This window comes from Paenibacillus sp. NRS-1782, assembly GCF_050467685.1.
Lineage (GTDB): Bacteria > Bacillota > Bacilli > Paenibacillales > Paenibacillaceae > Paenibacillus > Paenibacillus terrae_A.
Map to the genome: position 1 here is coordinate 1 of NZ_JBITPH010000018.1, position 115,343 is coordinate 115,343.

Consider the following 115,343-nt stretch of genomic DNA (forward strand, 5'->3'; position numbering starts at 1 on the left):
TTTTCAAAGATCAAACATTTCATGTCTGCTTTAGGGTTTCTTCCATCCCCTCAGCAACTTTTATATTATATCATGTATCTCTCAGTTGTGTCAACACTTTTTTTCAAAAGTGTTTTTCGCTCTATTTGATAACACTTGAAGCGACAAGAAATAATATAACATACTTTTATTATATTGTGCAACTGTTTTTTCAAAAAAACTTACTTAAGTAACAATGCACTCAATATAAAGCTCTCTTTGAAGCATTAAGTTTATGATTTCCCCGTTTACCTGCACCAACGGACGAGTCGGATGGTCTCGATCGGCAAAAATGATTTCCCCTGTACGGCTATCATTGAGACGCACCTTGGTTCCGTTATTGAATTGAGTGAGCTTTTGGATGAAAACCTGTACAACACTTGGGTCCAGCTTACCAAATGATTCTGATTTGATTTGCTCCAGTACCAGATACGGGGATTGCGCTGGTCGGTAGGTCTTCTCCAGTGTCATGGCATGGAATACATCAGCCACTCCAACGATTTTAGCGTAAATATGAATTTGCTCCCTTTTGAGTCGCAATGGGTATCCGGTACCATCCACTTTCTCATGATGCTGAAGAGCTGCCAGACGTACTCCTTCATTAATGGCCTTCACGTTTTTGAGTAATTGGTAGCCTAATGAGGTGTGCTGTCGAATTTCTTCCTGCTCCTCCCACGTTAATTTAGAGGGCTTGTACAGAATAGCCGGGTCCATTTTAGCATTACCAATATCATGGAGTAATCCAGCAAAAGCAACCTGCATCCAGTCCTTTTGAGGCAGGCCAATCCATTGAGCAATAGAATACGAAGTCAGAGAGGTTAGGACCGCATTATGAAAAATATAATCAACTTCAATCATGGCACGCGGAGTAAACGTCATTACATTATAGCGCTGGATGTATAACAGTAAGGCTTCCAACTGCCCCCGCAACTCATATATAGATAGATTAGATACGAGTACTGATTGGAATGCATTTTTCACAAGCATCACCATTTTGTCGTACTCTTCCTGAAATAAAACGGACTCATCCCGCTCCTCTAACGAAGGGGATTGCGCTTCAGGAGCCCCCATTCGAGCAGTAGCATGATCTTCACCAGCTTTTGCCGAACCATCAGGCCCTACTTCTACTTGCTGGATCAGGAACGCTTGTAAAATTTCCAAATCACGTGGTAGCAGAATACGACCCTTTGGGAGCAGCAAGCTGCCCATTTCAGTAAATACGTCGCTTTGCAATCTAAGTCCTGCTTTTAATTCGGATACGGGTACTGTTGTCATGGTCAACCTCTCTGTTCTCATAACAGCAGCTCTAGCTGTCAGTTTTTATTATGTCATTATATTACTTGAACCTGCTCCTGTACATTCATTTTATATGATTTTTAGCATACTTGCTGTATTCATCTGTCGGCAATAGAAAAAGACTCCCTGACCAATGGCCAAGGAGTCTTCCCCGTCATTTAAAAACCAATACCACTGTTTATATCGGTGGATTGTTACTCGTCCTCAGAAGGCTCCGAATCGTTACCTTGTGTACCTTCTACATCCGTACTAAGGGCTGAATCATCTGGTGATGGAGATGCACCCTCACCAACTTCTAGGTTAGTATCCTGCTCCTCGAGCAGTTCATCGAGCAATTCATCCTGCTCCTCATTCTTGTTCGCACGACAAACGGTAGCAACCGAATCATCTTCGCGGATGTTGATCAGCCTTACCCCTTGTGTATTCCGACCCATCGTCGAAATTTCCTCCATGCTGGTCCGAATCAAGGTTCCACTGGCTGTAATGATCATCAGATCCTCTTCGGTTTTTACAACCTTGAGGCCAACAACTGGACCATTTTTATCCGTGACATTAATCGTCTTGATCCCCTTACCTCCACGGCCTTGAATACGGTAATCCACTACAGGAGTACGTTTGCCATATCCTTTGGCTGTTACGATCAGGATATCCAGGCTGGTATCAACAATATCCATGCCTATTACAGCGTCACTCTTATCGAGAGTAATACCTTTAACCCCAGTGGCACTACGACCCATGGAACGTACATCACTCTCAGGGAAGCGGATAGACATGCCCTGCGCCGTACCAATGATCATTTCCTGCTGTCCATCGGTCAGCTTCACTTCGATCAGGGCATCATCCTCACGCAGGTTGATGGCAATCAAGCCGCCCTTACGGATATTAGCGTAGTTATCGAGCGGTGTCTTCTTGATAATCCCTTGCTGAGTAGCAAAGAACAGATAGCTGTCCTCTACAAATTCCTCAATTGGAATAACCGCATTGATCGACTCGCCCTGCTCAATCTGAATCAGGTTAATGATCGGTGTCCCCCGGGCTGTCCGGCTCAGATCAGGAATCTCATAGGCCTTAATCCGATATACTTTACCCTTGTCGGTGAAGAATAACAAATGATGATGTGAATTCGTAATGAACAGATGCTCTACGAAATCCTCATCCTTGGTATCCATCCCCACTACACCACGACCGCCGCGTTTTTGACTACGATAAGTAGTCACGGGAAGACGCTTAATATATCCGGTATGGGTTACAGTAATGATAACATCCTCACGCGGAATAAGATCCTCGTCCAGAATACTCTCTTCACCCACTGTAATTTCAGTACGGCGTTCATCTGCGAAACGCCCTCTTAGCTCATTAAGCTCTTCGCTGATAATGTTAAGCACCAGATGCTCATTAGCCAGAATTTCGTGGTATTCTGTAATCTTTTGCAGCAACTCATTGTATTCGTTCTCGATCTTCTCACGTTCCAGGCCAGTCAGACGTTGCAGACGCATATCCAGAATGGCCTGGGACTGCTCGAGAGACAGCGAGAAGCGTTCAATTAATCCTTCACGCGCTGCTTCTGCGGTCTGTGAGGAGCGAATTAATGCAATGACCTCGTCCAGATGGTCAAGGGCAGTGCGCAAGCCTTCCAGAATGTGTGCTCTGGCCTCGGCTTTTTTCAGATCGAATTCTGTACGACGACGAATGACTTCAACCTGATGCTTGAGGTAATGATACAAGACATCTTTCAGGTTCAGAATCTTCGGCTCGTTATTTACAATTGCGAGCATATTGATACCGAAAGTGGACTGCATTGCCGTATGCTTGAACAAATTGTTCAGAACAACGTTCGGGTTCACATCCCTGCGCAACTCCATAACGACACGCATACCCGTACGATCCGATTCATCCCGCAGGTCAGTGATGCCCTCAATACGTTTGTCACGTACTAATTCAGCAATTTTTTCGACCAGACGAGCCTTATTGACTTGGTAAGGCAGCTCATGCACGATAATCCGTGCTTTATTGCCAATCTCTTCTATGGTGGTCTTCGCACGCATAGTTACAGATCCGCGGCCGGTCTGATATGCCTGACGAATGCCCGAGCGTCCCAAGATATAACCTGCTGTCGGGAAATCCGGCCCTTGAATATAATCCATCAGTTCCATCGGTGTAATGTCAGGGTTCTCAATCAGTGCTTGTACACCGTCAATAACCTCTCCCAAGTTATGCGGAGGAATATTAGTAGCCATTCCGACCGCAATCCCGCCGACACCGTTCACCAGCAAGTTAGGATAACGTGCAGGCAACACGACCGGCTCGTTCTCCTCACCATCGTAGTTCGGCATAAAATCAACGGTCTCTTTGTTCAGATCACGCAGCATTTCCATCGCGATCTTCGACAATCGTGCTTCCGTGTAACGCATCGCAGCCGCCATATCTCCATCAACGGAGCCAAAGTTACCGTGTCCGTCCACCAGCATATAACGCAAGGAAAAATCCTGCGCCATCCGAACCATCGTATCGTATACGGCCGTATCACCATGAGGGTGATATTTACCGATAACTTCACCGACGATTCTTGCCGATTTTTTGTATGGCTTGTCTGGCGTCATACCTAACTCGGACATCGCAAACAAAATACGGCGGTGTACCGGCTTCAATCCGTCCCGCACATCAGGCAAGGCACGGCTAACAATAATACTCATGGCATAATCCATAAAGGATTCGCGCATTTCCACTCCGATATCCCTATTGATGATTTGCGAGTTTTTTTGATCCGCCATGCTGGTCCTCCTTCTCGTCCTTCAATACATTGCTCTCTATGTGAAAAGCCTAACAAGACACTGCCTATATACTCCGCTCTGTGCGCAGGATTTTGGCTGAAATCCTCATTTGTATAATTATATTACTTTCACAAAAAGAGCACAATTAAACGCATCTGTCCGCTTTACAGCGTAAAACCCTCAGTGATTGCCCTGCTATGAGCAGCAGATGGGCTACCCATCGTACAACTCACAGGTCATGATTATGACAAATTCCCCCGAACTGGGGATTAGCCCCCACCCTGAAGGCCTTTTCCACATACAATACGTATACGGTCAGGGTTCACTGAGCACAATTCCGAAAAAACGCCGTATTTCTCTATTATACCATTGTTTTACGCACTTGTCCTTTAGTTTCCCTTGTTTTGTTCAAGCGTTGTAATTTCCATGAACATGGCTTACATTTTCAAAAGAAAGGGATGAGAATACTTGTCTATTCAACGAGTATCCAGTAAGTGGACCAAAACAAATATCATTCTCCCCAATCCAATGTTGTCCGCTTATGTACCGGAAACACGTTTGTATGCAATGGAGCACTTGAATGAAATGCTGGCATTGTACGGAACCGTCTATATTAAGCCGGATAACGGTACTTATGGGAAAGGGGTTATGCGGGCAGAGAGACTCACTGAACCACTTCCGCCGAATGAAGAGGGAATTATCGGAGAAAGAACGTGGTACATCCTCCGTTATGAGGTAGAGACCCATAACTTTGAAAATCTGGAAGAACTGCATAAAACAGTCTCTCATCGCATACGGAAGCGTCCTTATCTAATTCAACGAGGTATTCCTCTTCTTCATCATGACGCGCGTCCCTTTGATCTACGAGTATTAACGCAGATGAACTTAAGAAAGCAGTGGGAAACGACGCTCATCATAGGGCGTGTTGCTGCTCCCGACAAAGTCGTCACCAATCACCACAGTGGGGGCACAACACGCTTTTTCAATGAACTGGTAGCTCCATATCTGGATGTAAAGGGAGCGGTACAGCTGGAGCAAAAGCTATCGAAAATGGGCGAGCGGGTAGCTTGGCAGTTGCAAAAGAGGTATCCCCGCTTGAAGGAAATTGGTTTGGATATAGGACTCGATCAGCAAGCCTATCCGTGGATTTTGGAGGTGAATACGCGACCAGCCATTAAAGTGTTCTCTTCCCTGCCCAACAAAAGCCTATATCATAAAATATTTAGGTATGCTGTAGGCTACGGCCGTTATACTGCATCCACCGGTAAGCCTGCACGTACTAAGAAAAAGGCGTAAAGCTTTGAAATTAAATATTCAAATTCTCTCCGACGGGTTAATGACAAGAAAAGGGACGCTCCATCTGAGCGCCCCTTGGTAAATTCTATCTAAAATCCATCATGTATTAAACATCAAGATTTTTCACGTACTTGGCGTGCTCCTGAATAAAATCGCGACGCGGCTCAACATTATCGCCCATTAGGGTATCGAACATCGTATCAGCCACCATTGCATCACTGATGGTCACTTGAAGCATTGTACGGCTCTCTGGGTCCATTGTCGTTTCCCACAACTGGGTTGCGTTCATTTCGCCCAAACCTTTATAACGCTGTACGTTGTACTTCGCATTTTCTCCGAATTCACTGATGATAGCATCACGTTCGGCTTCAGAGTTCGCATAACGTACGACCTTATTGCGCTCTACCTTAAACAGCGGCGGCTGAGCAATATAGACATAGCCGGCGTCAATAATTTTACGCAAGTACCGATAGAAAAATGTCAGCAACAGCGTCCGAATATGGGCTCCGTCGACGTCCGCATCGGTCATGATAATGACCTTGTGATAACGAGCTTTAGCAATATCGAAATCGTCGCCAATCCCCGTTCCCATAGCCGTTACCATTGACCGAATTTCATCACTGGACAAAATACGATCCAAACGTGCCTTCTCGACGTTCAGGATTTTACCACGAATCGGCAAAATAGCCTGAAAGTGACGATCACGGCCTTGCTTGGCCGATCCGCCCGCTGAATCTCCTTCAACGATGTACAGTTCGCTGATCGACGCATCCTTGGAAGAACAGTCTGCCAGCTTACCTGGGAGAGAGCTGATTTCCAGCGCACTTTTACGACGAGTCAGCTCACGCGCTTTACGTGCAGCCTCACGAGCACGGGCTGCTTGTAATGATTTATCAACAACGCGACGGGAGACAGACGGATTTTCCTCCAGAAATTCCTGAAGTTTCTCTGCGAACAGGGATTCGACAATTCCACGTACCTCACTGTTACCCAGCTTCGTTTTGGTTTGACCTTCAAACTGTGGTTCCGGGATCTTGACGGAGATAATCGCTGTCAGTCCTTCACGCACATCGTCACCCGTCAAGTTGGCGGTGTTGTCCTTGATAAAGCCATTTTTGCGTGCATAATCGTTAATGATCCGGGTCAATGCGCTCTTGAAGCCAGATTCATGCGTGCCACCTTCATGGGTGTTGATGTTGTTGGCGAAAGAATAAATATTTTCGGTATAGCTGTCGTTATATTGCAGCGCAACTTCGACTTGAATCATATCGCGTGAGCCTTCTACATAGATCGGTTGCTCATGAAGCGCTTCTCTTTTCTGATTCAAAAATTGCACGTATTCACTGATTCCGCCCTCGTAGTGGAACGTATCACTGGCGCCAGTCCGTTCATCGGTCAGGCTGATCGCAATTCCTTTGTTCAGGAAAGCCAACTCACGAATCCGCGTTTGGAGCGTCTCATAGTCATATACGGTCGTTTCTGTGAAAATTTGATCGTCCGGGTAGAACGTCGTTTGGGTACCGGTTTCGTCGGTATCGCCAATGACTCTGACATCATACTGCGGAACACCGCGATGGTATTCCTGCTCGTACATATGCCCATCCCGTTTGACGTGAACGACCATTTTGCTGGAGAGGGCGTTCACTACGGATACACCAACACCGTGCAGACCGCCGGATACCTTGTACCCTCCGCCTCCGAATTTACCACCTGCGTGAAGCACCGTCATAACGACTTCCAGCGCAGATTTTTTCATTTTGGCGTGTTCGCTTACTGGAATACCGCGTCCGTTATCTGTAACGGTGACGCTGTTATCTTCGTGAACGACAACTTGAATGCTGTCACAATAGCCTGCCAGCGCTTCGTCAATGCTGTTGTCCACAACTTCCCAGACCAGATGATGGAGCCCTTTGGCACTGGTGGAACCGATATACATCCCGGGACGTTTCCGAACCGCCTCCAGGCCTTCCAGGACCTGAATCTCACCCGCATCATAAGACGGTTGATTCATAGACATGCCTTTCACCTACTTCTATAGATTCTATGGTTAAGCATTGGCAACAAACTGGTTTGCCCGCTTTTTGAGAGTTGTTGAGGAGATGGGGGAATAATACACCGTATTTTGAGTCACCACGATGGACTTGGCTTCCTCTTCACCAATCATCTCGATATGCTTTTGCTGTTGGGCGTGGTTCACGTACTGCTTGGAGATTTTAGAGGATTTTTCAATCGAGATATCGAAAATAGCCACAAGCTCTGACGAGCGGATGATTTTTTCTCCACCCAGATGAATATACATAGCCGTCACTCACTCCTTAGTGTTCCACATGCCCGTCGTGGACGTGATAAATACTGGCATCCTTAAGCCGTTCTGCATTCAAGGTCTCAATACCAGTTGCCGTAATAAAGGTCTGTACCTTGCTCTGAAAGGTCTCGATCAGTTGGGTCTGACGGTAGGGGTCCAGTTCGGATAGAACATCATCCAGCAGCAGGACAGGATATTCACCAATTTCCTCATGGATTAATTCGATTTCAGCCAGCTTCAAGGACAGGGCAGTCGTCCGCTGCTGCCCCTGAGAGCCATACGTATGCACTTCCCTGCCGTTAATGGCAAAGGCCAAATCATCACGATGGGGTCCTGCCAAAGTCATACCACGGCGGATTTCCTGTTCCCTCATTTGGGATAACTTTATCATAAATCGCTCCAATAAGACAGCTTCATCTTCTTCCTCCGGCTCGCTGAAGGAGGGAACATAGGTTAATTTTAACTCTTCATCTCCTCCAGCGATCCCTTCATGAATGGCCTGAGCCCACTTTTGCAGCTTTGTTATAAATTGTTTCCGCTTTTTAACAATTTTAACACCGTGCTCAGCAAGTTGCTCATTCCATACCTCCAGCATGAGCTGTACGGAAGCCATATCTTTGCCCCAAGCTTGTTTGAGCAGATTGTTACGCTGGACCAGCACTTTCTGGTATTGCTGCAAATGGTACAGATATCCTGGAGCAACCTGTCCAATTTCCATGTCAAGAAACCGGCGGCGTACCCCCGGTGTTCCCTTAACGATTTCCAAATCCTCAGGTGCAAACATAACGACATTCAGCGAACCGATAAAGTCACTTAGCTTTCGCTGCTCCAGTCCGTTGATCTTCGCTTTCTTACCTTGTGTGGATAACGACAGATCCAGCCTGATTTTTCCGTATTTCTTATCCACATCCGCAGCAAGATGAGTCGAGGTAGCCCCGAAAGAGATCAGCTCCTTGTCGCGCGACGTCCGGTGACTTTTGGTTAAAGCCAGGACAAAAATCGCCTCTACCAGGTTTGTTTTTCCCTGCGCATTTTGTCCGATCAGCAAATTAACGGGCCCAAATTCACTCAACTCCAGCTGTTCATAGTTCCGGTATTGCTGCAAAACAATATTGTTCACAAACACATAGGGTCCCCCTTGTTACTCCGCACCTAAAAGGAGTCCTTGCCGACCAGGCGATCATGCTCCTGCCGTGATCTCGAAACTTCCGTTGTCCTCTACTTCTACGGTATCGCCCGGGTACAGTTTTCTTCCGCGTCGTTCTTCCAGCTCACCATTGACACGAACTTGCCCCTCCTGCAACAGAGCTTTGGCCATTCCTCCTGTAGAAACACAATCGGCTAATTTTAAGAATTGATCGAGCTTGATGTATTCGGTCTGTATAGATATTTGTTTCAAGGCTTGTTCATCCTTTCGTTTGTTCTCGGGTGGGTGACGCTAGACATTAGTTGGTGGTTCGATATGGCAGGATGATGTACAGCGCATTGCTGGAGTCCGCCGGTTTTAAAATGATTGGGCTCATAATGCCGGTAAAAGCAATCGTCAGCTGCTCGCTGTCAATCACCTTCAGCACATCAAGCATATATTTTGAATTGAACGAGATTTTGAGCGGCTCTCCCTCAAATTTGGAGACTGTGACTTCCTCACGTACTTTACCCAGCTCAGAGGAGCTGGAGGAAATCTCCAAGCCGCCGTTTTCCAACGACTGCATTTTTACAATATTCGTTTTTTCCTCACGGGACAGCAAATAAGCACGGTCGATGGATTCGCTCAAGCTTTTTGTATCCACAATCAGTTCTGTTTTGTAGGAGGTTGGAATAATTCTAGAAGTATCCGGATACGTTCCGTCCAAAATACGGGAATAAAACAGAACCCGGTCAATTTTGAATAATACCTGGTTGTCTGCTACGACGATATCCACAAGCATATTTTGATCCGGAATAATTTTGCTCAACTCGTTCAACGTTTTACCTGCAATGACAACATTGCTGAAACGCAAGCCTTCGGACGTTTCCAAACGAGCGCTGCGGGTGGCGAGGCGGTGGCGATCCGTTGCTACAAATTTCAATTCGCCCTCAGCCAAATTCCATAATACCCCTGTCAAAATAGGTGTCGTTTCGTGGGTGGAAATGGAGAAAACGGTCTGTTTAATCATGTTTTTGAGTAAATCTCCTGGTACAGAGATAACCTGATTTTCTTCAATGCTTGGAAGCACCGGGAATTCCTCAGGGTCCAGACCCACCATCTGAATTTCGGTTGCACCGGATGAGATGAAGGTTTGGAAATGATCTTTTACCTCCATACGGATCTCCTGAGACGGCAGCTTCTTGATAATTTCGACAAAGAACTTGGCTGGCAGTACAACACTTCCCGGTTGTTCGACCTGAACGACAGTTTGGTCACCGTCCTCCATCGGAATAAAGGATTGAATGGAGATGTCGGTATCGCTGGCAGTTAGCGTCACTCCCTGATGGTTCACATCCAGCTTAATACCACTCAAAATCGGAATCGTGGTCCGACTGGATATGGCCTTGGATACATGTTGTATAGCCTCGTTCAATACGTTTTTCAAAATGCTGATCTTCATAAGTTCCTCCTACGGGTTTTAATCCTTCAAGCACGCGTTGACGCGGGCCTTATTTAGGTGATGTATATCTTTAAAATCTATTAGTAATAGTAATAGGCGCACTGAATATGTGGATAAGTCGGTGTAAGCCTAATAAAATCAAGCCTATCCACATGTGTATAAGTTGTGTATAGGCTCTGAACTTGTTCAGGTTGGATTTTTGATTTTTTCGATTAGGCTGTTGATAACTTTGAACAGCTCCTGATCCACTTGAATGGATTTGGAGATTTTTTCGTGCGCATGAATGACGGTTGTATGGTCGCGTCCACCGAAGGCTTCTCCGATTTTCGGTAACGAATAGTCGGTTAGCTCGCGCGACAGGTACATGGCGATCTGCCGTGGAAAAGCCACAGCCTTCGTCCGCTTGCGTGCTTTGAAATCCTCCAAGCGCAAATTGTAAAATTCCCCGACTTGATGCTGTATATCCTGAATGGTAATCATTTTGGGACGACTGGAAGGAATAATATCCTTTAACGCCTCGGCCGCGAGATGACTTGTCACATCCTGATTGGTCAGCGAGGAATAGGCAACAACGCGAATCAGTGCCCCTTCCAGCTCACGGATGTTCGTATCAATCTGGTTGGCGATATACATCATAGCTTCATTGGGAATATCCAGGTTTTCCGCTCTCGCCTTTTTCCGGAGAATTGCAATTCGCGTTTCCAGATCCGGTGGCTGAATATCCGTAATCAATCCCCACTCAAAGCGGGAACGCAGCCGTTCCTCCAGCGTTGGGATCTCCTTAGGCGGACGATCGCTTGAGATAATAATTTGTTTGCGTTCCTCATGAAGCGCATTGAACGTGTGAAAAAATTCCTCCTGCGTCGACTCCTTGCCTGCAATAAACTGAATATCATCAATGAGCAAAATATCAATATTACGATATTTGTTCCGGAAGCTTTCCCCTCGGTTGTCCCGGATGGCATTAATAAATTCGTTCGTAAACTTCTCAGATGACAAATACACAACTTTGCTGGCCGGGTTGTGTTCCAAAATATAATGCCCAATGGCGTGCATCAGATGCGTTTTTCCCAGACCTACGCCGCCGTACAGAAACAGCGGGTTATAAGCTTTGGCCGGCGCTTCGGCGACGGCCAGCGATGCTGCATGGGCAAAACGGTTCCCCGATCCGATGACAAACGTATCGAATGTATATTTGGGATTCAGCATATGCGACACGGCTTCTTCATGTACGACCGGCTGCTGCTGAGGTTGTTGCTGGAGATCGAACTCGGCGGGCTTGTTCTCCTCAATGACGAACTTGACCTCCAGCTGCTTGCCCAAAATCTCATAAACCGTTGCCCCGACTAGCTTGGTATAGCGGCTTTCAAGCCATTCCACGGCAAAAGTTGTTGGTGCGGAAATCACAATGGAGTGGTCATTCAGTTTCGCTGCCTTGGTAGCCTTAAACCAAGTGTCGTAACTCGGCTTACTCAGCTTGGTTTGTATGATGGATAGAATTTGCTGCCATAGTTCAGAGGTATGGCTGTCCACAGACGTCACTCCTTTTAAATCCTGACATTTTGCCGTTTAAGCTGCAAAGAGCTGCTCCCGGCGCTTCGGCAAAACGCCTAAAATCCCAAAAATGTTGTTGAAGGCCATAAAAAGACATACCGCCGCCTAAATCATGCGGCAGTGTGATGAGAGAACGCAGCACAAAGTGGTCCTGAAAAAAGCTAATGGAAAAATCCGCTGCTGATCGGCAGAAGAAAGGTGATATTTCTCAGGAGGGTATGTGCGGCACGATCCGTTCTCTTGATCCCGCAGGCCAAAACGGGACTGCAATATGTCGAAATCAAATGAAAAATGTAGAATATATCCCCAGAATCCCGAATCCGCACAAAAATAAAAAGATGGATAAATTGAACTTGTTCACAACTTTATCCACAGGGTGTTGATAATATGGAGGGTAAAACAACATATTCACATTCAAAAGTAATATCATCATAGCAAAAGAAGCCTTGTATTTCAATGACTCGTGGTTATTTATCCACAAATTCAATCTGTTGTGTACAATTTTTATTCACAACACAAGATATTGTTTATAATTTGTTCAGTTTTCGACAATAACTCTTTATCGTCTCAAAATGTTATGCACAGGTTATGACCATTTAAATCACAATTCAGCTTTTTTTGTGGATCTGTGCATAACCTCCGTTGCCTTTTGGTCACAGGAGGTGTTTTTACTGTTGAAAATTTCCGGTAACGTTTCCGACAATATTTTTAATGATATGGTTATTATGATGCTTAGAAATATGCCGATCTCAAAATAGAGACAGTGTGAAGGAAGTAGGAAGGTCAAAGAAAATCCACGATAAAAAAGGACAAAATAGAGTGGGATAAGTGGACTGGATGAAGGATCAAAATCTCTGGGCGTTGAAAAAGAGGGAGAGGATTATGTGATTTTTGGGGGAGGGGATTAAGCTGTACATTGACTTTGGCCGCTATTTGTGGTTAAATGTACAAAGGTGTTTTTTGTGGAGATTGCTACGCTAGGTATATTCCATATAAAACGTATTCCTTGTAAGGAGGTGCAGTACAATGAGACCGACTTTCAGACCGAATGTCAGCAAGCGTAAAAAAGTTCACGGCTTCCGTAAAAGAATGAGCACAAAGAATGGCCGTAAAATTTTGGCAACTCGTCGTCAAAAAGGCAGAAAAGTATTGAGTGCGTAATGCGTGCATAAAGACCACTACGGTGGTCTTTTTTTTCATGATGGAGGTATTTATGAGGCGGATCGCTTTCCCTGTGTCTGTAGAAATGCAGTAGAAAAAGAGGGAGGAACACCGCAACCCGCTCTATATTAGATGAAGCTTTTGAAAATGGATGTAAAATAAGCGAGATTACCATGGCGGAATGTTGTCCATACTTCTTACTATATAAGGGGTAAGGATTGGCTTGTCGGCATGTGTAAAAGAGATGAGCAAGGAGAAGCGCCGTGCAAAAAAAATTGCGTCTACGAAACCGGGCGGACTTTGGGCGCGTATACCGCCATGGCAAATCTTTTGCCAACCATCAGTTTGTGGTGTACTGGTTCCGCCGCAGAGAGGTAGAGCAGTTCCGCGTTGGAATTTCGGCCAGCAAGAAGATCGGCAACGCAGTTGTCCGTAACCGGATGCGCAGGATCGTTAAGGAAATTGTGCGTCATCATGAGCATGAATTGATGGAGCAAATGGACCTGATTTTTATCGTCCGCAAGGGAGCGGTTACAATGTCGTATCAGGAGCTGGAGAAAAGCGTGCTGCACGTTCTGCGCAAAGCCTCGCTGCTCAAGTCTTCACGCCGATAGTCAGTATCTTTGTCCTACAGGATATGGTATGATTTACGTTGGAATGGATTGGTTAAGAAAGGGGTTATGAAGTGTCGCGTTTGAAGACTCAACGAGGGAAATGGTTCCTCCTGATTGCCTTATTGGCACTTGTTGCTGTGCTGTCGGGATGTGCCCAGGCGGCTCACAATTCTTACACGACGGCAGACTTGGCCAATGGATCTTGGTGGCAAAGATATGTCGTTTACTGGTTTTCGTATGCGCTGGATACGTTTGCCCAATGGTTCTCTGGAGAGTATGGCCTGGCCGTACTGATACTGGTGATTATCGTGCGTACCATTATTTTGCCGCTTACACTCAAGCAAGTACGCAGTTCTAAAGCAATGCAGGCCATTCAGCCGCAATTAAAAGAAATTCAAGCGAAATACAAGGATACGCCTGAGAAAGTCCAGCAAGAGACGATGAGGCTGTTCCAGGAAAACAAGGTTAACCCGATGGCGGGCTGTCTTCCTTTGGTCGTTCAGATGCCGATTTTCATCGCGCTTTATAATGCCATTTACTATAATTCGGCATTGCGGGATCATGATTTCTTGTGGCTCCAGTTAGGTAAACCGGATCACTTATTTATCCTGCCAATTCTGGCGGCAATCACAACATTTGTCCAAACCTGGATGATGATGAAAATGAATCCGACTCCGCAGCAGGGACCGATGCAATTTTTGCTGTACGTCTATCCGGTTCTGATTCTGTTCATGTCGTATAACTTCCCATCTGCTTTGCCGCTATACTGGTTCTACAGTAATATTTACACGATTATTCAAAACTATTTCCTTTATCGGAATAAGGATAAAGAAGTTGCGCTGGCAAACGTGAAAACAGCCAGTCTTACGAAAACAGGTTCCTCCAATAGCAATAACAAGAAAAAAGGTGGCAGAAACTCGAAGGGGGCTAAAAAGTCGAGATGACCAAAGTCGTGACTTCAGGAAAAACCGTTGAAGATGCTGTAAAACAAGGACTCTCCCAGCTGGGAGTAAGCCGTGAACGGGTAACCGTAAACGTGTTGGAACAGCCGTCAAAAGGATTCCTGGGGTGGCTCGGGGTCAAGAAGGCGAAGGTAGAGCTTACGCTACTGTCTGATCCATCTCCCGAAACCACACACGCGGCTGAACATCATGTATCGGCTCAGGTGCCTATCGTGGGACAGGCTGTTGTTCCAGAAGCTGAATCTGTTACCCAGGAAGTATGCACGAGCAAGGAGGTCTCCACAGGCCATGCAGCCCCCTATGAAGAAGCTGTACGTTTTATTCATGAAACAGCAGCGGCAATGGGACTGGATGTGGAAGTGGATGTTCGTCACCGCAAGGATGAAAGCATACTGGATATATCCGGTCCGTCGCTCGGCATGTTGATCGGCCGCCGGGGACAGACGCTGGATGCATTGCAGTACCTGACGAATATCGTTGCCAACCGTCATTCTGACAAATTCATCCGGATTGTGCTGGATGCCGAGCAATTTCGCGCACGTCGGCAAAAAACGCTGGAGGATTTGGCCGATCGGCTGGCCAACCAAGCTATTCGTTACGGCAAGGAAGTAGTGCTGGAGCCAATGCCGTCACAGGAGCGGAAGCTGATTCATGCCAAGCTTCAACAGCATGCGCTGGTTAGAACATACAGCAAGGGGGACGAGCCGAATCGGCGCGTCGTTATTGCTAAAAAGTAATCCGACGCAATGGCTCTCTGCAAGGTGCAGAAGCCATTGCTTTTTTTAAACTTAAGACTTTATAAGTTTTACTCTATTTGTTCTTATATTTCTCGCTGAAACGGTTGCCGTCCTGGATCAAGGACGGCAATGCCGTTTTTACTTGACAGGAGGTAGAAACCATATGCTGAGCGATACCATAGCTGCCATTGCAACGGCTGTCGGCGAAGGCGGCATTGCGATTGTACGGGTCAGCGGCCCGGAAGCTGTTACAGAGGTGGAAGCTTTGTTCCGAAGCAAAACGCCTCTAAGCAAGGCTCCATCTCATACGGTACACTATGGACATATTATAGATCCTCAAAGCCAGGGAAAGGTGGAGGAGGTTCTAGTTACGGTCATGCGAGCGCCGCGCTCTTTTACAACAGAAGATGTCGTAGAAATCAGCACCCATGGCGGGGTTGTGGCTGTCAAACGGGTGATGGATTTACTATTGCTGCAAAATATACGTTTGGCCGAGCCGGGCGAATTTACGAAGCGTGCTTTTCTGAATGGTCGTATTGATCTGAGTCAGGCGGAGGGAGTCATTGACCTGATTCGCTCGAAGTCAGATAAAGCCTTTTCTGTAGCTTTGAAGCAGGTAGATGGACAACTGTCACAGAATATCCGCCGTTTGCGGCATGTTCTGGTAGAGACACTGGCTCATATTGAAGTGAACATTGATTATCCTGAGCATGATGTGGAATCTTTTACGTCTGAACTGATCAAGGATAAGAGTAGTCAGGTCATGGCGGAAATTGATCGGCTGCTGCATACAGCGGAGCAGGGGAAAATTTTACGTGAGGGCCTGACCACAGCGATTGTCGGAAGACCGAATGTGGGGAAATCCTCGCTGCTGAATACATTGGCACAGGGCGAACGGGCGATTGTGACCGATATTCCGGGCACGACCCGTGACGTTATTGAGGAATATGTGACGATTAACAGCATTCCTCTGAAGCTGCTGGATACGGCTGGCATTCGGGAAACGATGGATGTAGTGGAACGGATCGGGGTAGAGCGTTCGCGAACGGCGGTCAGTGAAGCGGATCTGCTGCTCATCGTGATTAACGCCAACGAACCGCTGCATGAGGATGAAATGGCATTAATGGAACAAATCCGCGGTAGACAGGCGATTGTCATTATGAATAAAATGGACTTACCGGCCCAAGTAGACCGGGACTTGCTGCTGCGTTATGTTCCTGAGGAGCTTATCGTACCGATGTCTGTAAAGGAAAATGAGGGAGCAGATCGGCTGGAGCAGGCCATATCGCAGTTGTTCTTTAGTGGTAAGCTGGAATCAGCAGACATGACATATGTCAGCAATGTACGGCATATTGCTTTGTTAAAGAAAGCTCGCCAATCGTTGGTAGATGCCTATGAGGCCGCTGATCAATTCGTTCCGATTGACATGATTCAGATTGATGTACGGCTGGCGTGGGAGCATTTGGGCGAGATTGTGGGCGATACGGCGCATGATGCGTTAATCGATCAAATATTTTCACAATTCTGTCTGGGCAAATAGGACATTCGAGTATGGCTGGGTTAAGCCCTACTATTGTTATAGATATACAAGAGCATATTTGGTACGCGAAGACCGAAGTGCATAAGGAGGTAAGAAAGGTATGGGATATCAAGGAGGCGACTATGACGTAATTGTCGTGGGCGCGGGCCATGCGGGTGTGGAATCCGCCTTGGCAGCAGCCCGGATGGGCTGTCGTACGTTGATGATTACGATTAACCTGGATATGGTTGCATTCATGCCCTGCAACCCGTCTATTGGCGGTCCTGCCAAGGGGCATGTGGTGCGTGAAATTGATGCTTTGGGCGGCGAAATGGGCCGGAACATCGACAAGACGTTTATCCAAATGCGGATGCTGAATACAGGTAAAGGGCCTGCTGTTCACGCATTGCGCGCACAGGCTGACAAGTTCTCTTATCAGCATGCGATGAAGGAAACGATGGAAAAGGAACCAAATCTGACCTTGCGCCAGGGAATGGTGGAAGAGTTGATTATTGAAGACGGTCATTGCGTGGGCGTCATCACGAAGACGGGGACAGAGTACCGAAGCAAAGCGGTTGTCCTGACAACAGGCACTTATTTACGTGGTAAAATCATTATGGGTGAGCTGATGTATGAAAGTGGCCCGAACAATCAACAGCCTTCGTTGAGACTGTCTGAGCATTTGCGTGAGCTGGGTTTTGATCTGGTCCGCTTCAAGACGGGTACGCCGCCGCGCGTGCATAAGGACACGATTGATTTTAGCAAAACGGAAATTCAGCCGGGGGACGATCAACCAAAGTTTTTCTCGTATGAAACGAAGTCTTCGGATAATGAGCAGCTTCCTTGCTGGCTGACCTATACTTCAGTGGAAACTCATCAGATTATTAATGATAATTTGCATCGTGCGCCGATGTTCTCCGGTCTGATTGAAGGAACAGGACCGCGTTATTGTCCATCTATTGAAGATAAAGTAGTGCGTTTCAGTGATAAGCCGAAGCACCAAATCTTTTTGGAGCCTGAGGGTAAAAACACATCTGAATACTATGTTCAGGGCTTGTCGACCAGCTTGCCTGAGGATGTGCAATTAGCTGTGCTACGCTCGATTCCAGGGATGGAAAAGGTAGAAATGATGCGTAACGGCTATGCGATTGAGTATGATGCCATGGTGCCTACGCAATTGTGGCCTACGTTGGAAACGAAAAGAGTGCCCGGACTGTTCACGGCGGGTCAAATTAATGGCACCTCCGGTTACGAGGAAGCTGCGGGCCAAGGGATTATGGCAGGCATTAACGCGGCTCGTAAGGTACAGGGCAAAGAGCCTGTCGTGCTGGACCGCTCCCAAGGCTATATCGGGGTTCTGATCGACGATCTGGTGACCAAGGGTACGAATGAGCCTTACCGCTTGCTGACGTCTCGTGCGGAATACCGCCTGTTGTTGCGTCATGATAATGCAGATTTACGTTTGACTCCAATCGGGCATGATATCGGCCTGATTACGAATGAACGGTACGAGCGCTTTTTGGATAAAAAGCAAAAGGTAGAGCAGGAGATTGAGCGTTTGCGTCTGGCGAAGGTTCGTCCGATTGATGTAAATGAGATGCTTGAGCAGGGTGGATCTGCACCGATACAGGACGGCAGTAATTTGTTAACCGTGCTGCGTCGACCAGAGATCAGCTATGCACAAGTGGCACAAATTTCGCCTTCACCTGTAGCTCTGACTGAGGAGGAACAGGAGCAGGTCGAAATTCAGATTAAGTATGCAGGCTATATCGAGAAACAATTGATGCATGTAGAACGTCTGCAAAAAATGGAGAAGAAAAAGCTTCCAGAGGATATCGTATACGATGAGGTTCAGGGTTTGGCGATTGAAGCCAAGCAGAAGCTTGCTAAAATTCGTCCGATGTCGATTGGTCAGGCATCCCGTATTTCGGGTGTGACTCCTGCGGATATTTCCATTTTGCTCGTTTATCTGGAGCATTATAACCGCGTAACGGCAGCAAGGGGATCATAATGGACGCGATACAACAGCAATTTAAGCAGCGACTGGCAGAGCATAGCATTGTGATTAATGACAGTCAGCTAGAGCAGTTCGAAACGTATTACCGTGTGCTGGTTGAGTGGAATGAAAGGATGAACCTGACAGGCATTACAGAGCGTGATGCGGTGTACACCAAGCATTTTTATGATTCTCTCTCGCTGGCTTTTTATGTTCCGTTCAATGATGTGGAAAGCTTGGCTGATATCGGATCGGGTGCAGGATTCCCCGGTATACCTTTGAAAATATGCTTTCCGCAGATTCAGTTGACCATTGTGGATTCGTTGAACAAACGCATACAATTTCTGGCGCATGTGGTAGAACAACTGGGATTGGAAGACGTGGAGCTGATTCATAGCAGAGCAGAAGAATTGGGTCGTAAAACGGGATACCGGGACAGCTATGATCTGGTCACAGCCAGAGCCGTTGCCCGTCTTGCAGTGCTGAATGAATTTTGTTTGCCTTTTGTCCGTGAAGGAGGTCACTTTGCTGCGATGAAGGGCAGTGACCCGACAGAGGAAATCAAGGAAGCTTCCTATAGCTTGAAAGAGCTTAAGGGAAAAATTAAGCATATTCAGGCTTTTCAGTTACCTGTAGAGGATGCAGCCAGACATATGATTATTATTGAAAAAAGAGCAGCTACACCACGAAAATATCCCCGTAAGCCGGGAACGCCTTTAAAAACACCGCTAGTGTAACCCATTGAAAAAAAGTGAATGTTTCACGTGAAACATTCACTTTTTTTATGGCTTGCGATGCTCTTTACATAAACAACGTAAAGATGCAGAAGGTCTATACTTACGACATAGTGGAACATGAATAAATAGGTGTCTGATCGGGTACACAATTTATTCTCTGATCCTTCCGAAAAGCTGGTAGAGACGATAGGATTATGGCTGGAAAAGTGATAGAATAGAGATAATCGTTTTTGATGTAAGTTGACTGCTTCCCGTACCGTTCGATTCCGATATACATAAGGGGGAAGCGGGACAACAATGCCAGGGAGAATACGTGGAGTGTACCCGATTACGGCGCTATCTCATATAAAAGGGTCTACGATCCGCGTAAGGAACTGTTTTTCACGAAGCGCTGCTAGTATGGTGCTATTATGAAATTAGGTGGTATTATACGGAATGAAAGAACAATTTTCCAAGCTATTTGGTTTGACGGAGCGATCCTCTGGGGACGAAATAAAACAAATTCCAGTTGGGAATATTGTCAGCAGTCCTTATCAGCCCCGCACCATTTTTGACGACGAGAAGATTGATGAGCTATGCCAGACCATTAAGACGCATGGTGTAATTCAGCCGATTGTCGTTCGTTTCCGTAATGGACATTACGAAATTATAGCAGGGGAACGTCGATGGAGAGCTGTTACCAAGCTGGGGATGGATACCATTCCAGCCATTGTTCGTGAGTTTAATGATTCACAAGCTGCATCCATCGCGTTGATTGAGAATCTCCAACGGGAAGGGCTCACAGCGATTGAAGAGGCTGTAGCTTACCAGAAGCTGATTGATCTGCATCAGCTCACCCAGGAAAGTCTCGCTCAGCGACTTGGTAAAAGCCAATCCACTATTGCTAATAAGATACGGCTGCTTCACCTGCCAGAGAGAGTGAAAGGCGCTTTAATGGAACGGAAAGTGTCCGAGCGTCATGCCCGTGCGTTATTGTCATTAGAGACTGAAGAGCTACAGTATAAGGTTTTGGATGAAGTCATCGCTAAGGAACTCAATGTGAAACAGACAGAGGCGAGAGTTGCCTTTTATAAACAAGTGTCCACGATGAAGAAATCCAAGCGGATTTCCTTTACTAAGGATGTCCGGCTTGCGCTGAATACGATTCGTCAATCCATTGATATGGTGTCTGGCTCAGGGTTGGATATCAAGACCAAGGAATCCGATCATGAGGATCACTATGAGATTGTCATTCAAATTCCCAAACGTAAGTAAGGGATGAAGCGTACAGGCGGCAGCAATTGCCGCTTTTTCTGTCTAACGCCGAATAAAACCGCAGCATACTCGTACTCTATTTTTAAAAATTGCCGTTATCCGTAAGCTAATGATGCAAAATGCTGTTCAAGAAATATAGCAGGATTCCGATTAAATTATGAGGTGAATGAAGTGTCGAAAATAATAGCCGTAGCCAATCAAAAGGGCGGAGTTGGCAAAACAACTACTTCCGTGAATTTGGGCGCCGGACTTGCTTCCCTCGGCAAAAGGGTATTGCTCGTGGATATCGACCCGCAAGGTAATACAACCAGCGGTGTGGGTATCAATAAGGCGGATGTGGCAAATTGCATTTATGATGTACTCATTAATGAGGTTGATCCTAGCGAAGCGATTGTCAGTACACAGATTGAGGGACTGGATATTATTCCTGCCACCATTCAGCTGGCAGGAGCGGAAATTGAGCTGGTACCGACCATTTCCCGTGAACTAAGATTAAAAAGATCGCTCCAGCTCGTCAAGCATAAGTACGATTATATATTGATTGATTGCCCTCCGTCGTTGGGGATTTTGACACTTAATTCTTTAACAGCCTCTGATTCGGTCATTATCCCTATTCAATGTGAATATTACGCATTAGAAGGATTAAGTCAGCTACTGAATACGGTACGATTGGTACAAAAGCACTTGAATACCTCGCTGCAAATTGAAGGCGTGCTGCTAACGATGTTTGACGCCCGCACCAATTTGGGTATTCAGGTGATTGAAGAAGTGAAAAAGTATTTTCAAAGCAAGGTTTATCAGACGATTATTCCACGCAATGTGAGACTCAGTGAAGCACCATCACATGGCCAGTCCATTATTACGTATGATCCCCGCTCCCGTGGGGCAGAGGTATATATTGAGTTGGCAAAGGAAGTGGCATCTTATGAGTAAACGGTTGGGAAAAGGGCTGGATGCACTCATTCCCTCCCTTACAGTCAATGATGAGGACAAGGTTGTTGACATTCCACTTAGCCAGTTGCGTGCAAATCCGTACCAGCCTCGAAAAATGTTTGATGAGGAATCGATTAAAGAACTGGCAGAATCCATTCGTCAGCACGGTGTGATCCAACCTATTATTGCGCGTAGTGTATTAAGAGGCTATGAAATTATTGCAGGTGAAAGAAGATTTCGGGCTTCTCAATATTGTGGGAATTCGACGATACCTGTGGTTGTTCGCAATTTTACCGATCAGCAGGTAATGGAGATTGCCCTGATTGAGAATTTGCAGCGTGAAAATCTGAACGCTATGGAAATAGCAGTAGCTTATCAGGGATTAATGGATCAGTTCTCGTTAACTCAAGAGGAATTGTCCTTGAAAGTGGGTAAGTCGCGCTCTCATATTGCGAATTTTCTTCGTTTGCTTGCATTGCCGGAGGAAGTTAAGGATCATGTTTCACGTGGAACATTATCTATGGGACATGCCAGAGCGATTGTTGGGCTTAAAAATCCCGATATGGTGAAGCAACTGGCGACACAGTGTATTGAGCAACAATGGAGTGTTCGGGAGCTGGAAGAAGCTGTACAACAGTTAGATCATAAGCCTGGTGAAGCGAAGGCCAAGTCCAAGGTGAGAAAAAAGGACCCTTTTATTGATCATATGGAAGAGTCCTTGCGTGAACGTTTTAAAACAACTGTGAAAATCAAGCATAACAAGGATAAAGGTAAAATCGAATTGAATTATTACAGCCAGCAGGATTTGGAAAGATTACTGGAATTATTGCAGTAGTCTGTACGAATAGGACATGTCTCCTTGATCAAAATGGGAAGTGAGATATGTCTTTGCTTTGTCTGGAAGTGAAGGAATCAGAATGGTCTGGATGGATAAACTAATAGCCTTCTGTGATTTGTTTCGCTGTTCTCAAACGTATAAAATAAGAGGTATGCAGTGACATGATTTTTGAGGTAGAGGAGTAGAAGCAAGCATATGGCTGAATTGAACGGACTAATCATGGAACAGCTTGCCGGAATCGTTGCAGGGATTGTGCTTATTTTGCTCATCCTGTTGATTGTTATCATTGTGCAGGGTGCAAAGTTGAAGAAGATGCGGCGAAAGTATGAAACCATGATGGCAGGCAGCGGTGTCGAGAATTTGGAAACGCTGCTGATTGATTTGAAGGTGCAAATGGATACGATTGAGGATGAGCAGGAAGCCCATCGTGCAAGTATGAAATCTCTACGCAGTAAACTGACTGGCCTGAAGGGGCATATAGGTATCAAACGCTATAATGCCTTTGGCGAGCGAGGGAGCGATCTAAGCTTCTCCATGGCCATTGTAGATGATAATCAGGATGGTATCGTATTAACCGGTATTTATAACCGGGATGGCTCTTATGTGTATGCCAAGCCCCTGGAGGAGGGGCAGTCATCCTATTCCTTATCTTCTGAAGAGAAAGAAGCTGTTACTCTTGCGCAGCAAGCAGGACGGAACGGTAATGCCACTCCTTAATCGCGGAGTATAAGCTGCCAGCAATGATATCTGATAATTTCATTACCAGATTTAGTCTTGTATTTTGCAGCACAAAGTATTCCATAAAGCCGCCGACGTTAACGATTCCTGTCAAATGGATATCGCCGACCGGCGGTAATTCTTTATTTACCCCCGCTCCAGGCTTCAAAGGCCCGTCCGCAACCTGAATGCATCCGACGCTGGAGGTTTGTCCAAGACATGCGTCTATGCCGATGATATAGGGCTGGTCGTACCGGGTGTGTATGCCGTCCAGTGTTGTTTGCAGATTCATAGCATGTACAGGCTCCTCCAATGTTCCGTAAAGATGAAAGAGCGGGCTTTTATAACGTGACAACTGGGTACCTACGAGCGGGCCGAGACAGTCTCCAGTAGAACGGTCGGTGCCGATGCAAATAATAACGATATTTTGCAGACTAGGCGCCTGGTGCAAATGGAACAGCAAACGATGGATGATAGCTGATTGGATTCCGGGGTCGGTGTGTGATATTTTTAAGCTAAGGGGTTCTTGCCCCGGAATGAAGTCAGATGGATGAGTCATGGAATCTTCCTTTCGCTCTGTAATGGAGTGTGCAGATTGCGCTCGCTTATAGACCGTTAGCGTTGGTATAGCAATTGATCAGAGATGAAACCAGCAGTAAACTGCCTTAGAGAATAACAATTAGCCTGCGGGTAACCATTATTCTCAAGATAGTAGCTAGTATATGGATAAGTTTGGCGTTTTATACTCGGCGAAGTAGATTATTCATAGCAAAATGAATGAAACCAGTAGATGGGCTTATGTAGTAGACAATAGAATGTGGGAAACCAGAAGAGTGTCTCTTGTGTAAGGAGGAGCAACTGAATGATCTTAATGCGTTGGTTGGAGAACAATACAGGGACGGCTGCTGTTGTGAAGGATGCGATGCACTGGAAGGATGTTGTATGGGAATGGCTTTCAGATAGTGCGATGTGGTCGACTATGTTGTTTGTGGTTTTGAAGATCGCTATTATTTTTATCATCACACGTATCTTTATTCGCGTTATTAATAAAATTATAGATAAGTCGATGCAGCAAAAGGGAGAGAACAGCAGGTTCCAATTGAATACCAGGCGTCTAACAACCGTACGAGAACTGCTGAAAAATGTAACCAATATCGTATTCAATTTCATTCTGATTATGCTGGTATTGTCTCAAATGGGCATTAATCTCGGGCCTCTGATTGCCGGAGCCGGGGTGCTTGGGTTGGCCGTTGGTTTTGGGGCACAGAGCCTGGTTAAGGATGTGATTACCGGGTTCTTTATCATTTTTGAGGATCAGTTTGCTGTAGGAGACGTTATTCAAACAGGAACCTACAAAGGTACAGTAGAAGTGATTGGGCTGCGTACAACCAGGCTGGTGAGCTGGAAAGGGGAGGTTTACATTTTACCTAACGGTTCCATTACAACGGTTACAAACTTTTCCATGTCCAATTCCTTGGCGGTGGTGGATGTACCGATGAAGGCGGAACGTACTCTGGAGGAAGCTGTTGGTTTGGTAAAGCAAGCGATCCATGGCATTGAAGAGTCCAATGTGCAGGTGCTGAATATACCGGATGTTCTGGGGGTTCAGTCGATGACGACATCAGAGTATATTGTGCGTGTTGTGGCGGAGTGTATGCCGAATACAGGGGCTGCGGTAGAACGTGATATTCAGAATAACATTAAGAAGGCCCTAGAGGATGAGGCACATCGTCAGACCGCGCTGGAGACGGCGGTAACTCTGGAGAAGGAAGACGAGCAAGAAAGAAAAGGGGGAGAGAAGGGTGGAGCGTAAGTTGTTTGAACTGGGGGACATTGTGCAGATGAAGAAGCCCCATCCCTGCGGAACGAATGAAATGGAAATTATCCGTATGGGGATGGATATTCGAATCAAATGTGTCGGCTGCCAGCACAGTGTGCTGATTCCGCGTGCCAAGTTCGAAAAGAATATGAAGAAGGTGCTGCGTTCAAAAGCTAACGCTGACGGGCAGCATTCGGAAACGAATTGAGCCGGGGCAGCTGAGTGATTTTGGGTAACAATGAACTTGCATCATGGGCACAATGATGATATAATAATCCTTGCTGCGGAAAGGTACCCAAGAGGTCTAAGGGGGCTGACTCGAAATCAGTTAGGCGTCGCAAGGCGTGCGTGGGTTCGACTCCCACTCTTTCCGCCACTAATTTAGATGAGATTTAATCCCTCTACTTGAATGTAGAGGGATTTTTGCTATAGAAAGTCAGGGATTTGAGACGTTGTCATCATATTTACTAAAGAAGTAATGGTATAAATACAGTACCTTGGTGTTTCATTATATATTTCTGTATAATTAGATTAATCTTTTGTTTTAATTTTGACTTGATTCAATCTTTATGGTGATACTGAGCAATAAACCTTGAGTTATGTTAAATCCTTACACTAAAAAATAAGGAGGTTGGATATGATAAATTCTTGGACATTAAAGGTGAAGGATTTTGGGAAAATCAGTAAAGCGGATATTAAAATAACTCCTTTTATGATGTTTGTAGGGGAGAATAATAGTGGGAAAAGTTATATTTTACAATTACTATGGGGGATTTTTATTCATGTAAAGCCAATGATACGGTTAGATATATTGAAAGATGACCAAAACTTTATTCAACTATTGAATGAACTGGAAAATAAGATAAAGGGTATTAATTTTGAAGAAGGCGATGAAATACACAGTATAGAAATCAACGAAGATATTCAAATTCGTTTAATGAATATCCTGAACAAGCTATTGTATGCTAAAAAAGAGTGGTTAGTTAATACTATTTTTAATTATCCGATACGTATCGGGCATTTAGAAGTTAGCAGAGACTTTTATCTTAAATTTAAGCTTGAAGCTGAAATTAAGAAAGTTATTACATTCCAACCAATTAAAGAATCTGACTCTGAAGAAGAAAACTTTGCTGAAGTACCGAGTGAAATGTATAGTTTCAAATTGATGCTCCAAAGCAATAATGAAACTGAGAATATAGCCACTTTTGCATTTCCTAAAGAAGATAACTGGGATTCATTGTCTAGATCTGTGCTGCTTAGGATTATTGAAACTTTAGTATGCCGAGACTACTCCATTCCCCCAAAAATCAGGCAACCATTTGTCGGAAAATTAACTGCGTTTAGAAGAAGAACTTTTTTTGATCCAATTTATTTTCCTGCTTCAAGAACAGGTTTTATGTATACTTATCAAACGATCCTTGGAAATGAAAGAAAGAACATGAGAGCTCAGTTAAAAGATAAATTTTTGAATGTATCAGAGAGAGAAGAATTTTATGGTGAAAGTCAGCGATCAAATCTTAGATTAACTCAACCTGTTCAGGACTTTTTAGAGAAATTATCAGAGATATATATAGATGATCAGCAAGAAGCATATTTAGATGAATTAGAATTTTTAAATAAAAATGTTTTTCAAGGTAGGGTCATTCTAGACCAAGCCAATAACTATCGTTTTACCCCTGCTGATTCAAAAGAAGGATTACCTTTACAAGTAACATCATCATTAGTAGCTGAACTTGCGCCAATATCAATTTTTCTAGCCTCGCAATATGATCCAGAGCTATTCATTATTGAAGAATCTGAGTCACATTTGCATGTGAAAAAGCAACTGGAATTAGTGCGATTGTTTTTTAGACTAATAAATAAAGGGAAATCTGTTTGGTTAACTACGCATAGTGATAGTTTTGCGCAGCAGGTTAACAATTTGCTTACTCTTTCGCAACATTCAAAAAAAGAGGAGCTATTTCGAGAGCTTGGTTATGAAGAAGTCGATACCTTAAAAGACGTATCCTACTCCTCATGTTATCAGTTTAAGTCAAAGGATGGGAAAACAATTGTGGAGGAAATTGAATTAGGACCATATGGTTATGTTATACCGACATTCAATAATGTCCTTGAAAGGCTACTAATTGAAACAAGCAAAATCCAAAACATAGGTGAAGTGGATGGTTAAAATTGATTACGATCTAGCAGAATAAAGAGTGAATTTTATGAAGTAATCAACGGAACAGAATTACAGGTTGATGAGACATCAGATAGTGGGAAAGCTAAGGTTACAGTGATATTCGATTCAGTTGAAGATAGAGAGTTTATAAGATTGCTTCAGGAAACTAATACTTCTTGGCTTGCTTACACAAAAAATAGCCGTTGTGCTGACGGAGTGATCATTGAGATTAGTACCTTAAATCAGTCTCAATGTAAAATTTACATTATGGAACTTAAACGCACAATTAACCCTGATAAATGGACAACAGATGTGAGGGCTCAATTTAGAGGTGCTACGCTGAGGGCGCTATCATTTCTATCTTCGTTAGGTATTAGGAATGTTACTGAAATAGAATATTTTACTGGTTTTGTACATTCTGATATGGAAGATCAAATCAGGGCAATCAAAGCAAAAAAAAGCATAAATCCAACCAGTCCAATAGCTAAGAAAAATTTCCTAGGAGTAAAAGAAACAGAAACATTAGAATGGGAAGCTGAGAATATAACTATTTTTGGAAATGATTTCACTCATCATAAAATTAATTTGATATTAGATGATAATGTAGGGGTTGGATCAGTTCATATTTAAATTGAGTACTCAAAGTTTAATTTTTATATCGACTAGAGGAAGAGATGTACTTTTAAATTGTTTATTGACTATTGTAGGAAGGAAACAGCCAGTTAACACGCCCAAGTGGTCTTAAAAGAGATGGTGAAAGCGACACTCTACCTTAGCTCATTTTCAATGGATAGGCCTCGTCAAATTTGACGAGGTTTTTGTATTACTCCTCGTCTACAAGTGTGATTATTTCACGGATGTCCGTAATGTCTAATGCATCTGCGATTTCTTCAATATGCTTGAAGTTTATGTTTTCTCTCTTCTCGTTCGCAAGTTCAGATAGTGCCGCTCTGCGGACACCAGTCTTGTGAGATAATTCGTTTAGAGAAATCCCCCTCACTTTGATCAACTCACCAAGCATTACTTTTACCTTCATTCCACACACTCCTATTTTTATTTCAAAAACCTGACTGTACTCATAAGCGTACAATATAATAAAGATAAATGTTGTACGTATAAGCGTACGAATTAAAAAATAGTCCCTATTATTTTAGGAGCTAAGGCGTTTAGAGGAAGAAAAGGAGGACGGATGTATGAGTAAATCGTTGGGATTGGAATGGGCTTCGATGGTATACGGGCCGTATGATTTGCCGCATATGTATGAGATATTCGAGGGAGTACTTTATAAAGGATGCTACTTCTTCTATCTGGACAATGGTGTGCTATGCCTGCGTCAGGTTCGCAAGTTAGGTCAGCCGGAGCATACACAATTGTTCATCGATGGAGATAGTGCAGGACTACAACTGGCAGTGGGGATTCGGCGTGATTTGATGGAGGTAGTAACTGACATCATCAGAAGCTGGAGGGACAAGTTCGGGCTTACTTTTCTGTTCGATGAATTACTGTGTCTACAAGGAAGGGGAGACATACAACTGAATCTTGTAAAAGACAAGGGTTAGGATGTTCTTATGAGGTGTCATTACAGCAAAAAAATACCCCTGACAGCAGGAAAATAAGTACCGTCAGGAGCATATTTTGTTGTTATAGCTGGTTCGGCGGGTAGTTATAGCGTTTTGTTTTTTTTGAGCCGGAGATCATCAGTAGGATGGCTGCGATCAAATGTAGAATCCAGCCCACTACGGGAATCCAAGCCAGCAAAGAAGTGAGTACTCCCCATACAGAGCCGTAGATCGCTTCCTGATTGCGCAACGACAGAATGAGTGTTACTGCATGCAGGATAAGCATGAATCCCAGAGCGGAGTAACCGGTCCCCACGACAATAGCTCCTCCTACAATCGGTACAGCAAGCACCAATTCGAATATACCTGATATCCACTTTAATATTCGAGAATAACTCATCTTAAAACCTCCATAATAGTAGGTCTTTGTACTTGGATATATTCTAGCAGAAGGAGCCAGATTAATCTGCATTTTACCAGTATATGCAAAAAGTCCGATCATACAACAAAGGAGGACCTCAAAGGTCCTCCATCGTAGGCGCTACATTTTTAACAGGATACGATCTGTCCAATCACATCACAAAACTCGGTGTACTGACAAGCAATACCAGTGTTGAAAAGACAGAGTCCTTTTACACAAACCTAACGCTTCTAATGCCCGGAATGGATCTCCTAACAGTTTGTCCGGCTACGTCATCCAACGGAACCACACCTCTCTGTTGTATCGCCTAATCATAATATGGCCCGGATTCCGAAGAAATATACACATTAATGAACGCGGGCTTTCGTTTTTTTCTTCCATTTGCGATTATGGTTGGTCGTCTCTGGAAATGATTCGCCTCTTTCCAGTGTCACTTGCTGCGGGTCTTGAATTTCGGTGTGAAAGCTTTTTTCTCCCACTTCCATATATACGCCGTCATTTGGCGCTTTGTCACCTGGCTCGAATTCGGTTTTTTCACCCATAAGGTTGTTCCTCCTTTACTACATGGATTTGAACTGCAACAGTTATTGTGCGCCGATATGAGCAGAAACATCCGGGAACAAGCACACTGAATGTCAGAAAATCGAATTCTTCCCTAATATATAGATAAATCCTACCGTACATTTAAAATCGCAAAGAATGGAATGCAGGGAGCTAATATTGCTGATTTACAGCACATGAACTCAATTGCTGGTTGCAATCAGTTGTTGGATTTGGTAAACTGTTTTAGTGCGAGTTTAGGCTCGTTCCTTGCTCTCAACTGAGATTGGGGGCCTTATGTCCATAAGGAGGTGTAAAGAATGCGCAAATATGAAGTGATGTACATTATTCGTCCTGACATTGAACAAGAAGCTGTTCAAGCGGCAGTCGATAAATTCCAAGGTATCATCTCCAACGGCGGTGGCGAAATTACGAGTCACGATGTAACTAAACGTCGTCTTGCGTATGAGATCAAGAAATTCCGTGATGGTTCTTTCGTTCTGGTAAACTTCACAGCAGAACCTGCTGTAGTTGCTGAGTTTGAGCGTCTCATGAAAATTTCTGACGAAGTAATTCGTTATCTCATTACGAACGACGTAGCTTAATTATTGTACGTGATTATGTAATGAACAACGCTCAAAGGAGGGGATTGGATTGTTGAACCGTGTCATTTTGATCGGTCGTTTGACCAAAGATCCGGAGCTGCGCTATACACCGTCTGGTGTAGCAGTAACCCAGTTCACCCTGGCTGTAGACCGTCCGTTTACGAGTCAAGGCGGCGAACGGGAAGCGGATTTCTTGCCGATCGTAACCTGGCGTCAGCTTGCTGAAACATGTGCTAACTATCTTCGCAAAGGTCGTTTAACGGCTGTTGAAGGCCGTGTTCAGGTACGTAATTATGAGAACAATGAAGGAAAACGTGTATACGTGACTGAAATTGTAGCTGATAATGTACGGTTCCTGGAATCTAACCGCGATGGCGGTAACGGTGGCGGCAATAGCGGTGGAGCTGCGCGTGAGGAGTCTCCTTTCGGAGGCGGTAACAGCAATAGTGGACGCGGGAATAATAACTCGCGAAACAATCAGGATCCTTTTTCCGATGACGGAAAACCGATCGATATTTCGGATGATGATCTACCATTTTAATTGGGAAAGGACTGACAAAGAATGGGCTTCAGACAAAGAGAAGGCGGAGACGATAACAAAAGACCAGCTCGTCGTGGTGGTCGCAACAAACGTCGTAAAGTATGTTTCTTCACTGTGAACAAAATTACTCACATTGACTATAAAGATACAGACCTGCTTAAAAAATTCATCAGCGAACGTGGAAAAATTCTTCCTCGTCGTGTGACTGGAACAAGCGCGAAATATCAACGTATGTTGACAATTGCGGTTAAACGTTCCCGTCAAATCGCATTGCTTCCTTACACTACTGAATAGTAGTTTCATGGAAGAGAAAAAGAGGCGCTCCCGAAATCGGGAGCGCCTCTTTTATGATTTTTCTTATTGACAACAAGTCCCATGTATTGTAACTTACTAATAATACAATCCATGTTTAACCATTATGCGTAGCTCGGCTTTTCTAGTCGTATTTGTGATCGCATGTTCCCCCAACTCGCCAGAGTATACATTTAGATTTCTGGAATGTTATTTTATGTTACATGAAAACTTATATCACCGGTAATTTTTCGAAATAAAATTCATAAACCTTACAAAATAGATAGTTTTCATTTTTTATAGCACACAAAAAAGATGTTGACGTGATATTATTTTACACTTAAGATAAGCCATAATAAAAATATAATGGTTGTCAGCACTCTAAATTGACCAAAGGTCTAAAACACGTGTTTACGCTATCATTGGTAACGGTAAGGAGGATGCATAGCTATCATTTTTAAACCTTAAGCTTTAACGAATCAACGCAGGAATGAGACAGGCTGTTAAATAAAAAAACCGACTAAGGGGGATGAACAGAATGGTGCAAACGAAGAAATGGGTTTCTTTGCTTATGGTACTTACGATCGTTGGTGTTCTGTTTGCAGGATGTAGCGGAGGTGCTAATGAAGCACAGCCGGGCGATAAGGGTAATAAAACAGAGGGAAAAGAAGGCAGTCCACAAGTCACAGAGGGTGTTATTAAAGCAAGTGATCTGACGCAAAATCCGCCTGGTGCTACGAACCGGAAGGATAACATTGTGGTAGGTATGGTATCACCTAAAGGGGTATTTAACCCGTTGTTCTGGCAAACAACTTACGATCTATATGTAGTCAGAACGGTATTTGATTCCTTTTTACAGGTGAAAGCGGATGGTACATACGAAAATAGCTTGGCTGACAAGATTGATGTATCTCAGGATGGCTTGAAATACACATTCCACCTGAAGCCAGGCTTGAAGTATAGTGACGGGACACCAGTAACGGTGAAGGATTATGCTTTTGTTCTCAAGGTACTGCATGATCCGAATTACGATGGAGAAACCGATGTTTTATCTTTTAAGATTAAAGGAGGTAAAGAATATCACGATGGCAAGGCGAATGATATTTCCGGTATCAAGGTCATTGATGATAATACGGTTGAGGTAACCGTTACAGAAGCAACAGCTTATACAAAGGATTTTCTGGGTGAGCAATACTTCATGCCAGAAGCTTATTACGGAAAAGGTTTCAAAAAGGGCAGCCTGGACAGCATCAAGGCGCTCAATAATAAGCCTGTCGGCTCTGGGCAGTATGTGCTGAAAAGCTTCTCCCCGGGTCAACAAGTCGTGCTTGAAGCCAATCCCAACTACTTCAAGGGCGCACCGAAGGTGAAAACGGTTATTTTCAAAACGACGACAGACGAAACCAACTTGTCTATGCTGCAAACGGGTGAAACGGATATAGACAATATTACGGTTACAGAAGATAACGTAGAAGAATTGAAGTCTCTAGGCTTCCTGGACGTGAATATTATGCCGACCAACGGCTACGGATATATTGCATTTAATCACAAAGAAAAGAAATTTCAGGACCCCAAGGTACGCCAAGCTTTGACCATCGGTTTGAATCGGAAGGAGATTGTGGAAGGGGTGTACGGTCCGTACGCGAACGTCATCAACATTCCACAGTCTACAGAAGCCTGGTCTTATACGGATGAGGGCATTAACAAATATGAGTTTGATACCGCTAAAGCAAAGGCTCTGCTGGATGAGGCTGGCTGGAAGGCTGGAGCGGATGGTATCCGTGAGAAGGATGGTGAAAAGTTTACCATTAACTTCTCAGCGACTGCGGATAATCCAGTAGTAGAGGCCTTGCTGCCGATTATGTCCAAAAACTACAAGGAACTGGGCATTAAGCTGAATTCTGAAACACTGGATTTTAACGCGATTATGGATAAAAAAGATACGGGCAAGTTCGATATGTTCTTTGCCGCTTGGGGATTGACACCTGATCCAGATACAACGGTCTACCTGACCAACGGCTCACAAAATGATGTTGGCTACTCCAATAAAAAGGTCGATGAACTGACGATTGCGGGTAAAAAGGAATTGGATCAGGAGAAACGAAAAGTGATTTACAAGGAGCTGTATCAAGAGCTGAACAAGGATTTGCCAGCCATCTTTATGTATCAGCGCAGAGATATGTGGCCAGTTAATGGACGTGTATCCGGCTTAGAAATTACACCATACAAGGATTTTGAATTCAGTCTGTATAACGCTCAGCTCGCTCAATAAGGATTGCCAATCGTATGCTCAGCTCTCACGGGCTGGGCATATCACTTCTTTATTTGTCTGGAGGAATGACTATGAAGCAGTATATTATTCGAAGACTGCTGCAACTCATCCCCACACTCATTGGCATATCCATTATCGTATTTGCGATTTCAGCCATGGTGCCGGGTGATTATATTACAGCCAAGCAGAACCCGAATATGACCGCCGAAAAGGCACAGCAGCTACGACATATCTACGGGTTGGATAAGCCGGAGTACCAACGCTATTTTATATGGGCGGGGAATATGCTGAAGGGGAATATGGGGGACTCATTACAGCATAAGCAGCCAGTAACGAAGGTCATTGGCAATTATGTATGGAACTCTTTTATTATCGCTTTTTTCAGTCTTATTTTTAGCTGGCTGATTGCGGTTGTTGCCGGGGTATTTTCAGCAAAGTTCCAATACTCGTTATTCGATAAGTTCGTCACGCTATTCATATTTTTGTGTATGTCGCTGCCGTCTTTCTTTATCGGTCTTTTGGTGATCAAAATATTTGCACTGGAATGGGGTATCCTTCCGGTTGGCGGCATGACAACTGCAGGGATGGAGTCAGGCTCATGGGCTTATATTGTGGATGTTCTCAAGCACATGTTCCTGCCAACGCTCGTGCTTACAATGCTGAGCACAGGCAGTCTGACGCGGTATTTCCGTACAGGTATGCTGGAGGTGATTCGTCAGGATTATATTCGCACCGCACGCGCTAAGGGCTTGAAGGAACGGACGGTTATTTTCAAGCATGCTCTGCGCAACGCACTGATTCCAGCGATCACGCTGCTCGGCTTTGAGCTTCCCGCCTTATTTGGTGGGGCGATGATTTTGGAGAAGGTGTTTGTGTGGCCGGGTGTGGGTCAGGTATATCTGGAGTCCATAAGTATGCGGGATTATCCATTCATGCTGGGCTTCACCATTTTCCTGGCGCTCCTTACGCTCATCGGTAATTTGCTCTCGGATGTATTGTACGGTATGGCAGATCCAAGAATTCGCTTGAAATAGGAGGGATACTATTGCCCGCAGAAACAGTCACGATTGTAACCAATCCAAAGGCGGCGATCCGTCCTGAAGCGTCTCCATGGAGAATCGCCGTTCGCCGTTTTAACCAGAACCATTTGGCTTTAGCTGGACTCATTATATTGATTCTTATGGTGATTATTTGCACATTTGGACCGATGATTTCACCTTATCATCTGGATGATTACAAGCTATCTGACAAAAATTTTGCCCCGAATGCCCAATACTGGCTCGGTACGGATAAGTTTGGCAGAGATATTTTGCTGCGTACGATGCTGGCTGGCCGTATTTCGTTGACGGTGGGGCTGGTGGCCACGTTTATTTCGGTCATGATCGGTGCGACGTTGGGTGCACTGGCAGGTTTCTATCGCAAGGGCGTGGATACGATCATTATGCGGATTGCCGATATTTTTATGGCATTGCCTACCTTGCCGCTGTTGATTATTTTAGGCGCCGTTCTGTCCGATTTGAAGGTCGATCCAGCGAACCGGATTTATTTTCTGATGCTCATTATCGGGGTCTTGAGCTGGACGAGCTTGTCCCGTCTGGTTAGGGGGCAAATTCTTACGCTGCGTGAGCAGGAGTTCATGCAAGCGACGGAAGCGCTCGGCTTGAGAGACAGCCGCAAAATATTCCGTCATCTGCTACCGAATACGATTCCTACGATTATTGTAACGGCTACGCTCGGGGTGGCCGGGGCGATTATCACGGAGTCAGCGCTCAGTTATCTGGGAATCGGTGTTGTGCCGCCCACACCTTCGTGGGGAAATATGATTTCGGCTGCGAACAATCTGATCGACTTCCGCAAACGGCCTTGGATATGGGTTCCACCAGGAATGTGTATTTTGATTACGGTTGTAGCGATTAACCTGATTGGCGACGGTTTGCGCGATGCACTGGACCCTAAAATGAAGAAGTAGGAGACGAACGTTTATGGAAAATGCTTTGATTGAATTTCGTAACCTGAAAACCCACTTTCATACCTCTAGCGGAACTGTCAAAGCGGTCAATGACGTCAGTTTTAAAATACGTGAGGGTGAAACGCTCTGTGTGGTAGGAGAATCGGGCTGTGGCAAAAGTGTAACGGCCATGACGATGATGCGGCTGATTGATTCCCCCCATACCTCGGACGGTGAAATCTGGTTTGAGGGCAAAAACCTGTTAACGCTGAATAAAGGTCAGATGCAGCAAATTCGCGGCAATGACATTTCAATTATTTTTCAGGAGCCGATGTCTTCGTTGAATCCCGTTCTCACCATTGGAGAACAGATTACGGAGCCGCTGCTGATGCATACCTTAATGAGTAAAAAGGAAGCACGTACCCGGGCGATTGAGCTGATCAATCTGGTGGGTATTTCGCGTCCGGAGGAAATATTTCATTCGTACCCGCATGAACTGAGCGGTGGTATGCGCCAGCGGATCATGATTGCTATCGCACTGAGCTGTAATCCGAAGCTGCTGATTGCGGATGAACCGACAACGGCACTGGACGTTACGATTCAGGCGCAAATCCTCGATCTGATGCGGGATTTGAAGGATAAGCTCAAAACGTCCATTATGCTGATTACGCATGATCTGGGCGTCGTGGCGGAAATGGCCGATTATGTGGTCGTTATGTATGCCGGAAACGTGATTGAAGAGGCCCCCGTCATTGAGCTGTTCAAGAATCCGCAGCATCCATATACGCAAGGGTTATTGAAGGCGAAGCCCGTCATTAATCAGAAGATTGATCGGCTGTATTCGATCCCTGGTCAGGTTCCTAACCCGATTGAGCTGGAGGAAAACTGTCATTTTCATGATCGGTGTACACATTGTATGCAAATCTGTAAGGATCAGGCCCCTCCCCTGCACGAAAAGAAGAACGGTCATAAGGTTGCCTGCTGGCTATATGAGGAAGAAGGAGGGCAACGGGTATGAGCGAGCCTTTAATTCAGGTGGAAGGTCTGAAAAAATATTTCCCGATCACAGGCGGGATTTTTCAGCGTACCGTGGGACATGTGAAAGCGGTCGATGATGTGTCTTTTACCATCCATAAGGGAGAGTCCTTCGGTCTGGTAGGAGAATCCGGTTGTGGCAAAAGCACGATTGGGCGTACGATTCTCAGACTGATGGATAAGACAGAGGGATCGGTGCGATACAAGGGAGAGGACTTGCATGCGTTAAGCAAGGAGCAGATTCGTGCGCTTCGTCCGAAGCTGCAAATTGTCTTTCAGGACCCCTTTAGCTCATTGAATCCGAGAATTAAGGTAGGTGAAGCCATCGGGGAAGCACTGCTGGATCACGGATTGATTGACCGTAGCAAGCTGCGGAAAAAGGTGAACGAGACGCTGGATATCTGCGGGCTATCCTCCTATCACTATGATCGGTATCCGCATGAGTTCTCTGGTGGTCAGCGTCAGCGGATCGGGATTGCGCGGGCTTTGATTTTGAATCCTGATTTTATCGTGGCTGATGAGCCAGTATCTGCACTTGATGTGTCTATTCAGGCTCAGATCATTAACTTGTTAAGTGATTTGCAGCAGGAACGGCAGTTGACGTATCTGTTCATCTCGCATGATCTAAGTGTGGTCGAGCACCTATGCAGCCGCATCGGTGTGATGTATCTAGGCTCGATGGTGGAGTTAACTTCCAAAGAGGAGCTCTTCCGCAATCCGCTTCATCCGTATACGAAGGCGCTGCTGTCGGCGGTTCCCATTCCCGATCCTACGATCAAGAGACAACGAATTGTGCTAAAAGGGGACATTCCTTCCCCGGCGAATCCGCCGTCAGGCTGCAAGTTCCATACACGTTGTCCTATGGCGGAGGCCCGTTGTAAAACGGAAATTCCGGCGTATCGGGATGCGGGCGATCAGCATTTTGTGGCCTGTCATTTTGCCTAGAACCATAGTAGAAAGCCTTTTTGAATCATTTGACTTCTAAAAATCTGTCAGCCTGCAAGCAGGAATTGGCGGGTTTTTTGCTGTGGAATGTAAAAAACAAAAAAATTGAATCTTTTTTTCGAAAAGTTGCAGACAAAATAGATTTTTCATCGTCTAATAAAGTATGGGGGTTATTACGATGATGAAAAAATACTGGTTACGTTGGGCTATTGTGGTCCCAGTACTTATTATATTGATTTTTATTACACTTGGACCAAGGCTGCTGGTCGGTAAGCCGGATGTGGATGCAGGAGCCGCGGTGCTGATGGACATGCAGACGGGAGAATTGTTGATGGATGTGAATGGCGATACGCCTATGCCTTCCGCAAATATGTCCAAGCTCATGACCGAGCTGCTGGTGCTGGAGGATATTCGTGCCGGGCGGTTGGGCTGGAATGATGAAGTGAAAATCAGCCGTTACGCAAGTACAGTAGGTGGTGTAAATCTGTCACTCCGATATGGTGAAAGGCTGACAGTGTCCGAACTGTTCCAGAGCATGGTTGTGTATTCGGCTAATGACGCGGCTGTGGCACTGGCGGAGCGCTCAGCAGGCAGTGAACCGGCTTTTGTGAAGCGTATGAACGATAAGGCGGCTAAGATTGGATTGACGTCCTACAGCCGATTCAGCAACGCGTCAGGAGCGGGGCAGAGTGAGCTGGGTCCTAACCATCCCGAGAATATTCGGGGAGAAACGCAAATGACGGCAAGCGATACGGCGAAGCTGGCCTCCTACCTTATTATGTCACATCCAGAAATTTTGAGAACGTCCAGCCGTACGCAGATGGAATTAAAGGATAAGGGCATCTATATTAGTAATACGAACTGGATGCTGCCTTCCTTGGCGGGACCCTACTCTTACGCAGGAACGGATGGACTGAAAGCGGGATACACCAGCGATGCGGGATATTGCTTCACGGGTACAGCCGAACAGCATGGCAGAAGGCTGGTTGCTGTAGTGCTGGGGGCACCGAGCAAGGAGGAACGCTTCAAGCAGACACGGAAGCTATTCGACTATGGTTTCGCTCTGTCTACCTCTTTCCCGGTACGGCTGCAAAATTGGGCTAAGCTGACTTTGCGCTAAGTGGAGGAATGACTGTAAAAGCTACATAGGGTACAGGCTATAAACATCAAGCAAGGCTTTGACCGTGAGGGCGAAGCCTTTTTTTGGCGTGGATGTGGTGACGAGGAGCTGACTACGACATGGCACTTTTGACAACAAGGTAGCAGACCTTTTATGCTGTGGGGGGGAAGTTTCCGCTTCATAAGAGCCAAATCCGGTTTAATGAAGAGATGGGATTTATCGAAGTAAAGAAGGAAGGAAACGGTTATGGAGAGAAGACATAGGAGAAGGACAGGCGGCAAGCCTAAGAATAAAAAAAGGTTTACCGCTCTATATATTTCATGTATTGTTTTGTTTCTGATTGCGGCGGGAGGATATCTGTTCCGTAAACAGCTAACGCTGGTGGCCTTTGACTGGTTCGTATCTCCGACGTTGGAGAGCAAGCTGGAGAAGTCCTTTCAGCCGCGCCAGTCGGAGGGAGATAAGCAGCTGGAGCCGGTTGCTTATCGGAAGGAGCCGTTTTCGGTGCTGCTGCTCGGTACGGACCAAAGGCCTAACGAGAAGGCGCGTGGCCGCTCGGATACGGTTATTTACGCGGCTGTACGGCCTGCGGAATCGCGTGTGCTTCTGGTTTCCCTTCCAAGGGATACGTATGTCCAGATTGTCGGACATGATCCAAATCATGACGGTGAGGATGATTTGGATAAGTTGGGGCATGCTTATGCGTTCGGAGGCGAGGATATGTCCATAGCTACGGTAGAGAAGCTGATGGAGCATAAGGCCGATTATTATGCTACGATTAATTTTCAAGGTATTCAGGATGCTGTAAATGCGGTGGGCGGGGTTGAACTTCCCATCGATAAGCCGATTGAGAATAAAAATCCGCTGCATATCAAGTTCCGCATCGAGGCGGGCAAGCCGCTTTATAATGGTGAAGAAGCGATGTATTATGTTAGATATAGGGAAGACAGCGACTTTAACCGTACCAAACGGCAGCAAATTTTTCTGAATGCAATGGCGGATAAGCTGCTGAATATCAACGGGATTTCCAAGATTCCAGAGCTGCTCGATATTATGGGAGCCAATTTAAAGACGGACATGGAGCCTGCTTTTATTACAGGACTTGGAAAGCAGGCCATTTCGCAGGGGCAACTACAAATTTCGAGCTTTACGATTACGGGGGAAGGTTTCAAGAAGAAGGGCCTGTATTATGACCGGGCCAATGAACAGGAACTCGAATACGCCAGACTTATGATCGCAAACTGGCTGGATTCCGGCACAACCCCGCAGACGCTGAAGCTTCCCGACAAGCAGGACATTCAGTGAGTAATCATTTGATTTTACAATTGATTTTGAGGGGGATTTTTTTCTCATGAATATCGCTTTTTTCTTGCTTCCCAAACAAGAGGTTGCTTTTGTCACCGCGGATGCAACTTTACGGCAAACGTTGGAGCGAATGGAGTATCACCGTTTCACGGCGGTTCCGATTTTGGATAAGGAAGGTAGATATACCGGCACGGTTACAGAGGGTGATCTGCTGTGGCATATGAAGGAATCTGAGGGGAAGATCACCTTTGAAAACGCTTCGAAGTTTATGCTCAAGGACGTGCCGCTTCGGGTTTCGATAAAGCCGGTGTCTATTGATGCCAATATGGAGGATTTAATTAATTTGGCTAAGGTGCAAAACTTTGTACCTGTGGTGGATGATATGGAACGGTTCATCGGCATTGTCCGCCGTAGCCAGATTATTGAATATTGTGAAAAATTTGTGTCGAAAGAATCGCTTAACTCGTCATCCTAAAGCAAGCAGCATAGCTGCTCTGAAAATAACGATTTACCCTATGGGGTAACAGTTATTTTCAAAATAGGATATGCTATAATGGAGAATAAAGCTTTTTCAGAGGGGTGTGACTCTTCATCATATGCCTAAAGAACTGGATGTAGTTAAACGGGCCAAGGTGATTGAATGGCTCAAAACAGAGGTGCTTGAACAGGTTTCCCGTCTGTTTAAAGCGATGTGGGAAGGCAGTACAGCCCGCATTGGCGATTGTCTGGCGAGTCTGATGATGAGCAGTTATATTTTGGGAAGACGTCTTGGAGTGTCTTACCGTGAATTGGATGATCTCCTCATCGACAAGCTAAGAAAGCACAGAAAAGAAGGACACCAGTTGGAGGATTGGTATCAGGACATATCCGCACTGGAAGAACATATGCGTAAGAGGTGAAAACTTTGAAATTCCGCTTGGCAACTGTAGCATGGAGCGTTATTTATTTGCTGCTGCTGCTGTCTCTATTGACACCCTTAAGAATCTTCACCGTATTTTTGCTGATTGTGCCTGGCGTTGTATTGTTTTCATCGCTGCCTTTCAAGGGATTTCTGATTCATGTCATACCGGTGCTGTTGATTATAGCGCTACAAGATGTATATTTGCTGCTTCCCGCGATTTATTTTCTGATCCCCGCCTTGTTAATGGGACGGGTATATAAAAAGGGAGCCCCTGCTTTTCAGGCGTTGATGACCGGAACGGGTGTGATTTTAGCCGAGTTGTTGGTTGTATTGCTCATCGCTACGTATACCTTCGGGTTTGATCTTTCGCAGTATCTTCGTGATCAGGCTGCTATATCGGCAAATCTGGTACAGCAAATCTTAAATGGCAATTCGATGCTTCCCGGCATGAATTGGACAGCAGAAGATACACAGAGACTCGGTACGATGATGATCGGCAAAGTTCCATATGTGCTGATCCTGACCTCGTTTTTACTGGCTGTGATCACGCACGCTCTGACGCGTCCAGCATTGAGTAGCCTTGATGTGCCTGTACGCAAAATGAAGCCTGCCCGAGAATGGAGACTGCCACGCGCGCTCATCTGGTATTACCTGCTGGCGATTGTGTTTGAGTGGGTGGCTATGTCCTCTGACAGCAGTTGGGTTCAGGCGGTTTCTGTTAGTATGTTGCCGCTGATTCATGCGTGCTTTATTATCCAGACGATCGGATTTATTTACTTCTGGACGCATAGCCGTAACATGCACCCTGTGATCGCGGTGCTGCTATCGCTCGTCGTTCTGGTGTTCCAGCCACTCCGCATTATCGGTATTATTGATTTGGCCTTTCCGCTGCGTGAAGCTATTACAAGATCAAAGAAATAGGGTGAACAGTCATGCCTAAATTTCTACAAAAACGCTGGCACGGCTATCAGACTGTCTGGGCGTTTTTACTGCTGCTGGTGCTTGTCATATGTATTTCCATGTATAACTGGGAACTGGGTGTGATGGGACTGGTGCTGTCATTCTTGCTCGGCGGGCTGATGCTGAAGACGGAATTGGATTTCCGTCGGGAACTAAATCAATATATCAGCGGCCTTTCCTTTCGCATCAAGCGGGTGGAAGGGGAAGCGGTCAGCTCACTGCCGTTCGGCATCATTTTATACAGCGAAAATCGAACGGTAGAATGGCACAATCGGTTCGCTGGGGAAATGTTCGAGGACCAGTCACTGATAGGCGAGCCGCTCCAGGACCTCTTTCCCCAGCTAGCAGGAGCTTTGGGTGCCAAAAAGGAAACGAAGGAGCCTGTGCGTGAGCTAAAGGTAGAGCTACAGCATGATGAGCGCTATTATCAGTTCCTCATCGTGCTGGATGAGCGTCTGATTTATTTGTATGAAGTAACGGAGCTGGCGGTGCTGCGCAAGCAGTATGAGAACGAGCGGCTGGCGCTCGGCATCGTTATGCTTGATAATATGGATGAAGCTGCTCAGGGAATGGACGATCAGCAGCGTACCGCGCTTATTGCGAAGGTGTCGAGCGAGATTACAGCATGGGCGAACCAGTACAATATTTATTTGCGCCGTTTGTCATCCGAGCGCTATCTCATCATGCTGAATCACAAGGCGCTTCAGGAGCTGGAGCAAAGTCGATTTGTCATTCTGGATACGGTGCGGGAAATGACGGCCGATTTGAAAGTGCCGATGACACTGAGCATCGGTTTGGCCTTCGGCGCGGAGAGCATCAAGGAGCTGGGTGAGCTGGCTCAGTCCAGTCTGGATATGGCGCTCGGACGGGGTGGCGACCAGGCGGCGGTGAAGGCCGGACAACGTCTATCTTTTTACGGCGGCAAGTCCAATGCTGTCGAAAAGCGTACACGGGTGCGCGCGCGGGTCATTGCGCATGCGCTGCGTGATCTGATGCAGGAGAGCGACCGCGTGCTGATCATGGGGCACAAAATACCGGACATGGATGCACTGGGAGCAGCTATCGGGGTGTGGAAGGCGGCAGCGCTCTACAACGTAGAGGCGCACATCGTGCTGGATAAATCCAATCCGTCCATCGACCGGATGATGGAGCAGGTGAACAAGGACGAGAATCTGTCGGCAGCGCTCATGACACCGGAGCAGTCGCTCCAGCTGATGACCGAGCACAGCCTGCTGGTCGTGGTGGATACGCACAAGGCTTCGATGACGATTGAGCCAAAATTGGTGCAGACGGCGAGCAGGGTGGTCGTTGTAGATCATCATCGTCGGGGCGAGGAGTTTATTAACGATTCTGTTTTGATTTATCTGGAGCCATATGCGTCGTCGGCTTGTGAGCTGGTGACAGAGCTGCTGCAATATATTCATGAGAAGGTTCAACTGACGCCGCTGGAGGCGACATCATTGCTTGCAGGGATTACGGTGGATACCAAGCATTTTTCCCTGCATACAGGCTCGCGTACGTTTGAAGCCGCCGGTTTTTTGCGGCGTAGCGGGGCAGATACAGTGATGATCCAGCGCTTGTTAAAAGAGGACCTGGATGAATATATTGCTAAGGCGGAAATTATTAAGCATGCTAAAATGATATATGGGCACATCGCGCTTGCGGTGACAGAGCCTGGACAGAAGATACCGCAGCTTCTGATTGCTCAGGTGGCGGATTCATTACTCAATATGACGGATGTACTGGCCTCCTTTGTGGTCAGTGAACGTCCTGACGGCCTGGTGGGGATCAGCGCCCGTTCACTCGGACGCATGAATGTACAGGTCGTCATGGAACGGCTAGGCGGCGGAGGACATCTGACGAATGCGGCGGTCCAGCTGGATTGTCCGCTGGAGGAAGCCAAACGCAGAGTGGTCGACGTGCTGGCCGAAATTGATGGGGAAGAGGGGTTATTTGAATGAGAGTGATTTTTATTAAAGATATGAAGGGCCAAGGCAAGAAGGGACAAATTAAGGAAGTATCGGATGGGTACGCAGCGAATTTCCTGCTGCCGCGTGGTATTGCCCGCCCGGCGACGGAAGGGAATATGAAGACGCTGGAGAACCAGAACGCTGCTGAGGAAAAGCGCAAGCAAGAGGAAAAAGAAGAGGCGCAGGCACTCGGCAAAAAGCTGGAATCCACAACCGTTCAGCTGAAAGCAAAAGCTGGTGAAGGCGGTCGACTGTTCGGCGCAATTACAAGCAAGCAAATCGCGGAAGCGGTCGCTGCAACGGGGATTAAGCTGGACAAACGCAAAATCGAGCTGGAAGAACCGATTCGTACGTTGGGCGTGACTCAAATGACCGTTAAGCTTCATCCTGAGGTCAAAGCTACGCTGAAGGTACAGGTGACCGAAGAATAATTATGGGCGGCGAATTTTTCGATCGGATTCCTCCGCAAAATCTGGAGGCAGAACAGGCGGTTATCGGGTCCATTTTGCTCCAGTCCGAAGCACTGATTACAGCGATGGAGCGGGTGCAGACCGAGGATTTTTACGATAAGGCTCACCAGATGATTTACGAAGCGATGATTGAGCTGGGTGAATCCGGACAGCCGATAGACTTGGTTACACTGACCTCGAAAATTCAGGACAAGGGTCAGCTGGAGGATATCGGGGGCGTCAGCTATCTGGCGAAGCTGGCTCACGGGGTGCCGACAGCGGCTAACGTGGATTACTACGCTCAGATTATTGAAGAAAAGGCGATGCTCCGCCGATTGATTCGTGCAGCCACGCAGATTGTGAGCGAAGGCTATAGCGGCGGCGAGGACGTCGCTGGTATGCTGAGCGATGCTGAGCGCAAGATTATGGAGATATCCAACGGGCGCTCGGGCAGCGGCTTTATTGCCATCCGCGATGTCGTGATGGAAGTGTTTGACCGGGTCGAATTGCTGCATCAGAACAAGGGCAATACGACCGGGATTCCATCCGGCTTTGTTGATTTGGACAAGATGACGGCGGGTTTCCAACGCAATGATCTAATCATCGTGGCTGCTCGTCCATCCGTAGGTAAAACGGCGTTCGCCCTGAATATTGCGCAGAATGTTGCGGTTCGGGCGAAGGAGACGGTAGCCATCTTCAGTCTGGAAATGTCGGCGGCCCAGCTCGTTCAGCGGATGATCTGCGCCGAGGCCAATCTAGACGCGAACGTTATGCGGACAGGTGATTTTAAGGGCGACGACGATTGGGCGAAGCTGACGATGGGCATTGCGGCCTTGTCAGAGGCCGAGATCTATATTGACGATACGCCGGGTATTACGGTTGCGGATATCCGTGCCAAGTGCCGCCGTCTGAAGACGGAAAAGGGACTCGGCATGATCGTGATCGACTACTTGCAGCTCATTCATGGGCGCGGGAAATCGGGCGAGAATCGGCAGCAGGAGGTATCCGAAATTTCACGGACCTTGAAGCAAATTGCCCGTGAGCTTGAAGTGCCTGTAATCGCCCTCTCCCAGTTGAGCCGGGGTGTAGAGCAGCGTCAGGACAAGCGTCCGATGATGAGTGACTTGCGGGAATCCGGTTCCATTGAGCAGGATGCTGATATCGTCGCGTTTCTGTACCGGGATGATTACTATAATCAGGAAACGGAAAAGAAAAATATTATTGAGATTATCATTGCCAAGCAGCGTAACGGCCCGGTCGGTACGGTAGAGCTGGTGTTTCTCAAAAATTATAATAAATTCGCTAATTATGAGCGTGCCCATTCGGATGCGTTCGCTGGATAACGGAATGATATATTTGAAAAAAGGCTCTTTCGACGCGGTTTTCGCGATGTCGGAGGGGCCTTTTACATATCATGCTCATATGTTTTCATATAAGGACCGAAACTCTCAATTACGAACAATACTATTTTCATGTGATATATTGTTCGCTTTTTATTTGACTTTAAAAAATGGTGCTGTTACACTTATAGTGCTGCTTCAACGCAGTAGGGAGATCATTACGCCCGGGGCTTTCCGAACCTACGGAATGTCTACGACGGACGTTTTTTCCTGCTGTCCGAGAACGCTCTATATCTGTCCGCTCAGGCGGTTGAAGTCAGATATACGCAGCGCGTCAGCCCAAAATCAGAGTGTCTGTGGGCACTCCACGGAGGAATGAAACATGTCAACTGTAGTCGTTGTGGGAACACAATGGGGAGACGAAGGCAAAGGTAAAATTACGGACTATTTGGCAGAAAGCGCTGAAGTGGTGGCCCGTTACCAAGGCGGAAACAATGCTGGTCATACGATTCTCATTGACGGTAAAAAGTACAAGCTGAGCCTGATTCCATCCGGCGTTTTTTATGAAGATAAAAAGTGTGTCATTGGCAACGGCATGGTAGTTAATCCGGCCGCTCTTATTGAAGAAATTACTTACATTCACGATAATGGCTTTTCTACGAAAAATCTGATCATTAGCGACCGTGCACATGTTATTATGCCATACCACATCACGTTGGATGTGCTGGAGGAAGACCGCAAAGGACCTAACCAAATCGGTACGACGCGTAAAGGGATCGGCCCTGCTTATATGGATAAAGCTGCACGTAATGGTATTCGTATTGCTGATTTGCTGGATGCAGAGGAATTCGAAAAGAAGCTGCGCCATCAAACAAAAGAGAAGAATCAAATGATTGAACAAGTATACGGTGGCAAGCCGCTGGATGTAGAAGAAATACTGAAACAATACCTGGAGTATGCAGAATTTGTTCGTCCTTATGTAGGGGATACGTCTGTTGTGTTGAATGATGCGATTGATGCGAATCAAAAGGTACTGTTCGAGGGCGCGCAAGGCGTTATGCTCGATATCGACCAAGGTACGTATCCGTACGTTACGTCCTCCAACCCGTCGGCTGGTGGCGTATGTATCGGTTCCGGTGTAGGCCCGTCCAAGATTCAACAAGTCATCGGTGTAGCTAAATCCTACACAACTCGTGTCGGTGACGGTCCGTTCCCAACGGAACTGAATGATGAAATCGGCGATTACATCCGTGAAACAGGTCATGAGTACGGTACCGTTACAGGTCGTGCTCGTCGTGTTGGCTGGTTTGACAGTGTGGTTGTACGTCATGCCCGTCGTGTCAGCGGACTTACAGGTTTGTCCTTGAACTCGCTGGACGTATTGACAGGTCTGAAAACGGTGAAAATTTGCACAGGCTACAAGTATCGCGGTGAGGTGATTACGCATTATCCGGCTAGTTTGAAAATGCTGGCGGAGTGCGAGGCCGTATACGAGGAACTGCCAGGCTGGAGCGAAGACATTACTGGCGTGAAAACGCTGGAGGAATTGCCTGAGACTACTCGTAATTACGTACAACGCGTATCCGAGCTGACAGGTATTCCAATTGCGATCTTCTCTGTTGGTCGTAACCGTGACCAAACGAACCAAGTGCTTCCGATTTACCTGTAAACCAGCGGAATCGTTTTATCTGTTAAGGCGTTATGCCTATTTAATTGTATAGCTATTCCTGCACGACCAAGGAGAGAGAGGCTGTTAAAAGCCCCCCTCTCCTTTTCTTATGTAAAAACCGTTCCTCTGATTTCCCTCCCCTTTACAAAATCTTATCGCCCATGTCGATTTGTGATAACAAACCCTCTCTATAATCCAGATAGAAAGAGATTCGGACGTCTAGACGTCTTGAGAGGGATGAATTATGAACTGGTATCTTCGCTCACTTGGCACACGCAAAATTATGGAGTTCATCGTGCTCGTGATTTTCGTCATTTTTTTCCTGGGGCCTCTGACCAACCTGTTGCTGCTGGCGGTTTCGGGAAAATGGCAGTATCCTGCACCGCTGCCACAGAGCTTGTCACTGGAATGGTGGAAATTTGTATTGACCCAGGATGATGTGCTCAGCTCCATATCTCTATCCTTCCTGATCGCCATTACGGTTACCGTGTGCTCGATTATCGTATGTGTTCCCGCTGCCTACGCCTTCGCGCGGATTTCGTTTCCGCTTAGCAAGTGGTTTTTGTTTTCATTTTTGCTCACGCATGCTTTTCCGAAAATGGGATTGTACGTGTCTATCGCAGTGTTGTTCTACAAGTTCGGGCTGATGAACACCTTTACGGGCATTGTATTGATCCACATGGTGAACACGCTGATGTACATGACCTGGATTCCTTCCTCTGCGTTCCGCAGCGTCCATCGTGCTCAAGAGGAATCTGCCCGGGATGCCGGGGCAGGACCGTTACGGGTTTTCTGGAAAATTACATTCCCCATGGCGCTGCCCGGTATTGTGGTCGCTTCCATCTTTACATTTCTCGCTTCATTAGATGAGGCGCAGGGAACGCTGCTCGTCGGGACACCGGACTATAAAACGATGCCTGTCATTATGTATTCCATTATTGCGGATTATCCGAGTACTACGGGTGCTGTATTCTCCGTCATTTTGACTCTGCCCACGGTGATCTTGCTGCTGGCCGCAAGGCGTTTCGTAAGCGCGGACGTGCTGGCTGGCGGATTCCAGGTGAAATAACGCAATTGGTAAAAGAGGAGTTTGCAAAATCCTGAAAAAGGAGCCAAAGCTAATGTCCATTCAATTATCCATTCGTGAGTTAACCAAACGCTTTAAGACGGGAGACGGGGTCAAGGGCATTTCACTTGACGTGATGAAAGGGGAACTTGTGACCCTGCTCGGTCCTTCCGGCTGTGGTAAAACAACCGTGCTTCGCTCCATTGGCGGCTTTCTGGACCCGGACAGTGGCGACATTCAGATTCAGGGTAAAAGTGTGCTCAAGCTGCCACCCGAAAAACGCCCAACCGCTATGGTGTTCCAAAGCTATAATTTGTGGCCGCATATGACGGTGTATGACAACCTTGCTTTCGGGTTGAAGATTCGTAAGGTGAAAAAGGCGGAAATCGACCGCCAGGTGAAGGAAGCGCTGGCGCTGGTTCGGCTGGAGACGGCAGAGCGTAAAACGCCGGGACAGCTCTCTGGCGGTCAGCAGCAGCGGGTAGCGCTCGCTCGGGCTCTGCTGCTAAAGCCGGATGTATTGCTGCTGGACGAGCCTTTTTCCGCGCTCGATGCCAAGCTGCGCATGGAGATGAGGGAAGAGCTGCGCGACATCCAGACCCAGACGGGAATGACGATGGTGTTCGTCACCCACGATCAGGAGGAGGCACTGTCCATTTCCGACCGGATTGTCGTTATGAATGCGGGACGGATTGAGCAGCTCTCTTCGCCGCAGGAGATTTATGACAAGCCACAGTCGCTTTTTGTAGCGGGCTTTATTGGTCGCATCAATTTATTAAAGGGGGTGAGTACAGGTCGCAGTGTGTCCGTGAGCGGAATTGCGTTCGCGCAGGAGCATGAATACAGCGGTGAATCCATGGTCGGTGTAAGGCCAGAGGATATTGTTCTGACGACGGAAGAAAACGGCTCTCTAGCCGGAACGATCAGGCAAGTGATGATTCTCGGGCATTATGCGGAGGTTTCGCTGGATAGCGGTACCGATCATCTGAAAATGTTTGTGCCGCGTGAACGGGCGGCCGATCTGCGCAGTGGAGAGCAAATCAGGTTCAGCTTCAGTAAAATGGTTACTTTTCCAGCAGCACAGTGAAGATTCACGATCAACCTCTACATCGCATCAATGTCCATCATGAACGCATCATCTGGTGATGCTGCGAACTTGTGCAACTATCTAAAGGAGGCAACAATGTGTTTGGGAAAAAGAAGATAGGTCTGATTTTGTCCGGGGTGCTTAGCTTATCGTTGTTGGCTGGATGTGGAACCGGCAGTAATGCCGCTACAGCTACAGGGGAAGCCAAGGATACGAAAGCAGGAGCAGCTACGGGAACGACAGAAATCTCCTTGTACACTGGCGGTTCTTTGAACGTCAAAGAGCTGTGGGAAACGTTAATCAAGGACTTTGAAGCTAAAAATGATCACGTTAAGGTCAAGCTGGTGTATTTGCCAGCGGGAACCGGGGGCGCATCTACGCTGGATCGTCTGATTGCAGCCAAGAAAAGCGGGCAAACCGATACAGATATCGACCTGTACGAAGGCAGCCTGGATGACATCACCAAAGGGGTAGGCGAAAAACTGTGGGAAACGGTAGACACCGCCAAAGTTTCGAACTTGGCGAATGTCGATGAAACGTATCTCAAGCAAGTCAACAATCAGGCCATTCCATATCGGGCATCTTCGGTTGTCCTTGCCTACAACAGTGCAAAAGTGGCGACACCTCCGAAAACAGCGGATGAGCTGTATACGTGGATTCGCCAGCATCCGGGCAAGTTTGCTTATAACGACCCGTCCACAGGTGGATCAGGCAGCTCGTTTGTGAACACGGTTATCTATAATTTCCTTCCTCCAGAAGCGATGAACAGTGATGATCCGGCAAATATGAAGAAATGGGATCAAGGCTTCTCGTTGCTCAAGGAACTGGGTCCTTCGATGTACCAAAAGGGAGTTTATCCGAAAAAGAACCAAGGCACGCTTGATATTTTGGCAAGTGGAGAGGTGGACATGGTTCCGGCCTGGTCCGATATGGCGCTTGAACAACTGGCTAAAGGTCTGCTTCCAGACACGGTGAAGCTGACACAGATCGACCCTGCTTTTACAGGCGGTCCGTCTTATCTGATGGTTCCTTCGCTTTCCTCCAAGAAAGAAGCAACACAGGAATTTCTGAACTACGTGCTGACGCCGGAAGCGCAAACGGTGGTCATCAACAAAATGTACGGCTATCCGGGGATTAAGTGGAATCTGATGCCAAGTGAACTGCAAGAGAAATTCAACAGTGTATCTTCTGGATACCGCAGCTTTAACAGCGGCGAGCTCCAGCAGGAAATCTACAAACGCTGGCAGAGTGAAGTAGCGGGCGGTTAATCATGAGTTCATCGTCCAAAAGGGGGATGCTGGGGCTTGCCCTGGTCATCCCGTCTTTTCTCATTTTGCTGGTTGTCGTCATTATTCCGATTCTCTATGCCGTAAAGGAAAGCCTGATAGATCAGCATGGAACAGGCTACGGGCTGGCGAACTATATCCGCCTCTTTACGGAGCCTGCGATGCGAAAAAACATGATATATACGATCAATGTCACACTGGTCTCGACAGCCCTCACATTGGTCATCAGCTACGCTTTGGCGATTTATCTGCGATTTGGAAAAGGTTTTGTTGTCAAATGGATCGGCCGATTGTATTTTGTCCCGATGTTCGTTCCTGGCGTAATTGCAACCTATGCGATCATTACGATGTACGGCAATCATGGCTGGGCTGCACGCCTTTTGTTGCCGCTGGGTATTGAAACCATTCCGAGGATTATTTACGACTACAAAGGTCTGGTGCTGGCTAATCTGTGGTTTAACATTCCATTCGCCACCATGCTGCTAAGCTCGGCCCTTGCCAGCATTCCAAACGCTGTTGTGGAGAGTGCCAGAGACGCGGGAGCCAGCACGCTGCAACTGTTTGGGCGCTTTATTTTACCCCTTTCCTACAAAACGATGTGGGTTGCGGTGACCTTCATCTTTATGGGGATTATGGGCAGCTTCACAGCTCCGTTCCTGATTGGCGCCAACTCGCCGCAGGTGCTGGGTGTCGCAATGCAGCAGGTATTTTCCAGCTATCAGGAGACGCATACAGCCAGCGCTATGGCAGTGTTTATGTTTTTGCTGTGTTCTTTTATGGGCTACTTTTATATTCGGACAATGGTGAAGGATGCGGATGCGAGCTAGACAGCCGCTATACACTAAGGAGGTTACAGGGATGAACAGCCAAGCAGAGGTGCAGATTACCGGGTTTAGTGGGCGAGTGTGGGAAAGGGACCTGCTGGATTGCGGGTATCGGATTGCCTTACACAAAGCGGAGGTTGAACTCAGTCCGGGGAACGGATTCCGGTTCACGTTTTCCATGCCGGAAGACGGGTTCGCGGAGCTTGATCTGCTCGCCAGATCGGACAGTGACTGGGCTGCGACAGATCGGGAATCCGCCTTCGTGCGCCTCTACCTGAACGAAGCCTATAATCAGGATGTTATTTTGTATTATGGCAGCAGTCAGGGTGTGTACACCCGTTTGTTGGGGTATCTAAAAGAAGGCGATTATGAGGTCTATGCCGAATTTCGAGAACTGGAGTCGGCCCCGCTTGTATCCAGAGCATGGATCGACGGGGTTGAAATGCGCTGCGTGGCCGATTCGTCTCCAAGATCGCTGATTTATCGCCACACCCCACTTTTATATGGTCGCAATCTGGCACATCCCTATGAGAACCGCTTTACGGATACACCGCTTGTTATGTTCTACTCCGTGGAAGAGAATGAGGGGAAAACGGTCATTGAATACCAGATGATGTACAGCCATGAGGATGAAGGAACGCCCGCACCGCTGCTCATGAGCAAATGGGGGAGAACCACCGATATCGAATGGATGTACCGCGTCGAGCTGGATGCCGGGGGCAATGTTCTGGGTGCTGTTTTCCAGGGGGCACATCATATTACGACTGCGTTTTCAGGCAATTATGATCTGGGCGGGCATCCTGTTCTCCAATCCGCAACGACGAATGGAAACTTTAAAGATACCATTTCATCGGACTATCGTTTTATGCTGCCGCCTGCTTTCCAATGGAAGCCAGAGGAAGAGCCGCGTGAGGCGGTCATGAGTCGTTTTCCTTTTGCTTATCAGGTCACTGGATGGGAGATGGAGCGTCAGCAGGAGCTGGAAATGCCGTCCAATGCGTCTTCCATTATGCTTGCCCACCAGCGCAGCTATGTATTTATCCAGACTTCAAAACGCCCCTTACGGGATTCCAGCAGTGAATCGTCTCCAACGTCCAAGCGGGGCTTTAACCGACGCGAGGAAGATGCCTGTGTGGATATCCAGCTTCGCCTTCACGGCTCGGAGGAGTGGCATTCATCGTGCTATCATGATCTGCGACTGGGTGATTTCAGGGCTGCTTATGAGGGTGCAGAGTCACATTTTTCTACCACGGTCAAGTTATCTGGAGAGGCTGTGCTGGAGGATATAGCTGAAATCAGAGCCGTATTGCTGGAGGGCGGTGCGGACAGCATGAAAGTGGCTGGACTGTATGCTTTTACGCTAAACGAGGAAAACCTGCCGCAGTTTCCTGGTATTCGTACGGATCGGGTGATTGAGCTAACGCGGCATCATCCAGCGGGTATTTTATGGGCAGCAGACAAAAACGGAGCGGGTGCTGGCGACCCTACTGTAAATCGTACTGTGAACGATGCTGTGGATGACCCGACAAGCCAGGATGGGGAGTCATGAGCAGGCTACTGTACGTGGAAGGAACGGTCGATAGAACCTGCACCCAGAGCCATATTACGTACTCTTTTCACATCCCACAGCCGACTGACACGATCCGCATTCACTTCTCTTACACCCCCAAGTTATTGGAGGATCAAGAGCAAGCGCGAGAAATTATTGAGGAAAGCATGAGCAAATACGGATACGACGAACCGGGACATTCATCAGATCTGTGGAAGAAGTATATGCCACTGCAAAATTTATTGACGCTGTCTGTCGATGACCCTCTCCGCCACCGGGGAAATGCACACCGTCCCGAGAGGCAGCAGGAGCATTGGCTCGGTTCGTCTGCGGCTTCGCCGGGATTTCTCGCAGGAAATAATCCGGCGGGAATGTGGCGGATTACCGTCAGTCTGCATGCCGTTGTGACCGAGACGCTTGTTTACCAAATTCACGTATTGGGGGAGGGAGCCATATATGCTTAAATGGATTCCGTCTGAGCTTCACACCCATACGCTTCACAGTGACGGAAAGCAAACGCTGGAGGAGCTTGCCCAAAGCGCAGCGGACCTTGGGCTTGAATGCATCGCTATGACGGATCACAATACCCAGTCGGCACTTGTGGATCAGGAACGGGTTCAGCAGCAGTTCGGTGTCCCGATCATTTCAGGGATGGAGTGGACGACCTTTTACGGGCATATGCTGACGCTGGGGGTAGACCGCTTTATTGACTGGCGTGTGTTGGGACCGGATGACATTCATGAGGGAATCCGGCAGGTGCATGAGCAGGGAGGCATTGCAGGGCTTGCCCATCCATTCAGGATCGGAAGTCCGATCTGTACGGGATGCTTTTGGGAATACACCATTCAGGACTGGCATGAGGTCGATTATATTGAGGTCTGGTCAACGCTTATGCCGTCTATTAAGCGGGATAGCCAGCGGGCGTTTGCCATGTGGACGGATTTATTGAATCAGGGGTATCACATCACGGCTGTAAGTGGTCGGGACTGGCATGTATCGAAACCGGATGATGCGCTTCCGGCTGTCACGTATCTGGGTGTTCGTGGTGAAGCAGAAGAGCAGGAGAGCTTAGTTAACCGGGCAGTTGAGGCGATCCGCCTCGGTTCGGTGTCGGTTACGATGGGACCGTTACTGACGATGTCGGCACAAGTTAAGGGCAGTGAAAAGCGATATCACATCGGCGAATGTGTAGAGCTGGCTGTGGAGGATTTACTGTCTGTGACGGTTCAATTGGATGTGGAAACGAGAGCAGCCCATTACACCCTTGAGCCACAGAACCTTCGCCTTCTGCTGACAAGTAGCCATGGAGTATGCTCCGAGACTCAGATCCCTGCTCAATCAGGAGAATATACGTTGTCATTACAAGATCCCGCAGGGAAAGGCTGGGTGCGAGCCGAATTATATGGATATATGGAAGATTGCGTCACGATGATTGCCTTTACAAATCCGATGTATATCACTTGAACTCAGGTCACTATAATAGAAAGGCTGGGCTTTGGACGGTGTCAACAAAACAAGAGAACATTAAGCAGCTTATAGAGGAATATATAGAGGTCAACCAAATTGAGCCGGGCGAGAGGCTGCCTTCGGAAGCTGAACTTTCCCGATTGTTCTGCGTCTCGCGTGCGACGCTACGGGGAGCCGTTCGCCAGTTGGAAACGGAAGGCAAGCTGTTGGTGAAGCACGGGAGTGGTACGTTCGCTACTTGCCCGCTGCCGAGCATTCCAAGCTCGCTGGACCGCCTGTACAGCATCGGGGACATGATCCGTTCGGCAGGGTTGCGGGAGGATGAGCAGTTGGAATCTATCAAGAGGATGACGGTATGTCCCCCTGATATTGCCGAACGAATGAGGTTTTCCGAGAATGAGCCCATGATCGTTCTGGAGCGGACTCGCACAGCCGATGGAGAAGCGGTAGCCCATTCTATCAATTGGATGCCGGAGACATTAGCAGGTTCGATTTTGGACGGCGGGTCTTTTTCGGGTTCGCTTTTTCAAAGTCTGGAACTTAAAGCCGGGGTACGAATTGTTGGTGCGTATTCGGAGCTTACCGTCCCGAATCATGACGATGCCCATATGACGCGTCTGTTGAAGCATCCGCAGGCTACCGTGTTACTGCTCAAGCAGCTTCATTATGATGAGCTGAACAGACAGGTGTTGTATTCACTGGATTATGTCCGCAGCGACATTTTCCATTTTTGGGTGCGCCGTACGCGCTGATTCATGTAAGAATTACATCTACTATCCAATCGTGCTAGTTTTACATATTCCAAGGGTTAAAAATCGTCATATCTCGTCAATACTGATCTATATGCACTTCATGATGATACACATGGCAAGATGCGTATAAGGAGGTAACGGGATATGAGGTGGCTTGGATGGCTGCTTAAAAAAGGAATGACAGTGGTGCTGGTCAGTGCTTTAACGCTGGCGGTAACAGGTGTGGTCGTGAATGCCTATGTTCAATCGCTGCTGCGGCAGTTTAACATTCAGCTGGATCATCAGCCGGTATGGGGATTGGGTTGGCTGAAGGGAAGCTCTGGAACCGATAAAAGTACAGATACGGGGAAAAACAAAGCTACGGGCGGTGGTTCGGAAAGTGTAACACCGCCTGATGATGCTTTATCCGTCATGGGACAGGGCTTAGCTGAGAGTGGGAGCGGCGCAAAAGGCACGGGTACCAGTGGGGCAACGAATGGAAAAACCCCGCAGAATGGCGGTTCTTCGTCGACTGGTGCGTCACGGAACGCTACACCTGAAACGAGTATTGAAGGTCATGGGCTGGTCATCACGCCCGATCATTTGACGGAAAAGAAGAACAGCTTACCCGCCGAGCAGAAGCAGGAAATTTTTGCGATTCTAATGAATAAATTGCCGCCTGAGGAAATGCAGAAAATATCTGCCGCGATGGAAGGTGGCCTGACCGAGCAGGAGCTGCAGGATATCCAGCAGGTGCTTGCGAAGTATCTAACGAAAGAAGAGTATAACAAGCTGATGGGTATGCTTAAATAGTAACGATTCGATTATGGGGAATGCTCATGCTCACAACAGAATATTGGAATCCGCGCCGGGCGCGGATTTTTTTGCGTGTCAGGAAGGAATTGGAGTGGAGTTGAATTCTTTGTAAAGGCTATGTTAAAGTAAGACAGTGTCGTGAAAAGGTTAAAATTTTGAAACCTTTTACGCAACTATGCAATGCTAGATAGCGACTAATATCATAGATACTTGTAAATACAGGCTGGAATCATAGCGAGAAAAACCAATAACGAACGCATTTATATAGAGATAAGATATGCTGAAAAGGAGAGAATCATGGAGGTTTTTAAGGGGAAGCATTCACCAGACAGCAGGAAAGAAGATTCGAGCGTTGAACACAAGCCTGCTGGAGCAGCAGGGAAAATAGCAATGTGGTGGAACGGACGGAGAAAATGGTTGAGCTGGACCGCAGGCGGTGTGGTGATTGCAGGCAGTCTTATTTTTGCTGGAAATCAATATGTCGGGGCGAATACGGTTCCTTATTATAAAGTGTATGTAAAGGGTGTTGAGGTTGGAAGTATTCTCAATGAGCAACAGCTAAAGCAACTGTATGCAACGAAGAACAAGCAATATAAGGACAAGTATCCCGGTGTGGACATGGTGCTCAATACAAGTGCGGTAACGACAGGCATTGAAAAGGCGTATAAAGTGGATATTGATAGCGGAGCAACACTGAAGAAGCTGGACGGGATGCTCACCGCGTATGCCAAAGGAGTAGAAGTGAAGGTCAACGACCAGACGGTCGGTATTGTAAAGGATAAAGCAACTGCACAGGCTGCTTTGAAGCAAGTGCAGAAGAAATACACACCTGCGGGTGAAGGCACGGCTACAGGCATCAAGGGACTGGTCCGCAAAACATCCGTGGGCAGCAGTCATGCAAATGCCAGTAGCAAAGCCCCTAAAGCATGGCTGGAGTCTGCTAGTATTCGTGAGAAAATTGCATATGAGCCTGTAAAAGCGGACCCGAATAAGGTGCTGACAGAGGCAGAAGCGGTTAAAGCACTGACTGAGGCGCGTGAGGCACCTGTAACGTATACGGTACAGGAAGGCGATTCCTTGTCGTCGATTGCGAATAAATTTAATATGACCGCTTGGGAGATTAAGCAGAACAACCCCGGCTCGCGTGAGCTGTATCTGCAAATCGGGGATGAATTGAAGCTTACCGCTCCAAAGGCTCCGGTTACGGTCCAGACGGTGGAAAAGGTCGTCGAGCAGATTGCCATTGAGCCTGAGATTGAGGTTCGCCAAAGTGACGAGCTGAAAGCAGGAGTTACCAAGGTTGTCAGACCTGGACAGGCAGGCTTGAAGGAAATGGATTACCGTCTGACCAAGGAGAACGGCGAGGTCGTGCAAGAGGAATGGCTCGGTCAAAAGGTGTTGCAGCCGTCTGTTTCCGAGGTGGTGTTGAAAGGAACAAAGGTCGTAGGCGAAGGATCGGGAGAGTTCGCTTGGCCGGTGTCTGGCGCAGCGATGTCGAGCAGCTTTGGCGCACGCTGGGGACGTATGCATGAGGGTGTCGATTTGGTTGGCAGTCCTGACATCCGCGCATCGGATGAAGGTGTAGTTACATTTGCAGGTCAGCAGAATGGCTACGGCAATGTCATTATGATTGACCATGGTAATGGCTACCAGACAGTATATGGGCATTTGAGCAGCATTGGCGTTCATGTGGGACAGGTGGTTCAGCAAGGCGAGTCGATCGGAGTTATGGGGAACACAGGACGCTCGACAGGAACACATCTACATTTTGAAATTCGTAAAGACAATACGCCACGCAATCCAATGACGTATTTAAGATAGAAGGATCGTTTATAACGCTGGATGATGATTGGTGAGGATACGGGGAAGGCCATGTTTTTCTGCATGCTTAACAGTGGGTGCAGACATGGCTTTTTTTGTGCAAGAAAAAGGGGCTGGACAAGTAATGGAATGGCGTGCGGGTATGGTAGAATAGAATAAGCAGCTTATGGACACTGACAAACGAAAGTTAATATATAACATGATCCGTAGGAAGAGGTGAGCGCTGTATGCAGGGAACGATTCTGGTGGTGGATGATGAACAGCCTATCGCTGATATTTTGAAATTTAATTTGGAAAAAGAGGGCTATCAGGTGATTTGCGCCTTCGATGGAATCAGCGCGGTGGATATCGCAGTCAAGCAGCAGCCTGACCTGATCTTGCTGGACCTGATGCTGCCGGGGATGGACGGCATGGACGTGTGCCGCGAGGTGCGCGGGCATCAGCTCCAGACGCCGATTATTATGCTGACTGCCAAGGACGGGGAAATTGACAAGGTGCTGGGGCTGGAGCTGGGCGCAGATGATTATGTGACGAAGCCGTTCAGCACACGGGAATTGCTGGCGCGGGTGAAGGCACAGATGCGCAGACAGCAGCGCGGCGGGGTAGGCACGTCGGAAAGCCGCTCGCAGGAAGAGAAGCAGGGGCTGCGCGTGGCTGACCTCTTTTTTGATACGGATATGTATACAGCTTACAAAAACGGTACACCGCTCGATTTGACGCACCGGGAGTATGAGCTTCTGTATTATATGGCGAAAAATGCCGGGAAGGTCATGACAAGGGAGCATTTGCTCCAGGCGGTGTGGGGCTTCGAATACTACGGGGATGTGCGGACGGTGGATGTGACGATCCGGCGGCTGCGCGAGAAGATTGAGGAAAACCCGAGCAAGCCGGAGACGATCCTGACGCGTCGTGGACTCGGATACATTATTAGCGGGGGCAAGGGTGGCCTGCGGGCATGAGATGGCTGTCTTTCTTTCGCACGATTCATGCGAAGCTGATCATTATTTATGTGCTGTTGATTTTAGTGTCGATGCAGCTGATCGGGGTCTATTTTGTCAGCTCCATGAAGAACTCTTTGACGAGCAACTTTACACAGGACTTGCAGGCGCGGGCGGAAATGCTGTCTGTGCTGGCAGAGCAGGATCTGAACGGCAGTGACGGTAAAATGGAGGAAGACAGCGTGGAAAGTCTGCGCGCACGTGTGAATAATCTGTTTGATTTTAGCGGCGCAGAAATTCAGGTATTGGATGCCAGCGGCAAGGTGCTGATTACTTCTCAAGGCTCACACGCCGATTATGTCGGACGCAAAAATACGCAGACGGTGGTCAGCCGTGCACTCCAGGGTATCCGTGACAATGAGGAGTACATGGTGGACGAGGATAATGTCCGCAAGAAGGTCGTCGCCAAGCCCGTCATCAGCCAAGGCAAGATTGTCGGTGCGGTGTATATCGCCGCCTCGATGACGGAGCTGTACGATACGATGAAGCGCATTAACAATGTGTTTCTCTCGGGTATGCTGATTGCGCTGGCGTTGACGGCTGTGTTGGGCGTGGTGCTGGCGCATACGATTACACACCCGATCAAGGTGATGACGCGTCATGCGACAGAGGTTGCCGAGGGCAAATTCGACCAGCAGATGCCTGTGTTTGGCGACGATGAGATCGGCAGGCTCAGTGTGGCCTTTAACTATATGACAGGCCGCTTGCGCGAGGCGTTGTCACAAAATGAAGAGGAGAAGGAAAAGCTCTCCTCCATCTTGACCAATATGAGCGACGGTGTGGTCGCTACAGATGACAATGGCCGGGTTATTCTGGTCAACCGCCGGGCCAGTGCGATGCTGGGCGTGAACGAGAACGAAATGGCCGGCAGACATATCGCGGTGCTGCTCGGGATCGACCCGGAGGAAACCGAGGCCCTCTACAGCGGATCTTCGGCTTCCACGCTGCTGCAACTGGAGCCAGCGGGTCAGGACGAGCCAATCGTCATCCGCGTGACGTTCACGCCGATTCATCGGCGGGAATTTGGCATTACGGGGACGATTGCCGTGCTCCAGGACGTGACGGAGCAGGAGGAAATGGAGACGACACGTCGGGAGTTCGTAGCGAATGTATCGCATGAGCTGCGTACTCCGTTGACGACGATCCGCAGCTATGCCGAAGCGCTGGATGATGGCGCAATGGGTGAACCGCAGCTCGCGGAGCGTTTCGTAGGTGTGATCCGCAACGAGACGGAGCGTATGATCCGGTTAGTCACGGATTTGCTGCATCTGTCGCGGCTGGATTCCAATGAAGCGCCCTTGCGGATGCAGCCTACTGATGTGATAGAAATGCTGGACGAAGTCGCGGATCGGTTTTCTTTTCAAATGAAGCAAAAGCATATCCGGTCTGGAATGTTCGTGGAGCAGGGGATCGGCAAGGTCGTGATTGACCGGGATCAAATTGAGCAGGTGTTGGACAATCTGATGTCCAATGCTTTGAAATATACACCGGAGGGCGGAAATATTCGGATTGAAGCCCGCCGCAATAGTGAGGGAATGCTGTCTATTTCGGTACAGGATACCGGAATAGGGATTCCCAAAAAGGATTTGGATCGGATATTTGAACGGTTTTACCGTGTGGATAAGGCCAGATCGCGCAATATGGGCGGTACGGGACTAGGGCTGTCGATTGCCCGGGAAATTGTAAAGGCGCATGGAGGCCAGATTTTTCTGGAGTCAGAATATGGTCAAGGGACCTGCACGACCTTTACGCTCCCCATGTTGGGTGAAGGGAGGGAAGCACAGTGAAGGAACGTTTGAAATCATGGGCGCTTATTTTCCTGGTTGCTTCCAGCCTCGTACAGAGTTATTTTCTGATTTACCGTCTTCCAGGCAGTGATTCTGTACTTACCTCGGAGACGAACTATGTCAAAACCGAGAGTATGGGACAGGAGAAAAAGATTGAAAAGCTCGTGTTTCCTGATAAAATGCTGATTCACCAAGGGCAAAACAAGCATACCGTTTTTTATCCGGGCGTTGCGTTCTATGATTTGATTTTTACACGGCTGGAAAGCCGGAGCTTTAACAGCTTTCAACGTCGGAGTATCCAGTCGGCAGATTGGGCGCGGATTCGCAGCGAGAATGAGGGCATGGAATTATCCTTTTCAGGCGGTGTCCCGGTCTCATTACTGGAGCGAGTTATGCGTCTGACGCCGGATTCCGTGTTTCAGGGAGAGACGATTAATCGTATCTGGATCTATATAGATGAGAAAAATGCCAAGCCGCACGCCCTCTTTTTCAGTGCCAGAGGTGATGTGGTGTATGAGGCAAATCAGTTTGATATGACGATGGAGGATATCCGGCAGCATGTGAATTTCGGTAAAAATGCCCCGTTGTACGAGCTGGTGGATAATCAGTATTATATTCCGGCAGATAATCTGGAGACGGTGCAGCCCGTGGTATATGCCGGGTTGTTCACGACAGAGCAGATGCAGCGGAATTTGTTTTTCGATCCGGGGATTACGCGAAATATTCAGGAGAAGGACGGTTCCCAAATTTATACGGACAGCAAGCGTAGTCTGCAAATTAAGCAGGAGCAGCGTTGGATGAGCTATACTGATCCGAGTGCGCCGGGGGCGGGCGGAAGCAGTTCGGTGAGGGATGTACTGGCGGCGGTTGATTTTGTGAATCAGCATGGCGGTTGGGATGCTTCGTATCAGTTGAAAATGAGAAGCAGCGACGAGAACCGTACCAATGTGCTGTTCCAGCAGTATTACGGATCTTATCCGGTGCTGGATACGCCATCCTTCCGGTTTGGCACGATTTTGTTGGAAATCCAGCAGGAAACGGCATCCGTTTATGATCGTTCGCTGTTGTACCTCAAGGGCGGCGAGCCATCCTCGAAGAAGGTTATGCTTCCGGGTGGCGAAACCTTGAAGAAGCAGCTCGAAGCTGTAGCTAAAGGGAAAACGATTAGAGATCTGACCCCTGTATATCAGCCGGAGCTGATCAATGATGGGTTAAAGCTCGTTCCCGAGTGGCGGGTTACGTTGGGCGACGGTTCTGTGGCAGAGATTCACGCTGTGGCAGTGACGGCGACAACGGCGAGTACACCGCAAGCGCAGCAGGCTCAGGTGGTAAAGAAGTGACCATATAGGCTTATGACAGAAGGGGGGAACGGGAATGGATTGGAGTCGCGCCAAAAACGTACTGATCTGCACGTTTTTGCTGCTCAATATAGTACTGGGGCGCCAGTTGTGGAGTGATGCGCAGGAAACGGCAGGGCCGAATCTGGATTTTACTTCGCTGGATGAAAATACGCAGCGTTCAATGGAAGAGAAGAGCATTCAGGTGCTGGCTCCGATTCCCGGGGATACTCCCCAGTTGCCGAAGCTGTCTTACACTTATGTTCATGGCGGGGAAAAGGATGTGCGTGTGAAGCTACCGGAGGCTGTAGACAGCAAGCTGGTATTCACCCACGATGCGCTGGTTGAGGCATTGCAGCCGCAAATCAGGGACATAGACAACTACCAGTATGATCCGCTGGATGTTCAGGAGGAGCTTGCATCCGGACAGGCAGATGCTTTTGTGCTACACCCGTTGGTACAGGGAAAGTGGCCTTTATTTAATGTGAAGCTGGCCCTGTTTTACAGTAACCAAAAAATTATCGGATATCGCAAAATCCAGGTCGATCTCCAGCCCTCGGATGAAGCGAAGAAAATGCTGCCCGCATCCAAGGCGCTGGCACGGTTGATTGACAGTTATTTGCCGCGTGATGCGATTGTGAAGGATATCCGGCTGGGCTATTATGGACAGACCTTTAACTCGGATAGCCAGGTGGCTGCACCTGTATGGCGGTTTATGCTGGATAACGGGCAAGGCGTGTATTACGTGCAGATGAACGGAGATGTCATTAGTCCAAAGACAGAACAAACAGAAGGGTCTTGAACAGATATGGGGATTTCATTTACCGTGCTGTCGAGCGGTTCGACCGGCAACGCCACCGTTGTCCGGAACGAAGACACGACATTACTCATCGACGCAGGTCTCAGCGCGAAGCGTATTGATGAATTGCTGAAGGAACGCGATCTGAGCGGAGAAGAGTTGGATGGTATTTTGGTCACACATGAGCATTCCGATCATGTTAAAGGACTAGGCGCCATGGCGCGTAAATATAATTTACCTGTGTATGCGAATGAGAAGACGTGGTTTGCCATCAGCAATGCTGTCGGGCAGATCGCGGACGATAACCGCAGAATATTGGAGACAGGCGCAACACGCGAATTTGAATCGTTGCGTGTAGAGTCTTTTGGTATATCACATGATGCGGCTGAGCCAGTAGGGTATAGCTTTTACGATGGGGCAGAGAAGCTCAGTGTAGCGACCGATCTTGGCTATGTCAGCGACAAGGTGAAGCAGGCGATTTCCGAAGCAGATGTATTGGTGCTGGAGTCTAATCATGATGTGGAAATGCTGCGCATGGGGCGTTATCCATGGAACATCAAGCGCCGTATTCTCAGTGATATCGGTCACTTATCCAATGAGATGGCGGGTGCGATTCTGAGCGAGCTGCTGACGGGACGGACGAAGCGAACGTATTTGGCGCATTTGAGCCGCGACCACAATATGATGGAGCTGGCAAAGCTGACCGTGCGCGGGGCGATGGAGGACCGCGGCTGCTTTTACAAGGATAGTGAGTTCCGATTGTGCGATACGTATTATGATCGTCCTACACCGTGGGATAAGGTGAGTGAGCCATAAAGCTGTCCAGCTCGGCGGCTTTGCGTTCAACCTCTTCGCGGGTCACAATGCCTTTGTCCACCAGTAGCTCAATGAGTGTACTTAACGCCAGCGTGTTGCGGTAATGCTCGTCTTTCAGATCCGCAAGCTTGGCAGCCATACGAACTTCATCCATAGCTGAGCGATGTTGATTCATCATATATTCCTCCTGTTAAAATATTTTAAAAATGGCGTGTGATCGGCTTGGTTTTGCCGGGTGCTGTGATACAATAAAGCTAACAACTGAAAGCTTTCTGAAAGAAAGCTTGTATCAGAAAGCATAAGCTGTTACAAGCGAACGGGAACAGGCCAGAACGTCTCTATGAGACGATCATTTTGTAATAGAATAGAAGACTTGTTACTATTGTAGTCAATTGGTTTGGAAATCATTCCTCCTTTTTCCTCTATTCGGAGTGGATTGCGGCGTGTATGCTGGTTAATGAGATCAGTATGCTTAGGGAGGCCCCATTTGTGGTGATTAATAAGTAGGCTGAAATGATCTGCTGTTTCGGTCATGGGGGATATTCAATCCATTTTGGCGTTCAAACGGAGCGAGTCTCTGTAGCATAGGTTGGCGCAAGCCCGAATAGCCCTATTTTTTTAGTGAGTGTCGGTGCATGACAACGAAGGGGAGAGGATGAACATGGGCTTGTTTGATGACGATTTTTATTCAACGAGGGTATCTACGCGTGCGGCCAAAAAAAAGGCATTCAAGGCACGTCGCCGAGGACAGGAACGTTGGCCGTACAGGCGTCGAAGCGTGAGTCCGGTGCAGGCTGCTGTCATTAGCGGTGCAGTCAGTGCGGTGGTTGCGGTGCTGCTGTTCAGCTTTATTACAGGTCTGCCCTCCACGACAGCAGTAACCGGAGCAAGTCATTATCCCATGCGCCAGGCGGCGGGTGACCCGTATGACCGGATTGTGCAGGCGGCAGCCAAGGTGCGTCCGGCGGTCGTCAGCATTGTGAACCTGAAAGGGGAAGGCGGACGTAGCACGGAGCCGTCGGCGCTTGGATCGGGTGTTATTTTCCGGATAGCTTCCGGCAAAGCCTTCATTATGACTAACAACCATGTGATTGAAGGCTCGGATGATCTGGAGATTGTAACTGTGGATGGTGTCAAAAAAGAGGCGAAGCTGATCGGCAAGGATCGCATTAGCGATATCGCAGTGCTGGCGGTAGACGATAAGGGCATTAGCACGATAGCAGACATCGGTGATTCCAGTAAGCTTCTTCTGGGCGAGACTGTGATTGCCATTGGTAATCCGCTCGGCTTGGGCGATACGCTCACCTCCGGTATTGTGAGCTATCCGAATCGGATTATTCCCATTTCCATTAATCAGGACGGCGTATATGACTGGGAACAGCATGTTATCCAGACCGATGCAGCAATTAATGAAGGAAACAGCGGCGGTGCGCTGGTCGATCTGGACGGACGTGTGATCGGCATCAATACGATGAAAATTGCCGATACCGGTGTGGAAGGACTCGGCTTCGCGATTCCGGCCAATGAGGTCATGAAGACGGTGAATGAACTGGTTGAGGACGGCAAGATTACCCGCCCTTATCTGGGGGTATACACGGTTGACCTCAATAATGAGTATGCTCCGCTGGATGAAACACAGCGCAAGGAACTCAAGCTGCCTGACACCGTAAAGGACGGGGCGGTTGTTCTGGAGGCACACGGCCCTGCCAAGGAGGCAGGCTTGAAGCTGAACGATGTCATTACCGCGTTCGATAGTGAACCGATCAACTCGACGCTTGATTTGCGACGCTACTTGTACGATAACAAGAAAATTGGCGACGAGCTGAAGGTTACCTTTTACAGGGCAGGCAAGGAAGAATCCGTGACGTTGAAATTAACGGATAAGCCGGAAGGCTAAGTTTTAATGGTTAGGCATAACTATAAAAAAAGGCGTTCTCCGGATCATTTTCCGGGAGCGCCTTTTTAGTTTCGCGGTTGTATTGTAGGTTAGGATGCCGTTCCCGTCACACGGGTTCCGCTCTTGGTAATTTTGTAGGTTACCACATCGCCGCTCCAGAAATGGAACTTCAGCGTGACTTCACCATCCTTCACACTGTTAAAAAATTCAGGCAGCAGCTTGATGCCATTCGCATCATACGCAGGGGCAAAGGTATTGCCAAATTCCTTATACGGTGTCCAATCCTGCGGACCGGCATTGCCGCCATTGCTATAAACAGCTTCCATGGTGGCAAGCTGGCTGCCACGGAAGTCCGTTGGAATGGTAAAGGTTTGCGTAGTACCCTCGGTTGCGCTTAATTTTGGTGTATCATACACGACGACTTTAAAATTCCAGTCTGCCCCCTTGTTGAACTTGGCGTTAATGACTGCATTCTCACCATATTTACCGGAGGTGGTTAGGCTGGTAAGCAAGCTGGCCTTCAAGGTTAGTGTATCTCCGCTCAGTGTGTAGTCGGTGCCCTGTTTCAGTTGCTTGTTGTTGGCGCTTAGTGTGCTCAACTGATTGCCGTTCAGGTTTAAAGTGACCGTGGCATCCTGAACGGAGGTGCCTTTCTTCAAGTGAATGAGGTCACTGACTGCATTGGAGGATCGTCCTTTTAAGCTGGATTTCATGACATTAAAGAGCTCAGGATCGGACCACTTGTATGTTGTGCGGTTGAAATGCTGGCCATTATCCCAGAGGATGCCTGTTAATTTTTTCTCTTTCATATAATAAGTCAGGTATTCAAAGAATTTCAGCTTTTCGCCTTGTTCGATAACACCTGTATTTTTATCGAAGCCGAGCAGACCGTATTCGCCGACAATGACCGGAATACCTCTAGCCACAAATGTGTTATAGGCGTTATCAAAGGTTTGAATAATATCGTTTTTGGTATCCTTCTCAAATGTAGTATAGCCCGCAATATTTACACTGAAAGCCCAATAGCCGTAATAGTGAATGGTTGCAATTAGGTTGGGATCGTTCAGCCTGGTTATGGTGTTGTACAGCTCGTTGATTTTGTTTTGGGCAGGTGAAGTATCCAAGCCGGGCAGAACAAGTGGGCGTGTTGCATTATTACCGCCAGAGGCGCGGACGATTTTGTGGAAGGAAACATTCAGTTCTTGGAGCATCTGGTTCATTTTCGCTTCATCCGTCGTTCCTCCTTCGGAGAAACGAGGTTCGTTAATGCTCTCGAACATCAGCTTGTTCGGCTGATCTTTAAAGCGATTGGCAATTTGTGTCCAAAGTGAGTTATAACGAGCCAGCACTTCATCATGCTTGGGCTCCATACTGCTTACCCATGACCATGAATCATGATGGACATTGAGCATGACGTACAGATTGGCATCCAGTGCCCAGCGGACGACTTCTTCTACACGGTTCATGTAGGCAGTGTCAACGGTGTAATTCGGTGCAGCTCCAATGTGTTTTTCCCAGGTGACGGGAATACGAATGCTTTTGTATCCTTGGGCAGCAATTTGCTGGATCAGTGCCTGAGTAATGCGTGGATTGCCCCAGGCAGTCTCATCTGCCCCGACAGCATCCAGGGAATTTCCTAAATTCCATCCGGGCTGCATGGCTTCGACATACGATTGCATACTGCTGGCGGCGGTGGCTTGTGGTGCTTGTCCTTCAGATTCAGCAGCGGCGGCAACGGACGCGAACGTGGATAATAACAGGATGATGGCAAGCGTCAACGACAGCAATGAAACGGGTCTTCGTTTGAACATACAGGCAGGCCCCTTTACAGAGTTATTTTGAAAGCGCTTTCCATTGAGATATTACCATACTATTCCATTATAGAGTACCTATATAATTAGTGGGAAAATCATGTGATAATTCGTTATTTTGTGATTCTCGATTTTGAAAAATTCTAGATTGTAAACGTTATAATTGCCAAAAAGTAAGAATGAGTGTAAAATCTATGGCCCTACGCAGAAAGCAGAGTAGTATCGAATTGGTAAATACAGGAGAAAGAAGGAGATGAATATGAACAAGTGGGACACGGAAGAGGCCATTCGGCGCTGGAATATGCATGCAGAGAGCTTTACTGCAAGATACACTGAGGAAGGGGATCGCTCTCGCGAGGTGCTGTTGAATCCTGCATTGCAAGAATGCATGGGCACCCTCGCGGGTAAAAAAGTGCTGGATGCCGGGTGTGGCGAAGGTTATCTGAGCCGTAAAATGGTCAGGGCGGGTGCGCTGGTGGAAGGTGTCGATTATTCTACAGAGATGCTGGAGCTTGCAAGAAAGCGGACACCGTCAGATTTGGGAATTACGTATCATCACGGTAATCTGGAGAAGCTGGAGATGTTCGGGGATCAGAGCTTTGATCTAATCGTATCCAATATGGTCATACAGGACTTGGAGGATTATGAGCAGGCGATTGCCGAAATGCGGCGGCTGTTGGTGCCAGGGGGCAGCTTTATTTTTTCTATATTGCATCCGTGCTTTCAGACACCAGAGAGTGGATGGGTAAAGGATGAGGCAGGGAAAAAGATGTACTGGAAAGTAAACCGTTATTTCAGTGAAGGCGCATTGGAGCAAGATATGCCTTATGATCAGGAGGAAAAGCTTCTGTACTTCCATCGCACGCTGGGCAGCTACGTACAGGCTATTACTGGAGCGGGTTTGCTGCTAGAGGCAATGATCGAACCGAAGCCGTCCGCAGAGATGCTGGAGCGATATCCCGATTTCCATGAGGACCTGAACGTCAGTCATTTTCTCATTTTTAAAACCAAGCGTCAGGGATAGGAAACAGGCTCTTTTCTTTCCGCGTCAAGTGTGGTAGAACAAAAGAAGGTGTTTGTAACAGACACCAAACAACTGGTAGAGCTTCATACGGAAAGGGATGCAACTGGGATGTACGTGGTATGTAAAGAGCATGTGGAACTGGCAATTGATATGTTCGTCGATGAATACGAGGATGCACCGGATGTCGTCGATCTCAAGGAAACGAAATTTTCGGATTGGGACCCTCCGGTGAAGTGCAAGGAATGTGAGAACAAAGCAGAATTTTTGGTCGTATAAAAACAAGCACGGGCGTTTCGGGCAGAAACGTCCTTTTTGTATACTAGGATTTTGCAAAATCCTTATACATATAGCTATACTTATTCCCAACAGGTGCTGAGACAGGAGTGAACGATGGATGGACCCTTTGCTGCATTCACTGTTTCGTCCGATTCAGGTTAATGGAAGTGATTCTTCCACATATTATATCGAAAAAAGGCCGTCTGCTCCGCTGAGGGCTTATGTCGCTTGCTATTGGGAGTCCGGTCCGGTTACTGGAGAGGCTTTGGAGGGGAATCATGGTATTTCCTGTGGTAACGAAGCTACATTAAGCTTGTTAGGTGAAGAAGCGGTGGATCGGGTATTACCTGATGGCTGTACGGATATTCTATTAAAATACAACCCGGTGAGTAAGCGTCAGGATATCTCGTACTGCGGGACGTTTACACATCCGTTCGTGTCTGCTAGACAAGCAGGTACCGAGACACGCATTTTTGCTGTGCGATTTTTTCCGGGCGGAGCACATTATTTTCACGGTATGCCGACTCACTTGTTTACAGGCGGTAATTATCGCTTGGATGATATATGGCCCGAGAATATCGAGATCATAGGTGAGCGCATTTTGGAAGCTCGGGATTTCAATGAACGGGTGCGGATGATGGACGAGTATCTGAACCAGCTTATACTGCGCCAAGGGATGAGCGATTGTGACCTGATGAAAAATCTGCTGCATCGTATTTTTGTAAGTAGTGGGAGTATGAGTGTTAAAGAGCTAGCAGAGCGCGAAGCGATCAGTGAAAGACAGATCAACCGCAAGTTCGGGCAATGGATCGGGATCAGTCCCAAAAAGTTCAGTGAAGTCGTCCGCTTCCAGAGCGTTCTGCAAAGTATTCAAAGCGGTGACCCTCTGGATTGGACGGAGCTTGCGTTGAAATACAGCTTTTTCGATCAGGCGCACCTGATCCGCGATTTCCGCAGGTTCTATGGTGATTCTCCGCTTACAGCGGCAAGGGATTTTCGCAGGTTGTCCGATTTTTACAATACGCGCCCCGAGGCCTCCGTTATACTCAAAACATGAAGAAGAATGACAAAGGAGAGATGAGAACATGAGTGGAACGCTGCAAGTTCGCGAGCATCTGCTGAATGAGCTGGAGACTGGAGTACGAACAGGAGAAGCCCTGATCCGTAAAATACGTCCAGAGGATTGGAGCTTTCGTCCACAGGACAATTTCCGCTCACTTTTGGAACTAGTGCATCATTTTGTACTCATTCCTGCCTCGGATCTTGCCATTATGCATCAGGAGAAGTCCGAGGAAGAAGTAGGGAATATTGAAAACAGCCTGTCCGAGGTAGACGATCCCGAACGCTTGGCTGCAAGTTTCAGGGAGAATTTTGAGACGTATAAGGCTTACATTCTTTCGCTTAGCGAAGAGGATTATCTGAATCGTTCGACCAAAGCCTTTTATATGGAGCATGGACATGTGCAGGTCCAATGGCAGATTGAGACCATGACACACGTGTTCCATCACCGTTCGCAAATATATAATTATTTGAAGCAGTTGGGGCATGAAGTGAGCTTTTTTATGTTGTATGCTTGAGTATTTTTTATAAAAGGTTTCGAGGGCACCTGTGCGGTGCTCTTTTTCTTCGTCAGTTTAGGCTTATTTGTAAACCGTTTCTTCTCCCGTCCCCACGTTCTGAAGATTTTATAGTTTTTCATCCGGTCATAACCCGCATAAGGATAAAGAAACTAACATTGGACCTTGGCAAGCTTTATCAGCGTAGAAATATTATCCTCATTATGGACAGGGAGCGTTACTTTTAACGCAAGAGAAAGTTCACATTTGGCATCGACAGCCAGAAGGAGTTTGTAGCCAAAACAATTGATCTTGTTGCTCAAAGTAGCCAGCTTTTCGCCCAGTTCACATTGCCCGTAAGCCCACTTTGTACTTCAGTTCTCTTTTCTCATAGGAATAGATATTGACTTTCTTGTAGAATAGAAAGAGTGACTTTCACCTTTGGGTTTGGTTTGAAAAGCCTCTACAACTTGAGGTTAGTCCTTTTTATGTTCAGTATTCCCTTGTACAACAAGGGCTGAGAATAATGCAACATGATCAAACTTTATTTTTTCGGAATAAGTCAAATTATCTTGAGTACCAACGCACTTGTAGCCTAAACTGCATTTCATGTACAGTTCGCAGGGTCTTGCTTTTTCAATACCATTCCTGTACAGAACGCATGTTTCATTTTTTCGTAGTCTTTGATATAATAATTTTCATTCAATTAGTTTTTTTGTGGCTAATGACAATTACAAATTTAGGAAATTTATGCATCTATATTATATGGAGGATACCATTCATGAAAAGGGATTACGTCAGCATCGAGTCATTTTGTGGTGCAGGTGGTCTTGGTCTTGGGCTACGTGGGGCGGGCTTCCAAATAGGAGCTGCATTTGATCTCAATGAGCCAGCAGTGTTAACTTTCCAGGAAAATTTATCCAATAGATGTTTTGTTGCTGATGCTACAAAGCTATCTGGAGATTATTTATTAGAGTATGCTGGTATAAAAAAGGGTGAGCTTGATTTATTTGCAGGAGGCCCTCCATGTCAAGGGTTCTCTAAACAAAAAAAAGGAGCTCATTTAGGAGATGACGAAAGGAATAAATTGGTCTTAGAGTTTGTTCGGTTAGTAAAAGAGCTCGAACCTAAATTTTTTATGCTTGAAAATGTTGCTATGTTAGGCCAAAAAAGAGGAACTTATTTTATAGATGCTCTTAAAGAGGAACTTAAAGAATACACGTTATTCCCTAATATATATAACTCAGCGGACTATGGACTTGCACAGACGAGAGAAAGATTTATCATTGTAGGAAAACACTCTAAAATCAAAGCGCCCTTTATGATACCTACTCCAACTGTTAATGTATGGAAAACTGTGGGTGAAGTTCTTAGTGATTTACCAGAGCCACCAGAGGATCATAGAATTGAGCATCCAGAATTAGCTAACCATCAGAGAGCTAACGTCTCTGCTATGAATGTAAAGAGATTTTCATACGTTAAGCAAGGTGGTGGTTGGAGAGATATCCCTATGGAATATAGATTGGATTGTCATAAAAAAGCCGACACATCAAAAGGTGGATGGCCAGATGTATACGGGCGTTTAAGATGGGACGGCCAAGCTCCAACCATAACGGGTGGCTTTGATAGTTATACACGTGGTAGATATGGTCATCCTTTACAAAATCGTCCGCTTACACCTAGAGAAGCTGCGCTCTTACAGGGATTTCCTATAGAGTACCGATTTTACGGAAATAAACATGAAGTAAGGCATCAAATTGGGAATGCAGTTCCACCGTTGTTATCCGAGGCGATCGGAGATGAAATCATACGTTCACTAGAAATTGAATATGAGAATGAGATTTTATTTGAGGCAAACGCCAGTCTTGCAAGATAATCTAAATAAAGGGGGTGCTCGTAATTGAGCACCTCCTTTATTTATGAATAATTACTAATATTATCGAATAAGCTATTAACTTCGTAGAAATATTCTCCCAAAGGTCTAACATTGATTGGAGGAAACACATTATTAAGTGCTAAGTATTTAGTAGGTGCGTCTAAATAGTATATACGATACATTTGTGCTATAAATAATTGATATGCACGCCATTGCTCCGGCAAACATATGTCGGTTACTTCTAATTTTTTTTGATCGGTTTTGGTTTCTGATAAACAAACTAGCATACCTAGGAATCTTCCTGTCCCGTATACACCATCAAGCACACGCTGGTGTGCCCATACTTGTATGACTCTTTCCCGAGTCGATGTTTTGACTGGTAAGTGAATTTTAGGACGATTATAGCCAAGATCATAAATATAATCAGTAGGCAAAGAAGTGTCTCTGTCCAAATTTAAAACTTGAATTGAGGTTTGAGGATGTACTTGAAGAGTTTTTGCGAACCAATGACTTGAGAAATACTCAAAAAATGTCCCTGGGGTCTTCTGGTCTCCGCTTTTCCCTAAGTCAATAACAGCACAAAAACTTATAGCTATTGTGTATAGTGCCTTAGTTATATCATTTGGAGTAGTACTATTCAATTGATTGTTAATTAGGTGTGCTAATGTATTCTCCACTAACTGCACTTCATTAATAAATAAATCTTCATTTACTGCTCTAGAATTTTTAGTTCCATTATGAAATACAAAGTATTGTTTACCGGGAATCTTAGATATTAAACTTATTTTAGTTGAAGCAGCTAAAATATTTTGACAATGCCTATGGAGTTCAATAAATAAGTTTGTTATTTCAGAATTCTGGGCATCAATTTTGGAAAGTTTCCCTATACTCTTATAAATTCTAATTGCTGTATTCATGTTAGCCTCTATTCATAGTGATTACGTCGCCGATTTTTTTAATAAATTGCTTAAAGATCATAAGAAAATAGTTCAATTAGCTTTTTGTTGTAACTCAATTAAACCAACAATATTTTTTGTTATAGTAGTAAGAATTTCGAGCTCTGTTGTTTCTCTTGAATTTATGAGTAACATAAGTTCATTTATGATTTGTTTTCGATCCGTAGTTTCATCGAATTGGAAAAGTTCAAAAGGCGGAACTTTTAACGCTAAAATTATTTTTTCCAACGTCTCCAATGAAATATTTCGATCTCCACGTTCTACTCCACCAATATAACTGTAATGAAGTTCTGCTGCTTCTGCTAGTTGTTCCTGTGTCCATCCTTTAGCTTTTCTTAGTTCTCGTATTCGGTTTCCGACACTTTCTGGTAAACTCATGTAATCACCTCCACTTAAGGTTAGAAGAGGAGAGAATATCGTTACAGACCATCTTATACAAAATAAATACATATAAAACTGTACTTTTAAGTACTTTTTATATTGACCTCCTTTTTCACTTTCTATACAATTGGTTCTAAATGGGAATATAAGGAGGGACTACTCTTGAGAACTTCTATTCTGAAATCACTCAAACCGGACATCATTGTTGAAATGTTAGAGATGGCTGTGGTTTTTGAAAATTGGAAAAAGGTGATGGAGACGGCGGATATTTTGTACCAATGTGTACAGCGTATCTATGAAGAACGGCAGTATCATAAAGCAATGAAATTACTCATTCCGCATGTCAATTTAGAACGTCCGTTGGTATATTATTTTGGGCTCAGTCACCTGATGTGTGGAATGGCTCACCAGAACCAGGGCGCATATGAGCAGGCAAGGGAGTGCATCTATAAGTATGCTGAGCTGGGGTGGATGGAGGATTTAAAGGAAGAAGACAATCAGGTTGTGGAGGAATTCAGGTTTTTAGCCAAAACTAATTTATATGCAGTAGATATTTTGTCTGGAAATATAGAGCTGCTGGAGGAATACGTAGCCTTTTTGCAGGATAATCTAGAGGAAATATTACCGGCAGCGCTTATGTATCATTTGGATGTGGCAGATATTTTACATACGTTTGCAGAGCAGATTGATGAATTTGGGGATTACGAGGATGCGGAGAACGTATCATACTATTATAGCAGTGGGGGTTACTTTGCAGGCGATGCAACTAGCCAACCAGTCGGGTAATGATGGTCAATTTAAGAGATGTACTGCATTGTTCGAATCATTACGGGAGTCAGCGACATTTGAACAAATCAGCGAATATCGAAAGATGCTAATGCAGTGTCTTGATGAATACGGAACTGGTAGGGATAGCATCATGAAGAGCGTAAATGAATGATCCGTTATGATCTGAACAGGGAATATGCTCGTAGCGGAGAGGAAATAGATAGGTAAGAGGTGTTTCAGGTGCTAAAATAACTATGTTAAAGGTATTTTTTCATGTTAGGGATCGTAAATACGATTTTACATTATCAATCGACATAGATAGGGGTATGGAATTTGTTTATTCAACTTATAGGTGTGGGCAAGTTAAAAGAGAAGTATTTGGTCATGGGAATTCAGGAATATGCTAAACGGCTGGGGCCATACATCAAGTTTCAAATGATCGAAGTAGCCGATGAAAAGGCTCCCGATACACTGAGCGAGGCGGAAGTTCGACAGGTCAAGGAGCGAGAGGGAGAGCGCATCCTTGCCCATGTGAAGAGTGAGGCACATGTCATTGTGCTCGCCATCGACGGCAAGCTCTGGAGCTCGGAGGAACTCGCAGAGGAATTGGACAAGCTCGGTACCTACGGTACAAGCCATGTCGTCTTCGTCATTGGCGGCAGCCATGGTCTCTCTGACGAAGTCCTTCGCCGTGGCCAGCAGAAGCTGAGCTTCGGAAGGATGACCTTGCCTCATCAGCTGATGAGGCTAGTGCTGGTGGAGCAGATTTACCGAGCGGTGAAGATTAATCGGGGTGAACCGTATCATAAATGATAGTAAAGCAAAGGGTGGAGATAATTTTAACTGCAGTGGATATTTATTAGCAAGTAGAGGGAACTATAAAGTGCTTAGATAGTTCAAGGTTGTATTCAATATGTTTACTTAAAATTATTTATAGTCAATGATTCATTGACTTTTTAGTTGCACTGAGCATATACTTAATAATATAAAACCAAGGGGATGTGTAAAAATGAAAACAATCTTCGAGCAAATAGGAGAGAAGGTTGCTAGTTGGCTTGAATCGCAAGGTGAGACGCAGTCTTTTTTTGCAGAGAGAATGGGCATCTCTAAACAAGTGATGAGTAAAATAGTCAATGGAAAAAAGGCAATTAATATTGATGAAATTACAAAAATAGCAAGTATCATTGGAGTAACGGTGGATGAACTTGTAAGACCAAAGGAAATACCACAAGTGATTCAAGAACCGATTTTGTTCATGATTGGAAAATTAGAAAACGAAAACACAAAAGAAGGACTTCAGTTTCTAAATCATGTAATGAATGAGATGATTGAACTAGAAGAAATTCTTCATTTGAAATAAGGAGGCAGTATGAGAGAATTTCCTTCTTTAAGTCCAAAGGAATTTGATGAAATTGAAGCAAAAGTTCGGGCTAAGCTTGGAGAAAAGTTAAAAACACACAGGGTGTTGAGAGAAGAAGTATTAGAATTAATCCAACAGGAAGCAACCTTGCTTAAATACCCTATAAAAGATAATGAGTTATGTGCTTTTGTTTGCAAGAAAAAAGACAGGGTTTTCGTCTATATAAACACATTTATTCCTAGAGAAAAACAAGTGTTTGCAGCAGCTCATGAATTATATCATATCTGGTATGATCAGGATAAGCTAAATCAAACTGAATTATTACACGATCAGGTGTTAGAGAATTACACCGAGGATGTTAATGAGTTAAAAGCTAATCTATTTGCAGCTCTTTTACTTGTCCCTACAGAGGTTTTATCTAACGAAATAAAATCTCGTGGAATACAAAAAAATTCTTTAAAGATTGAAGATATAGTTAGGTTAATGGCTTTGTTTTATGTGCCATTTAAGACTATTGTGAGGCGTTTGTTTGAAATTGAATTTATCGATGAGAAGAAGATGCGTGAATTCTTGACTGTACCAGATCGGGACTCACAGGCGGGTGTAATTCTAGTTAGAAAGAGGTTACAGTTAAACGATTCTACACAAGACAGAACAAACGAGGTTTTTTTTGAAAATCTGGTTGAGAATGCGATTTCAGCGTATAATGAAGAAATCATTAATGAACAAAAACTTCGGAATATTCTATCTCTAGTAAATCAATCTCCTGAATCAATGCAGATTATTGAACTAGGAACAGAAGGTGACTGGGATAGTATTATGGGGGATTACGACGGGGATGACTGATTGGATTTGGGAAGAAGCGATACTAGACACAGATTTCGCTCTTAAACTAGGGAAAGTCCAAAAGTTTAATGCAATAGAGAAATACATCCCCCTATTAGTAAAAAAACTATATATTCATCGTTACGTATACGAGAATGAAATCTTAATGCCGAAAAGAACGAAAGATCAAATCGACAAATTAATAGAGAACGATAATGCTGTTATTGTGGATGCTGAAGTTCTACGACACGGCGTTTATAAACCTATGATTTATCTCCAAACGATACAGCACTTGGAGAAGCTTGATCCCGAGACAAGAACTGGCGGAAAAAACTGGGGGGGAAATTGTCTCAACTGCCTACGCTTTTGCAAGTGGAATTCCATATATACTTTCGGATGAACGAGAACTTCAAGAGTTGTTAGATAAAGAACTGAATAGTGGGACTGATAAAGATATTATAGTGGTTCGTCTTAGAGACTTTATTGTGGGTATGAAGGAAAAAGGTTTATCAAGAAAAGAAGCATACGCAATGTGGTGTTTTGCACATCAGGACGAAAGAGACAAAACAAAGATGGAAAAAGCAAAGATTGCTTTTCAAAATGATATTTGGTGTTTGTAGTTTTAAGCGACTATGTATTTAAGTCGTTTTTTTTGTATTTACCATGAAGTAAAGCTGAACCGTATCACAAATAGTGGTAAAGCGGCGGCATGAAATATCTATTGATATAAAGATGTTTAAGAGCGTATTTTCCATTTTTCCAAATATGGTGTAGTCTATGGCTATTAGCATGAGAAAGGCGAGGTCAGACCACTAAGCTTCTTTTTCCAAATGGATAAGTATTTTCAATGAAAGATTATTGCCTTAATGCATAGAATTATCAATCATTAGGCAGGCGAATAAACTTATGAAGAGAAACTAATTAGCATAGAGGTGATATGTTTGAAAATTGATTTACAAGGACGCATAAAAAATATTAATCTACCTGCATATACACCGCTGATTCCTCTTTTCGAAGCGATTGTAAATTCTATTCAAGCAGTTGAGGCGACTGGGGAAGATTTAAGGAATAACTTTATTCGTATTCAAGTCCTAAGAGATACTAGGCAAGCAGCTATGGACTTCCAAGAGAATTCCAATATACATCCAATCTCGGGCTTTGTAGTTACCGATTCTGGAATAGGGTTTAATGAAGATAATTTTAATTCTTTTAGAACTTCAGATTCTACTTATAAAAGCATTATTGGTGGAAAAGGGGTCGGGAGATTAACTTGGCTAAAAGCATTCGATACAGTTGAAATTGAAAGTTCATTTTCTGATATTGTTGAACTTAAGGGGTGAGCATTTTCTTTTACTATTGAAGATGGTGTTACACAAGTAGAAGATATACACTTAACAAATGAAACAAAACGATCTACGACGGTCGATTTGTCCAATCGAGAGATCATTGGCCATAGCGCAGGTCCAAACAAGGATGCTGCTCTGATTTCCCGCGCTTTTGCGAGCGTCAAGGGCGATTTGTGTCAGATTTAGTGGTTTCATACGGACCGTGGCAGCGAGTTTAAAAATCAAAAGATGGACGAACTGCTGGAGACGTTTGAAAAAAGCTTCGTATCCATGGAACACTAGGATATATGACGCCTGTTCAGTATCGTCATGCAGCCCTTAAAAAAGTTGTCTGATTTACTGTTGACAATCCAAAGTCAGCTAATCGACCTTGGCAGGAAGGCATTCTTAATCTCAACAACTATTCTAATAATTACCCCAACAACCACTGATGCTTTGAAGTCTGTCAGAGGTTGTTTTTTTATTGAGATTTGCAGGGAGAGGGTACGGTCTGTATTTTATAGAGATTTTGTAGAGGCTAGGATTTAAACTTTGAAAAAAGTTTGGTGAAAATGTAGTTATCATGAGCTGATTTCCTAAGGATCACAATAAAATGTGTTTTGAAAAAGCAGATATTCTTCAACATTGTCAGACAAGATACTAGAAGTATATTTTCCAAGTCTTGTCGAAAAAAGTTTATTGGCTTACACTGAGTAGGTAAATTGTCTCAAATTTAAAATATGAAAAAAGAACTAAGATAGGCTTGCTATATGTAGATGTCCTATAATCGGCGTCCTACATCTGAGAGTTTTTTTGTGATAATAGTCTACATCGAAACTAAGATACTAGGAAGAAGGAACTACTACATCTACCAGCAAGCCAATCCGTTTCTAAGAGGAGGTGAAAAAGAGGGAACTTAGCAAGTTACATCTCGGCAGACGGTTTAAGCATACCTAGTTCCAAGAATAATCAACTGAACGGATGGTTGGACCGCATGTGATGGTAGAAATTGAGTTTCACGCTTCATATTGTCGAGCGGTTGTTTAGATTTTGTATAGGTCCCTCGTAATATAATGTTGAAATACATTGTGTAAACTGTGCGTATTCTGCCGTTTGCAGTATGTAAGTAGCAAAGACCATCGAAGGAGAGGGGAAGATAGCTACTAAGCATGATCAACAGCCAGCACCCCACGGCACGTACACGTTCATCTGGAACTCCGCAAGAGTTTCGATGATATAAAGGCTGCTGGGATCAAGCCAATAGCATATGTTTATTCGCTTGAGCGGTTAAATCGAGGAAATGAGCTCGATATAGAAAAAAATCTGGCAATAAAGGGGTAATTTATTTGAAAAGAAAACGCAGTTTGAGCAAAGCTGTGCTATCTTTCTGCCTAGCAGTTTTGCTTGTCTTGCAGACGGTGACGTTCTCTGCTGTCGCGTTTGCGGAGAGAACGTCAGACGGTTTCGGGACGGCGGACGAACCGTCGTCGGTATCTGAGGCAGTGTACGCTGCGCCGACCGAACCGTTGCCAGTACCAGAGGCGGTGTTCGCGATGCCGGCCAATCTCGTAGCGATGGCGGCAGTCCCGACGGACAAAACGGCGGTGTTCATGGAAGCTAATTCAACCTTTCCGCTGGAAGTGACGCAGGGAAATGCTGTTATTGATCCAAACGGTATTATTCAGGGTAGACAGCCATTTACTCTCAAATCGGAAGGTCTGAAGGTGCCAGTGAATGGTGATGACTCTAATCCGACAAATGCGAATCTCGACCTATACATTCAGAAGGGTGACTGGATCGAGCTGAAAAGAGAAGACTACTTCAAGGAAGTGGTGTTGCCGACAACTAATAAAACCCTGAATGCACAGACTGAATCAGGTATGAAACAGCTTGGTACCGCCTATTTCACTCCAAATAGCATCAGGATTGTATTTAACGGTGATGATAACTTTTTCAATGGTGTTGGACGAGGTATTGTCTTCAGCTTTGTAACTACTGCCGATGCAGATGTAACGGGAATGGAGTATGGCGATACAAAGCCTATCAACATCTTTGGCGGTGCTTATCAGCTAGAGAACCCAAATGTTACAGCAGCGTATAGCATTACTTTAAGCTCGCCTGGAATGATCAGGTGGGATCAGTATGGTTATCGCGGAATTCAACCGGCACAATTTGTTGAGGGAGCGATTACTTGGCAGTCAAGCGTATCTGCATTCGATCAGTTTGATAAAACAATCAAATTACCGCTAGACGGGAAGACATTTTATACGAATCCTTCAACTTATAATACCGGCTTTGGAAATGTCCGCGGTATCTATATGGAGGATTCATTCAAAGTAAATGACCAAAATGTAACTCCAGACATTGGGGCAGACGGATCGCTGACTTACACTTTCCCACAGGGAACAGGTGTAGATCCAAAGGTTGAATATAAAACATGGATTCCAAAGGAAGCCTATTATTACGAGCACCGGAATCCGCCAGGCAATCTTGGTCGTAGCTATCGGGATATGAATGGCAAAGTGGAACTGAGACAGGGCAATAATATGTTGGTGCAGGCAGGTCAGGAAATTTCTTTCGCACCCGACTGGATTCAAGCCAGCGCCTCGTATGACAATCCTAATGAAACAATCACATGGAAAGTCACTGTTAACCAGTATAACAAAAAAGGTTTAAAGAACTTTACCATCACAAATGTACTACCTGAAGGGTTGGATTTTACTTCAGCCACATGGCAGACATGGGTGGATGGCACTGCATCTGAGGTACAATCAATTGCACCGGATGCGAACAGTGTTTATTCCTTTGGGGACATTAACGGTAAAGTGGAACTAGTGATTAAGACTAAGGTGAAAAACGGTTCAAATTTCAGAATCGATCCACGCGCTAACTGGAATTTGGACACACCAGGCGGTATTCAGAACAATGATGTGATAACTGGTATAAGACCTGCCGCAGTAACTGACGAGGCAATCGTTACTATTGGTGCGCATAATTTTACAAAAAATGGATCTGTTTCAATGGAGGATTATAACCTGGGCGGCATCACGTGGAGCGTTAATCTAACGCCACAGTATGCCCTGCCAAATGCGGCGGTATACGATGTGCTGGTGCATGGCGGAGATTCGAACGTCTTGGACAACGCAGTGGATGCAACCGGCGAGGTGAGCGCGGAAACGATTGCGAAAATCAAGGCAAATGTTAATACTACTCAGCTTTGGAAGCAATATCACGAAGGTACCCTCAAGAGCACAAACGGCTTAACCTTGAAGGTTATCCCTTTGACAGTGAACGGTGAAGTCGTGGCCGATTTGATCAAGGTAACCGGATACACCGACAAAGCTGCATCCTTCAGCTTCCGTTCACTTGAGACCAAGCCGGATATCCTCTTCAGACAGGATATTAATGCAGGGAAAACAAGTTGGAATCGGGCTTTGCTCTTTGACGGAGAAACCGTAAAAACTGCTGCGCAAAACGCTGTTAATCTTCATCTGCGTATGCTGAACAAGGATATGCTCTTTGCGTCGAAGCCATTGAAAGCAGATGGTACACTTGAAAATGTTAATCCAAATAACGTAAGTAGCTACATTAGAAACGACAGCAATGAAGCGTGGACGATTTCTGGCTATGACAGGACAACCAAGACTGTTACATTCCGCTTAGGGGTGAATATGCCAGGATACAACACAGAAGAAATGGCTAAGGACGGTGGTAGCCGAGTAATCAGCAACATCAAGCTAGTGGATACACTGCCTGAAGGCTGGGAATTCGTTCCGTTTTCTGAGAGCAAAGATGTTGAGCTTTGGAAAGGCTACTCGGACAATAATGGAGGTACCGAGTATGGTGTCAGAAACGACGCCAAAACAATGATTGAACCAGGCACTAATGCTCATGTGGTAAACTTTTCCCATAATGGAAACGTAGGAACTTTCACCTTCTCTAAATTGGAAAGTCCTTATGTTATTTTGGTAAAGGCAAGACCATCCAATGTGGCATTAGGCAAATATTTAGAGGAATACACTACAAACGGCACAACCAAGCAGGTGTTGTATAATAAAGCTGACCTTCATATGACATGGGGCGGAGAGGAAAAGGTTCTCACTGAACAACGTAAGATTATCGTACCTATTCAGACCTTGGGCAAGTCGGTAACTAAGCCAGTTCCAGGGGTGCTGGAATGGACAGTGAACTATACCCCGCCATTTAACATGAAGCAGGGCGTTTATCTGCAGGATACCCTAGGTGCAGGCATGAATCTGCGCTATGAAGAAAGCGGAAAGCTTGTGCTGACAGCGCCTAGTATGGCAGTCTATCGTGCTAAACTGACTGCCAGCGGTGCTCTGGAACGAGAGGGCGCAGCACTGAATCTAAGCGACCCGAATGCTGAAGTTCAGGTAGAAGCTGCACCAGGCGCGGGAGGCACCACAGTTTTAAAATTCAAAATGAACGACCCTAATAAGTTTTACCAGTTTGTGTACCAAACAGAGGTTGATTCATCTAAAGCGAAAGCCGGAGACAAAATGGGCAACGAGGTAAAGCTGGAGGGTGATGGCAATCTGAAATCTGTCAGTGCCAGAAGCGAAAGCACGCTGGACAGTTCGGACGTAGCCGGCAGTTCAAGCTCCAATGCCCTGCTGCCCCTGAAAAAGGTGGATCCTAATGGAAATCCGCTAAAAGGCGTAGAGCTTACGCTCTATAAGAAGGACGATGGAACTCAAATCGCCAAAGGAACAACCGATAGCGGAGGGAAACTTAATCTGCTATTCCCAGATCCAGGGTATTATGAGCTGAAGGAAACTTATATTGACACAACGACATGGTTGCCGACTACAAGAATTTATCAGGTGTACGTAGGGAATACGCCCGGGAAGCCCATCTGGGTAGATGGCGTAAAAGTAACCTCTGATAATCCGCTGGTTGTACCTACGCCGGCGCAAGGAAAGCTGACTATTAGCAATAAGGTTGGAGGAAACGGCAGCGATTCTTCCAAGGAATTTGAATACACCGTGACCTTTACCGGCGAAGGCAAGGACGGAGAGTACACCTATAAGAAGCCGGATAATACGATTGGCACGATCAAGAGCGGAGATAAGATTACCCTCAAGCACGGGGAATCTGTGACGCTCCCGATATTGCCCGCGGATCTGGTCTATACCGTAACCGAGGCCGATTATACGACCGTTGACGGTTATATCACCACGCCGGGGACGAGAGAGCTGTCCGGCACAATCGTGAATAAAGGCGACCACAAGGCGGATTTCATCAATGAACGGACCGTCAACAAACTGACCGTCAGCAATACGGTCATGGGCAACGGCGGCGACAAGACGAAGGTGTTCGAGTACACCGTCGTCTTTGAGGATGCAGGCAAGGATGGAAGCTACTCTTACTTGAAGTCGGGCGGGGGCACAGGTACGATCAAGTCCCGCGATACCTTCAAGCTCAAGGATGGAGAGACACTGGATATTTCGGGTCTGCCTAAGGGTCTGAAATACACAATTACCCAGAAGGAATACACAGCCGACGAATACGTGACCATTCCTGAGGAACGGTATTATACCGGAGTCATGGAGGGCAAAGATGAAGATGCCCCGTTTACGAACGTGCGAGTCTTGGAGGGCGACTTGCTAATCAGCAACACGATTAAAGGCAAAGACGACGACAAAAAGAAGCCGTTCAAGTACACAGTCACCTTCACAGGTGAGAGAGCGAACGAATCCTATTCTTATGTGAAGTCGGATGGCAGTAAGGGCACGATCAAGAGCGGAGAGACCTTCGAGCTTACAGATGGCCAGACGCTCATTGTGCAAGGACTTCCGACATATCTCCAGTATAAGGTGACCCAGGATGATTATACGAAAGACGGCTATGTGACAGATCCTGAAAGTCTCGTTCGCACAGGCACCATTCCACAGAAAAAAGCGGCCGAAGCACACTTTGTCAATACCCGCCCGTATCTGGAAGGCGTGCTGCGTGATAACAACACAGGAGAAGTCATTCCGAATGCCCCCATCACGGTGACCGATCTGAACACAGGCAAGGAGCTTCAGACGAAGACAAATGAGAAGGGTGAATATTCGGTCCCAGCCGCAGCGGATACCGACTATACGATCACATATACGAAGTGGTATCAGGTAGGTGGGAAGGGTGTGCCTGTCGAGTTCACGCAAAAAGCAAATGTGGACGGCAGCGTGACGGACGAGACCGTTCCGGCGGACATTACGGCGGTAGGGATCGTTCTGTTCAAGCAGCTGAATGGAGCAAAAGAGCTATTCAACGATTCGTTTACCAACCAGATGCATATCTATTTGAAGGACAAGGACGGCAATTATATTAAGGAGAACGGTCGTCCTAAGGCGTTTCCGATGGCTTCGAACGGAACTTTCTCTGTGGAAGGGCTAAGCGAGCAGAAGTACACAATGGAAGTTCGCTATAAAGCTGAGACCGGCGAGGAACTGCTCCTCAAAGTGACGCAACTGGACGTGAAAGCTAACGGAGAGCTGAATATTTCCGAGGAATTGGTCGACCCTTATGGTACGGTTTATGATGAAACGACAGGAGATGCCATCACTGGCAAGAAAATTGACGGAGCCAAAGTTACACTGTATTATGCGGATACGAAGCGGAATAGAGATAACGGCCGCATTCCGGGTACGAAAGTAACGCTTCCTCCGGTTCCGAATTTTCCACCGCACAACAACGAGAGCCCGGAGCAGGATAGCGATGCAAATGGCTCCTATGCGTACATGGTGTTTCCTGAAGCGGATTACTATCTGATCGTAACGAAGGACGGATACGAGACGCACCGTAGTGATACGATTTCTGTCGATTTTGACATTATAAAATACGACGTGCCAATGAAGCCGATCAGTTCCGGCGGCAACTCCGGCAATGGTAACAGCGGAACCGACAACGGCAACAACGGAACCGGCAACGGCAACAACGGAACCGGCAACGGTAACAGCGGAACCGGCAATGGCAACAACGGAACCGACAATGGCAACAACGGAACTGGCAACGGTAACAACGGAACCGGCAACGGTAACAGCGGAACCGGCAATGGCAACAACGGAACCGACAATGGCAACAACGGAACCGGCAACGGTAACAGTGGAACCGACAACGGCAACAACGGAACCGGCAACGGCAACAACGGAACCGACAACGGTAACAACGGAACCGACAACGGTAACAGTGGAACCGACAACGGCAACAACGGAACCGACAACGGTAACAACGGAACCGACAACGGTAACAGTGGAACCGACAACGGCAACAACGAAACCGACAACGGCAACAGCGGAACCGACAACGGCAACAACGAAACCGACAACGTCGGCAACGGAACCGACAACGTTGGCAACGAGCTGGACGATGCTCCGAAAACCGGAGACAACAGCGTATCGCCAATCTTCTATATGGTTTTGGCGCTGATGTCCTTGATGACGATTGGGTTCTGTCTACTCGGTAACAAGAAGAAAAAGCACATCCAGTGACCGGGAAGGCGGTAAGAAAATGAGCAAAACTAAAAAGTTTCTTATCGCCGTTTCCTCCCTTCTGTTGGTATTTTCCCTCGTTAATATTGCGAGAACCTTTCTGGGGGATTATGCCGAGCAGCAGAAAATCGAAGAGCTGACAAAAGTTTGGGAGGAAGGGTCGGACAAAGGCGGAGGGGATGCATTCCCCTCCCTTTTGTTCAATAAGGCGAATGAGCCGATTATGCTTCCCGAATTTCGAGAGCTTTACGAGAGGAACTCGGACATCGTCGGCTGGCTGAAGATTGATGGCACCCGAATTGAGTACCCAGTCATGCAGAATCCACAGGATGCGGAGTACTATCTCAATCATGATTTCGATAAAAAGGAAAACAAAGGGGGCCTCCCCTTTTTAGACGCGCATAGCCGGACCAACGGTTCGGACATTTTGCTGATTCACGGACACCACATGAAAAGCGGCTGGATGTTTAAGGATTTAATGAAGTACAAGAACGAAAGCTTTTATAAAGAGCATGCTACGCTCCAGTTCAGCACGCTTTACGAAAAGGAAGAGTATGAAATTGTTGCCGTTATTCTGTCAAAAGTTTATCGCAAATCGGACGACGTTTTTAAATACTACCAGATTGAGAAGGTAAGTACGCCCGCCGAGTTTGACTCATATATTCAGAACATCAAAAAACTCGCTCTTTACGATACGGGCGTGACAGCCCGATATAGCCACAAGCTTATTGTACTGTCTACGTGTGAATACTCAACCGAGGACGGCCGGTTAGCGGTGATCGCCCGAAAGCGTAAATGACGATATTGAAACACGGTGTCAAGCTGCTTCATATGCGTTATAGAAGAGAGGCAGGGCATTAGTGCCTCTCTTCTATTTTTTTGTGACCAATCTCTCCATCTGACGCCACCGTTTCGTTCCTTAAGCAAATGCACCTCCAGCATATCCTCTTCATACAGACAAGGAAATGGATCATCCCTTATTAGTCATGTTAGCCATGTGTATAATATAGGAAATTAGTGAAAAATACTACAGCATACTACATTTAAATGCTCTGTAAGATGTGCAGCTCTTAAATAGTTTTACTTAAAGGAGGTTTATTACAGGATTGGTTGAGCAAAAGGTGGGCTACCTGATGAATGAAGAACTTATACATCTCCCACGTCTTTGTTCTACTTTTACGATATAAACTGGGCGTTTGCCGTTACTAGGACAGGTGTCCCTACATAGAAATAAGTTGATGAGAAAGGCTTATGTCATGAGCAGGGATGGTGTAAAGTAGATGGCACAAAAGTTGCAAAAGAAAAGTACACGATTAACCGGAAGGATCGTAATTCCGGGCAATCCATCATACAATACGGCCAGAATGGAGTTCAATAGGCGCTTTTCCAAATTTCCAAGGGTCATTGTTTTTTGCCAACGGACTCAGGATGTGATCAACGCAGTCAAATGGGCTCGTGAGCGGGGCATACGTCTGCGAGTGCGCAGCGGGCGGCATAGCTATGAAGGCTTCTCGGCTGTAAATGGCGGCATTATTATTGATGTGAGCGAGATGAATAAGGTTAAGGTTGATCGAAAAAATAGAGTGGCCATTGTACAAACGGGAAATCCACTTGCCCGTGTGTACAAAAAGCTGTGGGATAAGCGTGTGGCCATTCCGGCGGGGACTGCGCCCGACGTAGGCGTAGCTGGGCTTACCCTGGGAGGAGGCATTGGACTTCTTTCCCGCAAATATGGACTTACGTGCGATAACTTGAAACAAGTGAAGATGGTCGTAGCTTCGGGACGGTATGGGGCAAAGACGATTGTGGCAAACCGGAAGAAACATTCCGATCTGTTGTGGGCATCACGAGGCGGAGGGGGAGGGAACTTTGGTGTTGCTACAGAATATACATTTCGGGTTAGGCCGATTTCATCGGTATCTATTTACAGTATTACATGGAAATGGAGTGACCTTGAGAAGGTGTTACCAGCTTGGCAGCGCTGGGCCCCGTCTGTCACGAACCGCTTAACCTCAACAATTGAGGTGGCTGCCAAGCAGGTGGGAACCATTGTATCTACCGGGCAATTGCTTGGCGGTGCAGAGGAGCTGCGTCGATTGATTAGACCGCTCTTGCGAGCAGGGACTCCGATGAAGGTGATGGTGAAGACAGTACCTTTTATTGAAGCAACCAAATTTTTTGCCGAATCGGACCTGAATTTGGAACCGAAGTTTAAAATAACCGGGGCCTACGGGTTCCAAGCTTTGCCGCCTGAAGGAGTACGAATTATACGTGACTTTTTATCCAAAGCACCCAACAGACATTCTAGCGTGTGGAGTCAAAGCTTAGGTGGTGCAGGAAGCGCGGTGAGCCGAGTATCGCCTACTGCAACGGCCTATCCTCATCGGAAGGCTGAGACAATCTACGAACTGTCAGCCCGCTGGAGAAACAATGGGGAGCAGGAGCGGAATATTCAGTGGGTGGAAAGGTTTCGCAGAGCGTTACGTCCCTTTGTTAAAGGGGATTATGTGAATTTTCCCGATCTACAGATTAAGAACTGGCCCAAGGCGTATTATGGCGTGAACTTTGGCAGATTGAAGCAGGTGAAACGAAAGTACGATCCTCATAATGTGTTTCGTTTTGCTCAGAGTATTCCAGTGGATAAATAGGTCGGAAAATGACAATATAATGGCATAAAATATTAAAAAGGATAACTGATATTGAAAAAAGCAGTGAAAGTTCCTGCCTGTCTCTTTACAAATTCATCATTCTGTTTGTGATGGCGACCATGCATCTGTTTTTATGAATGATTTACAAATATTAGCTAATGAAAGCGTAGACTGGGTTTAGTCTCGTTTGTTGATAAGTTTGGCGTTCGATGGTGCTTGATGGTTTAAACGTATGTGATTACAAGGTAAGGGCCATCCGACAAAGGATGGCCCTAAAACTTGCCAGTTACAGACAGCGCGGTGAACCGTATCAGAAGCGGATAGTTAGGGAAATGTATACGCATTTTTTAGATAAGCTTGTTAAACTATAAGTAAGAAAGCAGATTTCGAATATATTATATGCTTTTATAATGGAAACGAATCCGCTCGCTTGAAATTCTCCACTTGGACCCTTAGAAAAAATAATAAAATTGCTGGTTAAGCAAACAAAGGAAACCTGGCTATAGTCAATAGGAGGGTTCAAATATGTGGTTTGGGAAGAAAGAAACGCAACTGGATCGAATAAAAAACAAACTGAATCAAGCCATGCGCAAAGACACGGCTTTCTCGGTGTTTGGAGCATCCTCACATCAATACAAGGTTAATGAGAGGCTTACAGCAAAAGAGCTGGCGGACTGGCAAGCCCACAATCAGGTCACTCTTCCTGAGCCTTACGCGCAGTTTTTAACGAAAGTCGGCAACGGAGGCGCCGGACCCTATTATGGAATTTATCCGATTGAAAAGGCAGCTTCCAATACCGAGCGCCAGGCACTCCTTGCAAAATCCGTTCTGCATCCCGGGATGGCCAAAGAGGAATGGAACCATCTGATTGAGCCCCTGACCAAGGATGAGGACATCCCCGATGAGGAATACGACGACGTCTGTAATAAGGTGCTGGGCGGCATGTTGTACATAGGCACCCAAGGCTGCGAATACGACATGTATCTCGTACTTGAAGGGAAATACAGGGGGAGAATTGTGTACACCTCCGATTTTCATCCCGATCATCCTTTTTTCTTTGTCTATGAAGACAGCTTTCTGGACTGGTACGAGCGCTGGCTGGATGAAATTATTCTGGATTATGATATCGGGTGGTTTGGTAGTCGAATGCGGGGTGATGAGAATGCGCTGATCCAGATTTATCAGAGCGCTCCAAACGAAGAAATCCAAACAAAAGCGCTTGATGGAATGTTCAAGTTTAAGAAAATCTCTCAGCCAACCCTTGGTTTTTTGAAAAATATTGCGGAGCAAAGCCCAAAAAATCGGACCGCAGCCATTTGGCTAATCTGCAAAACTTCTTTTGACGCGGGTAGAAAATATCTTCTGGAGCTGTTGCAATCGGATGGGCATGAGGGTTTTCTGCAAGCTTTACAGATTCTACATGATTACGGTAAAATTGTGAATTTAACGGAATGTATTTCAGTGATCTTGCAAAGGCTTGACAGGATTCATGACCCGGAAACGTTGCGTTATGCAGGGTATATTTTGGAAGATTACGGTGCGATTACTCTCCAGAACTTTGCGCCTTTCTTGTGTCACGCCGACCCGAAAATGCAAACCACGGCCATCTATGCCGCGCGCAGTTGCGAAAACAAGCTGGGAGGCTGGCAGATCATTGAACAGATGTTGATGGGAGGCGGTCCGCAGGTTATGAATAACTTAATTTTGTACTGGGGCATTATTCCACATGAGAAGTTGCTGCCTTACTATAAGGCGGTATGGCCGAAATATCAAAGAGATCCGAAATTCAGAGAAAAATTTATCGGTTGTTTGCGAGAACTACATTTGCCAGATGATTATTTTGACAAAGAAGAATCGTGAGGAAGGTCTAGATGATCCCGTTAGTAGATTTGAGCCTATTGAGTAGCAGCAAGTTTTTTGGGGAATAATGAGATAAAAGGAGAGATGGAAATGTCCTATATGGTTGATTTTAATAATGTGTCTACGGCTGGTTTAGAGTCTTCACCTGTAGTAGAAGCGCTCGCTGGTTTGCGTGCTAATGAAGCCCGTTACTTTATGAACAAATACAAGCATGAATTTACGGTTGTGGCAGCTAGTGAAAGTCAGGAGACCCTTGATTATGTGAACCTAATTTTGAAAGAAGAACGTGATATTGAGTTTGCGGCTAAACCTTTAGAAACGTCGCAGTTTCAAGTGGAAAATATCAAATTTGCTTACGTCTTTTATGAGGATGGTCTTGAGGTCAACGTCATGTATACGGTTGATGACCCTAAGAAGCGGGCCGTTGGCTTTAAGCTTTCTGAGGGGATGGAGGTACCAAAGGAGCTAGAAGGAAAGTTTAAGTTTGCCAGGCAGAAGTCTAAACTAGCTGGAACAATCCGAGGTTCGTTTTTTGTAATTAAAAGAGAATATTAAATTAAGCAAAAGTGCAATTTGGAGGAATTGATTCACTTGTTCTATTTGCAAAAAAAGATACGATATCAAAGAATGGACCATCCCGCAAAAGGATGGTCCTAAATCTTGCCGTTACAAACAGCACGGAGAACCGGATCATAAGTAGAGCGAAATTTTTTCCAAGGAAAGGGTTGAGCGTTCTTCCGTCTTTCAACCCTGATCTCGATTTCGATGAAGGACCTGCTTCGGTAAAAGAAATACGGACACAGCTGAGGGAGGCAAATGATGTACTTTTATGTACATCTGAATATGGGAATGGCGTGCCCGGTGTGTTAAAAAATGCCTTGGATTTGAATGCTGGGATTGTAGAAAGAGGGAGCTATTTAATGTTTTTCTTTAGTAACAGTAGACGTTCCAATCCCACTGCTCATTTTTTTGAATAGCAAGATGGCAAGAAGTAATGCAACGCTTACAGCAGCCAAACCTACCCAATTCAAATTCAGAACAGAGGTACGACTGATGACAAGGCCGCCTAATCCAGATCCTAGCGCAAAACCAAATTGGATGAAGGAAGTATTTACGCTCAGGGCAATGTCTGGATTTCGAGGTGCCAGAGTGACCAAAAATAGCTGCTGAGCAGGGGAAATGCTCCAGGTTGCTAACATAAAGATCATTAAAACCAAGATTAATACAATGATATTGACACCAGCTAGAGTGAATAAAAGGAGCATTGCTCCCTGTAACAGGAGTCCAATACAAATTGTGAATTTCGATCCCTTTGTATCTGCCAATTGTCCACCCACTTTGGATCCGATGAAGCTGCAAATTCCCGATAGGAATAAAACACCGCTAATTTCGGTTATGGAAAGAGAGGATGCGGCTTGCAAGAAAGGTGTAATATAAGTAAAGAGCGTAGAGTAACCACCAATATAAAATAAAGTAATAGCCAAGGCAGTTACAATTTTTGAATCCTTTAAAATAGAGAGCTGCATCCTGAAGGTAACAGCTTCTTCTTCTCTGATTGCAGGAACCTTTTTATAGATGATAAACAATGGAAGAACGCTTATTATACCGATCAAAATAAACAAAACTCTCCATCCAAACATCTCGCTAAAAAATGTACCAGCTGGAACACCCAGAACTAACGAACTACTGAGCCCCATCAAAATAATACCGATGGCATTGCCCCTTCTTTCTTTTTCGACGAGTCGTGTCGCTACTGCCATGGCTACTACGGTAGCGATTCCTCCGCTAGCCCCTTGAATAATTCGTACCCATAGTAATGTTTCGTAAGAAAGGTTTACAAGCATAAGTCCGTTGCTGGCAATAAACACACTGAGGGCAGCCATCAGTAGCTTCTTGCGATCCATATTAATTGTTAATGCAATCAGAATCGGAGCAACAATGGCCGCTGCGAGAGCAAATACAGTCACCAGTAAACCAGCTTCGGAAGTAGATACTCTCAAGTCCATGGCGATCATTTCAATGACTCCTGTAATAATATATTCAATGGTTCCAATTAGAAAAACAGCAAGTGCAAGGACATATATAATCAATTTATTTTTCAATTTAATCCGCTCCTCCTCAGCTTCATTCAAGCAAGAAGCTTTTTAGACTGTTATCTATAAATACGGAATCTGGCTCATGCTGTCCAATGCCTGCGCAATGACCCCACTTCGATTCAATCGGGAGGAAGAATGCATTGGGCATAAGTGATGCTTCAGCTTTGTTATCCTGGGGAGGGAAGAAAAGGTCTGTACTTCCCGGCATAACCAGGGCCCGTGCTGTTATCCTGCTTAATGCAAGGTTAAAATCGCCGTTATACGTCGGATTAGCGCTAATGTCACCTGTAATTCCGGTACGTAACATGGTGATCAGGTCATTCGCGTCAAAGGTCAAAAATACGTGATCCCAGTAATCGACGAGATATTCCTCCAGTGTGTGGTAGCCCTCTTGCTGATAGAGCTGCTCTAGATAATAAGCCTGAGAGAACCCCCAAGCTGCGTAGACTCGACCCATGGCTGCCAATCCCGTTTTGGGTTTCTGCGTGTAAAAGCCATTGTTCCAAGCAGAATCAGCCTGAAGGGCAGCGATCATTCCTTCAAATACAACCTTTGCATGTGTCCGGGTCATGGCAGTCCCGCCGAATGGAGCGATTCGTTGTACCATATCAGGATAACTTGCCCCCCACTGAAAGGTCTGTACAGCCCCTAGTGACCAACCTACAACGAGGGCGATTTCTTCAATACCAAACTTTTGATTCACCAGTTGATGCTGTAGTCGCACATTATCATAAATCGAAATCAGCGGGAAATTTGCTTGATGATAAGGCGGTGGCGTATTGCTTGGCGAGGAGGAGAGTCCATTGCCCAACATATTGGGAACGATGATAAAATATTTTTCTGGATCCAGTGCCTTGCCAGGTCCGATTAACCATTCGTTATCAGTATGCAAGCCGGCAAACCAAGTGGGATATACAATCACATTATTTTTGGCTGCATTTAGCATGCCGTATGTTTTGTAGGCGAGAATGGCATTTGGCAGAGTGTCACCGGATTGCAGCAGAACATCTCCTAGTTCATAAATTTCATAATCTCTCATATAAAAAACTCCTTTTCATAGCTAAAGTATGGACTTCCTTCCTTGTCATCACTCTACGATGCTGCTATTGTTAAGTCAAAGAAACGTTAATGAAGATAACGTTCATTTTTTTTGAACTAAGGAGCAGGAACTCGATGGAATTGCGCCAATTAAAAACCTTTTATACGCTTGCTTCCACACTCAACTTTACCCGAGCTGCCGAAGTGCAGAACTATGTCCCTTCCACGGTTACGATGCAAATGAAGGCCTTAGAGGAAGAATTGGGTGTCAAGTTGGTGGACAGATTGGGTAAAAATGTGACTTTGACCGATGCAGGGAGAACGTTCCTGCGCTATGCAGATAACATATTGAGTGTGGTTGAAGAAGCACAGCATGCCGTCAAGCAATCCGGCGAATTGACGGGTACGGTAGTCATAAGTGCCGATGAAACGTTGTGTACGTACCGGTTGCCGGCTGTATTACGCCAGTTTCGTTTGTGCTATCCAGCGATTCGGTTAATGTTTCGACCGCTGGCTAATTCGAACCTCAAACAGAGCTTGCGTGAAGGGGACGCTGACATTATTTTTATGCTGGATGAGGATAAGGGCGAGACCGGATTTTGCGGTGAAAAAATGCTGGATGAGCCCTTTTATCTATTGGTATCACCAGATCATCCTTTGGCTGCACATCCTGCATTGGCCATTGAAGATTTTCATGGCGAGACCTTTTTGTTGACGGAGAAGGGATGCTCCTATCGCACTTTTTTTGATCGAAGTCTTTCACAGAAGGGCACGGGGGGAATTACCGAATTGGAGTTTTACAGTGCCGAGGCTATTAAACAATGTGCGAAAATAGGAATGGGCATTGCCATATTGCCTGAAATGGCCGTGATCGGAGAAGTGAATCGGGGAGAACTGGTTCCGTTGCCGTGGGATTTGACCGCCACATCGTTTGCAACCCAAATGATGTGGCATGAAGAGAAGTGGATATCGCCTGCAATCGAAGCCTTTTTGAGCTTGACCAGAGAAACATTTTTGAAAAATAACACCTAAAGAAATTTCGCGCACAGGTGTGCAATTAACTCATGATCCTACGCATGCTGAATGCCAGTCTTGATCATTCGCTGATTTAGAATATAAGAATAGAGTCGCTTGAATTCGGCAGGTACTGGTCATACTTTATCTGCTATTTTGTATGCGGCTAGGATGTCGACAGAGTGTTTCGTCGCACTGGATTTTTCGCCGATAGACCTGTTAAGCTGAACCGTACGCTATATCTCAAAAGAAATCGGTCCGGCGGTTTCATAATCCACGATGACAAAAGCATCCTTGATGTGAATTTCAAAAACATCCAATGTGTCGCCAATGGCTGAGAGTGTCTCATTATATCCGGGAATTTTTTGGATAAACAGGTCCTTAATCTCTTCTATGGTGTACTGGCTCTTATGTACAACTGCATGATTGGAGCGCGCATGCGGCACAGAAGAAGCATCAGAGGGAACGGTTGTGAAGGCAACATTGTTATTTTGAGCAAACTCGACCACCTTCTGGTTCTCTCTGTCTGTCGCAAAATACAAGATTCCTGGCTTGCTGACATCATAGCAGAAGTTGACGATCCTAACATTGGGTACGCCTGCTACCGCTGTTGCCAGAGCAATTTCGTTGGTCTTGTCTAAAGTGTGGTAAAATTCGTTCTTGTAATCCATTTATAGTTCCTCCTTAGTATTTGATAAGCTTAGTATAGCAATGTATCGCTGACAGCATTTATGTCAGTCATAGTACATAAATTTCAGGAGGATGATTATGAAGCTGGAACGAATAATCGCTATCATTATGCTGCTCTTGCAAAGAGAGAAAATGGGCGGGAAAGAGCTGGCCGAGCTGTTCGAAGTTTCACTTAGAACCATTTATCGTGATATTGAAACAATTAATCAAGCAGGTATTCCAATTGTGACCAGCTCCGGTGTAGGAGGGGGAATTGGGATCATGAATGAATATAAGATAGAAAAAGGCTTTTTTACCGTCAAGGACATAACCACTCTACTGATGGGGCTTGGCTTTATTTCCAATGCATTATCCAGTGAGGAAACCACTGCTACCCTGGCCAAAGTAAAAAGCTTTATCCAGGAGGATAAACAGCATGAAATTACGCTGAAAGCCAACCAAATCTTTTTTGACTTATCTGCTTGGCTGGGCAACAATGATCTGCAGACCAAAGTTGAAATGATTCGAACAGCCTTGGAGCATTGTAGCATACTGTCTTTTATGTATCTAAGCGCTAAAGGAGACAAGGTTATGCGGACCTTGGAACCTCATCGTCTGTTATTGAAAGAAAATCACTGGTACGTGCAGGGGTACTGTTTGAAGCGGCAAGAATTTCGGGTATTCAAGCTATCCCGCATATCTGAATTGGAGAGAACGGAAGAGCGTTTTGCTATGCGTGAGATTCCCCCGGCTTTTTCAGAGTTTACAGATACCATGTCCAGAAAAATGCAAAAAATAAAATTGCAGCTAGACCATTCCATTCTCGACAGGATGTTGGATTATTGTGGAGAAGAGAACATTACTCCCCTCGGCAATGGCGAATTCTATGCATATCTTGATTTTATTGAAGATGATTATGGTTACGGAATCCTAATGAGCTTCGGGGATAAATGCCAATGCATTGAACCTAAGCATGTGCGCGATGAAATGAAGAGACGGCTCAATGATTCAATAAGAGCATATTATTGAGATACAAAGCACCCACTCTTCTCATGGTAACGCCGCTCACCACCGGAATTCTCTTTGAATTCGACAAATGGTTTGTTTTCCTTGCCAAGGTTTGCTAAGAACATCGATTCAACTTATATTATAAATGTACTCAAAAATTGTGTGAAAAACTTGCCCCTTCAGCCATCGCGGTGAATCTTATCATAAGTGACGGCAAAAAATAATGTTGTGGATAAAACCATATTTTTCTATATTTATAGTAACTTGATTATACGCCTGGGGAGGTAGAGCATGGACAAAGAACTAATCGCGCAGCTGACGCAGTGGCATGAAGATGATGAACACCAGAAGATTGTAGACACCCTGATGGAGATTCCTCCAGAGGACAGAGATTACGAGGTGGTCAGCATCCTGGCAAGAGCATATAACAATCTGGGACGTTATAAAGAAGCGCTTGAACAGCTTGAGATGATTGCGGAACAGGGGCAGAATGAATGTTTGTGGCATTTTCGTGTGGGATATGCCTACTACTATTTGAATCGATATGAGGAAGCAGTGAGAGTACTGGGTATCGCCCATGACCTCGATCCTGACGACGAGAATACGGCCATGTTACTGAACTTCAGCCAGCGCAAGTTAGGCAAAGGACAACACGCCGCGGCTAGACGGGCAATCAGAGAGCAGCATAATGATTCGGGGACGGCTGCAACTCCTTTTGAAGGGATGGATCTCTCCGATTTTTGGGACGATAGCGGTTATGCGCTAAGAGAATATGTTTCTGCCCCGCCTACGGATGAGCTGATTGCTTCTATAGAAGAAGAACTCGGTTACAAGCTTCCTGCTTCTTATATCAGTCTGATGAAGCAGCACAATGGGGGAGTTCCTTATAATACTTGTTTTCCGACGGAGGACGCGACCTCATGGGCCGGGGATCATATTGCGATTACGGGCATTATGGGCATCGGACGCGAGAAAAGCTATTCACTCGGTGGCGATCTCGGCAGTCCGTTTATGATTGAGGAGTGGGGGTATCCTGACATCGGCGTGGTGATTTGTGACTGCCCTTCGGCAGGCCATGATGTCGTGATGCTGGATTACCGGAACTGCGGGAGGGACGGCGAACCCGAGGTGATTCATGTGGATCAGGAAGACAATTATGAGATTACGGTCCTGGCCCCAGACTTCGAGACCTTTATACGCGGCCTGGTAAATGAGGAGGAATACGATACCTCTCAAGAAGATAAAGAGGAGGATCTGCGCAAAGTAGCCGTAGGCAAATTCTCGCTTTTGCTCGCGAAGCTGTGCAGCCATGTGCCTGGGGTGGACCAGCTTGAGCAGAAGATCCGCAAAGTCTGTACCCGAATTGTTGAAGAGAAGGGACACTTTTCCTTTCATGCGGATGAGCTTTCTACTCTGATGTACGATGTGCAGTTCTGGCTGTACACAAGCTCTTATCCGAATACGAGCCGTCAACAATATCTGGATGTATATGAGAAAATGATCGCTTTTGGCGGCGAGTTCGGTCAAGGCGGGTATGCTCCCGGCTGGATCAGCGACTGGCTGGATGGGCGGATACGGGAAGGGCTGATCGTTCAGGAAAATGGGGTGCTTTGCTTTACGGATCAAGCACGCTCAGAGGTCATTGCACGGCTGGAAGCGGAAGCCGCAGAAGAGGACGTTGCCCCTTTTATACTCGTGGATCAGCGGGGTGGAGGCATGTCTGTCATTCTAAATGTCGGCAGCTACCGATCGGAATTGTTCGAGACCCGGGCAGACGAAGGGTTTGAAGGCAACGGGTACGATTGGGCTTCTTTGGCCGCTGTGTTTATGAACGAATATATGCCTGAATGGGTAGATACGATTCATTTTGACCCGGAAGCAGATATGTTCTGTGCTTATTCGGAGAATAGCGAAGCTATTAAGCGGTTCGCGGTACGGTTGAAGCAGGTCTGTGAGGATGAGATGGTGATCCGGGATCTATTCTCCCGCGCGGAGCTGGATTGAGAGAATGCATCAGGTATGAAAATGCAGGGAGTCAATAACAAGTTAATGCTCCGGTGACGGCGAGTCCATCAGGCGATTTTGGGCGTGCGCATACCCCATTCGCACAAGCAGGCAGCCCGCCCCTGTCGTAAACTGAATTATAATCAGTGAGCGAGGTGAACTTCCATGGCACAATCGAATGAGATGCGTGAACGGGCTAAGAAGCTTCAGGGCCGTCCGGTCTGCGTCACCCTGCACAGCGGAGAGACTTACGTCGGCTACATCACCGACGTTAATTGCGGCGGGTTGTTACTTGCCAGCGCTGGAGCCCCCCCACGTGTTTCTTCCGGGAAGCAAGGCTCCCGATCTCCCAAACACAGAGCCGGTTCGCATGCCCCGGGCGTCCGTCTGGGCAATCGGAGAAGCGGCGCGCGCAAGCCGTCCATCCGTTCGCGCTCCCGCAAGCCGGGCGCCAAGGTGTCGGCATTCCTGCCGATGATGGGCTCGCTGCTCGGCGGCTTGGGTGGCGCCAGTGCAGGCGCAGGAGCGCTCGGCGGTGCGCTCGGTGGCGGCCTGCGGCTGTTCGGCATGATCCAGAAATTTGTTCCGGTCGTAAAGATGGGCTACGGCATGATCAAGTCCATTCGTCCGTTCTTCGGCGCCATTCAAGGCTTGATGTCCCCGGCCGCCCCGGATAACGAATAATACGAGTTAAGGGAAGGTGTACGCTATGCCTTCCTTTTTTTACAATAAAAAGGAGTACCCTATCGGGAAGATAGCTATGATTCTGGACAAGCAGTCTTTTCGCTGTGTTTCAGACAGTGTGGTGAATTGTATTATAAATAATGGAAATTTTTTGGTATAATAATCTGGGAGGGAGAAGAACATGCATACAATAGAGAGCTTAATGAAGCAATTAGAGCAAATGGGTATTGACAGCAAAGGGACATTGTTGGTCCATTCTTCGATGAAAAGTATGGGAGCGGTCGAGGGTGGTGCGGACACAGTCTTGGATGCGTTTACAGAGTATATGAAGGATGGGCTGTTGGTGTTACCTACCCATACGTGGTCCTACATCAATGCGGATAATCCGAGATTTTACGTGGAGCAGTCATCATGCTGCGTGGGTATCCTACCTGAACTTTTTCGCAAACGGCCTGGCGTGATACGTTCTTTACACCCCACCCATTCGGTGGCAGCATTAGGTCAGGATTCCATAGCTTTCACCAACGACGATCATCTTTACGATACGCCATGCGCAAGAGGCTCCGCCTGGGGGAAGCTGCTCGATCGAAAGGCGACCATCTTGTTGGTGGGGGTCGATTTAAAACGCAACACATTTATCCATGGAGTTGAAGAATGGTTGGACATCCAGGGCAGACTAACGGATGAGCATGAGCTGCTTTACACGGTTCTACCTGATGGAACGGAAATCCCTGTACCTTCCCGCAGACATTGTGGGTTGTCGTGGTCGGAGCATTTTTGGAAAGTAGATGAGGTCCTTGAACGTAAAGGTGCAATGTATAAGGGACAGCTTGGCGATGCGGTTGTAAGGGTTTGTGATGCGGCGATGGTGGCGGACGTCATCACGGAAATGCTCAAGGACAATCCGGATTTGTTCTCGGATAATCTTCCCCTGGATCATTAATATGGATTATGAAAGGGCCGTCCGGTAACGGATGGCCCTAAAACTTGCCGTTACAGACAACCCGGTGAACCGTCAGAGATTGGACTGCGATTATGTAAGCTAGATCACTCTTTTTGCTATATGATAAGATGTAGTTAATTTAACTGAACGCAATAGTAAAGGAATATACGATTTGAGGATTTTGCAAAATCCTGTATTTCAATGAATCGTAGTTGTCGAATCAAAAAAGGAGAAGATTTGTGAGCCCATCAGTATGGTATGATCTCGTTTTATTCCTCCTATTGTTTGCTTTATATGTTTATGTTTTTGCTACCGTTAGGATTACAAACTTACATAAGGTTTACTTCTTATTTCATTTTTTAATGATGCTTTGGCCATTGTGTCAATTTGCCACAGATATGGCTCATGATCGGCGGTTGCAGTTGTTTTATGTGGCCATGTCCTTTGTCTCACTCTCCATGTTGGGGAGCGGTTGGCTGCTTCTTACCGTTTTTCTTACCGGAAATGCTGATAAATTAGGAAAAAAAAGATTATTCCTGTTGTTTGCGCCAGCGGTTATTGCAGCAGTTGGAGTGGTCATAAACCCGGTTGGTCTGTTTGTAGCTCCGCTGGAGGGCGGTTACATCTATAGAGCATATGGCCCATGGTTCTGGATTGTGATCGTTATTCTGGTCAGTTACTTTTTTGCTTCCCTCTTTGTTTTGTTTCGGGCACTGTATTCCTCCCAAACGTCCCTAACGATTAAAAAACAAGTAAAAATAATGCTGTGGGGAATATTCGTGCTGTTCGCTTTTGCAGGTAGCGACGCCCTTCTTAATGTGGTCCTAAGCGAGTGGTTGCCGATTATTCCAGGATTGACTTCTCTTGGGATTTTTCTTTCAGATCTATTTTTCGTATATGTGATTAAAAAATACAATGTGTTTGATCTTGTTTACATCGCTCATGAGGATGTGATCAATACGATTCCATATGGAATACTTGTGCTAGATGAAAATGAATCCATTGTTGAAGTCAACAAAGCTTTACGATCCTTTATAGATCTACATGTGGGCGATCACTTTGATATGGAGGCGTTTCTGGGGTCTGTTCGTGTAGAGGACAGTAGCAAGAGATTTCTGGAGCATTATAAGCAAAAAGAAAATACCTTGTCTCCAATGGAAATCATCGTTGAGCGCGACGGCGTGCGTCATTTTATACTACAAGCTTCTCCGATTGTTGATTCTTACCGTATGCAAATCGGTCATATCCTTACGTTTCAGGATGTATCACAAGAGCGCTATCTTGTTAAAGAAATGAATCGACAGAATGAGATCCTTCAGGAACGAAATCATTCACTTGATCGCATTCGTCATGAGTTATCCAAAGCCAATCGAAAACTGGAAGAATTAGTTCTTACGGACAGTTTGACAAACTGCTACAATCGCCGTTATTTGACCCAACACCTGACTCATGAGGTGATTACCAATATTCATTATAAAACCCCGTTTTCACTCATACTCTTCGATATTGATTTCTTTAAAGCTATCAATGACCGCTATGGACATGTAAAAGGGGATGAAGTTCTTTATCGTACTGCTCAAGCAGTCAAACAATCCATTCGTAGTACCGATATTCTAACTCGATATGGCGGGGAGGAATTCATGATCTACCTTCCGCATACAGAACGCCAGTTAGCCAAACAATTAGCGGAACGAGTGAGATTATCGGTAGAGTCGAACCACATTGTAGTGGAGCATGAGATCGAACAGGTTTCCATTACGATAAGTATAGGGATTTTATCCATTGAGGATTTTGATCATGAACATGTACTGGACAATCCAGAAGAGTATTTAATCCAACTTTTTGCTGCGGTAGATAAGGCGCTCTATCAAGCCAAGCAAAATGGACGCAATCGGATCGAATTTGCAGAATTCCAGAGTATAAAGGAAGGCTACACATATGATACAAGGAATTTTTGAAACTCATATTCACGTAAGTAACTATGAAAATTCGAAAAGCTCTGGGTTCCTTGGTGAAGGTACCCAGAGCTTCGCTTTGTTGATGATATGCTGGGAGCCGCGCACCCCACTCTTCGGTCATACATCGGCTTCCAATCTCTCTCTGCAAACATGGTCATGACTTGGATTAATTATCTTTGGAGTGTCGTTCCCCCACTTGGTATTCATTCGCATGTTCAAACATATATTTCACCGTTACGGGATCTTGGCCCGTCAGCTTCTTGAAGTCGTCCGTAAATATATCCATTTTCCCTAAGCGAATCGCTTGTCCAAAGGTAACCATACCTTCTGAAGAGAAGGGGGCTTCGGAATCTTCTGCAAATTTGCCATCCGTTGTTCTGGGAACTCCCATTGCATCAAATACGCCGTAATTTTCTTCATCCGTGATCTGCTTGTAGGTTACATGATGACCCGTTACTTCATTTGCAATCTCGATAAAGTCGGACATTGTTATTAATTCAGGACCATTTATATTTAATATTGCCTCATGATAGTTGTCTGCTGCTAATGCATAAGCGACAGCCTTTGCACAATCTTTCCGTGAGATATAGGCCATCTTGCCGTCACCCTGGTTATTTTTCAACACGCCGTCCGACTTCACAAAGGTGAAGTAATTGGTAACCATGGCTTCCGCATATTGCGAATTACGCAGGAAAATATAATCTAACCCGACATTTTTGATATAATCCTCCGTATACACATGGTCCAGTTTCTCAACACTTGGATTGGATTCATCAGCCGCGTTAACCAATGAAGTATAGATGATTTGTTTTACTCCAGCTTCTTTCGCCGCATCGACCACGTTTTTGTGTGCATTTTGACGCTTTTCCCCTACAAAAGGCATGGAGATTAAAGCAAGCTGATCTGCATTAGCAAAAGCTTTTGCAAGACCGTCTATTTTATTGAAATTGGTCACATGCGTTTCAATACCTTGTTCTGCATATTCTTGTAAAGATGCCGGATCATATGCACAAAAAATAATTTGGTCTTTTTCCACTAATTTCAATAAATATTCAGCCGCTTGTCTGCCCAGATTGCCATCTACACCCGTTAATAGTAACTTACCCATACTCATCGTCACTCCTTGCTGAAATGATCTACACTTATATACTATGTGAAAAAAATAACAATGTATAACACAAAAAACTTATGGACTATTGCTAAATCGAATTTTGTATTTGATGCAGGAATGAGTATAATGCCGGATTTGAATTATTTTTTAAGTAGCCTATTTCGATTTTAAAAGTATGGTGAGAATCATGTATGGGAATGAATCGGACCTCTTCCTTCAGGTCAGCAAGATCATAGTTATTTGGGAAAAAGCCAATTAAATTCTCTGTAATGATATAAAACAGCTTGGTTTCGACATCATCTGCGGTTCTGAGGATGTTGGGCTGGTAACCATCTTCCATGGCATGTTGAATCATTAAATAATAGGAGTCTCCAATAACCATTGGATTCAGCATGACAAGCGGATACCTATATAATTCATCCTTTGAGATGGATTCACAACAGAAGAGGGGATGTTGTTTACTTACAGCTGCGTAGTATCGTCCGCTATATAAGGTATGGGTTAGGATTTTCTCTTTCCCTGTAAACTCTGAGTCAAAGGCCACGGCCACGTCATATATTCCTTTTTGCAGATACTCAGCGACATCCTTTAGCAATACTTTATTTAATTCAAGTTTAATCTTTGGATAATTTTCTTTAAATGGTGGAATAAATTTTAACAAGCTTTGGATATCTGTGAACGCAGCATATTCGATACTCAATAATTGAGTATTGTTTTTCTGAAAATTTTCCATGCTTGTTTGCATATGATTATATTGCTTCCAAAGCACGACGGCCTCTGCATAAAATAGCCATCCCGCTTTTGTAGGCTCAATCGGAATTTGTTTTCTGTCGATCAACTGAATGTTGAACTCATTCTCAATTGCGGCAATTTGTTGGCTAATCGTAGTCTGCGATACAAAATTTTTCTTTGCTGTTTCTGTAAAATTTCTGCATTCAACGAGATCTATAAAATATTTTATCCTTTTTAGATTCATGTTTACCTCCAAATGTATGAAATTGAATATAGCTTACGTTCCCGTCATAAATTCAAGCCGGCATACCCTAATGTTAATGGCAAACCGGCGGTTCATAATTTGAAGGTATTTAGCACAGGATAGTCACCAAAATTATCATGATCATGCGGAATCATTTCATAGGGCAAATCGTAGATGGAACACATTATGGTATTGGTTGTTGGGCAAGCAAGGATAATTCCTGATTAGTATATCACGCTCACAGGTTCTTAGACATACCAAGCAGACATGCAAAATGTGAACTCAAGTATTTGCTTTATATGAACGATGCTTTCAAATTTTCTCTTTTCAAGAAAAATGCTGAGCTATATTTGCTAGATACTCTTCTTCATCCGTATTTTCTTTCATATGAATGAGCATCTTTGCATCTTCTCCTACTACATATCGGAATTGATTTGTGCCGTCTGTAGCCGCTTGATATATTGTTTCGGCAACAATATCTGGAGGCGAAGCGTATGCTGGGTGTTTTTCCATTTCACCCAATTTACCCAGAAATGCAGTAGTAAACGGCTTATAGTCCGTCAATGCATCATTAAAAAAGAACTCCATTGATCTTCCACCAAAGTCCGTATTAATAGCACCTGGTTCAATCAACTTTACTTTGATGTTTTGTGATGCTAATTCATAAGATACGGATTCAGAAAATCCTTCTACCGCGAATTTGGATGAATGATACAGAGACATCGTAGGAAAGGTCACTTTCCCTCCCATAGAAGAGATATTGATCAGCAAACCTTCTTGATTAGATCTAAAATGTGGCAGCATGGCTTTAGTCATACGGATAAGACCAAAAACGTTCACTTCAAACTGTCTTCTAATCTGCTCATCCGTAGCTACTTCTATAAGACCCATTGTTCCATATCCAGCATTATTGAGAAGAACGTCAATTTTATCAAACTGTTGAATCGCTTCCGCTAACGCAGATTGAATAGTGTCTTCTTTCTCAACATCAAGCCTTAGCACCAACACATTATCTAGTGTAATGAATTCAGTTTCTTGTTCAGGTGAACGCATCGTGGCTACTACGTTCCATCCTCTTTCAGCAAAATGTTTTACCGTAGCTCTCCCAATGCCCGATGAAGCACCCGTGATAAAAATTGTTTTCATTAATAATTCCTCCTAAAAATTTTGTGAGCGTTGCATCTTGAACATGGCTGGTACAAAACTTACTTCGTAAGCATTTGAATTCACTAAATTCTGCTCTCCTCTTGCACTAACTGCTCCATGCTTAACAATCCCTGGGCAATGGTTGTAAGTTTAGCTTTATATTCTTCTATCCCAATTTGGATGCAGATGATCTGTGCTGGATGCATTTCATCTTTATAAAGCGAATATTGCTCAAATAATCGATCTAACTTTTTGTGTGATTCCTCTTGTACTTGCTTCAACCAAATAATCACCTTGTCATACCCAACAAATTCACCGAAATAAAGCCTCATCATAAAATCAGATTTCTTAATACTGTCTCCCTCTAGTGGCGCTTGTAAATAGGCGTTAAAACAATCTCGTCCTTTAGCCGTTATATTTAAAACATTCTTGTTAGGCTTACCTTCCTGGAGCACAAATTCTTTAGTTATCAATTCCTCCTTCTCCATTCGAGTAAGTGTGGGATAAATCGTTCCATAACTTGAACTATAGAAATTGGAGAATACATCCTCCAATAACTGTTTTATTTCGTATCCAGTCAACGATTCTTTCATAAGCATGCCTAAAATAACATCCTGACTGTTCAAAATAGAACCTCCTTGCAACTTAGGAATATTTGTATATCACGATTACAATATATCAACATGATATATGCTATGTCAATATATAAAATTATTGTTGCATGTAGGTAACAAGAAGAAGCCCCATCTTTAGTCTAGTTTATGCTTATTTGTTCAATAATTTCGAGAAAATGAAGTGGAGAACGATACCACAAGTAACGGCCAATCCAAGCTATAACCCTTACAAAAAGCTGAGTTAAGGCCTGGGTATTATATTCTTGGAGCCCTGTGGACAACTTATCACTTTTTTTTCCATACTCAAATGGTTTATAATTATCAGATAATAGTCGATATCATTTTTAATATATTATATTTTAGTTATAATAGAGACAGACAGAAAAGGTATGTTCCTGAGTGGAGCCTTGCTTCTTGTATCACCTAAGCAGGAGGGCCTGCTCTTTTTTGCAAAATAAGAGATAAGGAAGGTTTTTATGAGTAGCATACAGAAAAAAACAGACGTTATCTTAATTGGTGCCGGAGTCATGAGTGCGACTCTGGGATCATTGCTTAAAGAGTTAGCACCGGAATGGGAAATCACAGTGTTTGAGAAACTCGCAAGCGCAGGAGAAGAAAGCTCTAACGAATGGAATAATGCCGGTACGGGCCATGCCGCACTGTGTGAGCTGAACTATACATCCGAAAAAACCGACGGATCTGTAGATATTAGTAAAGCTGTAAATATTAACGAGCAATTTCAGCTCTCAAGACAGTTTTGGTCTTTTCTTGTAAACAGCAATTTGATTCGTAATCCGCAGGACTTTATCAAGCCAATACCTCATATGAGTTTGGTACTAGGGGAACAAGACGTATCTTTTTTGAATAAGCGATTTAAAGCGCTATCAAACGTTCCTCTGTTTCAAGGAATGGAATTTTCTGATGACCCTGAAAAGCTGAAGGAATGGATTCCGCTGATCATGGAAGGTCGTACATCGAATGAACCGATCGCGGCAACCAAAATCGACTCTGGAACAGATGTCAACTTTGGTGCTTTAACACGCATGTTGTTTGACCATTTACAAAGTAAAAACGTCGAGATCAAATACAAGCATAGTATTAAGAATATTAAACGTACGAGCGACGGCTCGTGGGAAGTCAAAGTGCATAATCTTGAAAGCGGTAAAATCGAATACCATACTGCCAAATTTATCTTTATTGGTGGTGGTGGCGGAAGTCTACCTTTACTACAAAGAACGGGTATTCCTGAGTCCAAGCATATCGGAGGATTTCCGGTAAGTGGACTGTTTATGGTATGTAACAATCCTAAAGTTGTCGAGCAGCATCATGCAAAAGTATACGGTAAAGCTAAGCTTGGTGCTCCTCCCATGTCTGTTCCGCATCTGGATACAAGATACATCGGCAACAAAAAAGCACTATTGTTTGGACCGTTTGCCGGCTTCTCACCAAAGTTTTTGAAAACGGGTTCAAATTTGGATTTGATCTGTTCTGTCAAACCCAATAACCTCTTCACGATGTTAGCGGCAGGCGCAAAAGAGATGGCATTGACCAAATACCTGATCCAGCAAGTGATGTTATCGAATGAAAAGCGTCTGGAAGAATTACGTGAGTTTATTCCGAACGCCAAAATCGAGGAATGGGAGATCGTAATAGCGGGCCAACGTGTGCAGGTGATCAAAGATACGGAGGCTGGAAAAGGAACCCTTCAATTTGGTACGGAAGTGGTTAGTGCCGCTGATGGCTCGGTAGCTGCATTGCTCGGTGCTTCTCCCGGTGCTTCTACTGCTGTTACTGTTATGCTGGAAGTATTAGAAAGATGTTTCCCACAATATATGAAAGAGTGGGAACCGAAGATAAAAGAAATGATTCCTTCTTATGGTGTGTCACTAGCAGAAAACCCGGAGCTTTTCCAGGAAATTCATGCTTCCACAACACAGGCGCTTGGTCTGGGGGAAAAAGAACCACTCCATCGTTAATTTTGAATGTAGAACCTAGCCCCAGGCTCAACAATCTTACGATAGGTATTAAAATCGCATAAACAACAACGTCAAGCGGTGGGGAATATTCCCCACCGCTAAAATGCTTGCATAAGAATACAAAATGTTGCAATCCTCCCATGTTTCCGATCATAGGTGTCTGATATAGTGATCAAAGTAATTATGTAAGCGCTTCACATAAAACGGAATCGTTTATGGTATTCGGGGTTGAAGAAAGGGGACAGAGAGATGAGAAGAAAGAGACAGGCATGGTGGCTGCTGGTGGTGGCGATTATGTTCAGTTCGTGGCCGATGCGGCTGACACCAGCGGTGGCGGCAGAATCGGCCAGTGCCTCGGCAGTCGTAAACGGGGGATTCGAGACGGACTTCTGGAGTGATCAATCGTGGCAGGTGGAAGCATCAGATTGGAATCAGGTGGATATTCAGCATTATGCCTATGCCAGTGATCCTTTTATTACGCCGTCTGAAGATACGTATGCACTCAAGTATTGGATCAACGACGCGGCGCCGACGGACCAGCAGGTCACGGTCAGCCAGAAGCTTCCGACGCTGCAGCCAGGCAGTTATGAGCTGTCGGTGCAATCGATGGGCGGCGCCGATGCCGAAGCGGGACATGTACAGGTATTCGCAGGTACCGATCAGAGCAGTGAGGTGGCAACGTCAGGCTATAACCAATGGGGAAGCGTGACCTTGAAATTCGTGCTGACCGAGCAGACTTCCGATCTGGTCATTGGGGCGAGGATCAGCGGCGCTGCGGCTGCGTGGGGCTATCTGGACCGCCTTACCTTAAAGCAGGCCAGCACGGATACGACCCACCCGGTGGCAGCGGATATTTTCGTAAAGAAGGTCGAAGGATTGAAGTCTGATTTTATCAAAGGTGTCGATATATCCAGTATTCTTTCCCTGGAGCAGAGTGGAGTACGCTTCTATAACGAGCAAGGCACAGAGCAGGATATATTCCAGACGCTAAAGGAATCCGGCGTAAACTATGTCCGGGTGCGTGTGTGGAATCATCCGTATGATGCAAAAGGTAACGGCTATGGCGGCGGGAACAACGATCTGGCCAGAGCGATCGAAATCGGTAAGCGGGCAACCGACAACGGGCTGAGGCTGCTGGTGGATTTCCACTATTCCGATTTCTGGGCCGATCCGGGCAAGCAGCATGTGCCGAAGGCCTGGCAGAATCTGAGTTTTGCTGACAAGGGACAGGCGGTGTACGACTATACCCGGGACAGCCTTCAGCAGTTGCTCGATCAGGGCATAGATGTGGGGATGGTGCAGGTCGGCAATGAGACGAACCAGTCGTTTATCGGAGAGAAGGATTGGACGAAGATTAGTGCTTTATTTAATAAGGGAAGCCAGGCGGTGCGTGCCGTCGATCCGAATATTCTCGTGGCACTGCATTTTACCAACCCGGAGACGCCGGGCCGCTATGCTTCCTATGCGAAGGCACTGTCGGACAACCATGTGGACTATGATGTGTTTGCCAGCTCGTATTATCCGTTCTGGCACGGTTCACTGAGCAATCTCACAGCAGTGCTGAAGCAGGTAACAGATACGTATGGTAAAAAAGTGATGGTGGCGGAAACGTCCTATGCCTATACATCTGAGGATGGCGATGGACATGGGAATTCCGCCCCGGCAAGCTCGGGACAGACGCTGGACTATCCGATTAGTGTTCAGGGGCAGGCCACGTCGGTCCGTAATGTCATTGAAGCGGTGTCCAAGGTAGGCGATGCAGGCATTGGTGTATTTTATTGGGAGCCAGCCTGGCTGCCGGTAGGAACACAAGCAAATGTAGAGCAGAACAAGCAGCTATGGGAACAATATGGTTCCGGCTGGGCGGCCAGCTATGCTGCGGAATATGACCCTGACGATGCGGGCAAATGGTATGGCGGCAGCGCGGTAGACAATCAGGCGCTGTTTGACTTTACGGGTCATCCACTTCCTTCGCTGAAGGTGTTTAACTACGTCAACACAGGAGCGGTTGCTTCGCTCCAGGTCGATGAGGTCCAAGCGGTAACATTAACGGTCAACGCGGGCGAGAACATCTCGCTGCCACATTCGGTCACCGTGACGTATAACGACGGCAGCACCGGAACGCTTGCTGTGGAGTGGGATCAGGCGGCCTTAGCGCAAGCGGTGAGTCAGGGGGCGGGCAGCTACGTGATTAACGGGACAGCCAAAGGAGGTTATCCGGCGCAGGCGGTGCTGGAGATTCGTCGGCCGAATCTGCTGGTGAACGGCGGCTTTGAACTGAGCGATCTAAGCATGTGGAAGATTACTTACGGTGCCGAAAGCACACCGCACACTGACTACCAGAACAAAGCCTCTGATGCGAAGTCGGGCCAGTATTCGTTGCATTTCTATTCGACGGATGCGGTCCATTTCCAAGTGGAACAGGCGGTCTACGGTTTGAAGCCCGGCTACTACGACCTCTCGATGTCGATTCAGGGCGGCGATGCGAAGAACGCGCAAATGAAATTGTTTGCCGCGACCGGTGGTAAGGAGGATAAGGTAGATACTGGTGTAAATGGCTGGGTACAGTGGAATCAGCCGGTCATTCGCGATATACGGGTAACCGACGGCAAGCTGACGGTGGGTGCTTCCATCCAGGCAGACGGCGGGGCGTGGGGATCGCTGGATGATTTCTATCTGACGTTCGTCCGGGATGTAGAGGCAGCACCGGGCAAAGATTCCTCCAAAAATTTGTCTACTGGTGGCGGCAGTATATCTGCCGTACAGAGCGAGAATGTGACAGTCAGTGTGGACGGCGGCAAGAACAGCAGTACTATGCTCTCCAATGTCATCATTCAGCGGACAACGCTGTCCGACGGGACGAAAAAAGACCGGGTCAGCTATGGAGCTGCTCAGGCACGGGAGGCATTGAGCAGCGTGAAGGCCGAAGGACGTTCCAGCGTCCGACTGGTGATGCCTGATTCAAAGGATGAAGTCTCCGAGCTTGAATTCGCTCTGCCAAAGGATACGGCGAAGACGCTGGCGAATGCGGGGGTCGGTCTGGAAGTATACACTAACCATGCCCGTCTGATCCTGTCCCCATCAACGCTCGGTTTGATGGACGGGAACCGTCAGTTTACGCTCAGTCCGCTAAAGAGTGAAGCCGCAATCCAGGCGATAGCGGAACGGGCAAAACAGAATAGCCTCGTGCAAGCAGCAGCCGAACAGGGTGAAGTTCGTGTTATCGGCCGACCGATGCTGATCGAGACGAATCTGCAGGGGCAGTCAGTAGAACTGGTGCTGCCACTGCCGCAGCAGTCGCTGCCGAACTCTGCCGAAGAACGCCAGGCTTTCCTGAGCAATCTGGCTGTGTATGTGGAGCATAGCGACGGCACCAGGGAGCTGGTGCAGCCGACCCTGCTGTGGGACGGTAACCACCCGGCAGGACTTAGTTTTAGTGTAAACAAGTTCGGCACCTTTACGGTACTGCATCTGAACAAGCAGATCGCGAGCGTAGGCGGAGAGCAGGAGAGTGAGCATTCGCAGCCGTATATGCAAGGCTACCCGAATGGGACATTCCAACCGGCGCGTAGGATGACACGGTCGGAGCTGGCAGAGATTCTGTTTCGTCTGGCTGTTAACCGATCGGAGCAGCCGTTGGTGGAATCGTCAGCATCGCAGAATCGCGCCAGCTATACGGATGTTGCTGGGCAGAACTGGGCTGCCGAAGCGATTGATACCGTGACAACGGCCGGATGGATGAAGGGATACAGCAGCACATTCGCACCGGAGCGTCCGATCACTAGAGCGGAGATGGCGACAGTGCTGGCACGCTGGAAGAATCTGAACGGAGCAGCTTCGGCTACCTTCCCGGATACGACCGGACACTGGGCGAAAGATGATATTGCACGGGTGCAGCAAGCTGGCTATATGCATGGCATGCCGGACGGCAGCTTCCAGCCGGATCAGACTCTGAGCCGGGCAGAGGCGGTTACTATGTTCAATCGGGTATGGAAGAGAGAGCCGATATCCTTCGCTGACTCGTCCAGATGGTCAGATGTCCCGGTCGGACATTGGGCTTTCGGGGACATTGCCGCAGCAACAACCCGCATTCGCTAGGATATTACTGGTAAGCGAAGCTTAGCGTCCCCCGTTTGATCTTAATTCTGGGCATGTCCCGTTCATTCTGGTTGGAAGTCCATCGTATCTAGATCAGTATTGGAGCAAGGGCGTCTTCGGAGTAGAAGATGCTCTTGCTCTTTTTTACCTCTCAAAGCGGACAATTTATCAAAAAATTATTAACAAGGTTTACAATGTACGTAGGGGATTCGGATATAATGATATTAATGCTAATGAATGAATCTACAAGATGAAAGGAAAGCCAAGCGTAGCCTATGGAAGCAATTAATACTAAGATTAATCCCTATTCATCACAGGTCGTTTTTAGCCGATAAACCGTTAAACTGAGCCATGTCGTAAGTAACTATTTTTTTCTTCGTTATTTTATATACTATCTCTCTTGTTCAGGAGGTCCTCTGTGAAAGTCCTATTAGTTGATGACGAACCGTTAGCGTTGATCGGGCTTCAAAAAATACTTGAAAGTGAAATAAGTGATATAGAGATTGTGGCCGCGTTCTCGAATCCAAAAGAGGCTATTACAGGCGTATTAGAGCATCGGCCCGATGTAGTATTCCTGGACATACAAATGCCCGAGATCGACGGTTTAAAACTTGGTATGCAGATACAGGCAGTCGCTCCGGGCATCGAAATTGTTTTTGTGACCGGTTACAATCAGTATGCAGTGCGCGCTTTTGAACTTTATGCCCTGGACTATATTATGAAGCCAGTGCAAAGAGAGCGTTTACGAAATACTGTTATACGGATAAAAGAGAAGCTGAACATGAAAGTCTTGATGAAACGGCCGGATACGAACTCGCCTTTGATCTGCTGTTTCAATCGGATTCAGTTCAAACCGAACGGTATGGAGTTTCAAAACGTTAAATGGAGGACAAGTAAGGCACAAGAATTGTTTGCCTATTTGCTCCATCATCGGGACCGGATGGTTAACCGTAGTGTGTTGCTTGAATTGTTATGGCCGGATGTTGAGGAGGCAAAGGCAGCGCAGAATCTCTATACGGCCATTTATTATATTCGTCAAACCTTAAAAAAACATAGTATGGAAACGGTATCCATTCACGCCGGAGATTTAGAAGCTGGATACCAGCTTGAAATTGGAGAAGCGCGTGTAAATATTAATATATGGGAATATGAGATGAAGCAATTGGGCGTCATGGGTGAGCGTACCGTCGACGCTTATGAGTGCGTGCTTGGGATGTACACGGGTGATTACCTTGGAGATTGTGGATACTTGTGGGCGGAACATGAACGGGAACGCTTGCGATTACTATGGCTGTACCAGATGAATAGACTAAGCGAGTTTTACCAGCAGCAAGGATCGTTGGACAAAGCCATCCAAGTGAACCTACGCATTCAACGAATATGTCCAGACGAGGAAGAATGCTATTTTTCGTTGATGAAGCTCTATCACGCCGCTGGCAATCCTGTCGACGTAGAAGAACAATATTTGATTCTGAAAGAGAGAATAGAACGCGAGTTAGAACTGCCGATTAGCGCCGACATTACCCGTTGGTATGAGCAGTGGAAGTCCCAGGATACCGCCTCGTCGTTCGTAGTATAAATAAAGGAATAACTCCGGCTTTTGTCGAACTGTCACGGTATGAATAGACTAATTCCATCCAGAACCTCTTGTCGTAACATCATTTTCATCCTTTTGTTGCTTAGTATTCTCTCGGGACTGAGATGGGCTTGGTCGGAAGTTTTTCCGGTGGAGAAGTCTTTCCGCGCCGTCGACGGGATCGTCGACTTGCGAGGATCGGATCTTAAGGACTCCTCACCGATAACCTTGGACGGACAATGGGAGTTCTATCCCCGTCAGCTGCTGACCCGTCAACAAATTCAATCGGAGGATCACGAGGTTCACGGCATTTCAGTACCGGGGGACTGGAGGGAAACGTTAAATCCTGATTCCAATACCTCCTACGGGTATGGAACGTACCGGCTGCGTATTATGACCGATCCCCTTAAGCAGCCTGTCGCGTTCTGGATTAAAAAAGGCATTCAGGCTTCTTCGGAAGTCGAAATCAATGGCACCGTCTTGGGCGGAGCCGGTCGCGTCTCTGCAATAGCAAGCGAGTACACCCCGAATAACGTTCCGTATAAGCTCTCCTATTGGGGAAAAGGGAAGACAGAGATCGAACTGCTCATACGCGTAGCCAACTATGACGCTCCCTTCTCCGGAGGGATTGTGAGCTCCATACGGTTCGGCTCGCAGACGGCGATTGATACCATGAGCTGGTATTCGATCGGGTTCCAATTAATAGCCGTCTTAATTATTCTGCTGCATGGTTTATATGCTTGTATCGTCTACATGTACAACCCCAAAGACCGCTCTCTATTGATCACGGGCTTGATCTATTTGTCGACTGGCATCGCGATATTCAGCGGTCACGAGAAGGTGTTGTTTTGGTGGCTGCCCGCCAACTATGAGTGGGCGATTAAGCTAAGAACGATCATGCTGCTGTATCAGAATTTATCCATTCTGCTGGTCTACAGAAAGTTTGCCGGAGCACCACCACGCAGTAGAGGGCTACAGACTTATATCGCCGTTGTTGTGCTCCTAACGGTGGTTATTCTGGTGGGGCCTGCTTGGGTCGTGAACAGTGTAGTCGATTTGCAGATTTTTCTCTCATTCTACTTGATGTCGTACTTTTGGTTTATTTGGATTGTAGGAACGATGGTGTTCAAGAAGCACAGTGACAAAGATGTGAATCTCTTGCTGTTTACTGCGGCCAGCATTATGTCCAATCTGGCATGGAGCATTATCGAGTCGTTCAAGGATATGACGAGCGTCTATTATCCGATCGATGTCACGGTCGCCGTAATGGTATTTTCCGCGTATTGGTTTAAAAAATATTTACGCAATGTCAATGAAATCAGCGAATTATATGAGCAGTTGAAAGTTGTCGACAAAATGAAGGACCAGTTCCTGGCCAACACCTCGCACGAACTGCGGACGCCGCTGCACGGCATTATGAATATTACGGGGACCATCTATGCGAGGGAGAAAGGGAAGCTTGAGGAGAGCAGCCGCAAAGAGATGGAGCTGCTTGGCACCATTAGCCGGCGCATGTCCTACTTGCTGGACGATTTGCTCGACATCGCGCGGCTTCAGGAACATCGCATCACCTTACAGCTTGAGGTGTTAAAGATTCAAGCGATCGTACCCGGCGTATTGGCTATGCTCAAGTATATGACGGAAGGAAAACCCGTCCAACTGCAAATGGAGATTGCGGAAACGATGCCTGCCGTAATGCTGGACGAGAAAAGATTTGTGCAAATCATGTACAATCTTCTGGAAAATGCTCTCAAATATACGGAGAAGGGAACGATCTCTGTTTCTGCTAAGGTTAAGGGCGAACATGCCTTGATCGAAGTCGCTGATACTGGCGTCGGCATGGACGATGAGACGCAAGCGCGTATCTTTATGCCATATGTGCAAGGGGCATACGGAATAAGCGACGGTCGAGGGATCGGGCTGGGCCTTAGCATTTGCAAGCAGCTGATCGAATTGCACGGTGGCACATTATCGGTGGTTTCAGCACCGGGCCAAGGCTCGACGTTCCGTTTCCAGTTGCCGCTTGCTCTCAAGCCAGCCCCTTTGTTGCCGCCAACGGTTCTGCTTCCCGAGCAGGAAGCAGCCGCAATGATCCCAACGTATGCCCGCTTCCGTGCGTCAGATCATGAGCTGCACAACTGGGCCGCTCATGACGGAATTCCGCCTCTGCTGCAGGACAAAAAGATTTATATTCTGGCGGTAGACGATGATCCGATCAATCTGAATGTGCTCGTAGGCATCCTTTCGGCGGAGCCGTATCACGTCACGACGGTTTATTCGGCTCAAGAAGCGTTGGACTTGCTGGAGACGCAACCATGGGATTTGTTGATTGCCGACGTGATGATGCCGCAAATGTCTGGTTATGAATTGACACAGAAGGTGAGAGAGCGTTACTCCATGTCGGAGCTGCCGGTGTTGCTGATGACCGCACGCAGTCAATCCGTCGACATTTACACCGGATTTTTGGCAGGGGCAAGCGATTACGTCACCAAGCCAGCGGACGCGTTAGAGCTCAAATACCGGATTCGGGCGTTAATTACGCTGAAGCAGTCGATCCATGACAGGCTGAGAATTGAAGCTGCTTATCTGCAGGCGCAAATCCAACCGCATTTTCTGTTTAATACGTTTAATGCGCTGATGGTGCTTAGCGAGATCGACACGGAGAAGATGCGTATGCTGGGAGAAGCTCTCACGTCCTTCTTGCGGATTAGCTTCGATTATCTCAATACTGGGGAAATGGTCGTGCTATCCCATGAGCTGGAGCTGGTCGAATCTTATCTATATATTGAAAAGGAGCGTTTCAGGGACAAGCTGTCAGTCGTCTGGGAAGTAGAGTCGGATA

Annotated in this window: 99 protein-coding genes, 1 tRNA gene and 4 pseudogenes (1 of these 104 running past the window's edge); 81 read left to right on the forward strand and 23 right to left on the reverse strand. The window is 46.2% G+C overall.

Annotated features, from left to right (window positions below; genetic code table 11):
• Positions 1–204 precede the first annotated feature (204 nt).
• Together ACIFQM_RS07125 and gyrA are read right to left on the reverse strand one after the other, a co-directional pair.
• Complete coding sequence (locus tag ACIFQM_RS07125) at positions 205–1,293, reverse strand: HD-GYP domain-containing protein (protein ID WP_430043992.1); 1,089 nt, start codon at positions 1,291–1,293, stop codon at positions 205–207.
• 215 nt (positions 1,294–1,508) lie between these two features.
• Positions 1,509–4,085, reverse strand: coding sequence for a DNA gyrase subunit A (gyrA, locus tag ACIFQM_RS07130; RefSeq protein ID WP_430043990.1), 2,577 nt, complete (start codon positions 4,083–4,085; stop codon positions 1,509–1,511).
• Positions 4,086–4,553: 468 nt separating this feature from the next.
• Between gyrA and ACIFQM_RS07135 the strand changes: the two genes are divergently transcribed.
• A complete protein-coding gene (locus ACIFQM_RS07135; protein WP_430043987.1) occupies positions 4,554–5,381 on the forward strand; it encodes a YheC/YheD family protein in 828 nt (275 codons plus the stop codon).
• A gap of 106 nt (positions 5,382–5,487) precedes the next feature.
• On the opposite strand, the gene gyrB is transcribed toward ACIFQM_RS07135, so the two are convergent.
• The 6 genes from gyrB to dnaA all read right to left on the reverse strand — a co-directional run bounded on the left by gyrB (position 5,488) and on the right by dnaA (position 11,807).
• Complete coding sequence (gene gyrB, locus ACIFQM_RS07140; RefSeq protein ID WP_430043984.1) at positions 5,488–7,398, reverse strand: DNA topoisomerase (ATP-hydrolyzing) subunit B; 1,911 nt, start codon at positions 7,396–7,398, stop codon at positions 5,488–5,490.
• Between the two features lie 30 nt (positions 7,399–7,428).
• Complete coding sequence (gene remB, locus ACIFQM_RS07145) at positions 7,429–7,680, reverse strand: extracellular matrix regulator RemB (protein WP_013308099.1); 252 nt, start codon at positions 7,678–7,680, stop codon at positions 7,429–7,431.
• A gap of 16 nt (positions 7,681–7,696) precedes the next feature.
• On the reverse strand, positions 7,697–8,812 hold the full coding sequence (gene recF / locus ACIFQM_RS07150; protein WP_430043981.1) for a DNA replication/repair protein RecF: 1,116 nt from the start codon (positions 8,810–8,812) through the stop codon (positions 7,697–7,699).
• A gap of 54 nt (positions 8,813–8,866) precedes the next feature.
• Positions 8,867–9,085, reverse strand: a complete 219-nt coding sequence (gene yaaA / locus ACIFQM_RS07155; RefSeq protein WP_430043978.1) for a S4 domain-containing protein YaaA — start codon at positions 9,083–9,085, stop codon at positions 8,867–8,869.
• 46 nt (positions 9,086–9,131) lie between these two features.
• Entirely contained in the window at positions 9,132–10,274 is a 1,143-nt protein-coding gene (gene dnaN, locus ACIFQM_RS07160; protein WP_430043975.1) for a DNA polymerase III subunit beta, read from the reverse strand.
• A 186-nt stretch (positions 10,275–10,460) separates the two neighbouring features.
• Complete coding sequence (gene dnaA, locus ACIFQM_RS07165) at positions 10,461–11,807, reverse strand: chromosomal replication initiator protein DnaA (protein ID WP_014279007.1); 1,347 nt, start codon at positions 11,805–11,807, stop codon at positions 10,461–10,463.
• A 1,047-nt stretch (positions 11,808–12,854) separates the two neighbouring features.
• Here dnaA and rpmH point away from each other — a divergent pair.
• The 11 genes from rpmH to ACIFQM_RS07220 all read left to right on the forward strand — a co-directional run bounded on the left by rpmH (position 12,855) and on the right by ACIFQM_RS07220 (position 23,296).
• Complete coding sequence (rpmH, locus tag ACIFQM_RS07170; RefSeq protein ID WP_430043973.1) at positions 12,855–12,989, forward strand: 50S ribosomal protein L34; 135 nt, start codon at positions 12,855–12,857, stop codon at positions 12,987–12,989.
• Between the two features lie 263 nt (positions 12,990–13,252).
• Complete coding sequence (rnpA, locus tag ACIFQM_RS07175; RefSeq protein WP_430043971.1) at positions 13,253–13,603, forward strand: ribonuclease P protein component; 351 nt, start codon at positions 13,253–13,255, stop codon at positions 13,601–13,603.
• Between the two features lie 71 nt (positions 13,604–13,674).
• Positions 13,675–14,547, forward strand: coding sequence for a YidC/Oxa1 family membrane protein insertase (locus ACIFQM_RS07180; protein ID WP_430043969.1), 873 nt, complete (start codon positions 13,675–13,677; stop codon positions 14,545–14,547).
• The gene (gene jag / locus ACIFQM_RS07185; RefSeq protein WP_430043967.1) at positions 14,544–15,302 is read left to right on the forward strand and encodes an RNA-binding cell elongation regulator Jag/EloR; all 759 of its coding nucleotides are present in this window, start codon (positions 14,544–14,546) and stop codon (positions 15,300–15,302) included. The genes ACIFQM_RS07180 and jag overlap by 4 nt, the downstream gene beginning before the upstream one ends.
• Positions 15,303–15,465: 163 nt before the next feature.
• The gene (gene mnmE, locus ACIFQM_RS07190; protein ID WP_430043965.1) at positions 15,466–16,842 is read left to right on the forward strand and encodes a tRNA uridine-5-carboxymethylaminomethyl(34) synthesis GTPase MnmE; all 1,377 of its coding nucleotides are present in this window, start codon (positions 15,466–15,468) and stop codon (positions 16,840–16,842) included.
• 100 nt (positions 16,843–16,942) lie between these two features.
• The gene (gene mnmG / locus ACIFQM_RS07195; RefSeq protein ID WP_430043963.1) at positions 16,943–18,832 is read left to right on the forward strand and encodes a tRNA uridine-5-carboxymethylaminomethyl(34) synthesis enzyme MnmG; all 1,890 of its coding nucleotides are present in this window, start codon (positions 16,943–16,945) and stop codon (positions 18,830–18,832) included.
• Entirely contained in the window at positions 18,832–19,554 is a 723-nt protein-coding gene (gene rsmG, locus ACIFQM_RS07200) for a 16S rRNA (guanine(527)-N(7))-methyltransferase RsmG (RefSeq protein WP_430043961.1), read from the forward strand. Before mnmG ends, rsmG begins: the two co-directional genes overlap by 1 nt.
• Before the next feature lie 435 nt (positions 19,555–19,989).
• On the forward strand, positions 19,990–20,808 hold the full coding sequence (gene noc, locus ACIFQM_RS07205; RefSeq protein WP_430043958.1) for a nucleoid occlusion protein: 819 nt from the start codon (positions 19,990–19,992) through the stop codon (positions 20,806–20,808).
• A 171-nt stretch (positions 20,809–20,979) separates the two neighbouring features.
• The gene (locus tag ACIFQM_RS07210; protein ID WP_025683689.1) at positions 20,980–21,741 is read left to right on the forward strand and encodes a ParA family protein; all 762 of its coding nucleotides are present in this window, start codon (positions 20,980–20,982) and stop codon (positions 21,739–21,741) included.
• Positions 21,734–22,576 carry a ParB/RepB/Spo0J family partition protein gene (locus ACIFQM_RS07215; RefSeq protein WP_430043955.1) on the forward strand — a complete coding sequence of 281 codons (843 nt, stop codon included), beginning with the start codon at positions 21,734–21,736 and terminating at the stop codon, positions 22,574–22,576. Before ACIFQM_RS07210 ends, ACIFQM_RS07215 begins: the two co-directional genes overlap by 8 nt.
• Before the next feature lie 198 nt (positions 22,577–22,774).
• A complete protein-coding gene (locus tag ACIFQM_RS07220; RefSeq protein WP_430043952.1) occupies positions 22,775–23,296 on the forward strand; it encodes a DUF4446 family protein in 522 nt (173 codons plus the stop codon).
• On the opposite strand, the gene yyaC is transcribed toward ACIFQM_RS07220, so the two are convergent.
• Positions 23,250–23,855: a spore protease YyaC gene (yyaC, locus tag ACIFQM_RS07225; RefSeq protein WP_044648684.1), complete on the reverse strand. Its 606-nt coding sequence runs from the start codon at positions 23,853–23,855 to the stop codon at positions 23,250–23,252. The two genes, ACIFQM_RS07220 and yyaC, sit on opposite strands and share 47 nt — an antisense overlap.
• 303 nt (positions 23,856–24,158) lie before the next feature.
• Between yyaC and ACIFQM_RS07230 the strand changes: the two genes are divergently transcribed.
• From ACIFQM_RS07230 to ACIFQM_RS07250, 5 genes are all read left to right on the forward strand, one after another.
• Positions 24,159–25,109, forward strand: a complete 951-nt coding sequence (locus tag ACIFQM_RS07230; protein ID WP_430043949.1) for a mechanosensitive ion channel family protein — start codon at positions 24,159–24,161, stop codon at positions 25,107–25,109.
• The gene (locus ACIFQM_RS07235) at positions 25,099–25,323 is read left to right on the forward strand and encodes a DUF951 domain-containing protein (protein ID WP_430043947.1); all 225 of its coding nucleotides are present in this window, start codon (positions 25,099–25,101) and stop codon (positions 25,321–25,323) included. The genes ACIFQM_RS07230 and ACIFQM_RS07235 overlap by 11 nt, the downstream gene beginning before the upstream one ends.
• Positions 25,324–25,400: 77 nt before the next feature.
• Positions 25,401–25,491, forward strand: a tRNA-Ser gene (locus tag ACIFQM_RS07240).
• A 261-nt stretch (positions 25,492–25,752) separates the two neighbouring features.
• Entirely contained in the window at positions 25,753–27,285 is a 1,533-nt protein-coding gene (locus tag ACIFQM_RS07245; protein WP_430043945.1) for an AAA family ATPase, read from the forward strand.
• A 105-nt stretch (positions 27,286–27,390) separates the two neighbouring features.
• Positions 27,391–27,906: a hypothetical protein gene (locus ACIFQM_RS07250; RefSeq protein ID WP_430065186.1), complete on the forward strand. Its 516-nt coding sequence runs from the start codon at positions 27,391–27,393 to the stop codon at positions 27,904–27,906.
• A 193-nt stretch (positions 27,907–28,099) separates the two neighbouring features.
• On the opposite strand, the gene ACIFQM_RS07255 is transcribed toward ACIFQM_RS07250, so the two are convergent.
• Entirely contained in the window at positions 28,100–28,312 is a 213-nt protein-coding gene (locus tag ACIFQM_RS07255; protein WP_430043940.1) for a helix-turn-helix domain-containing protein, read from the reverse strand.
• 157 nt (positions 28,313–28,469) lie between these two features.
• On the opposite strand from ACIFQM_RS07255, the gene ACIFQM_RS07260 reads away from it, so the two are divergent.
• Positions 28,470–28,835, forward strand: coding sequence for a hypothetical protein (locus ACIFQM_RS07260; RefSeq protein WP_430046921.1), 366 nt, complete (start codon positions 28,470–28,472; stop codon positions 28,833–28,835).
• 82 nt (positions 28,836–28,917) lie between these two features.
• Here the strand turns inward: ACIFQM_RS07260 and ACIFQM_RS07265 are convergent, their stop codons facing one another.
• Together ACIFQM_RS07265 and ACIFQM_RS07270 are read right to left on the reverse strand one after the other, a co-directional pair.
• Positions 28,918–29,235, reverse strand: coding sequence for a hypothetical protein (locus ACIFQM_RS07265; RefSeq protein WP_430046924.1), 318 nt, complete (start codon positions 29,233–29,235; stop codon positions 28,918–28,920).
• 368 nt (positions 29,236–29,603) lie between these two features.
• On the reverse strand, positions 29,604–29,798 hold the full coding sequence (locus ACIFQM_RS07270; RefSeq protein WP_430043936.1) for a YjzC family protein: 195 nt from the start codon (positions 29,796–29,798) through the stop codon (positions 29,604–29,606).
• 318 nt (positions 29,799–30,116) lie between these two features.
• Here ACIFQM_RS07270 and rpsF point away from each other — a divergent pair, with 318 nt between their 5' ends.
• From rpsF to ACIFQM_RS07430, 32 genes are all read left to right on the forward strand, one after another.
• Positions 30,117–30,401: a 30S ribosomal protein S6 gene (rpsF, locus tag ACIFQM_RS07275; RefSeq protein WP_430043933.1), complete on the forward strand. Its 285-nt coding sequence runs from the start codon at positions 30,117–30,119 to the stop codon at positions 30,399–30,401.
• Positions 30,402–30,450: 49 nt separating this feature from the next.
• Complete coding sequence (gene ssb / locus ACIFQM_RS07280; protein ID WP_013312801.1) at positions 30,451–30,942, forward strand: single-stranded DNA-binding protein; 492 nt, start codon at positions 30,451–30,453, stop codon at positions 30,940–30,942.
• A 21-nt stretch (positions 30,943–30,963) separates the two neighbouring features.
• Positions 30,964–31,236, forward strand: coding sequence for a 30S ribosomal protein S18 (gene rpsR / locus ACIFQM_RS07285; protein ID WP_013312800.1), 273 nt, complete (start codon positions 30,964–30,966; stop codon positions 31,234–31,236).
• Between the two features lie 535 nt (positions 31,237–31,771).
• Entirely contained in the window at positions 31,772–33,505 is a 1,734-nt protein-coding gene (locus tag ACIFQM_RS07290) for an ABC transporter substrate-binding protein (protein ID WP_430046927.1), read from the forward strand.
• Positions 33,506–33,576: 71 nt separating this feature from the next.
• On the forward strand, positions 33,577–34,539 hold the full coding sequence (locus ACIFQM_RS07295) for an ABC transporter permease (protein WP_430042934.1): 963 nt from the start codon (positions 33,577–33,579) through the stop codon (positions 34,537–34,539).
• An 11-nt stretch (positions 34,540–34,550) separates the two neighbouring features.
• Complete coding sequence (gene opp4C / locus ACIFQM_RS07300; protein ID WP_430065188.1) at positions 34,551–35,474, forward strand: oligopeptide ABC transporter permease; 924 nt, start codon at positions 34,551–34,553, stop codon at positions 35,472–35,474.
• Between the two features lie 13 nt (positions 35,475–35,487).
• A complete protein-coding gene (locus ACIFQM_RS07305) occupies positions 35,488–36,471 on the forward strand; it encodes an ABC transporter ATP-binding protein (protein ID WP_430042938.1) in 984 nt (327 codons plus the stop codon).
• Positions 36,468–37,433: an ABC transporter ATP-binding protein gene (locus tag ACIFQM_RS07310; RefSeq protein WP_430042940.1), complete on the forward strand. Its 966-nt coding sequence runs from the start codon at positions 36,468–36,470 to the stop codon at positions 37,431–37,433. Before ACIFQM_RS07305 ends, ACIFQM_RS07310 begins: the two co-directional genes overlap by 4 nt.
• 178 nt (positions 37,434–37,611) lie before the next feature.
• Positions 37,612–38,553: a D-alanyl-D-alanine carboxypeptidase family protein gene (locus tag ACIFQM_RS07315; protein ID WP_430042941.1), complete on the forward strand. Its 942-nt coding sequence runs from the start codon at positions 37,612–37,614 to the stop codon at positions 38,551–38,553.
• A 246-nt stretch (positions 38,554–38,799) separates the two neighbouring features.
• Entirely contained in the window at positions 38,800–39,858 is a 1,059-nt protein-coding gene (locus ACIFQM_RS07320; protein ID WP_430042943.1) for an LCP family protein, read from the forward strand.
• Positions 39,859–39,904: 46 nt separating this feature from the next.
• Positions 39,905–40,333, forward strand: coding sequence for a CBS domain-containing protein (locus ACIFQM_RS07325; RefSeq protein ID WP_430065190.1), 429 nt, complete (start codon positions 39,905–39,907; stop codon positions 40,331–40,333).
• A gap of 121 nt (positions 40,334–40,454) precedes the next feature.
• A complete protein-coding gene (locus ACIFQM_RS07330; protein ID WP_134911781.1) occupies positions 40,455–40,757 on the forward strand; it encodes a MazG-like family protein in 303 nt (100 codons plus the stop codon).
• Positions 40,758–40,762: 5 nt separating this feature from the next.
• Positions 40,763–41,680 (forward strand): DUF2232 domain-containing protein, encoded by a 918-nt coding sequence (locus ACIFQM_RS07335; RefSeq protein ID WP_430042946.1) that lies wholly within the window; start codon positions 40,763–40,765, stop codon positions 41,678–41,680.
• 11 nt (positions 41,681–41,691) lie between these two features.
• On the forward strand, positions 41,692–43,680 hold the full coding sequence (locus tag ACIFQM_RS07340; RefSeq protein ID WP_430042949.1) for a DHH family phosphoesterase: 1,989 nt from the start codon (positions 41,692–41,694) through the stop codon (positions 43,678–43,680).
• Positions 43,677–44,120 carry a 50S ribosomal protein L9 gene (rplI, locus tag ACIFQM_RS07345; RefSeq protein WP_014278976.1) on the forward strand — a complete coding sequence of 148 codons (444 nt, stop codon included), beginning with the start codon at positions 43,677–43,679 and terminating at the stop codon, positions 44,118–44,120. Before ACIFQM_RS07340 ends, rplI begins: the two co-directional genes overlap by 4 nt.
• 2 nt (positions 44,121–44,122) lie before the next feature.
• Positions 44,123–45,481, forward strand: a complete 1,359-nt coding sequence (gene dnaB / locus ACIFQM_RS07350; protein ID WP_014278975.1) for a replicative DNA helicase — start codon at positions 44,123–44,125, stop codon at positions 45,479–45,481.
• A 379-nt stretch (positions 45,482–45,860) separates the two neighbouring features.
• Positions 45,861–47,147: an adenylosuccinate synthase gene (locus ACIFQM_RS07355; RefSeq protein WP_430042952.1), complete on the forward strand. Its 1,287-nt coding sequence runs from the start codon at positions 45,861–45,863 to the stop codon at positions 47,145–47,147.
• A gap of 244 nt (positions 47,148–47,391) precedes the next feature.
• Positions 47,392–48,216, forward strand: a complete 825-nt coding sequence (locus ACIFQM_RS07360; protein WP_025683712.1) for an ABC transporter permease — start codon at positions 47,392–47,394, stop codon at positions 48,214–48,216.
• A 52-nt stretch (positions 48,217–48,268) separates the two neighbouring features.
• Complete coding sequence (locus ACIFQM_RS07365; RefSeq protein WP_430042955.1) at positions 48,269–49,300, forward strand: ABC transporter ATP-binding protein; 1,032 nt, start codon at positions 48,269–48,271, stop codon at positions 49,298–49,300.
• 98 nt (positions 49,301–49,398) lie between these two features.
• Positions 49,399–50,568, forward strand: a complete 1,170-nt coding sequence (locus ACIFQM_RS07370; protein ID WP_430042956.1) for an extracellular solute-binding protein — start codon at positions 49,399–49,401, stop codon at positions 50,566–50,568.
• A 2-nt stretch (positions 50,569–50,570) separates the two neighbouring features.
• On the forward strand, positions 50,571–51,413 hold the full coding sequence (locus ACIFQM_RS07375; protein ID WP_025683715.1) for an ABC transporter permease: 843 nt from the start codon (positions 50,571–50,573) through the stop codon (positions 51,411–51,413).
• 31 nt (positions 51,414–51,444) lie between these two features.
• Positions 51,445–52,959, forward strand: coding sequence for a hypothetical protein (locus tag ACIFQM_RS07380; protein ID WP_430042958.1), 1,515 nt, complete (start codon positions 51,445–51,447; stop codon positions 52,957–52,959).
• Positions 52,956–53,423 (forward strand): hypothetical protein, encoded by a 468-nt coding sequence (locus ACIFQM_RS07385; RefSeq protein ID WP_430042960.1) that lies wholly within the window; start codon positions 52,956–52,958, stop codon positions 53,421–53,423. Before ACIFQM_RS07380 ends, ACIFQM_RS07385 begins: the two co-directional genes overlap by 4 nt.
• Positions 53,416–54,423 carry a CehA/McbA family metallohydrolase gene (locus ACIFQM_RS07390; RefSeq protein WP_430042962.1) on the forward strand — a complete coding sequence of 336 codons (1,008 nt, stop codon included), beginning with the start codon at positions 53,416–53,418 and terminating at the stop codon, positions 54,421–54,423. The genes ACIFQM_RS07385 and ACIFQM_RS07390 overlap by 8 nt, the downstream gene beginning before the upstream one ends.
• Before the next feature lie 38 nt (positions 54,424–54,461).
• Positions 54,462–55,178, forward strand: coding sequence for a GntR family transcriptional regulator (locus ACIFQM_RS07395; RefSeq protein ID WP_430042964.1), 717 nt, complete (start codon positions 54,462–54,464; stop codon positions 55,176–55,178).
• A 144-nt stretch (positions 55,179–55,322) separates the two neighbouring features.
• Positions 55,323–55,970: a hypothetical protein gene (locus tag ACIFQM_RS07400; protein WP_430042966.1), complete on the forward strand. Its 648-nt coding sequence runs from the start codon at positions 55,323–55,325 to the stop codon at positions 55,968–55,970.
• A gap of 300 nt (positions 55,971–56,270) precedes the next feature.
• Positions 56,271–57,794 (forward strand): peptidoglycan DD-metalloendopeptidase family protein, encoded by a 1,524-nt coding sequence (locus tag ACIFQM_RS07405; RefSeq protein WP_430042968.1) that lies wholly within the window; start codon positions 56,271–56,273, stop codon positions 57,792–57,794.
• A 227-nt stretch (positions 57,795–58,021) separates the two neighbouring features.
• A complete protein-coding gene (yycF, locus tag ACIFQM_RS07410) occupies positions 58,022–58,753 on the forward strand; it encodes a response regulator YycF (protein ID WP_430042969.1) in 732 nt (243 codons plus the stop codon).
• Between the two features lie 71 nt (positions 58,754–58,824).
• On the forward strand, positions 58,825–60,579 hold the full coding sequence (gene walK / locus ACIFQM_RS07415; protein ID WP_430043082.1) for a cell wall metabolism sensor histidine kinase WalK: 1,755 nt from the start codon (positions 58,825–58,827) through the stop codon (positions 60,577–60,579).
• Positions 60,576–61,919, forward strand: a complete 1,344-nt coding sequence (locus tag ACIFQM_RS07420; RefSeq protein ID WP_430065193.1) for a YycH family regulatory protein — start codon at positions 60,576–60,578, stop codon at positions 61,917–61,919. The genes walK and ACIFQM_RS07420 overlap by 4 nt, the downstream gene beginning before the upstream one ends.
• A 34-nt stretch (positions 61,920–61,953) precedes the next feature.
• Positions 61,954–62,718, forward strand: a complete 765-nt coding sequence (gene yycI / locus ACIFQM_RS07425) for a two-component system regulatory protein YycI (RefSeq protein WP_430065195.1) — start codon at positions 61,954–61,956, stop codon at positions 62,716–62,718.
• A gap of 6 nt (positions 62,719–62,724) precedes the next feature.
• Positions 62,725–63,531, forward strand: a complete 807-nt coding sequence (locus ACIFQM_RS07430; RefSeq protein WP_430042976.1) for an MBL fold metallo-hydrolase — start codon at positions 62,725–62,727, stop codon at positions 63,529–63,531.
• Here ACIFQM_RS07430 and ACIFQM_RS07435 read toward each other — a convergent pair.
• The gene (locus ACIFQM_RS07435) at positions 63,500–63,706 is read right to left on the reverse strand and encodes a hypothetical protein (protein ID WP_430042977.1); all 207 of its coding nucleotides are present in this window, start codon (positions 63,704–63,706) and stop codon (positions 63,500–63,502) included. The two genes, ACIFQM_RS07430 and ACIFQM_RS07435, sit on opposite strands and share 32 nt — an antisense overlap.
• A gap of 486 nt (positions 63,707–64,192) precedes the next feature.
• Here ACIFQM_RS07435 and ACIFQM_RS07440 point away from each other — a divergent pair, with 486 nt between their 5' ends.
• The gene (locus tag ACIFQM_RS07440) at positions 64,193–65,428 is read left to right on the forward strand and encodes a S1C family serine protease (RefSeq protein WP_430042980.1); all 1,236 of its coding nucleotides are present in this window, start codon (positions 64,193–64,195) and stop codon (positions 65,426–65,428) included.
• Positions 65,429–65,517: 89 nt separating this feature from the next.
• On the opposite strand, the gene ACIFQM_RS07445 is transcribed toward ACIFQM_RS07440, so the two are convergent.
• Entirely contained in the window at positions 65,518–67,239 is a 1,722-nt protein-coding gene (locus tag ACIFQM_RS07445; protein WP_430042982.1) for a cellulase family glycosylhydrolase, read from the reverse strand.
• Positions 67,240–67,498: 259 nt separating this feature from the next.
• Here ACIFQM_RS07445 and ACIFQM_RS07450 point away from each other — a divergent pair, with 259 nt between their 5' ends.
• From ACIFQM_RS07450 to ACIFQM_RS07470, 5 genes are all read left to right on the forward strand, one after another.
• Positions 67,499–68,263, forward strand: a complete 765-nt coding sequence (locus ACIFQM_RS07450) for a class I SAM-dependent methyltransferase (RefSeq protein ID WP_430043084.1) — start codon at positions 67,499–67,501, stop codon at positions 68,261–68,263.
• Between the two features lie 108 nt (positions 68,264–68,371).
• Positions 68,372–68,539: a CxxH/CxxC protein gene (locus tag ACIFQM_RS07455; RefSeq protein ID WP_007433184.1), complete on the forward strand. Its 168-nt coding sequence runs from the start codon at positions 68,372–68,374 to the stop codon at positions 68,537–68,539.
• Between the two features lie 118 nt (positions 68,540–68,657).
• The gene (locus ACIFQM_RS07460; protein WP_430042983.1) at positions 68,658–69,596 is read left to right on the forward strand and encodes a DUF6597 domain-containing transcriptional factor; all 939 of its coding nucleotides are present in this window, start codon (positions 68,658–68,660) and stop codon (positions 69,594–69,596) included.
• Positions 69,597–69,624: 28 nt separating this feature from the next.
• A complete protein-coding gene (locus ACIFQM_RS07465; RefSeq protein WP_430042985.1) occupies positions 69,625–70,116 on the forward strand; it encodes a DinB family protein in 492 nt (163 codons plus the stop codon).
• Between the two features lie 760 nt (positions 70,117–70,876).
• Positions 70,877–71,971: a DNA cytosine methyltransferase gene (locus ACIFQM_RS07470; protein ID WP_430042987.1), complete on the forward strand. Its 1,095-nt coding sequence runs from the start codon at positions 70,877–70,879 to the stop codon at positions 71,969–71,971.
• 41 nt (positions 71,972–72,012) lie between these two features.
• On the opposite strand, the gene ACIFQM_RS07475 is transcribed toward ACIFQM_RS07470, so the two are convergent.
• Together ACIFQM_RS07475 and ACIFQM_RS07480 are read right to left on the reverse strand one after the other, a co-directional pair.
• Complete coding sequence (locus ACIFQM_RS07475; RefSeq protein ID WP_430042989.1) at positions 72,013–72,888, reverse strand: hypothetical protein; 876 nt, start codon at positions 72,886–72,888, stop codon at positions 72,013–72,015.
• A gap of 72 nt (positions 72,889–72,960) precedes the next feature.
• A complete protein-coding gene (locus ACIFQM_RS07480; protein WP_430042991.1) occupies positions 72,961–73,305 on the reverse strand; it encodes a helix-turn-helix domain-containing protein in 345 nt (114 codons plus the stop codon).
• A 165-nt stretch (positions 73,306–73,470) separates the two neighbouring features.
• Between ACIFQM_RS07480 and ACIFQM_RS07485 the strand changes: the two are divergent.
• The 14 genes and pseudogenes from ACIFQM_RS07485 to ACIFQM_RS07550 all read left to right on the forward strand — a co-directional run bounded on the left by ACIFQM_RS07485 (position 73,471) and on the right by ACIFQM_RS07550 (position 90,567).
• Positions 73,471–74,248, forward strand: a pseudogene (locus tag ACIFQM_RS07485) (DNA-binding protein).
• 161 nt (positions 74,249–74,409) lie between these two features.
• The gene (gene rlmH / locus ACIFQM_RS07490; RefSeq protein WP_430042993.1) at positions 74,410–74,889 is read left to right on the forward strand and encodes a 23S rRNA (pseudouridine(1915)-N(3))-methyltransferase RlmH; all 480 of its coding nucleotides are present in this window, start codon (positions 74,410–74,412) and stop codon (positions 74,887–74,889) included.
• A gap of 196 nt (positions 74,890–75,085) precedes the next feature.
• Positions 75,086–75,436, forward strand: coding sequence for a helix-turn-helix domain-containing protein (locus ACIFQM_RS07495; protein ID WP_044648108.1), 351 nt, complete (start codon positions 75,086–75,088; stop codon positions 75,434–75,436).
• Between the two features lie 9 nt (positions 75,437–75,445).
• Entirely contained in the window at positions 75,446–76,282 is an 837-nt protein-coding gene (locus ACIFQM_RS07500) for an ImmA/IrrE family metallo-endopeptidase (RefSeq protein ID WP_430042996.1), read from the forward strand.
• A 281-nt stretch (positions 76,283–76,563) separates the two neighbouring features.
• Entirely contained in the window at positions 76,564–76,881 is a 318-nt protein-coding gene (locus tag ACIFQM_RS07505; RefSeq protein WP_430042998.1) for a hypothetical protein, read from the forward strand.
• A gap of 321 nt (positions 76,882–77,202) precedes the next feature.
• Positions 77,203–77,601, forward strand: a complete 399-nt coding sequence (locus ACIFQM_RS07510) for an ATP-binding protein (RefSeq protein ID WP_430043000.1) — start codon at positions 77,203–77,205, stop codon at positions 77,599–77,601.
• Positions 77,602–77,682: 81 nt separating this feature from the next.
• A pseudogene (locus ACIFQM_RS07515) lies at positions 77,683–77,862 on the forward strand (IS3-like element IS655 family transposase); the annotation flags it as partial.
• Positions 77,863–78,932: 1,070 nt separating this feature from the next.
• A complete protein-coding gene (locus ACIFQM_RS07520; protein ID WP_430043003.1) occupies positions 78,933–85,082 on the forward strand; it encodes a DUF7601 domain-containing protein in 6,150 nt (2,049 codons plus the stop codon).
• Positions 85,083–85,101: 19 nt separating this feature from the next.
• Complete coding sequence (locus tag ACIFQM_RS07525; protein WP_430043004.1) at positions 85,102–85,881, forward strand: class B sortase; 780 nt, start codon at positions 85,102–85,104, stop codon at positions 85,879–85,881.
• Positions 85,882–86,362: 481 nt separating this feature from the next.
• Positions 86,363–87,730 (forward strand): FAD-binding oxidoreductase, encoded by a 1,368-nt coding sequence (locus tag ACIFQM_RS07530; protein ID WP_430065197.1) that lies wholly within the window; start codon positions 86,363–86,365, stop codon positions 87,728–87,730.
• 70 nt (positions 87,731–87,800) lie between these two features.
• Positions 87,801–87,911: pseudogene (locus ACIFQM_RS07535) on the forward strand (CatA-like O-acetyltransferase); the annotation flags it as partial.
• Between the two features lie 344 nt (positions 87,912–88,255).
• Complete coding sequence (locus ACIFQM_RS07540) at positions 88,256–89,590, forward strand: SMI1/KNR4 family protein (protein ID WP_430065199.1); 1,335 nt, start codon at positions 88,256–88,258, stop codon at positions 89,588–89,590.
• A gap of 90 nt (positions 89,591–89,680) precedes the next feature.
• Entirely contained in the window at positions 89,681–90,145 is a 465-nt protein-coding gene (locus ACIFQM_RS07545) for a phage tail protein (protein ID WP_430043008.1), read from the forward strand.
• Between the two features lie 92 nt (positions 90,146–90,237).
• On the forward strand, positions 90,238–90,567 hold the full coding sequence (locus tag ACIFQM_RS07550; protein ID WP_430043009.1) for an NADPH-dependent FMN reductase: 330 nt from the start codon (positions 90,238–90,240) through the stop codon (positions 90,565–90,567).
• On the opposite strand, the gene ACIFQM_RS07555 is transcribed toward ACIFQM_RS07550, so the two are convergent.
• Positions 90,508–91,692: an MFS transporter gene (locus ACIFQM_RS07555; RefSeq protein WP_430046953.1), complete on the reverse strand. Its 1,185-nt coding sequence runs from the start codon at positions 91,690–91,692 to the stop codon at positions 90,508–90,510. The two genes, ACIFQM_RS07550 and ACIFQM_RS07555, sit on opposite strands and share 60 nt — an antisense overlap.
• Before the next feature lie 22 nt (positions 91,693–91,714).
• Positions 91,715–92,725: an alpha/beta fold hydrolase gene (locus tag ACIFQM_RS07560; RefSeq protein ID WP_430043013.1), complete on the reverse strand. Its 1,011-nt coding sequence runs from the start codon at positions 92,723–92,725 to the stop codon at positions 91,715–91,717.
• Between the two features lie 134 nt (positions 92,726–92,859).
• Between ACIFQM_RS07560 and ACIFQM_RS07565 the strand changes: the two genes are divergently transcribed.
• Positions 92,860–93,756, forward strand: coding sequence for a LysR family transcriptional regulator (locus tag ACIFQM_RS07565; RefSeq protein ID WP_430043016.1), 897 nt, complete (start codon positions 92,860–92,862; stop codon positions 93,754–93,756).
• 218 nt (positions 93,757–93,974) lie between these two features.
• Here ACIFQM_RS07565 and ACIFQM_RS07570 read toward each other — a convergent pair whose 3' ends face one another.
• Complete coding sequence (locus ACIFQM_RS07570; protein ID WP_430043017.1) at positions 93,975–94,409, reverse strand: pyridoxamine 5'-phosphate oxidase family protein; 435 nt, start codon at positions 94,407–94,409, stop codon at positions 93,975–93,977.
• A gap of 97 nt (positions 94,410–94,506) precedes the next feature.
• On the opposite strand from ACIFQM_RS07570, the gene ACIFQM_RS07575 reads away from it, so the two are divergent.
• From ACIFQM_RS07575 to ACIFQM_RS07600, 6 genes and pseudogenes are all read left to right on the forward strand, one after another.
• Positions 94,507–95,436 (forward strand): helix-turn-helix transcriptional regulator, encoded by a 930-nt coding sequence (locus ACIFQM_RS07575; protein WP_430043020.1) that lies wholly within the window; start codon positions 94,507–94,509, stop codon positions 95,434–95,436.
• A gap of 270 nt (positions 95,437–95,706) precedes the next feature.
• Positions 95,707–97,068 (forward strand): annotated as a pseudogene (locus ACIFQM_RS07580) (SMI1/KNR4 family protein); the annotation flags it as partial.
• A 42-nt stretch (positions 97,069–97,110) separates the two neighbouring features.
• The gene (locus tag ACIFQM_RS07585; RefSeq protein ID WP_430043087.1) at positions 97,111–97,419 is read left to right on the forward strand and encodes an immunity 51 family protein; all 309 of its coding nucleotides are present in this window, start codon (positions 97,111–97,113) and stop codon (positions 97,417–97,419) included.
• A 165-nt stretch (positions 97,420–97,584) separates the two neighbouring features.
• Positions 97,585–98,103: a hypothetical protein gene (locus ACIFQM_RS07590; protein ID WP_430043022.1), complete on the forward strand. Its 519-nt coding sequence runs from the start codon at positions 97,585–97,587 to the stop codon at positions 98,101–98,103.
• Between the two features lie 181 nt (positions 98,104–98,284).
• On the forward strand, positions 98,285–99,046 hold the full coding sequence (locus ACIFQM_RS07595) for an AAC(3) family N-acetyltransferase (protein WP_430043024.1): 762 nt from the start codon (positions 98,285–98,287) through the stop codon (positions 99,044–99,046).
• A 239-nt stretch (positions 99,047–99,285) separates the two neighbouring features.
• A complete protein-coding gene (locus ACIFQM_RS07600; RefSeq protein ID WP_430065201.1) occupies positions 99,286–101,004 on the forward strand; it encodes a diguanylate cyclase in 1,719 nt (572 codons plus the stop codon).
• Between the two features lie 166 nt (positions 101,005–101,170).
• Here the strand turns inward: ACIFQM_RS07600 and ACIFQM_RS07605 are convergent, their stop codons facing one another.
• From ACIFQM_RS07605 to ACIFQM_RS07620, 4 genes are all read right to left on the reverse strand, one after another.
• Positions 101,171–102,112: an NAD(P)H-binding protein gene (locus ACIFQM_RS07605; protein WP_430043027.1), complete on the reverse strand. Its 942-nt coding sequence runs from the start codon at positions 102,110–102,112 to the stop codon at positions 101,171–101,173.
• 91 nt (positions 102,113–102,203) lie between these two features.
• Positions 102,204–103,091, reverse strand: coding sequence for a LysR family transcriptional regulator (locus ACIFQM_RS07610; RefSeq protein ID WP_430065203.1), 888 nt, complete (start codon positions 103,089–103,091; stop codon positions 102,204–102,206).
• Between the two features lie 327 nt (positions 103,092–103,418).
• Entirely contained in the window at positions 103,419–104,237 is an 819-nt protein-coding gene (locus tag ACIFQM_RS07615) for an SDR family oxidoreductase (protein WP_430043031.1), read from the reverse strand.
• Between the two features lie 83 nt (positions 104,238–104,320).
• Positions 104,321–104,863, reverse strand: a complete 543-nt coding sequence (locus ACIFQM_RS07620; protein WP_430043033.1) for a PadR family transcriptional regulator — start codon at positions 104,861–104,863, stop codon at positions 104,321–104,323.
• 464 nt (positions 104,864–105,327) lie between these two features.
• Between ACIFQM_RS07620 and ACIFQM_RS07625 the strand changes: the two genes are divergently transcribed.
• From ACIFQM_RS07625 to ACIFQM_RS07640, 4 genes are all read left to right on the forward strand, one after another.
• Positions 105,328–106,827 carry a malate:quinone oxidoreductase gene (locus tag ACIFQM_RS07625; RefSeq protein WP_430043034.1) on the forward strand — a complete coding sequence of 500 codons (1,500 nt, stop codon included), beginning with the start codon at positions 105,328–105,330 and terminating at the stop codon, positions 106,825–106,827.
• 249 nt (positions 106,828–107,076) lie between these two features.
• Positions 107,077–110,925, forward strand: a complete 3,849-nt coding sequence (locus ACIFQM_RS07630) for a glycosyl hydrolase 53 family protein (RefSeq protein WP_430065205.1) — start codon at positions 107,077–107,079, stop codon at positions 110,923–110,925.
• Positions 110,926–111,343: 418 nt separating this feature from the next.
• On the forward strand, positions 111,344–112,504 hold the full coding sequence (locus tag ACIFQM_RS07635) for a response regulator (RefSeq protein ID WP_430046968.1): 1,161 nt from the start codon (positions 111,344–111,346) through the stop codon (positions 112,502–112,504).
• 147 nt (positions 112,505–112,651) lie between these two features.
• Positions 112,652–115,343 carry the 5' portion of an ATP-binding response regulator gene (locus ACIFQM_RS07640; protein WP_430065207.1) on the forward strand. It continues 326 nt past the right edge of the window, so the window shows 2,692 of its 3,018 coding nt (coding positions 1–2,692); its start codon is at positions 112,652–112,654; its stop codon lies beyond the right edge, outside the window.

Coding starts and splice junctions, on each gene's coding strand:
- ACIFQM_RS07125 (WP_430043992.1), bottom strand. CDS start 1,293: ATGACAACAGTACCCGTATCCGAATTAAAAGCAGGACTTAGATTGCAA.
- gyrA (WP_430043990.1), bottom strand. CDS start 4,085: ATGGCGGATCAAAAAAACTCGCAAATCATCAATAGGGATATCGGAGTG.
- gyrB (WP_430043984.1), bottom strand. CDS start 7,398: ATGTCTATGAATCAACCGTCTTATGATGCGGGTGAGATTCAGGTCCTG.
- remB (WP_013308099.1), bottom strand. CDS start 7,680: ATGTATATTCATCTGGGTGGAGAAAAAATCATCCGCTCGTCAGAGCTT.
- dnaN (WP_430043975.1), bottom strand. CDS start 10,274: ATGAAGATCAGCATTTTGAAAAACGTATTGAACGAGGCTATACAACAT.
- rpmH (WP_430043973.1), top strand. CDS start 12,855: ATGAGACCGACTTTCAGACCGAATGTCAGCAAGCGTAAAAAAGTTCAC.
- jag (WP_430043967.1), top strand. CDS start 14,544: ATGACCAAAGTCGTGACTTCAGGAAAAACCGTTGAAGATGCTGTAAAA.
- mnmE (WP_430043965.1), top strand. CDS start 15,466: ATGCTGAGCGATACCATAGCTGCCATTGCAACGGCTGTCGGCGAAGGC.
- mnmG (WP_430043963.1), top strand. CDS start 16,943: ATGGGATATCAAGGAGGCGACTATGACGTAATTGTCGTGGGCGCGGGC.
- rsmG (WP_430043961.1), top strand. CDS start 18,832: ATGGACGCGATACAACAGCAATTTAAGCAGCGACTGGCAGAGCATAGC.
- noc (WP_430043958.1), top strand. CDS start 19,990: ATGAAAGAACAATTTTCCAAGCTATTTGGTTTGACGGAGCGATCCTCT.
- ACIFQM_RS07215 (WP_430043955.1), top strand. CDS start 21,734: ATGAGTAAACGGTTGGGAAAAGGGCTGGATGCACTCATTCCCTCCCTT.
- ACIFQM_RS07220 (WP_430043952.1), top strand. CDS start 22,775: ATGGCTGAATTGAACGGACTAATCATGGAACAGCTTGCCGGAATCGTT.
- yyaC (WP_044648684.1), bottom strand. CDS start 23,855: ATGACTCATCCATCTGACTTCATTCCGGGGCAAGAACCCCTTAGCTTA.
- ACIFQM_RS07230 (WP_430043949.1), top strand. CDS start 24,159: ATGATCTTAATGCGTTGGTTGGAGAACAATACAGGGACGGCTGCTGTT.
- ACIFQM_RS07245 (WP_430043945.1), top strand. CDS start 25,753: ATGATAAATTCTTGGACATTAAAGGTGAAGGATTTTGGGAAAATCAGT.
- ACIFQM_RS07255 (WP_430043940.1), bottom strand. CDS start 28,312: ATGAAGGTAAAAGTAATGCTTGGTGAGTTGATCAAAGTGAGGGGGATT.
- ACIFQM_RS07260 (WP_430046921.1), top strand. CDS start 28,470: ATGAGTAAATCGTTGGGATTGGAATGGGCTTCGATGGTATACGGGCCG.
- ACIFQM_RS07265 (WP_430046924.1), bottom strand. CDS start 29,235: ATGAGTTATTCTCGAATATTAAAGTGGATATCAGGTATATTCGAATTG.
- ACIFQM_RS07270 (WP_430043936.1), bottom strand. CDS start 29,798: ATGGGTGAAAAAACCGAATTCGAGCCAGGTGACAAAGCGCCAAATGAC.
- rpsF (WP_430043933.1), top strand. CDS start 30,117: ATGCGCAAATATGAAGTGATGTACATTATTCGTCCTGACATTGAACAA.
- rpsR (WP_013312800.1), top strand. CDS start 30,964: ATGGGCTTCAGACAAAGAGAAGGCGGAGACGATAACAAAAGACCAGCT.
- ACIFQM_RS07290 (WP_430046927.1), top strand. CDS start 31,772: ATGGTGCAAACGAAGAAATGGGTTTCTTTGCTTATGGTACTTACGATC.
- ACIFQM_RS07295 (WP_430042934.1), top strand. CDS start 33,577: ATGAAGCAGTATATTATTCGAAGACTGCTGCAACTCATCCCCACACTC.
- ACIFQM_RS07305 (WP_430042938.1), top strand. CDS start 35,488: ATGGAAAATGCTTTGATTGAATTTCGTAACCTGAAAACCCACTTTCAT.
- ACIFQM_RS07310 (WP_430042940.1), top strand. CDS start 36,468: ATGAGCGAGCCTTTAATTCAGGTGGAAGGTCTGAAAAAATATTTCCCG.
- ACIFQM_RS07315 (WP_430042941.1), top strand. CDS start 37,612: ATGATGAAAAAATACTGGTTACGTTGGGCTATTGTGGTCCCAGTACTT.
- ACIFQM_RS07320 (WP_430042943.1), top strand. CDS start 38,800: ATGGAGAGAAGACATAGGAGAAGGACAGGCGGCAAGCCTAAGAATAAA.
- ACIFQM_RS07325 (WP_430065190.1), top strand. CDS start 39,905: ATGAATATCGCTTTTTTCTTGCTTCCCAAACAAGAGGTTGCTTTTGTC.
- ACIFQM_RS07330 (WP_134911781.1), top strand. CDS start 40,455: ATGCCTAAAGAACTGGATGTAGTTAAACGGGCCAAGGTGATTGAATGG.
- ACIFQM_RS07340 (WP_430042949.1), top strand. CDS start 41,692: ATGCCTAAATTTCTACAAAAACGCTGGCACGGCTATCAGACTGTCTGG.
- rplI (WP_014278976.1), top strand. CDS start 43,677: ATGAGAGTGATTTTTATTAAAGATATGAAGGGCCAAGGCAAGAAGGGA.
- dnaB (WP_014278975.1), top strand. CDS start 44,123: ATGGGCGGCGAATTTTTCGATCGGATTCCTCCGCAAAATCTGGAGGCA.
- ACIFQM_RS07355 (WP_430042952.1), top strand. CDS start 45,861: ATGTCAACTGTAGTCGTTGTGGGAACACAATGGGGAGACGAAGGCAAA.
- ACIFQM_RS07360 (WP_025683712.1), top strand. CDS start 47,392: ATGAACTGGTATCTTCGCTCACTTGGCACACGCAAAATTATGGAGTTC.
- ACIFQM_RS07365 (WP_430042955.1), top strand. CDS start 48,269: ATGTCCATTCAATTATCCATTCGTGAGTTAACCAAACGCTTTAAGACG.
- ACIFQM_RS07375 (WP_025683715.1), top strand. CDS start 50,571: ATGAGTTCATCGTCCAAAAGGGGGATGCTGGGGCTTGCCCTGGTCATC.
- ACIFQM_RS07380 (WP_430042958.1), top strand. CDS start 51,445: ATGAACAGCCAAGCAGAGGTGCAGATTACCGGGTTTAGTGGGCGAGTG.
- ACIFQM_RS07385 (WP_430042960.1), top strand. CDS start 52,956: ATGAGCAGGCTACTGTACGTGGAAGGAACGGTCGATAGAACCTGCACC.
- ACIFQM_RS07390 (WP_430042962.1), top strand. CDS start 53,416: ATGCTTAAATGGATTCCGTCTGAGCTTCACACCCATACGCTTCACAGT.
- ACIFQM_RS07400 (WP_430042966.1), top strand. CDS start 55,323: ATGAGGTGGCTTGGATGGCTGCTTAAAAAAGGAATGACAGTGGTGCTG.
- ACIFQM_RS07405 (WP_430042968.1), top strand. CDS start 56,271: ATGGAGGTTTTTAAGGGGAAGCATTCACCAGACAGCAGGAAAGAAGAT.
- yycF (WP_430042969.1), top strand. CDS start 58,022: ATGCAGGGAACGATTCTGGTGGTGGATGATGAACAGCCTATCGCTGAT.
- walK (WP_430043082.1), top strand. CDS start 58,825: ATGCAGCTGATCGGGGTCTATTTTGTCAGCTCCATGAAGAACTCTTTG.
- yycI (WP_430065195.1), top strand. CDS start 61,954: ATGGATTGGAGTCGCGCCAAAAACGTACTGATCTGCACGTTTTTGCTG.
- ACIFQM_RS07430 (WP_430042976.1), top strand. CDS start 62,725: ATGGGGATTTCATTTACCGTGCTGTCGAGCGGTTCGACCGGCAACGCC.
- ACIFQM_RS07435 (WP_430042977.1), bottom strand. CDS start 63,706: ATGAATCAACATCGCTCAGCTATGGATGAAGTTCGTATGGCTGCCAAG.
- ACIFQM_RS07440 (WP_430042980.1), top strand. CDS start 64,193: ATGGGCTTGTTTGATGACGATTTTTATTCAACGAGGGTATCTACGCGT.
- ACIFQM_RS07445 (WP_430042982.1), bottom strand. CDS start 67,239: ATGTTCAAACGAAGACCCGTTTCATTGCTGTCGTTGACGCTTGCCATC.
- ACIFQM_RS07450 (WP_430043084.1), top strand. CDS start 67,499: ATGAACAAGTGGGACACGGAAGAGGCCATTCGGCGCTGGAATATGCAT.
- ACIFQM_RS07455 (WP_007433184.1), top strand. CDS start 68,372: ATGTACGTGGTATGTAAAGAGCATGTGGAACTGGCAATTGATATGTTC.
- ACIFQM_RS07460 (WP_430042983.1), top strand. CDS start 68,658: ATGGACCCTTTGCTGCATTCACTGTTTCGTCCGATTCAGGTTAATGGA.
- ACIFQM_RS07465 (WP_430042985.1), top strand. CDS start 69,625: ATGAGTGGAACGCTGCAAGTTCGCGAGCATCTGCTGAATGAGCTGGAG.
- ACIFQM_RS07470 (WP_430042987.1), top strand. CDS start 70,877: ATGAAAAGGGATTACGTCAGCATCGAGTCATTTTGTGGTGCAGGTGGT.
- ACIFQM_RS07475 (WP_430042989.1), bottom strand. CDS start 72,888: ATGAATACAGCAATTAGAATTTATAAGAGTATAGGGAAACTTTCCAAA.
- ACIFQM_RS07480 (WP_430042991.1), bottom strand. CDS start 73,305: ATGAGTTTACCAGAAAGTGTCGGAAACCGAATACGAGAACTAAGAAAA.
- ACIFQM_RS07495 (WP_044648108.1), top strand. CDS start 75,086: ATGAAAACAATCTTCGAGCAAATAGGAGAGAAGGTTGCTAGTTGGCTT.
- ACIFQM_RS07500 (WP_430042996.1), top strand. CDS start 75,446: ATGAGAGAATTTCCTTCTTTAAGTCCAAAGGAATTTGATGAAATTGAA.
- ACIFQM_RS07525 (WP_430043004.1), top strand. CDS start 85,102: ATGAGCAAAACTAAAAAGTTTCTTATCGCCGTTTCCTCCCTTCTGTTG.
- ACIFQM_RS07530 (WP_430065197.1), top strand. CDS start 86,363: ATGGCACAAAAGTTGCAAAAGAAAAGTACACGATTAACCGGAAGGATC.
- ACIFQM_RS07540 (WP_430065199.1), top strand. CDS start 88,256: ATGTGGTTTGGGAAGAAAGAAACGCAACTGGATCGAATAAAAAACAAA.
- ACIFQM_RS07545 (WP_430043008.1), top strand. CDS start 89,681: ATGTCCTATATGGTTGATTTTAATAATGTGTCTACGGCTGGTTTAGAG.
- ACIFQM_RS07550 (WP_430043009.1), top strand. CDS start 90,238: ATGGTCCTAAATCTTGCCGTTACAAACAGCACGGAGAACCGGATCATA.
- ACIFQM_RS07560 (WP_430043013.1), bottom strand. CDS start 92,725: ATGAGAGATTATGAAATTTATGAACTAGGAGATGTTCTGCTGCAATCC.
- ACIFQM_RS07565 (WP_430043016.1), top strand. CDS start 92,860: ATGGAATTGCGCCAATTAAAAACCTTTTATACGCTTGCTTCCACACTC.
- ACIFQM_RS07570 (WP_430043017.1), bottom strand. CDS start 94,409: ATGGATTACAAGAACGAATTTTACCACACTTTAGACAAGACCAACGAA.
- ACIFQM_RS07575 (WP_430043020.1), top strand. CDS start 94,507: ATGAAGCTGGAACGAATAATCGCTATCATTATGCTGCTCTTGCAAAGA.
- ACIFQM_RS07590 (WP_430043022.1), top strand. CDS start 97,585: ATGGCACAATCGAATGAGATGCGTGAACGGGCTAAGAAGCTTCAGGGC.
- ACIFQM_RS07595 (WP_430043024.1), top strand. CDS start 98,285: ATGCATACAATAGAGAGCTTAATGAAGCAATTAGAGCAAATGGGTATT.
- ACIFQM_RS07605 (WP_430043027.1), bottom strand. CDS start 102,112: ATGGGTAAGTTACTATTAACGGGTGTAGATGGCAATCTGGGCAGACAA.
- ACIFQM_RS07610 (WP_430065203.1), bottom strand. CDS start 103,091: ATGAATCTAAAAAGGATAAAATATTTTATAGATCTCGTTGAATGCAGA.
- ACIFQM_RS07615 (WP_430043031.1), bottom strand. CDS start 104,237: ATGAAAACAATTTTTATCACGGGTGCTTCATCGGGCATTGGGAGAGCT.
- ACIFQM_RS07625 (WP_430043034.1), top strand. CDS start 105,328: ATGAGTAGCATACAGAAAAAAACAGACGTTATCTTAATTGGTGCCGGA.
- ACIFQM_RS07630 (WP_430065205.1), top strand. CDS start 107,077: ATGAGAAGAAAGAGACAGGCATGGTGGCTGCTGGTGGTGGCGATTATG.